Genomic DNA, 110571 nt, shown 5'->3' on the forward strand with positions numbered 1-110571 from the left:
TGGCCGCGTTCGGCGCGCTGGTGCTGGACCGGGACGCCCGGCGGCGGCGCTGGGCCCGGGCGCTGGACGCCGGGCTCGACCCGTCGGCGCCGGGCCGGGCCGGCCGGCCGCCGTCGACCTGGCGGGACTGGCCGTGGTGGCGACTGGCCGCCGGGGTGCTGCTCGGCTGCGCCTGCGCGGTGAAGTGGAGCGGTCTCTACTTCGTGCCGGCCTTCGCGCTGCTGGTGATCCTCTGGGAGGTCGGCGTCCGCCGGTCGGCCGGCGTACGCCACCCGTGGCGGGACGCCCTGCTCGACGAGCTGCCCTGGCTGCTGCTGGCCGGGGTGCTGATGGTCGGCACCTACCTGGCCACCTGGTCGGGCTGGCTGTTCACCGACGACGGCTACTACCGCCTGGCCAGCCGCTACCCGAACACCCCGGGACTGAGCGACGCCCCGGTCATCGGGCGGCTGATCAACCTGTGGGAGTACCACAAGGCCGCGTACGGCTTCCACACCCAGCTCGACGATCCGCACAAGTACCAGTCCTGGCCGTGGCAGTGGCTGCTGCTCGGCCGGCCGGTCGCCTTCTACTGGGCCGGTGACGGCAACTGCGGCGCGCCGCAGTGCGCCTCCGAGGTCCTGCTGCTGGGCACCCCGCTGCTCTGGTGGTCGTTCCTGCCCGCGCTGGCGGCGACGGCCTGGCTCGGGTTGGCCCGGCGGGACTGGCGGGCCGGGGCGATCCTGCTCACCGTGGCCGCCGGCATGCTGCCCTGGTTCTGGTTCGCCCTCGACAACCGGACGATGTTCTCGTTCTACCTCGCACCGGCGGTGCCGTTCCTCGTGCTGGCCGTGGTCTACGTGCTCGGCGCGATCATCTCGCCCGCGCCGGCCACCGGCACGGCCCTGGCACCGCCACCGACCGAGCAGGACTTCTCCGACCGCCGCCTGGTGGGCGGGATCATCGCGGGCGCGTACGTGCTGCTGGTGGCCCTCTGCTTCGGCTACTTCTACCCGATCTTCGTGGGCCGGCTGATGACCTACGCGGACTGGTCCGCGCGGATGTGGCTGGACGGTCGCTGGATCTGAGTCCCGGCCGGGGCACAAAAAGCGCGCCCCGATCGCCTGCCACGGGGGAAGCGGGCGATTGGGGCGCGCAAGAAGAGCTTAACCACACTCGTTCACTCGCACAACGGGTCGCCCCTGGTCGGATTTCCAACCACTGCGTGACCAGAGAAATGGTTTACATCGGGCAGTTAACGGTGAGTAACACTGCCGAAACATTATGAATTCATCACCGCCAAGCGGGCCCTGATGTGATCAGGACGACGGTACCCCGATGATCTTCCAAAGTGGATCTCACTACACTTCGCCCGATGATCAACAAGAGACGCTCGACAGCCGTCCTTCTCGGACTGCTGGCGACGACCGCGCTGATCGGTCCGACCCCCGCCAGGGCCGACGACGACACCGCCGAACCCCCCGCCGAGCCGCCCAAGGTCGAACTCGTGCTCGACGTGAGCGGCTCGATGCGGGCCCGCGACATCGACGGGCGCAGCCGGATATCCGTCGCACAGCAGGCGTTCAACGAGGTCGTGGACGCGCTGCCGGACGAGACCCAGCTCGGCATCCGGGTGCTCGGGGCCACCTACCGGGGCAAGGACAAGAAGCAGGGCTGCCTGGACACCCAGCAGATCGTGCCGGTCGGCCAGGTGGACCGCACGCAGGCCAAGGCGGCCGTCGCCACGCTCCGGCCGACCGGCTTCACCCCGGTCGGGCTGGCGCTGCGCTCGGCGGCCCAGGACCTCGGCACCGGCAGCACCGCCCGCCGGATCGTGCTGATCACCGACGGCGAGGACACCTGCGCCCCACCCGACCCCTGCGAGGTGGCCCGGGAACTGGCCGCACAGGGCACCAAGCTGGTCGTCGACACCCTCGGCCTCGCCCCCGACGAGAAGGTCCGCCGGCAGCTGCTCTGCATCGCCGGCGCGACCGGCGGCACGTACACGGCGGCGCAGAGCGCCGACGAACTGACCGGCCGGATCAAGCAGCTGGTCGACCGGGCGCGGGACACCTACACCGCCACCCCGACCGTGGTCGTCGGCGCGGCCGGGTGCGGCAACGGGCCGCTGCTCGGGCCCGGCGTCTACACCGACCGCGAGGCGTTCTCCGAGCACCGCTGGTACCGGGTGCCGGTGCGGCCCGGCCAGGAGCTGCGCGCCTCGATCAGCGTCGCGCTGGACCGGCCGGTCAACCCGGACTACGGCGTGCTGCTGCGGGCCACCGCAGCGGACGGGCGGGAACTGGTCCGCGGCGTCGACGCCGGCAGCGGGCGTACCGACGTGATCTCCGCCGGCCTGCGCTGGTCGGCGGCCGAGGAGGACACCCCCGACCCGGCGCCGAGTGGGACGGCGGCGACGCGGACGGTGTGCCTGGTGGTCAGCAACTCCCTCGCACCCCGGCCCGGCACCGAGGCCACCCTGGGCATGCCGCTGGAGCTGACCGTTGACGTGGTCGCCGCGTCCCCCGCCCCGGGCGGGCCGGACCTCGGCCGTGGCTGGGCCCTGCTGCTCCTGCTCACCCTGGCCGGGCTGGTCACCGGGCTGGTCGCCGGGCTGCTCACCCGCTGGTGGGTGGCCACCTGGAGGGAGAACTGAGGATGCGTACGCTGATCCGCGCCACGGCGGCGCTGGCCGCCGTCGGGCTGACCCTCGCCCCCGGGGCCGCCTCGGCCGCCCCGACCCCCTCCCCGGGCGCGGCCACGGTCACCAAGGCCGGCACCTCGTTTCTGACCGCCACCGCCATCACCGCCGGCCAGCCGGTCCGGGTGGGCGCCTCGACCGGCGACCACCTCTACTGGTCGTTCCCGGCCGAGGCCGGACAGACCCACGAGATCACCGCCACGGTCACCTTCCCGAAGGGCCGCACCGGCGCGTCCACCTGGACCGTCGACGTCTTCGACGGGCTGCGCCGCCGGCAGGCGTGCACCGCCGGGGCGCAGACCCCCACCGCCGACGCGTCGGCGACCAGCGTCACCCTCGGCTGCACCCTGCGCCGGGTCCGGCCATGGGCCGAGCCGTGGTCGGGTGACCCGCTGCCGGGCACCTACTACGTCCGGCTGTCGGTGGTCGACCTGCCCGAGCCCGACCTGGGCCTGCCGATCGACGTGGACCTGCTGGTCGGTGCGGACGGCGAAGGCGGCGCGTCGGGCGACGACGGGAAGCTGGCGGCACCCCTGGCGCCGAACACCCGGGCCGGGACGGTGCTCACCGCCGAGCCGACCCCGGAGGCGATCGAGGAGAAGAGCGGCAGCCTCACCGCCTGGCTGCCCGAGCCCGGCTCGCGGTGGATCTGGACCACGGTCGGCGGCGTGCTCGCCGCCGTGGCGGGCGTGGTCGGCTTCGCGCTCACCCGGCGGCCCCGCCGCCCCTGAGCCTCCGGTGGCCGCCGCGAACCCGAGCGCGGCGGCCACCGGCGGCGACGGTCAGGAGGTACGCGGGCTGCGCGGCACCCAGCCGATGAACCGGTCCTGGAGGGACGCCGTCGGAGCGGTGCGCAGGTCGTGCGCGGCGGCGGCGAGGCAGGAGCCGAGGTAGACGCTCAACGCGGCTCGATCGGCCCGGTACTCGCTCAACAGCCGGCTGCGCTTCGTCGCGCAGGGCCACTCGTCGCCGCACGAGCCGCAGGTCCAGTCGGGCGGCACCGGCGCGTGCTCCTCCGGTCCGGATCCCGATGCCGTCGCACCAGGCGTCATCGGCCGTTCCTCTCGTCAGTGGGCTTCTCGCGTGTGGACGGTCTGCTCCCCGCAATGCCCAACAGCGTCCCGACACGCTCCGCCGTTACATCGTTCCGGTACGTTCACCGTCCATAGCCGCCAGCAACCCCACCGAGCTACGGCGACGCGCGGACCGCCGTTCTGGGACGCGGGTGAGGTCCGCGCCGTGGCGTTGCCGGAGGTTTGTACCGTCGATCCGACCGAAAATCTCCGATGGTGCCAAGGAGCACGGTGAGCCACCCTCAGCCTCCGTTCGGACCGCAGGATCCGAACCAGCAGCCCCCGGAAGCGCCCACCCAGGCGTTCCCCACCGCGCCGATGCCGCCAGTGCCGGCCAACCCGTACGCGCCGCAGCCGCCCACCTCGGGGGCCCCGTACCCGCCGCAGCCGCCCACTTCGGGGGCGCCGTACCCGCCGCAGCCGCCCACCTCCGGAGCGCAGTACCCACCGCCGGCCGCGCCGGGCGGGGCGTACCCGCCGCCGCCGGCCCCCGGGATGCCGTACCCGCCGGCCACCGGCCCGTACCCGCCCGCGCCGGGCCAGCCGTTCGGCGTGCCGTCGGCGAAGAAGTCCAACAAGGGCCTCTGGATCGGCCTCGGCATCGGGGCGGTGGTCCTGCTGCTGCTCTGCTGCGGTGGCGGCATCTTCGCCATCTACAGCGGAGCGAAGAAGACGCAGGACGCGATCGAGAGCCTGCCCACCCCGGCGATCACCAGCGGCCCGTTCGACGACACCCCGGCTCCCGTCGAATCCCAGTCGACGCCGGACGCCGGCGAGACCGACGGCGAGACCTTCAACATGAAGCCGGGCGACACGTTGATCATCAACGACGACGGCACCACCGAGATCACGCTCAGCAACTTCCGCAGCAGGAAAGACTCCTGCGACCAGTTCATGCCCGGGCCGAAGAAGGGCATGTTCCTGATCGCCGACGTGACCGCCGAGGTCACCAAGGGCACCGGCACGGTCAACCCGTTCTACTTCCGCTGGAAGGGCGCGGACGGCAGCGAGGAGAGCGGCATCTCCGGCGCCTTCTCCGGCTGCGGCAAGCTGCTCAACGCGGGCAACGACCTGCCGGCCGGCACCAAGCGCACCGGGCAACTCGTCCTCGACGTGAAGGACAAGAACGGCGTGGTGGAGTACCAGCACAACTTCCGGCCCGCCGGTTCCTGGAAGCCCTGACCCGCGACGCCTGCGACGGGGGTCGGTCCGACCCGGGACCGGCCCCCGTTGGCGTTCGTCGATCGTCACGACCGCTGCGCGGTGGTGGCCGGCGAGGACATCCGAACCCGTGCTGCCGACAGCGGCAAGCCAGCGCGATGTCGGTGCTCACGCCGGCACCAACTGGTCCACGTACCGGAGGGCGTGCGCGGTGGCCGCCGGCGTGGCGGGCAGCAGCGGCGGGCGGACCGCCGGCGTCGGGATACGGCCCCGGGCGTGCAGGACCGCCTTGATCACCGCCGGGTTGGGCTCGGCGAAGAGGGCGCGGCAGAGGGTGGCGAGCCGGTGGCCGAGCGGCCGGGCCCGCGCGACGTCCCCGGCCCGCCAGGCCGCGACCAGCGCGGCGTAGTCGGCCGCGGCGACGTGCGCCGAGGCCAGGATGCCGCCGTGTCCACCGAGGGCGAGCAGGGGCGAGACGTACGCGTCGTCGCCGCAGAGCACGGCGAACCCCTCGGGTACGTCGGCCAGGAAGGCGACGGTGTCCGCGTCGATCCCGCCGACCGCGTGCTTGATCCCGACCAGCCCGGGCAGCCCGGCCAGCCGGCGCAACGCCCCGGCGGAAAGCTCCTGCCCGGTCCGGTACGGCACGTGGTAGGCGACCAGCGGCACCGGGGACGCCTCGGCCAGCCGGGCGAAGTGCGCCAGCACTGCCTCCTCGCCGGGCCGCAAGAACGGCGGCACCAGGCAGAGCGCCGCGGTGACGTCGCTTCCCAGCGCCCGCAGCGCGTCGTCGGTGTGCGCGCCGACCAGGAGTCCGGCGCGGCGGTCCCGGCACGCCTCGGCGATCAGCTCGACCACTGTGCGGCGTTCGGCGTCGGCGAGCGCGTGCGGCTCGGCGGTGGTGCCGAGGGCGACCAGGCCGGCGGCCCCGGCGTCGAGCACCTCGTGGGCGAGGGCCGCGAGGGCGTCGCGGGCGACGGCGCCCCGCTCGTCGAAGGGCGTGATCAGCGGTACGTACAACCCGGTCAGCGTCATGCCTCCAGGCTGGCCCCGCAGACCGTGAAGAACCAGTTCCGATTGCTGACGGAAAACGTAAGCTCTGCTTCATGCTCGACGTTCGCCGCCTGCGCCTGCTGCGGGACCTGGCCCGGCTCGGCACCATCGCCGCCGTCGCCGAGGCGCACACCTACACGGCGTCTGCCGTCTCCCAGCAGCTCGCCGCCCTGCAACGGGAGGCCGGCGTCGCGCTCCTCGAACGGGCCGGCCGCCGGGTCACCCTCACCCCCACCGGTGAGGCGCTGGTCCGGCACACCGAGGTCGTGCTCGCCGCGCTGGAGGCGGCCGACGCCACGCTGGCCGCCGCCCGGGGCGGGCTCTCCGGCACGGTACGCATCGGCGCGTATCCGAGTGCCGTCCGCACCCTGCTGCCGCCGGCCCTGGTGGCGCTGGCCCGCGACCATCCCGCCCTCGACCTGATGGTCACCGAACTGGATCCGGTCGGGGTGCCCGACGCGCTGCGCGACCGCCGCCTGGACGTGGCCCTCGCGCACGACTACGACATCGTGCCGACCGCCCCCGATCCCGCGCTCGACTCGACCCCACTGCTGGAGGAGATGGTCTTCCTCGCCGTGCCGTCCACAGCGGCGGCGGAGAACCTGGCGGGCGTGCGGGACGCCGATTGGATCCTCGGCAGCCCCGGCACCCTCTGCCACACGGTGGCGCTGCACGCCTGCCAGCTCGCCGGCTTCCCGCCAGCCGTCCGGCACCACGCCGACGACTTCACCGCCATGCTCGCCCTGGTCGCCGCCGGTCAGGGGGTCGCCCTGGTCCCGGAACTCGCGGTCGGCCAACTACCGGAAGGGGTCCGTCTCGTCCCGCTCGACCTGCGGCGGCGTACCCGGATCGCCTACCGGAAGGGGGCGGGTGACCACCCGGCGGTGGCGGCCTGCGTCGCGGCGCTGCGAGCCGCGACGCAGGCCGGCTGACCGCGGGGTGCGTCAGGGTCGGCGGCGGGCGCGGAGAACGGCGTCCTGGAGGGTGATTTCGTGGCCGTCGTGGCCGACCACCGGTCGGGACCTGACCTCGGCGACGAGCACGTCCCACCGGTCGGGGTCGAGGCTGGCCGCGACCTCCTCGGGAGTGACGTGCGACCCCGGGGCGTGCGGCGACGATTCGGTCGGGGCGTGGCCGACGACGAGCAGCGTGCCGCCCGGGGCGACCGCCGCCGCCAGCCGGCGGAACAGCACGTCGCGCGGGCCCGCCGGATGCACGTAGTTCGCACAGACCAGGTCGAAGTGCTGCTCGGCGGGGGTCCAGGTGGTCAGGTCGGCCTGCACCCAATCGATCCGGCCGGTGCGGTCCTGCTCCCGTGCGCGCTGGAGCGCGGTGGCCGCGATGTCCACCGCCGTGACCCGCCAGCCGCGCGACGCGAGCCAGCGGGCCGCGGCACCCTCGCCGCAGCCCGCGTCCAGCGCCGTGCCGGGCGGCAGATCCCCGACCTCCGCCGTCAACTGCGGGTTGGGCCCGTGGCCGTGCCCAGCTGAGTGCCGGTACCGCTCTTCCCAGTACGCCTCGTCGAACACCATGCCCTCCTTGCGACTCACAGCCCGTGGCGACGGTCGCCCGCCACCAGTTCACCCACCCGCGCCTCCGACCCGGCCGAGAACGGTGCCCGGTGGGCGGCCACCGCCAGTCGGGTCTCCTCGGCCACCAGGTCACCGTTGATCTGTGCCCCAGCCATGGCACCCGCCGCCGCGGCGGCACCGACCTGGGCGGCCGGGTCGGTGACGTTGCCCGCCACCCACACTCCGGGCACCTCGGTACGACCGACCGCGTCGGCCGGGACGTGCTCACCCATCCCCGACGGGTGTTCCGCGGTACGCAGTCCGAGCGCGGCCAGGAAGCCGGCGCGCGCCACCATCCGCGATGCGACCGCCAGTGCCTCGCGGCGGACCAGCGTGCCGTCGGCCAGGCGTACCCCGGCGAGGCGGTCCGCGACGACCTCCAGCGAGGCGACCTCGCCGCGCACCACGCGGATGCCGCGCGCGGCGAGCTGCTCCGCCTGCTCCTCGCTCGGCGGCATGGTGTGGGCGAAGTAGGTGACGTCGTCGCTCAGCTGGCGGAACAGCAGCGCCTGGTGCACCGACATCGGACCGCTGGCCAGCACCCCGATGGCCTGGTCGCGGATCTCCCATCCGTGGCAGTACGGGCAGTGCACCACGTCCCGCCCCCACCGGTCGCGCAGGCCCGGCACGTCCGGCAGCTCGTCGACCAGCCCGCTGGTCACCAGCACCCGGCGGGCCCGCGCCGCCCGGCCGTCGGCCAGCGTCACCACGAACCCTTCGCCGTCCCGGGTCACCGCGTCGACCTCGCCGGACACCGCCTGGCCGCCGTAGCCGCGGACCTCCGCCCGACCGCGCTCCAGCAGCTCGGCCGGCGGCATCCCCTCCCGGGCCAGCAGCCCGTGGACCCCGTCGGCCGGCGCGTTGCGCGGGGCGCCCGAGTCGATCACCACCACCGACCGGCGGGCCCGGGCCAGCATCAGCGCCCCGTTCAGGCCGGCGGCGCCGCCGCCGACCACCACCACGTCGTACCCGTCTCTGAGCTGCTCGGTCACCATGACCACCTCCCGCGGCAACGATGCGACCGGTAGGCCGAAACTGGCAAACCTTGTTGCCGAAGTGGCAAACTGGCGGCATGGACGACGACCTGGACCAGGCCCTCGACGCGGTCGGCCCCCGGCTGCGCGCGCTGCGCCAACAGCGCGAGACCACCCTGGCCGAACTGTCGGCGGCGACCGGCATCTCGGTGAGCACCCTGTCCCGGCTGGAGTCCGGCGCCCGCCGGCCCACCCTCGAACTGCTGCTCCCCCTGGCCAAGGCCCACGGCGTCACCCTGGATGAACTCGTCGACGCCCCGCCCACCGGCGACCCGCGGATCCACCTGCGGCCGATCACCCGGCACGGGATGACCCTGCTGCCGCTGACCCGCCGCGCCGGGGGCATCCAGGCGTACAAGTTCGTCATCCAGGCCAGCGACCGGCCCGCCGAGCCCGACCCGCAGACCCACGAGGGGTACGAGTGGGTCTACGTGCTCAACGGTCGGCTGCGGCTCGTCCTCGGCGACCACGATCTGGTGCTCTCCCCCGGCGAGGCCGCCGAGTTCGACACCCGGGTGCCGCACTGGTTCGGCTCGGCCGACACCGAACCGGTCGAGTTCCTCAGCCTGTTCGGCCGGCAGGGCGAACGCGCCCACCTCCGCGCCCGCCCCAAGCGCCAGTGAGTGGCTCAGATCTCCGCCCGCAGTATGGGGGTCGCCGCGGGTGGGAGGAAGAGCTGTCCGTACCAGGCGCCGCGGACCGTGCGCGAGGCGACCGTCGCCCAGGCGACGACCAGCAGCCCGTACAGCAGCACGGCGAGGGTGGTCAGCATGGCCGAGCCGGTCCGGGCGGCCAGGCCGGTGACGCCGGTGACCAGGGTGCCGACCGGGAAGGTGAAACTCCACCAGGTGAGCGAGAACGGCAGCCCGGCGCGCGCGGTGCGGACGGTGATCGCGGCCGCCAGGGCCAGCCAGAGCAGCGCGAAACCCATCGCCGGTACGCCGTAGAGCACGGCGAGCATCTGCGCGCCGGCCGCGTACGGGTCGGGCAGCACCCCGTCGGCGGCCCGGCCGAGCAGGTGCGCGGCGGTGATCGACTGGCCGAGCGGCCCCAGCACGATCCACAGCGTGGGCACCATCCGCGCGGCGCCGACCCGGTGGTGGACGAGCCGGGACCAGAGCTGCGGAAGGATGACGACGGTGGCGACCAGGCTGATGCCGAACATCGCGTAGCAGGCGATGACCATGTCGAGCCGGGCCTGGCCGGCCGGCAGGTGCGGCACGAGCAGCGCCCCGTTGGCGGCCGAGACCATCGGCGGCACCACCGGCATCAGCCAGCCGCCGAACGCGGCGTCCGGCCCGACCCGGTGCCGGGTGATCATCACGTACGGGATCGCCACCGCGGTCAGCAGGCCCAGCCCGGTCCCGGCGCTCCACAGGACGAGGTCGACCGTGACGGCAGCGGGTTCGCCGATCAACGCACCGCCCAGCAGCAGCGCACCGCCGCCGACGGTCATCAGCGCCATCGGCGGCGCGCCCCAGAACTGCGCCATGACCGGGTCGGCGGCGTGCCCGAACGCGGCGTCCCGATGCCGGCGCAGATGCAGCGCCCACCCGGCGACGAGCGCCAGCAACAGCAGCGCCGCCGTGATCCAGACGACCGTCGCGGCGAACCGTAGGCCCGGCAGGTGCACCGGCAGACCGGCGGCGGCGGTGGCCACGATGCCGGTGCCCATCACCGAGGCGAACCAGTTCGGCCCGAGGTACGCGAACACGTCGCGCGGATGCGCCAGCGCGGACAGCGGCGCAGGCCGTACGTCGGTCTCCGAGCGGCGAAGAAGGGTGTTCATGGGGTCAACTGTCGAGCCGCCCGGACCGGCCCGGTAGACGCCGATTCCCTACCCAGCCATAACCTTCCCTTATGCCTCTGCCGCCGCAGGTGACCGACCTGACCAGCTTCGACCTGCTGCTGTCCGTCGCCCGGCTCGGCAGTATCGGACAGGCCGCGGCGGAACACCGCATCTCCCAACCGGCGGCCAGCGCCCGGCTCCGTCAGCTGGAACGCCGGCTCGGCCTCACCCTGCTGCAGCGCACCCCCCGCGGCTCCGTCCTCACCCCGACCGGAGCGCTGATCGCCGACTGGGCCCGTGCCGTGGTCGATGCCGCCGATTCCCTCGCCGCCGCCGTCCAAGCCCTGCGCATCTCGCACGAGAGCCGGCTGACGATCGTCGCCAGCCAGACCCTCGCCGAGTACCTGCTGCCGGCCTGGCTGGTGGCGCTGCGCGCCCGGCACCCGGACCTCACCGTCACCCTTCAGGCCGCCAACTCCGCGGACGTGGCCGCCCGGCTCCTCGCCGACCGGGCCGACCTGGGCTTCGTGGAAGGCCCCGACCTGCCGCCCGGCCTGGACGCGGACACCGTCGCCGCGGACCGGCTCACCGTCGTCGTCACCCCCACCCACCCGTGGGCCCGCCGCCGACGCGGCATCACTCCGGCCGAGCTCGCCGCCACGCCGCTGGTGTCCCGGGAGGCCGGCTCCGGCACCCGCCGCGCACTGGAGAGCGCCCTGCGTCAGCAGGACATCGCGGCGCTCGCCGCCCCGCTGCTCGAACTCTCCTCGACCACGGCCATCAAGCACGCCGTCGCGGCGGGTAGTGGCCCCGCCGTGCTGAGTTCGCTGGCGGTCAGCACCGAACTCGCGGCCGGCACGCTGACCGCCGTACCCGTCAGCGGTCTCCCCCTGCACCGGCAGCTCCGCGCGGTGTGGCTGGCCGGCCGGCGGCTCACCGGCCCCGCCCGCGACCTGCACGCGATCGCCCGGCGACCTCGATAGTCGGCCCGAGACGCGGACGGGGTTTTCACCCATGCGTGGCGGGGACCCGGGAGAGGAGAGGCGGACAGCGCGTCGGTCCGCCGCACCGACAGGGAGGCGACATGAGCTTCACCGAACGGGCGAAGGACAAGGTCGAGGAGCTGGCGGGGCCGGCCCGGGCGCGGGTGGGCGATATGCCCCAGGACGACCGGTCCGAGGCGGAGCAGGTGATGCGGCGGGACGAGTCGCGAGGCCAGCACCCGGGCGACCACGTCCAGGAGGACGCGCGGGACGCGAGCGACACCTTCACGAACTGACGGGTCCCGCGCGGGCTGGAGGATCCGATGACCGTAGAGCACGATCGCTGCGGTCCAGCGGTGGCCGACAGGTGCCATGAGGGCTCCTGGTGTCACCGTCAATCCGGGCGAGCGGCGGTCGGCTGCGTCGGCCAGAAGGGCCACTCCTCGAACGACCGGCAACGGCCGTCCTCGGCGAATCGCATGATCCACAGGTCGCGGTACTCCTGGTCGACGGGGTCGCCGTACCGAACCTCCAGGCGCGCCACCGCGGTGTCGCCCTCGATCGCGACGATCTCCCTGGTCATCTGGAACACCTCGTCGGGGCCTTCGCGCTCGGTTTCCCACATCGCGGCGATGGCCGGCAGGCCGATGAGCGGTGTCCGGTAGGGCCCCTGCCGATAGCTCGCGTCCGGGGTGAAGATCGTGGCTAGCCCCTCCGTCTTCGGCGTCCGCCACGCCTTCTCGTACGCCGCGAGCCAGGCGTCCACCTGCTTCCTGTTCACAGGTATCCAGCCTGCCATCTGACCGGGTGCCAAACACGGCAGTCGGTGAGCGCCGGTTGCGGCAGGTCACGGGTGGGTCGACGCCGGGCGTGGGCCGCGATAGGACAGGGTGGCGCTGTAGACCACGTTGGTGGTGGTGCTGCCGAACGCGGCGAGTTCGTTGACGACCTGTTCGAGGTGCGCCATCGACGTCGCGGCAACCTTCAGCACGTAACAGTCGTCGCCGGTGGTACGCAGGCACTCCAGGATCTCCGACCGTTGCTCCAGCAACCGGCGCAGGGGTTCGTGCTGGCTGCCGGGATACTTCAGCCGGACCACCGCGAGTACGGCGAAGCCCGCCTTGGGCAGGTCGACCTCGGCGCGATAGCCGGTGATCACTCCGGTCGCCTCCAGCCGTCTCACCCGTTCGCTGGTGGCCGATGCGCTCAGCTTGACCCGGCGGCTGAGTTCGGTGATCGGCAGGCGGCCGTCGCCCTGCAACTCGATCAGGATGGACCAATCGACAGCGTCAAGATTCTCGGCCATCGGGCCAATTTACCGACGGATCCACGGCAAACGCCAGCAAAGGCCGGGAACACGTTGTTCACAAGCCAGATCCGGGCTGGCTAGCCTCGGAACCGTGCAGATTGGCGTGAACGTACCGAACTTCGCCCCGGGCACCGACCCCGACCTGCTGCGGCGGTGGGCACAGACGGTCGAGGGCCTCGGCTTCGACCTGCTGATGGTCTCCGATCACATCGCGGTGACCCCGGACGTGGCCGAGCAGTATCCGGCGCCGTTCTACGAGCCGTTCACCACGCTGTCCTGGCTGGCCGGGACGACCCGCCGGGTCCAGTTGGGCACCACGGTGCTCGTCGTCCCGTACCGGCATCCGCTGCTCACCGCCCGGATGGCGGCGAACCTCAACCGGCTCAGCGGCGGCCGGCTCGTCCTCGGTGTCGGCGTCGGCTGGGCCCGCCAGGAGTTCGAGGCGCTCGGCGTGCCGTTCGGGCAGCGCGGCGCGCTGACCGACGAGTACCTGCGCGTCATGTGCGACGCCTGGCGGAACACCGACGACTACGAAACGGGTGCGATCCCGATCTGGGTGGGCGGCAACAGCGACGCCGGCATGCGGCGCGCCGTACGGCTCGGTCACGCCTGGCACCCGCTGCGATTCACGCCCGGATGGCTGGCCGAGGCGGCCGGGCGGCTGAAGGCCACCGCCGACGAACTGGGCCGCCCGGTGCCCGCGTTGACGCCGCGCATCGCACTCCGAGAGACCCGTGAACCGGTCACCGACCCGGACCGGCTCGCCGGTGTCGGCACCATCGACCAGATCATCAGCGACATCGACCAGATCCGTCTGCTCGGTGCGGAGACGGTGCTGCTCGACCCGTTCAACGGCGACCTGACCGAGATCCGCCAGCCCGAACGCGCCTGGCGGACACTGGCGGCCGTGGCCGCGTACCACAACTCCCAGGAGGATCGATGACCCCCGACGACGAGAAGTTTCTCCGCCGTGCCGTAGAAATCGCCGGCCAGGCCGGGGCGTCCGGCGAACGGCCGTTCGGCTCGTTGCTGGTCGGCGCGGACGGCACCGTCCTGATCGAGGACCACAACACGGTGGTCTCCGACTCGGACATCACCGCCCACCCGGAACTGAAGTTGGCCCGTTGGGCCGCCCGGGAGCTCGCCCCCGACGTGGCGGCCGGCACCACCATGTTCACCAGTTGCCAGCCCTGCCCGATGTGTGCGACCGCGATCGACCGGTCTGGCCTCGGCCGGGTGGTGTACGCCCTGTCGGCCGAACAGTTCGAGGAGGTCAAGCCGGCCACCCCGCCGCTGCCGACGGTGCGGTACGAAGGTCCGGCGCTGTTCGACGAGGCGCGTCGGCCGATCGACAACTACTACTAGTCAACGGAGCGTCGAGCAGGTTGCCGCTGACCAGGCCGGCGGCATCGGAGGCCAGACAGGCGATTGCCCGGTCACCTCGGTCGGGTGGGCCGGTCATGACGTCGTCGACGGCTCGGTGCGGATGACGGCCTGGTCGCCGTGTGGTCCGAACAGGTGGAGGATCTCGACGGCGTTCGTGTCGGCAGGGCCGAACCAGTGCCGTTCGCTGGTGTCGAACTCGGCCACCTCTCCGGGGCGGAGTGTGAAGTCGCGTTCGCCGATGATGAGGCGGAGTGTGCCGGCGATGACGTAGAGCCATTCGTAGCCGGTGTGGGTGACGAGCTTCGGCTGTCGGGGCGCGAGGACCTGCTTGAAGACCTGGACCCGGCCCGGGTACTGGGTCAGGGGCACCACGACGCTGCCGCGGTGTCGCCGGTGGGGCTTCAGGTGGACCCGCGGGTCGCCGGTGGCCGGCGCGGCCACCAGTTGGTCCAGCGCGACACGGTGGGCGCGGGCGAGCGGGATCAGCAGCTCGAGGGTGGGGCGCCGTTTTCCTGACTCGAGGCGGGACAGCGTGCTCAGCGAGATCCGGGTGTCCGCCGCGAGCATCTCAAGCGTGAGCCCGCGGTCGCGGCGCAAGGCACGCAACCGGGGCCCGATGCCGTCGAGGATCTCCGCGAGCTCAGCTTCCATGCTCGCCATTTTTGCAGTTTCCGCAAACTTGCTGGGCCAGGCGGCGACAAGATCCGAGCATGGCTCGGCAGAAACGTTCGGAGGACCTGGAGATAAGCCCGTGGCCACGACATCCCTGGCTGTTCAACCCACGTTGAGTGCGCGCCGACGGTGGGCAGTGCTGGCGATCTGCGCGCTGAGCATGTTCCTGGTCGGGCTGGACACCACGATCGTCAACGTGGGCCTGCCCGCCATCGGGCGCGGGCTGGGCGTGGGCACCCGCAGCCTGGAATGGGTCGTGGACGCCTATACCGTGGTCCTGGCCAGTCTGCTCATCTCCTCGGGTGCGCTGGCGGATCGCTTCGGACGGCGTCGTGTGTTCCGGTGCGGGCTGGTCGTGTTCGGTGCCGCGTCCCTGGCGTGTGCGCTGGCCCCGTCGCTCGGCGTGCTCGTCGCGGCCCGGGCCGTTCAAGGAATTGGGGCCTCGATGCTCAGCCCCGTCGCTCTGGCGATCGTGGTGAACGCGATGCCCGATCCGCGGGAGCGGGCGCAGGCGATCGGGATCTGGGGTTCGGTCTTCGGGCTCAGCATGGCTGCCGGACCAGTCACCGGCGGCGCACTCATCGCGGCGCTCGGCTGGAGGTCGGTGTTCTGGATCAACGCCCCGGTCATCGTCGCCGCGCTGATCATGAGCGCGGTGTTCGTGCCGGAGTCCCGCGCGCCACGGGCTCGACGGCTCGACCCGCCCGGCCAGATTCTCCTCACCATCGTCGTGTGCGTCTCGGTCGGTGTCCTCATCGAAGGCCCGCACATCGGCTGGGCATCGCCCCTCGCCTGGGCCGGATACCTGATCGCTGCCGCAGCCGCCGTGGGTTTCACCGCGATCGAACGGCGCAGCCACGAACCCTTGATGGACCTCGCGCTGTTCCGGCGGCCGGCCTTCACCACCGCGGTCCTCGCCGCAGTGGCCCTGTTCGCCGCGTTGAGCCTCGGCCTGCTGCTCAACACCCTGTATCTGCAGCGCACTCACGGATGGGCCCCGCTCACGGCGGGGATCGCGACCCTGCCGATGGCGCTCGGGGCGACGGTATGCGCACCGCTGTCGGGCAACCTGGTAGGTCGCTTCGGGGCTCGACGACCGCTCCTGCTTGCGGGCGCGTTCATCACGGCCGGTGGTCTCAGCCTGGTTGGCCTGCGTCCCGACACGAGCACACGGCATCTCCTGCTGGCCTACCTGCTCATCGGTATCGGATTCGGCTTCGCCAATGCCCCGATCACCAACACCGCGGTGAGCGGCCTGCCGCAGGCCCGTGCCGGTGTCGCCGGAGCGATCACCTCCACCGCACGCCAGGTCGGATCTGCCATTGGCATCGCCCTCGCCGGTGGCCTCGTCGCCGGCGTCGGCCCAGCGGGCCTGGCCCACGCATCCCGTCCCGGGTGGCTCCTGGTCGCGGCGTGCGGCCTGTTCCTCTTGGTCGTCGCGCGAGCCGCCCGTCCGTCAGCTCCCACCGGTAAGCCGGCATGACCCACCCCCAACCGCCGGCGAACTGGCGCTGCGTGGCGTCACCGAGCACGCCGCGGCGGTGCGGCCTGGTCGGGCCGCACCGCCTGGTGTGTGCCGGGGCGGCCTTTGAGCTGGGGTGGAGCTGAGGGGATTTGAACCCCTGACCCCTCGATGCGAACTGGCTGCATCGCGGTCTGGTCGGGCCGCTAGGCAGCGCCGAAGGCGGCCGCTAACTCACTCGGCAGCTACTTCTCCGGGGTGCCCGGACCAACCTCGCCACGCTTCAGGTGCTCGGCGTTGCGGTCGGCTTCGCTGTGTGCGTGCGTAGCCCCGGTGCCCGGGTCGGGGGTTCGGCGTCCCTCGGCGTCCTGATACACCTGGCCGCTCTCGAGCGCCTGCTCCTCCTGCCGCCGGCTCTCGGGTGTCGTCACGACCACCCATTTACCCTGCAAGTGCACCAGCAAACGCCCGCAAGCGGGCGGTGTGGCTACCAGCAAGGCCGCGAGTAACCGCGCAACGCTATCCGCAGACCAGCCCGACCACCTCGACAGTTAGCACCGCGAAGCCCGAAAGCACCCGCCTCAGGTGACGGGGGCCGGGGGTTCCGGAGGGCGACCCGCCGCCCGCCGCGCGTCGGCCAGTGCGATGAACAGCAGAACGAGTGTCGCCGCGCCCGCCGCCGCCAGGGGCGGCACGAACAACAGGGGCACGGCGAGCAGTGCCAGCACCGTGACGCCGATGATGCGAGGCGCCGAGACGCGGCCGAAGACGGCCCACTCCAGCCGGGCCCGGCCCACGACGTAGAGCGCGGGGCCCCCGAGGATCACGGCGAGCCAGGCCGGGTGGGCGTCGCGGTTCGGATGCCTCTGGACGAGTTCGTACCCGATCGCGGTGGCGACGATGCCGAAGATCATGGTCAGGTGAGCGAAGGCGACGTGCCGGCCGAAGCTCGCCCGGTCCTTCGACGCCGTCACCGCGTCGGGGAGGATCTGGCCGGCCCGGAAGAAGTAGATCCGCCACAGCAGCACGGTGGTGAGGAACGCCAGGACCAGGCCGACAGTCCGGTACGGGCTGGGGCTCGACGACCCCCTGGTGTAGGAGACGCCGATGGTCAGGACGCCCTCGCCGAGGGCGATGATCAGAAACTGCTTGTAACGGTCGGCGAGGTGGTGACCGCCCACCGACCAAGCGGCGGCGCGTCCGCGGCCCAGGCCCGGCACCGGCCAACCCAGGCGCGCGGACCCGAGGTCGATCGCAATCGCCAGCGACCACAGCAGGACTCGCCCTCCGGGTTGGGCCAAGGCTCCGACCAGCCACGGTACGGCGCCCACGCAGAACCAGATGCACGCGCGCGCGTAGAGGCGCTGGAGCGCGTGGCCCCGCAACAGCAGGCCGAACAGAAGGGTCCGGCCGACCTGCAGGGCCACGTACGCGAGGGCGAAGGTCAGGCCGCGCCCGCTGAACGCGTACGGCACCGCGGTGCCCATCATGAGCAGCCCGAAGGCACTGGCGAGCACTGCGAGCTGAACGCCGAGTCGCATCGGCTCGAAACGGGCTGTGACGTACGAGGTGATCGTCCAGACCCACGTCAAGGGGAGGAACAACAGCAGCGTCTCACCCATCGTCAACCAGCGCCCCGGGAGGCTCATGCTCGACAGTCCCGGTACCGCCTCCGCCGCCAAGCGGGTCAGGGCGAACACCATGACCAGATCGAAGAACAGCTCGACGAAGGTCGCCGGCGGCCCGCTCTCCCGACCGGGCCGCAGGCCGACGGCCGAGCCGACGCCTCGCCCGGCACGTCCCATACTGCTTGATCCAACGCCGATCCCGCCCGCCGCGACGTGAGATGCGCCAAAGCGGTCACTGGCCTGATCTGCGGCGAGCTGCTCGGCAGGCTGGATCCTGCGGCTGCTACTTCCCAGCGCGGCGGGCGAACGAGAAGATGCAACGTGCGGAAAAACTGGCAGACCATCGTGGGTGCGCTGTCGGGTGTTACTGGAGTGGCGATCTGGGCGCTGGCCACGGCGATCTATCAGCCACTCATGCAGCCCGATGGCTTCTGGACCGACAGCAGCACCGGGCAGGCGTTTCCGGAGGTAGGCAGTAACAACACCTACTGGCCTCGTGACATCCGCCAGTTGGCGATCTTGCTGGCTTTCGGCGGAGTGATCCTGATCTGCCGCGCGAACGTTCGCGGCATCGTCGCCGGCGCGATCGCGATGATCGGCTGGCTCGGCGTGGACATATGGCTGGACCGGATAGACGTGGCCGGCGGCTCCACCGCAACCTGGCTCGCAGTCGCCGGTATCGCCGTGTTCTCGACAACCGCTGTCGTCGCTGCCCGGGTTTCGGCGGGTCAAGGCGGACCTCCTCTCGCCCGGCATCTGTCCGCTGCCGTCACCGCGGTACTCGCGACTGCCACGATGGTGGTCACGACCCCCTGGGACGAGCCGGTCACGAACCCGGACCAGATCCAGGTCGAAAACGGCCTCTCGATGCTCAAAGCAGGATTGGTAGCGATGTTCATCGCTACCGCGATCGGGCTCGTCGCGGTTCAGCTCACCGCTGTCCGCACCCGGCGGGTGGCCACCTTCGTTGTGGTGGCCGCGCTGGCCGCCTGGCTCGCCACCGCCAGCCACGGACCGCTTCTGCCGGTCGGCCTGATCGGCATGCCTGTCGCCGTAACCATCGCCGTGGCCGCAGCCCGGGAGGTTCCCCTGATCCGGCTGCTCCCCATCGCGATCGCCTGCTGTGTGGCTCTACTTCCGGCAATGATCATTCTCTACATCGCAGGATCGGCGCTCGGCAGCGCGATGACCTCCCTGGCCGACAATCCACCGATCAACGCCGCCGACACCGATCTCTCGATAGCCTTCACCGGCCTGGTCCTCGGGCTGCTACTGGCATCGATCAGCTACGTGATGACCCTGCCCGCACCCAAGCCCGACAGCCCGAGCCGCGATTCCGGCCCGGTGGTGAACCAGGCTTGAAATGGCACTGGCTGCAGCCACCCGCCTCACCGCTCGCGGACCTGATCGGGACCATGAGGGCCAGGAATTCACTGCTCGCCGCGATCTGCGGCGGCCCGGCACTGCTCGGCGCCGCAGGCGTACTCGACGACGTCCGGTGCACCGCTTCGCTGACCCCCGAAGACGACGCCTATGCCGGGATCGCCGGGCGCGGTACGCACCTCGCCCAACCGCTGGTGGTCGACCGCGACATCATCACCGCCACCGGCTCCAACTACTTGGGGTTCGCCGAAGAGGTCCTACGACACCTGACGGCGCGCCGACAATCACGCCGCTGACGTACTTCCGCGACGTCTCCTTGGCATGACAGCTGCACCACGACGCGGGTAGTGGTCTCCCGTCGTCACTGCCTCGACGTTTCACATCCGCTTCGCCGTCGGCTGCGCCGGATCTGTGCCCGATGATCTTGTGGGGCCTAGCTGAACAAGAACACCAGCGAGCACGTTGCGGTCAGGCCGAACACCAGGCCGGTTAACGCGGCCACCGTACCGGCCGCGAACGCGGTCCCTAGCCGCTGTAGTCGATAGCGCAACAGGACTGTTCCGACGATGAGGCCGATGAGCATCGTCGGCACACCTACGGCACCGATCACGAACAGGGCCATAGCCCGATTGGAAGGACAGAAGGCGACGCAGCCTGTCGGGTGGTCGGTAGAACTTAACAGCAAAGCCACCCCGGCGATCGCGGCCAGTGCCGCCCACCAGGCAAACATGATGCGGAGGGCGGCACCGAGCCGGGCGGCGGGTCGAGGCTGCATGCAGTTAGCGTGCACTGTCGTCGGGTGGCATGTCACGTGCCGGCTACTCAACCCACCTGGGGCAACCACGAACCCGCGTTTGTAAGTTCTGGGCGCTTCGTCCAGCGGCGTCCGTCCGGGTCTGTGACCTCGGGCTACGATCCGTGCCCGGTCACGTCCGGCCGTCCTCATCTCGGGCGGTTGCTGTCGCCGTTGCTGTCGACAGCGGTTATGGGAAGGCGCGGCTCGCCCTTCGGATTTTAGAGTGGCGTCCATGGCGGGCCGGCGGGAACGCATACGCCGAGAGCTGGGTGGTTTCCTCAAGGAGTACGGCCGCAGCTCTCGATCTCGCAACGGGATGGATTCAGCGATGGGTTTCGATAATGCCAAGCGTGGCGGGGTCAGCTGGCGTTGCCGCCAACCGACCCCGCAGCTCAGTTGTCCGCACTTCCGAGCGGGGCGACCACGAGGGAGTTCTGCTCCGGCTTCTGCGGCTCCGCGCCGAGCTTCGACCAGGCGACGTAGTCACCCGCGGCGAGCGCCAGGCTGAGCCCGGGTGCCTCGCCGAGTCGCCATAGCCGATCGGTCTGTAGGTCTAGGGCGTACTGGCCGGCGTCGCCGCCGCCGTTGCCGTTACTCCAGCAGACGTACCGCGGTGACGAGTTCAGCATCATGGAACTGCCGTCGTCGCCGAGCGCGACCTGGATGGCCTGGCCCGCCGCCGGGTCCAGCACGTACAACGAGGCAGCCGGCTCCGGTGCCGGCGCCGGCGCCGACACGATCCACGAAACCCGACCGGGCTCTGCCGTCAGGGCGGTGACCTGCTGCTCCGGTACCAGCGGCCCGGAGGCAACCACGTCGTCCCGCCCGCCGCCCACCTTCCGGATCTCGTAGCGGTCGGCCGTGAAGCCGGGCGACACGTCCTCTGACCGCACGTAGTGAAGATCGGTGCCGGCCGCGGCGGGCAGCTTCGCCCGCTCGGCCACGACCTCGGGAGCCCGGCCCCCGGTCAGGGATCTGCCCATGATCTGCGCGCCGAACTCGCGCTGGCCGGTGGTGGGCACGGCGGTGGTCCAATAGACCCGGTCCGCGCCGACGGAGAGCATCGACATCCCGGGCGGGATCGGCATTCTCTTGCCCTTGGACACGGCGGCGGAGTCGCCGAGCAGCACCGTGCGGGCGGAGCGCCGGTCGAAGCCGTACACCCGCCAGTCCATCTGGTACATGTCGGTGCTGGTCGTCTCCATCCAGGCCACGGTCCGCTCGTCGGTGTCCGCGTAGCTGGCCTGGCGCGCTGCGCCGCGCGACGGCGCCGACAACTCCCGCACCCCGTCGCCGGTGTAGCGCCCCACTGGCCGCAGCGAGGCCGCACCTCGTCCGCGCCGAGGTCTCGGCCGGGTTCGATTGGCACCCGCCGCGGGCCCGCCAGTTGAGTCTACCGCCGCTGTGGTGGAGCCCGGGTCACGACATCCCGGCCGATCGGAGCGCGCGCCAGCGGCTGGTGGACACGCTGCGACGCTGCGCCGAGGCGACGGTGGGCCCGCATTGGGACAGGATCCGCGATCACCTGGCCCAGGAGGTCGCCCGTCGCAGCACGCAGCTGGCGACCAAGGGACTCGGCCCGGTCCTGGCCACGCTGCATCCAGGCCTTCGCTGGAACAGCCCGGCTTTGGAGGTGGACTGCGGTCACCCGGAGAAGGTCACCGACCTTCACCTGGCCGGTAGAGGGCTGGAGCTCGTACCGTCCGTGTTCTACCGCGAGACCACGCCGCCATACGTGAGCTCGGCCGACCCGGCGGCGGCGTTGGTGCTGTTCTACCCGGTGTCGATCGAGGCGCACCAGGCGATCCAGATCTTCCGATCGACGGACCCGGACGACCACGACTGGGCCCTGGCCGATCTCCTCGGTCGCAGCCGGTCCCTGGTGCTGCGCTGTCTGGCCGAGGGATGCAGCACCACCGAGCTCGCGAAGCGGACCGGACTCTCGCTGGCTGGCGCGAGTCAGCACGCGGCCGTGCTGCGTAACGCCAGGTTGGCGGTCACCAACCGAGAAGGCGGCGCTGTGCGGCACAGCCTGACCCCGTTGGGACACCGGCTCCTCGAACAGGCGTGACTCCCTTTCAGCCACCACTGAAAAGGGTTGTCGGCTCCGCCGCCGACGAGGACACTCGTCGATGTTGGCGCGGTTTTCCGTCGGTAAAGGAGCATGGTATGAGGCGTATCGCGGCACTGGTCGTGACCGTGATGGTCGCGCTGGGGATCGGCGTTCTGATCCAGCCGTCGTCGGCGCTGGCCTCGGTGAGCGGAGGCGGCTGCACCGCATCGGCAAATCGGGACGGCCCCTACAATTGGACGGCGTCGGCCTGCATCTCGTACAACACGCTCATGTACCGGGTCGAGTGGGATGGCTACATCGACCACCGCGGGACCAACTGCAGCGACCTGTACCTGAAGCTCTACCGCAACGGAAGCGAAATCTCCCTTTACCACGTCGGCTGCCCCTCGACCGGACACATTCCCCTGCAGTACTACTACACGAAGGTGACCGGCGACTACCAGTCGCGCCTGGAGATCAAATACGCTGGTATCCCTTCCACATACGTCTGGAAAAGCCCAACGTCCTATCTTCGATAGGGGGATGGCCCGCCTGGTTCGCGCGATGCCCCGGGCGGGCCGTGGTCGTACTGGAGCCCCCGGGCGGGATGGAACCAGCGACATCTCGCTTACAAGGCGAATTCGGCAAGAGTTGCATTGTCCGCCGGTGTCCTCCGGGTCCGGCTGCGAACCGACCCCCGTTCGCACTCGTCCAGCCCCGGCCGCCACCGTTGATGTCAACGACTGATGTCAGCGCTGATCCTGCAGTCTGCGGCGGCTGGCAGGATGGGGAGCCGGGCGGGGTGGTGGTCGGCGCCACCCACCGGCGCTCAGGAAGGGAGGCGAGGGCTGATGACGTCGTGGGAGTCGTTCACCCTTGCTGAACAGACCCTGCTGCGTTGCGCCATGTCGGACAGCTGGCTCGCGGCGACGGTGCAGGCCTACGGGGTGAATCTGAGGTGGGCGGGGGCCGTTGGGGCTCCTCCGCCGCGCAGCTATACCGAGCACGAGCAGCATGCACTGGTTCCGATGCTGGCCGCGGTGGCCACGGGTCTGGTCGACCGTGGCCTGCTGACCATCCGTGAGTCGGCCAACGCGGTTTCCTCCGACGCTGACACCACCCTGGACGGCAGCCGCCTGCGCGCGATCCTCACGACCGCGGACAACTGGGTCTGGTCACCGCGTCGCCCATCCGGCATCCGGCTGTCCGCCACTCGAACCGCGCATGAGCAGTGGTTCGACGACGCATACCCGACCCTCGACAGCAGCGGCCTCACCCAATGGGATGAGCTGGGCGTGGATCAGCGCAGGGTCCTGGTCTGCGCCGCTGAGGCCAGCGGGATGCTGACGGGACCGTTCGGCATTTTGGACGGCCCGCCGGCTGATCTGGACGCCGGACGGCGCCTGGACTGGATGGATCGGCAGACGGCCCCTCTGGCGCAGTTCGTCGACGACGGCTTGATCGAGGTTCGCCGCAACCTTGATCCAGCCGGCGACGAATTCACGGTCATCGCGGTGGACCGCCTGCGCGACACGCTAGCCGATCCCGCCCTCTGGTCCGATGACCTCGACTGGGGTGTCGGGGTGGGATGCGTGTTCACCTACGCCGGACTGGCGGTGTGGCGCGGCGCTTGGAGCAGCGCCTGGAACGCACGACTGACGTTCGAGTGACCTAGATGGGCACGGCTCGTGAGTATGCGGGCCGGCCAGAAAATCTGCTGACTCAGGCCGGGAAACCCCGGCGGAAGAGGCGCTCGGCGAGGACGAGAGGGGCCTGTGACCTGCGCCGGGGCACCTCTCCTAGAAGGACGACCCCCGTCGGGGGGAGCCTGGTCGTGCTTGTCAGCCACCGCCGACAGATGCCATCCCGTCCGCTCACGCAGGGCAGCTAGGCCATTCGTTCCGCCCGTTGTCGTCGCGCAGCGGACTGTTTGCTGACTCGCTGCTGACTCCGCCTGGTTGCTCGCGCCCGACATGCCGACTCGGTCCGCGATCGTCCGCTGATGCTCGCCGGCTTGGCTGCTCAGCGCGACACTGACCTCGCTAGCAGAGCTCGAACACCGCTACCACAGAGGCAAGCCATCCACAAGCTAGGTGCAGTAGATGGTGGACTGGACGGCGATTTGCAACCCTTCCTCTTAGCGCAATGAACGGCACCCATGGCCGGGGCGCCGCTCATACGATCGCGCACTTGTCGCTCGGCGTGACAAAGAGGAGGTCCATATGACCATTGCAAGGCAACGGGAGACCGGCCATCGGGTCAGAGATGATCGGGGCCGAGTGGCCCTGCGCTACATCCACGCACTACGAGGTCTGCTCCTCGCCCTTGCGGCCCTGGCTACGCCGGTTGTGCCCCTGCTGATCGTGCTACTTGAGAGACGCTGACCGAACCTCAGGGCCGCCATCCCGACACTTCTATGGAGGTCACCTCCGCCGGCCACCCCCGCTGATGCCGCTACCGAACGTCGTCGGATGACATCTGGTGTCGCCCTGCCGCTTCAAAGCACGTGACATCACGGCATTGCGTCGTTGCTTGCCGCCCCATGGTGGTCGTTTCGCTGCCTCTACGCTGTCTGCGAGGAGCAGACCACACGGGTACAGGTAGGGACAGAAACACTTATCCACAGCCCCACGTATCCACCGCCTCACTGGCCCATAGGCCAGTGAGCTGCAGAAACGCCTCCAACTATGACCGAGGCTCCCGGTTATCCACATACTGCGTCCGGACTTGTACGGTGACCTGCATTCCTTACCGGGCGGAAGCACGGCCGACTTCCGACATAAGCCAAGCTGGCACCAGGAGAGAAGGAGGTCTATGGCATCACGACGGAACCGGCGGAGCAGCGGCCGTGCTCTTCGACTCAGGAGAGGCTGGCTGGGAGAAGCAAGTACCTTGCTTACCGCGCTAGCAAGCGTCGTTGCCGCTGTCGCGGCGCTCGCGAACGCGTTGGCAAGTGATCGATGAGTTCACGCTGTGGATCCCGACACCAATGCACAGGCGCGAGAGTCAGGCGGAATCTGTGCATCGCGTCCGCAGACAGGGGTCCGGGAACGGCTGCACGCTCGGAGGTAAGTCCATGCCAGTGCGCCTCAGCGTGCTGCCGGCCGGCGTGGTTGCTCTGTCAGCATTGCTGTCGGCAGCAGTCCCCGGCAGCGCCCAGCCCGCCTGACCCCTCCCCCGTGAGTACGGAGGGTGGGTGCTCACTGTAAATCCGTCGCGAAAGCTACAGAGGTTCGAATCCTCTACCCGCCACCAAGTGCGAGAACGGCCCCTGACCAGCAGAAATGCGGTCGGGGGCCGATCTTGTCTAGTCCCGCTGAGTCCAGCCGTTACCCGCCATCGCTCACAGTCCGGGGGCGTATCCGGGGGGAGCATCGGACGCCCGGATCATCCGTCGGGAAATCGGACAACCGCCGGCGCCTGCTCAGACGCAACGCACCAGCCGGAAGCGCTGGGTCAGCACCAGCGTGTCGTCATCGACGGTGAAGCCGGGGTCGCCGAGCTCTGCGCGCACGTCCGCGCTGTGCCAGAACGTCTCGTGCCCCGCCCGCCACTGCGCCACCGACTCATCACCCTCGCCCTCGTCGAGGGCGTGTTGCAGGTCGACATCGGCCAGCCGGACTACCCGCACCTCGGTCAGCTCGATCACCGCGACCCGCCGGTCTTCAGAGTCCACCACCGCCGATCGTTGGCCGACCTCCGGCAGCGGCTCGTTCGCGCGCTCGTATCCGAGCACCAGGGCGGAAGTCGAGGTCTTCGCGCCGGACAGGATCGCCGCCACCAGCTTGTCCCGTAGCGGCCCGGGAAACGCGAACTCCGCCCGCGGAAGATCATCGAGGTCCATGCTAGGAAGGGTACGCGAGCGGTTAGCCGCGACTGACGTCTCGCTTACAAGGCGCTTTCGGCGAGAGTCGTAGCGTCCGCTGACGTCCACCGGGCCCGGCCCGGAGGCGACATCCGTCCGCGCTGGTCCGGCCTCGGCCGCCACCGTTGATGTCAAGGGGTGATGTCAAGTTGCCTCCGCGGTCGGCGCTCAGGCAAGCGAGGGCCGGTTCGTGCATTTCCGCTGGAAGTAAGAGCCCCAGCTCTCCGACCTCACATCTGACTCCCGACACAGCTTCTGGCCTGCTGAAACGCCTTCCGTCGACTTCCGGCGTCTTCCGCCGTTACTCGCGCTCAGTTGTGCCGGATTTGTGCCCGGCCCTGAACGTATGGATCGCTGGCAAGGCGGTCGCTAGCCTCTGCTGCGTGCAACAGCTGCGGGACCTTGCCATTCGACTGGCCATGGGAGAGTCCATCGGCGATGACCTGCCGATGGCGGCTGCTCATGCTCTCACCCGCGGCGTCGACTCTCCGACCTTGTGTGAGCTCGCTGGCCTGTCGAAGGGACAGCCGCGGGAAGCGATTGACCTGTTCCGGCAGGCGATGGCTGAGCTTGGCTGGCCGGTCCCGGACGAGAGCGTCGCACGGCTGCACCTGATGCGCAAGGCAGCGTCGGACATCCTTGCTGGACGGGGCGACCCTGAGGACCTGGCGCACGAGATCTATTGGCAGGCCTGCTATTCGGGACTGCCGGAGCTACGAGCGGTCGGCGATCGCTTCCTGGAGTTGTACGCCGGCTGCGACGCGATGTACGACCAGCCGGAGGGAGCGGTGGCGGCCATGAAGGCAGCGGCGCAGTCGTTCCTCCGCGACCACCCGGCCTAGCGGCCATCCGCTACCTCCATGCGCTCCAGACCGGTTTGGGCGGCCGAACGCGACTAATGAACTCCTCGTCCCGAACGCGGTGTCGAAGCATCGTCCGCTGCCATCAGCTGCCATCCCGTGCCGCTCGGCTCGGCTACCACCCCGCCTGTTGTCGCCACGTGTCGCCCGTATGCGGCCCGTTCGCTGCCTCCTTGCTGCCTCAGCCTCGGCCCGACAGCTCTCTCCCGGCACCGGCATCCTGGCCGCAATCACCAAGGAAGCTCCAGCTCGGGAACCGGTCTCGAGCTCAGGGCTTCTCCCCGCTTGTTCCCGCCCGCCGATAGCGGTGTGCCGGGCGGGTGGTTAGATAGGTAAGGCTCCCCTAACGCGGGGTAGGTATCGCAAAGGTTCAGGAGTGCGTTCCATGTCATCCAGCCAGATCGCCCTGCTGGGCGCGATCGCCGGGTTCACCATCTTCCTCGGCCTGCCGATCGGCCGGCTGCGCCAGCCGGCTCCCCGACTCAAGGCGGCCCTCAACGGCATCGCCATCGGCGTGCTCGTATTCCTCGCGTGGGACATCCTCACCCACGCATGGGAGCCCACCGACACGGCGCTGGCCGACCACAAGTGGGGCGCCGCGGCGACGGGCGGCATCGTGCTCGCGATTGGCCTGGCCGTGGGCATGGCCGGCCTCGTCTACTACGACAAGGCGATGGCCGCCCGTCGCACCCGCGCGCAGCAGGTGACCACGCCCGCTGCCGTACTGGTGGGCGCTCCCAGCACCGCTGCCGCGCCAGTCACAGAGCCGGCCGTCACCCCGGCACCCGGCCGCTCCGCCGCAGCCCACCTGGCGCTGATGATCGCCGTGGGCATCGGCCTGCATAACTTCGCCGAGGGCCTGGCGATCGGCAACTCCGCCGCCGGCGGCGAGCTGTCCCTTGCCGTCCTGCTGGTGATCGGCTTTGCCCTACACAACGCGACGGAGGGCTTCGGCATTGTCGCCCCGCTGGCCGGCGACCCGGAGCGCCCCTCGTGGGGACGCCTGGCCCTGCTCGGCCTCATCGGCGGTGGACCCACCTTCGTCGGCACACTGATCGGGCAGAGCGTCGTAAACGACACCCTCGCCATCGCCTTCCTCGGACTGGCGGCCGGCTCGGTGCTCTACGTCGTCATCGAGCTCCTCGCCGTCGCGCGCCGTACCGGGCTTAAGGAGCTCACCACCTGGTGCATCCTCGGCGGCCTCGCCCTCGGCTTCATCACCGACGGCATCCTCGTCGCCGCCGGCGCCTGACCTTCGAACCGGCCAGCCGGCAGGCACACCGCCCAGGCCATGTATCGTCCCGAACCTATGGATTGCCGGCGAGCGGTTGCTAACGGGCCGGTTCGCAGGTCGCGAGCCCCCGGCCGGTCGGTCAGGGGCTATGACGGTCCGGTGGGTTGCTGTACTTCCGTGCTGTACGGCGACCAGGTCGAGACGGAGCTTCGACCCCCGTCGGGGGGATGCGGTCCCAAGCTGCCACCGGCTGCCAACTGGTGCCGATCCGCGTTCACGAGCAGGTACCGAGCGTCGTCGGTTCATGTCCACGGTCAACCCGCACCGACTGCCGAGCGGCCTTCCTGCCGCTGATGCGCGCCCCATCCCGCCGGCTCTCGATCGCACCGGCCGCTATGCCGGTCCCCGAATCCGCTGATCGGCCCAGCACGGCCTTCCTGCCGTCCACGATGGCCAGGATTCGCTCCTCTCCACGGGTGGGGGCAGCCTGCGGCCACCGCCGGATGCCGATATCCCAGGCTCCCCACCCGTGCCGGCCACGATCACCGAATCCACGAGCGTGAAAGGACATGACACCCATCGGCGGGAAGTGGCACGACCACGATTCCGCCCTCCGGCGTCAGCCGCCCTCTTGGCGGTGCCAGGAGACACGACGAACACCACCAGCGGACATGCGTCCATGGCTGGTGGTGCTTCGTCTCCCGTCCCTGCCACCCCCTGATGAGGAGACAGCCGTGTCCACCCCGCTCACCCTGCACCGTCTACCGGGCCTGGCCGTCGGCCGTGACGCCCAAGCCCTGCACCGCGCCGCCTCTCCGGAGTTCTCCGGCTGGCTGGAGCACACCCGCCCCCCCGGCGGCTGCGCTCGCCCGATCCGCCTCACCGGCACCATCGCCGCCGTCGACCGGAACACCGGCCGCATCACCGGCCGGCTGCACACCGACGAGATGCCCGACCGCACGCTCTACAAGGCGTGCGGCAACCGCCGCGAATCGGTCTGCCCGGACTGCGCGTGGGTCTACCAGGGCGACGCCTACCAAGTCGTCTGTCGCGGTCTGACCGGCGGCAAGGGCATCCCCGCCTCGGTCGGCCGGCACCCGGTCGTCTTCGCCACCTTCACCGCGCCGTCCTTCGGCCCGGTTCACCACCGGCCCGTCGCCCGACACACCTGCCGCAGCCGGCAGCGCTGCGACTGCCGCCCCGCGCCCTGCCGCGCCCGCAGCAACGCCGGCACCTGCCCGCACGGGCAGCCCGCGGCGTGCTTCGCCCGACACGACGCCGACGACCCACGGCTTGGGCGGCCGTTGTGCCTGGACTGCTACGACCACGACCACCAAGTCGTGTGGAACTACTTCTCAGGGGAGTTGTGGCGGCGTACCAAGCAGGCCATCGAACGCCGCCTCGCCGCCCTCTGCCGCAAGCGCGGCATCCCCTTCATTCGGGTCGTCACCGCCTCGGGCAAGGTCCGCTGGGTGCCGCCCGTGCGGGTGTCGCACGGCAAGGTCGCCGAGATGCAGCGCCGGGCAGCGGTGCACTTCCACGTCCTGCTACGCCTCGACGGCGTCGACCCCGACGACCCGGACGCTCTCGTGCCGCCGCCGGCCGGCATCACCGTCGACGACCTGGAAGACGCGGTCCGCGTCGCCGCCTCCCGGATCACTGTCACAACACCCGCGCACCCCGACCGGCCGCAAGGTTGGCTGGTCGCCTGGGGTGAGCAGGTCGACGTCCGGCGCATCAACACCGCTGGCGGTGAGCTGACCGATGGCAAGGTGGCCGCCTACCTCGCCAAGTACGCCACCAAGGCGACGGAGGCCACCGGCCACTGCTCCACCCGGCTCACCCCGGCCACGATCGACGACTACGCCGACCCGGAAGGCGATCACCTCGCCCGCCTCATCGACGCCTGTTGGCATCTCGGCTGCCCCACCCACACCGACACTGCCAGCGGCGCCGCAACCGCCGACGCCCGTCAAGACAGCCTTGACACCAAATCCCGCCCCTACGCCGGGCTGCGCCGATGGGCACACATGCTCGGCTTCGGCGGCCACTTCCTCACCAAAGCCCGCCGCTACTCCGTCACCTTCCGCCTGCTCCGCGACACCCGCGCCACCTACCGACGCGAAGAGGACGACGAACCAACAGACACCCTCACGGTTGGCACCCTCACCTACGTCGGGTCCGGCTGGCTTTCCGAAGGCGACGCCCTGCTCGCCAACACCGCCGCAAGACAGCGGCGCGAGAGCAGACGCGTCGGCCGGGAAGAACTCGCCCACGAAGCCTGGCTCACCGGAGCCGCCGCGTGAACCACGACCTCCGCCCCCGCTGGTACTCGCCGGCAGAAGTCGCCGTGCTGCTTGGCTTCGGCATCTCCAAGGTCAAGATGAAGATCGCCACCGGCGAACTGCGCTCCATCAAGGACGGCAAGTACCGCCGCATCCTCCCCGAATGGGTCGACGACTACATCCGCGAACAGGTCGAACGCGAGGAGGCCGCCTGATGCCCGCACGCGCCCGAGCCAACGGCGAAGGCTCGATCTTCCCGTACCGCAACGGCTTCGCCGCCTACGTCTGGGTCACCAAGCCCGACGGCAAGCGCACCCGCAAGTACGTCTACGGACAGACCCGCGAAGCGGTCCACGACAAGTGGATCAGGCTGCACCAGCAGGCCAAGGCCGGTCCGGTCGTCACCCGCCTGCCCACTCTCGCCGGCTACCTCGACTCGTGGCTCCGTGACGTCGTTGAGCCGAACCTCGCCCCCGCAACGGTGGCCAACTACGACATGTTCGTCCGCCTCTACATTGCGCCGGAACTGGGATCCCGCCGACTCGACAAGCTGACGGTCCGGGACGTGCAGACCTGGCTCAACCAGCTCCGGTCCGTCTGCCAGTGCTGCCTACAGGGCAAGGACGCCGCCCGACCCGAGGGCAAGCGGAAATGCTGCGCCGCCGGCCGCTGCTGCCAACGAACCGTCTCCGAACGGACCGCCCGCGACGCCTGGACGACGCTCCGCGCCGCGTTGAACAACGCCGTCCGGGACGAACTGCTCACCCGCAACCCGGCGGCGTTGCTGCGGGTGGCCAAGCCCCGCCCGCGCACGGACAAGCCGTGGTCCGTCGACGAGGTCCGTCAGTTTCTGGAGTCGGCCCGCGCCGACGGCGACCCGCTCTACGCCGCATACGTGCTGATCCTCGTCCTCGGGCTGCGCCGGGGTGAGGTGCTGGGCCTGCGGTGGGAGGATGTCGACTTGGCCGCCAACGAGCTGTCGGTGGCTTACCAGCTCCAGCGCATCCGCCGGCAACTCCTGCACCGGGAGACCAAGACGGAGGCGTCGGACGCGACCCTGCCCCTGCCGGCCACCTGTGCCACGGCCCTGCTCTCCCGTCGGGAAGATCACAAGCGGCACCAGGAGCACGCCGGCCGGGCCTGGCAGGACAGCGGCTTGGTCTTCACCACCCGCCTCGGCACGCCGATCGAGCCGAGGAACTTCCACCGCGAGTTCAAGACCCGCTGCCGGAAGGCGGGCGTCCGGGAGATCTCCGTGCACACCACCCGGCGCACCTGCGCCACCCTGCTGGTGGCCCTCGACGTCCACCCCCGGATCATGATGCGGATCCTGCGGCACAGCCAGATCGCCGTAACCATCAACATCTACGCCCAGGTCGCCTCGGAAGCGACCGAGACAGCTCTCACCCGGCTCGGCGAGCAGTTCCTCTAGCCACAGCCAACCTCAACCATAGGCGTACTCGTCCACGTCAAGCGCTGCTCGCGTCAGCCGGAGAAACTCCAACACCCGGGCGTCGACGTGCCAGCCCAACAACTGGTGCTGACCGGCGAGCTTCTCCAGTCCTTCGACCGGGCCGGTCAGGTCTTCTTCCTCGCCGTCCGGATGCTCGAACACACGGACGACTTGCAGCACGCTCGCGCCCGGCTCTCCATCGACGTTGTCCAGTTCCACGGCCAGTTCCCCGATGCGTTCCGCATGGTCGAAGAGTCGATCCACGATCCGGTTGATCTGTTCCTCCACCGTCAACCCAGGCTTGCGACATGTGATCTTCCACCGGTGGCTGGCGGGCCTGGCAGGGCTGGCCAGACAGCTGCCACGAACGACAATCTCGTCTGGTTCGAGGCCGAGCCTCGCCGCTATCTCGGCGGCCGAAACCCACTTGGAGCTCGGCGCGAAATACACGTATTGGGAGACGATCACCGGCGGACCCTACCCAAGCAGGTGCCTCCGGTGCTGCCGGGTTCCTGCTGTACTTCGCTGCTGTACAAGATCGAAAAAGGCCGTCTCCCACCACGGGAAACGGCCTTTGACCTGGGGTGGAGCTGAGGGGATTTGAACCCCTGACCCCCTCGATGCGAACGAGGTGCGCTACCGGTCTGCGCCACAGCCCCTCCGCTGGCGTACCAGCGTCGGTCCCACCCGGCTTTCACCGGGCGGGCCGGCGACAAGGCTAACAGGTCACCGGCCCCCGGTGCGAATCGCCCCACCAGAGGAGGGGATCTTGGCGGGGAAAGGCCCCGAAGGGGCCGACACCTCCCACGAGAGCCGAGCTAGTCCCGGCCACCCTCGGGCACGTAGGTCAGGTTCAGCACGCCGCTCTTGAACGTCTCGCTGCTCACCAGGCGCAACGGGTAGGTCGGCGTCTCCTCGAACAGCCGCTGCCCGCGCCCCACGGCGATCGGGTGGACCAGCAGCCGCAGCTCGTCCAGCAGCCCGTTGGCCAGTAGCCAGCGGACCGTGGTGGCGCTGCCCGACATGGCGATCTCCCCGTCGGACTGCTCCTTGATCTCCCGCAGTCGGGCTGCGACCGACTCGCCGGAGAGCAGGGTCGAGTTCTGCCAGGTGGCCTCGGTGAGCGTGTTGGACAGGACGTACTTCGGCACCGAGTTGATGAAGGACGCGAAGTCGCCGTCCTCGCCCCCGGTCTGGTTCGGCCAGTACTCCGCCCACTCCTGGTACTGCCGGCGCCCCATCAGGAACGCCGTGGCCGCCTCCACCCCGCGGCCGACGGCGGCACCCATCTCGTCGTCGAAGTAGGGGAAGTGCCACTGGTCGGGCCGCTCCACGACGCTGTCCAGCGAGATGAAGAAGTTCGACACGATCTTGGCCATGATGAGCTCCCTGTGCGCCCGTCGCGGCCGGCCCTGCGCCGGCCTTCACCAACCCGTCGAACGGCACCCGCCGGATTCGACAACGCGCCCAAAAAATCTTGAGCGTCAGGCGCTGTGCGAGCCGCGGCCGGCCTCGTAGGCACGGCCGCGCAGGCCGCCGGCGCGGCGGTAGGAGACGGATCCGCCGCTCGCCGCCGGTGGCAGGTCGGCCGGGCGGTCCAGGCCCATCGCCGTACGCCGGACCGCCTCGCGCTGGGCGGCCAGGCGCCGCTGCGCTTCCCGGCGGGCGGCGGCGCGGCGGGCCTGCTCACGACGCACCTCGGCCTGGCGGGCGGCCAGCCAGGCCGCCTCCCGGGCCCCCGCGCGCCGCCGCCGGCGCTCGGCCAGGGCGCGCTGGCGCAGGTGTACGACGTACGCCATGAGCAGGGTGCCGGTGACTGAGACGCTGATCCAGAACCCGGGGCTGACCAGCACCACGCCGATCAGCTCGACGAAGTTGAGCAGCAGGAGCGCGGCGAGCACTCGGCGCCGGCGGTAGATGGCCGGGGTGTGTCGGCGCTTCGGTGGGTGCCGCCGGCGGGACTTGGCCGGGGCGGGCGGGACCGACCGGAGCCGGCCGGAGCGGCGCCGCGCCGGGGGTGCCGAGACCGGCGGAGCCAGACTCCCCGTGTCGGCATCTTCACTGAGGGTGATCACTAGCGCACGCGGCGGGTGCATCGGTCGCCGTCCGGGCACGGTGCGACGTCGACGGCGGCGCTGGAGCACCCGCGCCGTCGACTGCGCCCGCTCCGCCACCAGCCGCTCGGTGGCGTCGTACCGACGGACCAGCGCCGGCGCGAGGGCGAGCAGACCGGCGGCGGCGAGGACGGCGAGGAGCACCGAGGTCGGCACCCTCACCCCTCCCGTCACCGAATTCGGGGCGAGCGCCGCACGACCGCAACTTGTTCCGTCGTCCGTCGTTTACGGCGCAGATCGTGCGGGCCTCGCAGCGCTTGCCACAGCTTGCAGTTACTTGAGGTTACGGGCCGCCGACCGGGTTCCCCGGACGCCGCGCCGGGCGCGGCGGGTGGGACGGTTCACCCTCGACTGTCACGTACGCGGTGCCACCGCCGCAGCAGCCCGCCCTCGGCAACCACTTCCTCGCTGGTCATCGCGTATCCGATGTGGTCCCGCCAGGTGCCGTCGATGTGCATGTAGCGGACGTGGTACGCCTCCTCGCGGAAGCCCAGCTTCTCCACCACCCGGCGGGACGGGGTGTTCTCCGGCCGGATGTTCACCTCGATCCGGTGCAGCCCGCCGGGGCCGAAGCCGTGGTCCACGGCGAGGGCCACCGCGGTGGGGATCACCCCGCGGCCGGCCACTCTGGAGTCCACCCAGTAGCCGACGTACCCGGAGCAGAACGCCCGGCGGACGATGCTGCCGATGTTGAGGTGCCCGACCAGCCGTTCCTGCCCGTGTTCGCGCAGGCAGACGGCGAACGGCATGCCCTCGCCGGTACGCGCGGAGCGGCGCTGGTCGGCGTGGACGAAGCGGAACGCGGCCGGCGAGTTCAGTTCGTCCCAGCTCCCCGGTACCTGCGACTCCCACGGGGACAGCCAGGCCTGGTTGGCGCGCCGGATCTCCGACCAGGCCGCCGCGTCGGAGCGCCGGTACGGCCGCAGCACCACCGGACCGTCCACCAGCACCGCCGGCCAGCCCGGCGGCCGTCGGAACATCACCGGCGTCGGTCCAGCAGCAGGACGTCCACCGTGGAGCCCGCGGCGGCGGTGGTGACCCGCTCGCCGAGGACCAGCAGGCCGTTCGCCTCGGCCAGGCCGGAGAGGGTGAACGGCCCGCCGGCGAGCGGCTGGACGGTGTAACCGCCGCCGCGTCGCTCGGCCACGTGCGCCGGGCGGAACTCGCGCAGCCCCGCCGGAGACGAGACCGTCTCCAGCAGGTGCGCCCGCACGCTGGGCCGGAACACCGGCTCGGCGCCGGCCAGCAGCTGGATGGCCGGCCGGGCCAGCACCTCGAAGCCGATCAGCGCCGCGCCGGGCTCACCGGGAAGACACACCACCGGCACCTCCTCGGCGCCGACCGTACCGAATCCGAGGGCCGTTCCGGGATAGAGGGCCACCTCGGTGAAGGTCACCGGCCCGGCGCGGCCGCCCTCGCGCCGGGACAGGATCCGGCGGACCATGTCGCCGGGGCCGGTGCCGGTGCCGCCGGTGGTGATGATCAGGTCGGCCCGCAAGGTCTGGTCCTCCAGCAGGCCGCGCAGCGCCTCCGGGTCGTCGTCGCAGATCCCCACCCGGTACGCGAGCGCGCCCGCCTCGGCCGCGGCGGCGGTCAGCGCGTGCGAGTTGGTGTCCACCACCTGGCCGGGCTGGCTGCCCCGGCCGACGTCGACCAGCTCGTCGCCGGTGGCCACGATGACCACCCGCGGGCTGGGCCGGACCACCACGTGCCCGATGCCGGTGGCGGCGAAGACGGCGACCAGAGCCGGCGAGACGTACGTGCCGGCGCGGGCGAGCAGGGTGCCGGCGGGCAACTCCTCACCGGCACGGCGGACGCCGTACCCGCGCTTGGGGGCGCGAAAGATCTCCACCGCGGCCATGCCCTGGTCGGTCCACTCCACCGGGACGACCACGTCGGCGGCGATGGGCAGCGGCGCGCCGGCCGCCACCGAGAAGCAGGAGCCGGGGGTGAGCCGGACCGGCCGCCAGCTCGCCGCGCCCAGGTCGCCGACCACGTTCAGCCGGATGCTGCGGCCGCCGGGCATACCGGAGGGGGCCGGGACGTAGCCCGGCCCCCGACTCCCTCCGGAGATGTCCTCCCAGCGCGCTGCGTACCCGTCCACCGCCGCCTGGTCGAAGGCGGGGAACGAGTGCGGCGCGACCACGTCCTCGGCGAGAACGTTGCCGTACGCCTGGGTGAGGTCGAGGTCGAGCGGAGGCAGCGCGCGTAACCTGCGCAGCACGCTGCCCAGGTAGTCGGCGAGCGGCGTCAACTCGTTCGCGGCCGCCTCGGCGTCGGCCGTCGCGGTCATGTACTGGGACCGCCCGACGCGTCGGAGTTGACGAAGTCGGTGAGCCACTTGCGGAACTCGGCCCCGAGGTCGTCCCGCTCGACGGCGATCTGGACGACGGTCTGCAGGTAGCCGAGCGGCATGCCGGTGTCGTAGCGGGTGCCCCGGTAGACGATGGCGTGCACCGGCACCCCCTCGGTACGCAGCAGCTCCATCGCGTCGGTCAGCTGGATCTCCCCGCCGCTGCCCGGCTTCGTCCGCTTGATCGCGTCGAAGATCCGCCCGGGCAGCACGTACCGGCCCAGGACGGCCAGGTTGCTCGGCGCGTCCTCCGGCTTCGGCTTCTCCACCAGGCCGGCGACCTTGACGACCTCGGCGATGTCGTTGAACTCCGGCTCGGCCGGCTCGACCGACGCGATGCCGTACCGCGTGGTGTCGGCCGGGTCGACCTCGAAGAACGCCAGCACGACACCGCCGGTGCGGGCCTGGAGCTCCAGCATCGCCGGCAGCAGCGGCTCGGAGGGCTTGACGAACTCGTCACCGAGCAGCACCGCGAACGGCTGGTCGCCGACGTGGTGCTCGGCGTACCCGACGGCGTGGCCGAGGCCGAGCTGCTCGGGCTGCCGACAGGTGTAGATCTCGGCCAGCTCGCTGGGTCGGCGTACCGCCTCCAGCAGGTCCGGCTTCTTCTCCAGCCGGGCCTCCAGGTCGGGGCGGCGGTCGAAGTGGTCCACCATCGACGTCTTGCCGCGCCCGGTGATCAGCAGGACGTCGGTCATGCCGGCCTGGGTGGCCTCCTCGACGATGTACTGCAGCACCGGCCGGTCGACGACCGGCAGTAGCTCCTTGGGGACCGCCTTGGTGGCCGGCAGGAACCGGGTGGCCAGGCCGGCGGCCGGGATGACCGCCTTGACCGCGCGGGAGCGACCGGTCGCGGCGGTCGCTGAAGGGTTCGCTGAGTGCTCCGACATGTCGCGAGACTATCGGCCACGGCTCTGCCGCGGCGGGTGAGGACCGGAAGACGCGCCGCCTTGACCCGCTCCCGCGGTGTCCGGCGCGCCGGCCCGGGGCTGCCCGTCGGCCGGGCTGACCGCGGCGGCGACCACCGGGACCTCCTGGGCCGGTGTCGGGTCCGGCGGCTGGGCGATCCGGTAGCCGTCCCGGCCGGCGGCCTTGGCCGCGTAGAGGGCTTCGTCGGCGACGTCGAGCACCTGCTGGCCGGTGGCGGCGTGGTCGGGGTAGACCGCGATACCGATGGAAACCGTCACCGGCACCCGGACGGGCTCCCCGGCGTGCCCGTCCACCGGCACCGGGTGGTCCCGGACCACCGCGCCGAGCCGCTCGGCGACGATCGTCGCCCCCCGGGCGTCGGTCTCCGGCAGCAGCACCACGAACTCCTCACCGCCCTGCCGGAAGGCCAGGTCCACCTCGCGGATCTCGCCGCGTACCCGGCGGGCGAACTCGACCAGGACGGCGTCCCCGGCGGTGTGCCCCCAGGTGTCGTTGACGTCCTTGAACCGGTCCAGGTCGAGGGCGAGGACGCTGAGCATCCGGCCGAACCGGTTGGCCCGTTCCACCTCCCGCCGGATCGACTCGCGCAGGTAGCGGTAGTTCCACAGCCCGGTGAGCGGATCGGTCAGGGAGAGCCGCTGCGCCTCCTCGTGCACCCGGACGTTCTCCACCGCCACCGCCGCGTGCCCGGCGAACGTCCGAAGGGTGACCAGGTCGTCGTCGTCGAACTCGGCGGCGCCGACCCGGTCGTAGAGGGCCAGCACGCCGAGCGCACCGGAGCCGGCCGGGCTGGCGTCGCCGTCGGCCGGTGGGTGCCCGGGGCGGTCGGGGCCGCGCCCGGCCAGGTCCGCCGAGCCGGGCGCGGCGAACGGCACCGCGATGTACGTCTCGCAGATCGGCTCGGCGGCCGGGGCGGCGGTCGGCTCCCACCGGCCGCGCAGCGGCTCCCCGGTGGCGGCCACCGTGCCGATCACCCCGGCCCCGACCGGCACCCGCAGCGTCGCCGGGTCGGACCCGTCGTCGCCGGGCCGGCGTCCGTCCAGCCCTTCGACGCACCGGCCGACCAGCACGCCGTCGCCGTCGAGGAGCAACACCGCGCCGGCCCGGGCACCGGTCGCGGCGATCGCGCTGTGCAGGATCACCCGCAGGATGCGTTGCAGGTCGTGGGTGCTGGCCAGGGTGTCGCCGAGCACCGCCAGGTGCCCGCGCAGCTGGTCCCGGCTGCTGGTCAGGGCGGCCACGTAGCTGCCGGTCTCCCGGGTCATCCGGTTGAACGCGCCGGCCAGCCGGCCGATCTCGTCCCGGCTGCGGACCGGCACCCGGGCGGTCAGGTCGCCGTGCGCCACCTGGTCCACCGCGCCGGCCAGCTCCACCAGCGGGCGGGTGGTCACCCGGGCCAGCCGCCAGGCGGCCACCACGGCCAGCAGGGCGGCCACCACCACGGCGCCGACCAGGGCGGCGTAGAGGCCGGGCGGGAGCTCGCCGGGCACCGACAGGACCAGCGGCAGCGGCTGGCCGGGGGCGGGGCCGACCCGGCGCACGTACCGGCCGTCGGCGGTCTCGGCGACCTGGTCCCCGTCGAGGGCGCGGCCGGCGGCCAGCACCGCCTCGCGTACCCCTCGGGTCTCTGTGGTGTGGGTGACCCGGTCGGTGCCGGCGGTGGCGTCGAGGAGGGTCACCGCGACGCCGGTCACCGCGGCGAGCCGGGCGACGAAGGCCGGGTCGACAGGCTGCGCGGCGGCGACCGTGCCCAGGTCGGCGCCGGCGGCGTCGCGAAGGTGGACCCGGGCGGCGAGCGCGCGGACCGGGCCGCCGGCCGCCGGGGCGCCGGCGCAGTCCTGCCAGGGCGTGGCCGGGCCGCCGGGGGTCGCGTAGCTGGTCCGGCCGGCGGGGTCGGTGATCAGCACGGCGGCGGCCAGGTTGCGTCCGACCACCTGGTCGGCGGCGCGGGCCCGGGCGGCCGGGTCGGTGACCAGCGCGACCGCGTCGGCCGCCGCCCGGAGCTGCTGGCAGAGAGCATCCACGGAGGTACGCACCCCGGTGGCGGCCAGCCCCAGCCGTTCGGTGGAGCGGCCGCGGTCGAGCGCCGCCAAGGTGGAGCCGACGAAGAAGGCGCCGAGCAGGACGGGGCCGAGCACCACCGCGAGAAAGGCTGCCGTCAACCGCCCGCGTAGCGTCAAGCTTCCCCCCGGAAGTTCCGCGCCCCTTGTTGCGATGCTGACACAGAGCGACGGTGAGGCAAGCGTTGCGTCAGGAGTGTTGCGTGCCGGAATTTTCTGATGAAGCGCATGTCGCGCATGAGGCGAAGCGCGACATGCGCGTCGGGCTGCTCGCCCGCCGCCGGTCGCTCACCGCTCCGGCCCGGGCCGAGGCGGCGGCGCGCGTCCAGACCGAGCTGCTTTCCCTGGTTCGCCGGCTGAGCCCGGCCCGGATGACCGCGTACGTGCCGGTCGCGTCCGAGCCCGGCGGGAGCGACCTGCCGGCGGTGCTGCGGGCGGCGCTCCCGCCAGAGGCGGAGCTGCTGCTCCCGGTGCTCCGGGACGACCTGGACCTGGACTGGGCCGCCTTCACTGACGCCGCATCGCTGCGGGCGGCCGGGCGGGGCCTGCGGGAGCCCACGGGCGCCCTGTTGGGGCCGGCCGCGGTGGCCACCGCCGGGCTGGTGATCGTGCCGGCGCTGGCGGTGGACCGCCGGGGGCTCCGGCTGGGCCGGGGCGGTGGCTCGTACGACCGGGCGCTGGCCCGGGTGCCGGCGGCGACCCTGACCGTGGCGCTGTTGCACGACGGGGAGTTCGTCGACGCGGTACCCGGGGAGGAGCACGACCGGCCGGTCCGCGCCGTGCTCACCCCCGGCGGCGGGCTGATCGAGGTGCCGGGTGTGGGGCAGGGCTCTTCTGCTGGACGAACCCGGGTCCGATGACGCACCATTGGCACTCGGATGAGTCGAGTGCCAACAGGCCGTGCCAGATCCGGAGGAGAACGTGCCCACGTACCAGTACGCCTGCACCGCGTGCGGCCACCAGCTCGAGGCGGTGCAGTCCTTCTCTGACGAGCCGCTGACCGAGTGCCCGGCGTGTGAAGGGCGGCTGCGCAAGCTCTTCAACTCGGTGGGCATCGTGTTCAAGGGTTCCGGCTTCTACCGCACGGACTCCCGTTCGTCCGGTTCCGATACCGCCACCAGCAGCGCGGCGAAGCCGGCGAAGTCCGAGTCGTCGTCGAACGGCTCGTCGAGCTCGACGACCAACGGTTCGTCCGCCTCGACCTCGAGCGGCGGCTCGTCCACCAAGACCCCCGCGGCCAGCACCTCCTCCTGACCCGAGGGGGGCGCCAAGGTCCGCACACTTTCCCGGAAAGAGTGGCCATTCCCGCGTGGAAGGCCACTTTTTCCGTGAAAGAGGTCGCTTGTCCCGTGGAGTAGCGCGGGCGGACCTGAGGGTGGGGGTTTTCCACAGGTCGGTGGGTTATCCACAGGCTGTGGGTGGGGGGCCGTGTGGCCGCTCTGGGCGCTTCTAGCCTGCTGGCGTCGGACGGGGTGCCGGGTAGGCGGGAGGGGCGCGGGTGACGGGCGAGGAATCACTGCGGCCGGTGCACTGGCGGGGCCTGCCCCGGGGCGGCACCCTGCTCCGGGTGGCGCTGGTCGCGATGCTGCTCGGCCTGGCCGCCGCCGTCCTCACCACACCCGCCGGTTGTCCGCCGCCCGGGTCCGCACCGGCCGGCCCTTCTTCGCCGAGCGCCGGCTCGGGCGGGAGCCCGGCCCCGGACCCGGGGCGCTCCGGAGGCGCGCTGCCGCTGCCCAGCGGGTCGGTCGGCGTACCGGTCCGGCTGGCCGAGCCGGCCGCGCTCGCGGTGCTCCGCCCGGGCGCCCGGGTTGATCTCCTCGTCGTACCGGCTGGCGGGGCGGCGGGCGAGGCGAGTCTGCTCGCCCCACGGGCACTGGTGCTCGACGTGGTGGGGGCCGGGGCGGTCGACGGCTCCTCCGCCCTCTACCTGGCGCTCCGGCCCGACCAGGCGCAGCGCGCCGTCGGCGTACCGGAGGGCAGCCGCTTCGCCGTGGTGGTACGCGGCTGACCCCTCAGGGTCAGTCCTGTCCGGGCGGGTCAGTCCCAGTGCGGGGGACGCTCGGCCAGCAGCCAGTCGTCGTTGCCACCGGGCCGCTCGCCCCAGCCACGGTCGGTGTCGTCGCTGGTCTGCTCGGGCAGCACCATGAAGTCGTCGCTGAGGTCGACCACGCGGTCGTCGTCGCCACGCATGCCGGGATCGCTCACGATCGGCAAGGATACCGTCGGAACGGCGGCACCTCGACGATCCTGCGCGGCCATCCGGCTGGCACACTCGTCGCGTCCGGCGGGCCGACCGACCGAGGCGTTGGTAGCGTCGGACGGCGTGACGACGCCGAGCGGTGGCAGCCCCGAGGACGAGTTCTGGCGACGCCCGACACCGGACGAGACGGCCGGCCGGACCGCGGCCGAAGCATCCGGCACGGGCCGACCCGGCGATCCGGCCACCGGCCGGGCCGCGGACGCCACGAGTGCCGGGGGTGCGGAGCGGAGCGTCGGACGCAGCGCCGAGCCGGCCGACGGTCCCGGGACGGGCGCCGGTCAGCCGGCCAACCCGACCGCCGGTGATCCCGACAGCCCCTGGGCCCGCCCGTCCGAGAGCCCGGGCACCCCCGGAACGGACGGCGCCGACGCATCGGGGGCCGGCCCGGCCCCGACTTCAGACCCCTGGCCCGGCGTGGGCCAGCCGCACCAGCCATGGACGGGCCACGGCCAGCCGTGGCCCGCTGTGGCTCGGGCCGACAACCCGTGGGCGCGGCCCGGGCCGGGGGTCGACCCGGCCGGCGGCGGGCAGCCCGGGCCGGTCACCGGCGGCTGGCCGGCGAACGGCCAAGCGGCCGGCGGCTACGCCGGTCCACCGCCCACCACCCCGCCACCGCCCGGCTGGCGGCCGCCCCTGTACGTGCAGCCCGCACCGCCGAGGCGGCTGCCCGACCAGGACATGGCGGCCATGGACCGGGCGGAGCAGCAGGCGCAGCGGCTCACCTACGGCTTCGGCGCGGTCGCCGCGGTCGTGGTGGTGATCCTCACCTGCCTGCTCTGCTCACGGGTGATCTTCTGAGCCGGCGGGCGACTCAGACGATGTTGCTCCAGACCATCTGGGCGCCACTGTCGCCGGTCCGGTAGACGTAGACCAGGGCGAACACGGACAGCACGACCACGACGCCGGTCACCAGCCAGCTCAGCCAGGAGGGCAGCCGGGTCACCCGGGGGTTCTTGCTGGTCAGCGCCACCAGCAGCAGGGCCGCCACCGCGAGTGCCACGGTGAGCCACAGCAGCACGTCGCCGTAGTCGGAATGCTCCTTGATCTTCGCGAGGCCCTCGGCGGGATAGCCCCGGCCCCGCAGCACCTCCTGCAACGCCTTGCCCGACTGGGAGGCCACGTAGGCCACGACCGGGGTCACCACGGCGAGGACCAGCACCGCCCAGTCGAGGCGCCGCCGTGACACCGGCACCAGCCCGTAGACGGAGGCCAGCAGCGCCAGCAGCGGAACGAGCACCACAACGGCGTGGACGACCAGGACATGGACCGGCAGCCCGTTGATTTCCTTGAACACCGACACCTCCGGCAATGGATGCGGCTTCCGAAAGCAGTCAGCGTACGTCGATATGATCGACATTCGCGCCGACGACCGGTGACACGCACAACCCGTCCGTCCGGTTCAGTCCGCCGGGCCGGCTTGGTCTGTGGCCGCGGCCACCCGGCACCGGACTTCGCTTGTCGGTCGATGGGCCGCGTGCTGTCATTGCTGCATGTCCACTGGTGAGGAGCTGCTCCGGTCGAAGGGCCTGCGGGTCACCCGACCGCGCGTCGCCGTGCTGGACGTGCTCGCCGCCGGCGGCCACCTGGAGGTGGACGAGATCACCCGCCAGGTCCGGGAGCGGCTCGACTCGGTCTCCACCCAGGCCGTCTACGACGTGCTCGGCGCGCTGTCCCGGGCCGGGCTGTCCCGCCGCATCGAGCCGGCCGGCTCCCCCGCCCGCTACGAGGCCCGCGTCGGCGACAACCACCACCACGTGGTGTGTCGGGGCTGCGGCGAGATCGCCGACGTCGACTGCGCGACCGGCAGCGCCCCCTGCCTCGACCCGGACACCGCCCACGGGTTCGAGGTGGACGAGGCGGAGGTGACCTTCTGGGGCCTCTGCCCCACCTGCCAGACCCGCCGCTCCGCCGACGACTGACCCCGCACGGGCGGTCCGACGCGTGGCACCCTTGGGCGGTGGACTCCGATGACCTCGGCCTGTTCGGTCCCGGATCGGTCACGTGGAAGGTGCACCAGGAGCCGATCCTGATTGTCGCCGGCCTGCGCTCGCTCTACCTTCAGGCGCTGCACCCCAGGGCGATGGCCGGGGTCGCCCAGAACAGCAACTACCGCACCGACGCGTGGGGCCGGCTGATCCGCACCGCCACCTACGTGGCGACGACGGTCTACGGCACCACGGCCGAGGCGGAGACGGCCGGCCGCCGGCTGCGTACGCTGCACGCCCGGATGCGAGCCCGGGACCCGCTCACCGGCGAGGAGTTCCGGGTCGACGACCCCGAGCTGCTGCGCTGGGTGCACGTCGCCGAGATCGAGTCGTTCGTCAGCACCGCCCGGCGGGCCGGATTGTCCCTGACCGACACCGAGGTGGACGGCTACTACACCGAGCAGCGCCGGGCGGCGGCCCTGGTCGGGCTGGACCCGGCCGACGTGCCGGGCACCGCCGCCGAGGTGGCCGACTACTACCGGCAGATCCGGGGCGACCTGCGGATGACGAAGGAGGCGGCGGAGACCGCGCTGTTCCTGACCGCCCCGCCGATCCCGTGGAAGCTCAGCCTGCCGGTGAAGCTCGGCCTGCACCTGGGGCCGCCGCGCTGGGCGTACCTGGGCATCGCCGGCACCGCGCTGGGGCTGCTGCCGGCATGGGCCCGCCGGCTGTACGGCGGCCTCGGCCTGCCCACCACCGCGCTCTCGGCGGACCTGAGCGTCCGCGCGCTGCGCCTCGCCCTCGCCGCGCTGCCCCGGCGCTACCGGGAGGGCCCGTTGCAGCAGGCCGCGAAGGAACGCGCCGCCCGCCGCGCCGCCACCCGACCCGACCACCCGCAGCCGCGGGCCGGTCAGTCCTCGTCAGAGGCCGGGTCGGCGGGCCGCTCCACGGCCGCCCACGGGTCCTTGCCCGGGGTCTGTGCGCCGGCCGGGCAGGTCCGCCGGTAGTCGCACCAGCCGCAGCGCGGCCCGGGGGTGACCGGGAACGCCTCGTCGGGGTCGGTGCCGCCGGCGACCGCCCGCTCGGCGGCCATGATGTCCCGAGCGGTCTCCTCGGCCCGGCTGAGCTGCCGCTGCAGCGATTCCGGGCTGTGCTCGTGCGCCGCGACCGTGCCGGTCGGCAGGTGGTGCAGCTCGACCCGGCGGCAGGGCCGGCGGAACACCCGCTCGGCCGCGTACGCGTAGAGGGCCAGGGCCTGCGAGCCCCGGGCGTCGTCGGCGTCCAGGCCGGTGCGACCGGTCTTGTAGTCGACGATCGCCAGCTCGGGCCGCCCGTCCGGACCCGGGCGCGAGTCGATCCGGTCGGCGCGGCCGTTGAAGGCGAGCACCGCGGTCTTGACCGCGACCACCCGTTCCACCCCGACCGGTTCGTCGGCCGGGTCGAGCCCGGCGACGTATGACTCCAGCCAGGCCAGGGACCGGCGGAAAGCGTCCCGCTCCTGCTCGTCGTCGCGGTAGCCCTCGCGGACCCAGGTGCCCTTGAGCAGGGTGCCGAGCACCTCGGGGCGGCGGCGCTCCGGGGCGAGCGCATACCAGTTCTTCAGAGCGGTGTGGACGCTGGCGCCCAGCGAGTTGTGCGCCCACGGCGGCCCCTTGGGCGGCGCGGGCCGGTCCACGTATGAATAGCGGTAGCGCCGGGGGCAGTCCGCGTAAGCGCCGAGCTTGCTGGGGGTGCAGACGAAGAGCCGCTCCGGCATGCCCTCGAAGCCGAGCTGCTCGGCCTGCTCGGTGCGGGGCCGGGGCGGCCGGCCGCCGGTGGGTCGTCCGGTCGGGGAGGGTCGTCGCACGCCTGAGATCCTGCCACCTCGGTACGACAGCGCGCGCCCGGCGGGCGGCGGCGAAGCGACCGTCAGCGCATGGTGATGTACTGCGTCACGAACGCGGCCACCGCGTCGGCGATCAGCTGCACCGCGATCGCGGCCAGCAGCAGACCGGCGATCCGGGTCAGCACCTCGATACCGCCCGGCCGGAGGATCTTGACGATCCCGCCGGAGAAGCGCAGCACCACCCACACCGCGACCATCACCGCGACGATCGCGGCGGCGATGGCGAGGTAGTCGGTGAACGCGGCGGCCTGCTGCACGAAGAGCATGGTGGCGACGATGGCGCCCGGGCCGGCGAGCAGCGGGGTGCCCAGCGGCACCAGGGCGATGTTGGAGGTGGCCTGCTGGTTCGGGTCGTCGGACTTGCCGGTCAACAGTTCCAGGGCGACGAGGATCAGCAGCAGCCCTCCGGCGGCCTGCAACGCGGGCAGGTCGACGTGCAGGTACGCCAGGATGGTCTGGCCGGCCACGGCGAACACGACGATGACCCCGAGCGCCAGCGCGACGGCCTGCCAGGCGGCCCGGTTCCGGTCACGCGCCGGCAGCGGCCCGGTGAGCGCGAGGAAGATGGGCATCATGCCGGGCGGGTCGGTGATCACCAGCAGGGTCACGAAGACCTCGCCGAAGAGCTTCAGATCCACCCGGACACGGTAGCCGCGCCGCCCGAAGGCTTCATCCTGAAGCGACCGGGGTCACCCCGGTGGCGGCGGCGACGATCCGCTCGTACGCCTCGGGGTCGGTGGTGTGCGCACCGAGCTGGACGGTCTTGTGCGTCCCGTGGAAGTCCGACGAGCCGGTGACGAGCAGCTCCAGCTCGGCGGCGAGCCCGCGGACGTGGGCCCGCTCGACGGGGCTGTGGTCGTCGTGGTCGGCCTCCAGGCCGGCCAGCCCGGCCGCCGCCAGCTCCACGATCAGCTCGTCCGGCACGATCCGCCCGCGCCGGCTGGCCTTCGGATGGGCGAAGACCGGCACCCCGCCGGCCGCCCGCACCAGCGCCACCGCCCGGAACACGTCGATGTCCTCCTTGGGCAGCCGGTACCGCTCCCCCAGCCACTCCGGCCCGAACGCCTCGGTGGTGGTGGCCACCAGCCCGGCCCGGATCAGCGCCTGGGCGATGTGCGGCCGGCCCACCGTTCCGCCGGCCGCGCCGGTCAGGATCTCCGGCCAGCTCACCTCGACGCCGTCGGCCCGGAGCAGTTCGACGATCCGCTCGCCGCGTACCTCCCGGGCCAGCCGGACCCGGGCCAGCTCGGCGACCAGCTCCGGCTCCGTCGGGTCGAACAGGTACGCGAGCAGGTGCAGCGGGATCGCCGGCTCGACGCCGTACCAGCGGCAGGAGATCTCCGCGCCGCGGACCAGGGTGAGCCCGGGCGGCAGCGCGCGGACGGCGGCGTCCCAGCCGGCGGTGGTGTCGTGGTCGGTGATCGCCACGACGTCGAGACCGGCGTCGGCGGCGGCCCGGACCAGCGCGGCGGGGCTGAGCGTGCCGTCGCTGGCGGTGGAGTGGGCGTGCAGGTCGATCCGGGCGGGGGCGCTCACCCCGCCGACGCTACCGCCCGACCCCGGCCCCCGCTGACGCGCCAGGTCAGGGCCGGGTGTCGGCGACGACGACCGGGCGCTCGTCCGGTGTGACCCCGTTGACCGATGACGCGGTGGGTCGCTCACCGGCCACCACCCGGTCCGGGCGTATTCGGACCAGTCCGCCGGTGGCGTCGACGTGCATGGCCACGCCGGCGGCGGTCCACACGACGCCGTCGACCAGTGCCGGTCCGGCCGGGTGGGCCGACACGGTGGCCCCGAGCGTGCGCAGGTCGACCAGGAGGGCACCCTTCCGGGCCCCGTTGACCAGCAGCCAGCGCCGGTCCCGGGAGACCCCGCCGAGGCCGTCGATGGCCAGGTCCGGTCCGCAGCCGGTGCGGACCGGGGCGAGGTTGCGGGCCGGGTCGAGCAGCGCCAGGCAGGGCCGTCGGGGCGTACCGGCCGAGACCAGGCCGACCACGTGGCCGTCGGGGAGCGCGTCGTAGACGCTCAGCACATCACGAGCCACGCTGCCCGGTTGCCCACCGGCGGCCCGCCGCCAGACGGTGAAGCCGCCCGCGCCGGGCTGGCGGATCAGCACGGCGTCGCCGGCGAAGCCGACCGGCACGGCCCCCGCGGGCGCCGTGGTCTGGGTGGTCGCGATGAGCTGGCCGCCGACCAGGCCGGCGGCGAGCAGGTACGGGCCGTCGCGCCAGGCGACCTGCCGTCCGTCCAAGGCGACCGCGACCGCGTCCGCCCCGGCGAGCAGCACCTGCGGGGGGCTGCCGTTGGGCGGGAGCCACCAGAGGGTACGGCCCGCCGGGGTGGTCGCCGAGGTGATCAGCCAGCCCCCGTAGTCGGGGACCCGCTGCGCCCGCTCGACCGGGCCTACGTTGGTCAGCTCCCGCTGCTCGCCGCCGCTGGTCTCCAGCCGGGAACCGATGATCAGGTCCAGCTCGGCACGGACCGGACCCCTGGTCGGAGACGGGCTGGCGGCGGCGGTGGGCAGCGGCGAGGGCGTGAGTCCCCGCGGGTCGCCGAGCACCACGGTGGGTGTGCCCTGCTGGCCGGCCGGCCCGCCGAGCTGGGCCACGCCGGTGGTGACCAGCACGGTGGCCGCCCCGGCCAGGGCGAGGCCGGTCAGCGTGCGGCGGCGGCCGGTCCGCCGGGCCCGCCGGATGGCGACGGCGGCCGGGTCGGCGGCGAGCGGCCGCGGCGTGGCGACGCGACCCGCGAAGGTGTCACGCAGTACCCGCTTCAGCTCGTCCTCGGTCACGCCGAATGGACGCTCCGGACCGCCGGTCTGGTTGTCGCAGGGGTTCGGCGTACGGCTCATCGGGTCTCCACCGGCACGGCGCTGACGGGCCGGGCGGCCGGCGGGCGCGCGGCGGGCGGCGGTGCGGGCTGCGGCACAGGTCGCGGCGCCGCCGCGGTACGCGGTGCGGGCTGCGGCAGGGGTCGCGGCGCCGCCGGGGTACGCGGTGCGGGCCGGGCCGGCGCCGGCGTCTCCTGCGCGGCGGGCAGGCCGAGGGCGGTCTCGGAGCCCAGCCGGCGGCGCAGCGTGTTCAGCGCCCGGGAGGTCTGGCTCTTCACGGTGCCCGGGGAGATCTCCAGCAGGGCGGCGGTCTGCGCCTCGGACATGTCCTCGTAGAACCGGAGCACCAGCACGGACCGCTGCCGGGCCGGCAGCGCCTGGAGGTGTCGCCAGAGCAGATCCCGGTCGAGCTGCTGCTCGATCTCGTCGATGCCGGCCCGCTCGGGCAGCACGTCGGTCGGGCGCTCACCGTGCCACCGTCGGCGCCACCAGCTCGTCGAGGTGTTGACCAGGACCCGGCGGGCGTAGGGCTCGATCGCCTCGATCCCGCCGAGCCGCTTCCAGGCCAGGTACGTCTTGGTCAGCGCGGTCTGCAGCAGGTCCTCGGCGGTCGCCCAGTCCCCGGCCAGCAGGTACGCGGTGCGCAGCAGCGCACCGGAGCGGGCCGCGACAAACTCGCGGAACTCCTCCTCCAGCGGGTCCCTGCTCGCCACCGATCACCTCCGCACCCTGTCCTGCATGGCAGGCTCCCATGCCGGGGCGGGCCCGGTCGACGGCGAATGGTGCGCAATATATCCGATGTTCGGACGAAAAGTTTCACGCCCCGTCGTCGGCCTTGGCCTCGTCCTGCTCCTTACCGATCCGCGCCTCGACCGCCTGCGGCTCGTACATCTCTTCCACGACACGCAGGTAGAGCTCGTTCGGGTTGGGCAGACTCTTGATCTCGCGGAGCGCCTGCTCCTGGCCGGCGGACTCCAGCACGAAGGTGCCGTAGTTGAGTGCCCGGCCGGTCGGCGTCTGCTCGTACTTCATGTCGGTGACCCGGACCAGCGGCATCATGGCGACCCGGCGGGTGATGACGCCGTCCACCACCATCACCCGCTTGTTGGTGAGGATGAAGCGGTTGTACCACCATTCGGCGATCTGCCAGGCAACCCAGCCGATGACCAGGAACCAGAGGAGCACGGCGACGGTGGTCAGCGCGCCGGTCTGGCGCCCGGCGAGGAAGCCGGAGAGGTAGCCGAGGACGAAGGTCGCCAGGATGCCGATGACCAGCGGTTTGGCGATGTAGATCCAGTGCCGTTTCCACTCGCCCCGGAACCGTTCGGTGGGAAACAGGTAGCGCGCGGCCAGCGGGCTCGGCTCGTCCTCCAAGGGCAGGACCCGACGCGGAGCCATGCCGGAGGCGTCGGCGCGCAGCCCGGCCAGCTCGTCCTCGGAGATCTGGGGCGGCTGGTAGCCGCCCTCCGGGTCGCGGATCCAGGCCCGACCGGAGCGGCCCTCGCCGGCGTAGCCCGGCCCGTCACCGAAGGAGGCGCCCTCCGAAAGGGAGGGACCGTCGCCGTAGCCGGCGCCGGCGGCGAAGCCGGGACCGTCGTCAGGGTCGATGCGGGGGATCGGCTCGGTGTCGCGCTCCCGGCGCTCCCGGTCCGGGTCGTCCGGGTCGAAGGGTGGTCCGGAGGGGCTTCCCATCGGCGGCTAGGCGACCAGGCTCGTGAAGAAGTCGCCGAAGCCCTGAGCGATGTCCATGATGCCGCCGCCGAGCGACTTGGCGACGTCGGCGGCGGAGTTGGGCCGGTAGGCGATGAAGAAGATCAAGAATGCGACCAGGGCCCAGGTGAGGACCTTCTTGACCATGGTGGGCCATCCTCTCGCGCGGCGCCGGGTCCAATTCCCCCAGTGGTACCCAGAGTATCAGTAGGGTGTCGTACAGTGAATATCTGCGCATGTTCTCCAACCCGCCGGTGCCGGCCGGTCAGGCCCGCCCGTGCAGGTACGGAGACGGTGCGCCGTACACGAGCTCGGGCGGTGTCCACTCGGTGAGGTCGTGCAGCACGACTTCTTCCGCGAGGAGGTGACCCGCGCTCGCCGGCCAGGCTATCGCATGGAGCCACATTCCCCGAGCCTCGCCGGCGTACGCGCTTCGATCTGTCGGCGAATTCACGAGCCACAGTGGAGTCGGGTGACCGCCCACCCTGATCTTGGCGTGCGGCACGCGTTCGGGGTGACCAGGACCGGGGTCGGTCAGCGCCTCCTCGACCTGGGGCCCCGGGTCCGGACCGGGCAGGGCGGCGAAGCGCGAGCCCAGCCCGACGCCCGGCTCCTCGGCGACGAAGAGGAGGTCGGCCGGCCCACCGTCGAGGGGGGCCGGACCGGCGCAGGCGATCGCGGTCGCGCGGATCCCGCCCCGATCGTCGCCCGCCCAGGCCACCCCGGTCAGGGTCCACCCGGTGGGCAGCGGCCACGGGCACCAGAGCGGTACGCCGGGCCGCCCGGACGGGTCGGCGTCGGCCGCCACCCGCTCCACCACACTCGCCATGATCTCGGCGTTGATGTGCTCGGGCACGTGCAGCGGCGGCACCGGGCCGCAGCGCAGGCACCGGAACTCACCGTGCATCAGGTCCGGCTCGCGGACCCCGCCCGCGCACCTCGGACAACTCACCGCCACACTCACGTCCCCACGGTCACCCCGTACCGCCGGGGCGTCAAGCGGAGCGGCCGGATCCCGCCCGGTTCAGTCCGGCGGCGGCCCGGCGTACGCCCGGATCCAGGCGTGCATGGCGATCCCGCTGGCCACCCCGGCGTTGATCGACCGGGTGGAGCCGTACTGGGCGATCGAGAAGAGCTCGTCGCAGGCGGCCCGGGCGGCGTCGGAGAGGCCGGGGCCCTCCTGACCGAAGAGGAGCACGCAGCGGCGGGGCAGGGTGCTGGTCTCCAGCGGCTTCGAGCCCGGCAGGTTGTCGATGCCGACCACCGGCAGCCGCCGCTCCGCCGTCCAGGCGACGAACTCCTCGATCGTCGGGTGGTGCCGGACGTGCTGGTACCGGTCGGTGACCATGGCGCCGCGCCGGTTCCACCGCCGCCGCCCGACGATGTGCACCTCGGCGGCGAGGAAGGCGTTGGCGTTGCGGACCACCGTGCCGATGTTGAAGTCGTGCTGCCAGTTCTCGATGGCCACGTGGAACTCGTGCCGGCGCCGGTCCAGGTCGGCCACCACGGCCTCGCGCCGCCAGTAGCGGTAGCGGTCCACCACGTTGCGCCGGTCGCCCTCGGCGAGCAGCTCCGGGTCGAACCGTGGGTCGTCCGGCGGGTCGCCGGGCCAGGGCCCCACACCCACGTCGAGCTGGTCGTCGGTCACGGTTTCCAGAGGGTACGGCCCACCGCCGTCGCCGGCCACCGGCACCCCGGTCAGCGCAGCTCCAGCGCGCCGCCGACCCGGTCGAGGAAGCGCCGGTCGGCGGGGCTCGGCCCGCCGTCCCCGGTCCGGCAGACCCGGACCGCGACGGACTCCACCCACTGCCGGTACGCCGCCGAGTCGGCCGGGTCGGCACGGCGCCGGAGCACGCGTACCGCCGACCGGCAGGCGGCGAGCAGGTCGACCAGGTCGGTGAGGAGTTCGTCCCCACCGGCGGCGCCGTCGTGCCGGGCGTAGATCGCGGCGACCACGGCCCGGACGAGGTCACTGTCGAAACCCCGGCCGGCCGCCACGGCGTCCAAGCCGGCGAGGCCGGCACCGACGCCGCGCGGCGAGCGTCCCGGGGCGGGCGAGGCGGCGGCGACGAGGACCCGACCCGGCAGGTCGGTCAGCAGGTCCCACTCGGCCGCGGAGTAGCCGGCGGTGGTCAGCGGGGCGCGACGTCCGGTAGAGGGCGGCTCTCCGGCGACGGAGTAGCTCATGGGCACCTCCGGCGTCAGCATATGCCCCGGAAGCGCAAAAGAGCCCCTTCCCCGCGGGAACGCCGGGGAAGGGGCTCTTCGTGATGGGTCGGGGGTCAGCGCGGCTCGGGGAAGCTCGGCCGCTCCGGGTCGACGCCCTCGGGCACGGCGGCGGCCGCGTACTCCTTCTTGGGGACCATCACCTTGCGGCGGAAGACGCAGACCAGGGTCCCGTCCTGGTTGTAGCCCCGGGTCTCCACCGCGACGACGCCGCGGTCCGGCTTCGAGGAGGACTCCCGCTTGTCCAGCACTGTCGTCTCGCCGTAGATGGTGTCCCCGTGGAAGGTCGGGGCGACGTGCCGCAGGGACTCGATCTCCAGGTTGGCGATCGCCTTGCCGCTGACGTCCGGCACCGACATGCCGAGGAGCAGCGAGTAGATGTAGTTGCCGACCACCACGTTGCGCTTGAACTGGGTCGCCGACTCGGCGTAGTGGGCGTCCATGTGCAGCGGGTGGTGGTTCATGGTGAGCAGGCAGAAGAGGTGGTCGTCGTACTCGGTCACCGTCTTGCCCGGCCAGTGCCGGTAGACCGCGCCGACCTCGAACTCCTCGTAGTAGCGGCCGAACTGCATCCTTGTCCCCTTCGACGGGCGGCGATGGAGTTCGGCACAGCATGCCTTACCGCTTGTTAAGGCGACGGCAGGGGCGCTGGCGGTGAGGAAAAGTCACAGCGGCTCACCCGGGGGGAGACGCAATGAGCGGCGGGGCCCTCCCCGGCACCCGCCGCCCACGCTCTGATGTCCAAGATTCTGCCGTACATCGGTACTGGGACGACAGAGACCGACGTCACATTTATCTTTTCGTAACAATACATTGAGTGACTGGCGACCACGCCGGAGGCGATCTCCGCGACCCGGATAGCCGCTTGTCAAGTGTCAAGTTACCGATACGTAGCGAACACTCAGGGCGATCTCTTTGGAAGCGCTCCCATTACCTGCTGTCACGCAAGTGCGACGTGTATGCGCGATCGGCACGAGGAGGCAGGAACTTCGCTCGACGCGCCCCCAGCCTGACCGGAACGCCGCGCAGCGTTTCGTCGCGTACCTCACGGGAATTCCGGGGCATCCACCCTGGTTCCAGTTGACGTAGGCAATCCGCGCTGATCGGAGAGAGTGCAATGGCAACGGTTGAGCTGACCACGGCCAACTTCGACGAGGTGACCGAACAGGACGGCATCGTCCTCCTCGACTTCTGGGCCGACTGGTGCGGTCCGTGCAAGCGGTTCGCCCCGGTCTATGAGCGCTCGTCGGAGAAGCACCCGGACATCGTCTTCGGCAAGGTCGACACGGAGGCGCAGCAGGAGCTGGCCGTCAAGTTCAACATCAGCTCCATCCCGACCATCATGGCGGTCAAGGACGGCGTGGTCGTGTTCGCCCAGCCGGGCGCCCTGCCGGAGTCCGCGCTGGAGAACCTGATCGAGCAGGTCGAGAAGCTCGACATGGACGACGTTCGCAAGCAGATGGCCGAGCAGGGTCACAAGCACTGAGCAGGCTCGAGTCCGGCGACGGCCGGGTCCCCGTGTCGGGGACCCGGCCGTCGCCGTCTCCGGGCCGCCAACCCGCCTGACCAGCGAAACGGCCAGCGAGTAATGGACGACGGACGGACACCCCCGGTGGCCCCGATCCCGTATGGTCCACAGCCGATGGAGACCTTGACCACCCGCGGCCGCGCGGTCCGGCTGGGCGCCACCGCGCTCGGGTTGGCGCTGCTCCTCGCCGGCACCGTCCGGGGCACCGACGACGACTTCCCGTTCGGCCCGTTCCGGATGTACTCCACCTCCGACCCGCCGAACGCGCCCGCGCCGGACACCCGCGTCGAGGGCGTCGACCGCACCGGCGCGGTGGTCGCGCTGGGCCAGGATGCCACCGGCATTCGCCGCGCCGAGATCGAGGGCCAGCAGGACCGGTACGCCGCCGACCCCAGCCTGCTGCGCCGGGTCGCCGACGCATACGCCGAGCGCCACCCCGCCGCTCCCGCGCTGGTCGAGGTCCGCATCGTGATCCGCTGGCACGACATCCAGGGCGGCCGCCCGACCGGCCGCTGGACCGACCGCACCGCCGTACGCTGGCAGGCCACCCCGTGACCGGCTGGCTGACCGAGGCGGTCCCGCGCGGGCGGGTGGCCGCCTTCCGCACCCTCGTCTACCTCTTCGTCGCCACCGACCTGGTGATCTTCACCCCCTGGGTGCGTACCCGGGTCGACGTGCCCGGCGACCTCTACCAACCGCTGCTGATCGGCCGGCTGCTGCCGCTGCCCACCCCCACGCCGGCCCTGGTCGGCGTCATCTTCTGGGTGCTGCTGGCGCTCTCGCTACTGGCGGCGACCGGGCGGGCGCCCCGACTGCTCGGCTGGACGGTCTTCGCCCTCTACTTCGAGTGGATGATCGTCGCGATGAGCTACGGCAAGGTCGACCACGACCGGTTCGGGCTCCTCGTCGCGCTCGCCGCCCTGCCCACCGCCGGGCGGGCCCGGCACGGTGACCCGACCCGTACCGAGGCCGGTGGCTGGGCGCTGCGGGTCACCCAGATCGCGGTGATCTGCACGTACTTCCTGGCGGCCTGGGCCAAGTTGCGCTTCGGCGGCCTCGACTGGGCGACCGGGTCGGTGCTGGCCCGCGCGATCATCCGGCGCGGCACCGACCTGGCCGACCTGATCGCCCAGGTGCCGCACCTGCTGATCGTCGCCCAGTTCGGCCTCCTCGCCTTCGAGCTGCTCAGCCCACTGGTCTTCGTGCTGCCCGAGCGGTGGCGGCTGGCCGCGGTGGGGTTCTTCTACTCCTTCCATCTGGTCACCATCGCGACGATCACCATCTCGTTCGCGCCGCACCTGGTGGCGATGACCAGCTTCCTGCCGCTGGAGCGGGTCCGCCCGATCAGCCTGCTCCGCCGTCGGCGGTCACCGGCCACCCTCGGCCAGCTCGGCGAGCATCCCCTCGCAGCTACGAACGACGACCTGAGCGCCGCGCCGCTGGCCCAGTCGTAGCAGCGGGTCCTCCGCGCGGTTCCGCCAACGCCACTGCGCCTCGGCGGCGACGTCCCACAGCTGCTGCACGGTCGCGCCGTGCTCGACGCCGAGCCGGGCCGCCAGCCCGATCCCATCGCCACCGACCAGCCGCTGCGCCTCGGCAGCCAGCTCGGCGTCGAACCCGAGCCGGCTGGTTCGCAGCGCGGCCAGCAGGCGCAGCTCGCGGAACTCGTGCGCCCCGACGAGGATCTGCTCGACCCGGCCGAGCAGCTCGTCGGCGCCCCTACCGGGCTCGGCACGTGCCAGCGCCTCCACGGCGGCCAGCGCCGACCGCGCCTTGAGCGTGTCCCGCCGGTCGACGAGGAAGCGCGCCATCGACTCGCGCAGCTCCGTCAGGCCGCTGCGCCGGATCAGCTCGGCGGAGAGCTTGGCCCGACTGTCGCAGCCGGTACGGATCAGCGTGGTCGCCAGCCGGAGCCCGACGAGCCCGAGCCGGTCCAGCAGCGCGGCGCGTACCCCGGCGTCCAGCCGCAGCGGCAGGTCGCCGCGGACGAAGCGGTCGGCGGAGAGCAGATGCGGCTCCAACTCCGGACGGGGCACCCGGGCCAGCACTGCGAGCGCGGCGAAGTCCGATTCGCTGAGGATCCGACCGGCCAGGCCGAGCAGGCCGCTGCACGGGACGACGTGCACGCAGAGCGCGTCCACCCGGGGATCGCGGTGCTGGCGCCGGGCGAGCCGGCGGGCGGTGAGCAGTCCGTCGATCCGCCCGCCGCCGGTCTCGTCCACCCGGGACAGCACCATGATGACGTTCACCGCGGCGGACTGCCCGACCGCGCTCTCCCGGGTGCCGGCCAGCACCCGCAGATCGCCGCCCCGGCCGTCCCGGGTCAGGTACAACACCGCGTCCGCGTCCCGCAGCACCCGATCCATCACCGGCGCCCGGCCCTGCTCGTCGAGGCTGGTGGCCGGCGTGTCGATCAGGGTCGCCTGGCGCAGCGTCCGGGTCGGCCACTGCACCACGATGTCCCGCAGCTCGCCCGCCCGCCAGCCGACGAGGTCCACCCGCATCCCGGTCGCCGACTTGGCAATCGCCAGCTCCTGTGGCGGGTGGCCGGTCGAGTAGGCGGTGGCGCTCGGCTGCGCCGCGTCCTCGTACCAGGTGAAGACGGCGCTGCCGTCCACCCCGTCGACCGGCGCGACCTCCTCACCCATGATCGCGTTCAGCAGGGTCGACTTGCCGGACCGCCACGGGCCGGCGATCGCGATCCGCAGCGGTTGCTCCAGCCTGGCCAACTGATGCCGCAGCTGGTCGGTCGCCCGCGGGCTGTCCCGGTAGAGCTGGAGGGCGTGGTGCAGCAGCCCCCACACGGCCTCGTCCAGCCCCAGTCCGACGGTCATGCCCGGGGCCCCAGGGACGCCGGGGCGGACCGGGCGCCGGTCAGCTGCTGAGCCTGCTCGAAGAGCGTGGCCAGCCGGGCCATCCTCAGCCCGATCTCGCGCTGCCGCTGGTCACGGACGGCCGCATCGGTGTCGGCGGCCTGCTTGGCGCTGCGGAACGACTGGATGATGGCCTCCTGCAGTTCCTCGGTCAGCGCGGTGAAATGGTCCCGGAGCATCCGCTGCACCTGCCGCGCGGCGTCCCGGCGGTCCTTGGTGATCCGGACGAAGAAGTCGTCGACATGCCGCTGGACCGCCGTCTTGACCACCGACTGGCGGCGGCGGAGCAGCTGCTTGCTCTCGTCGCGAATGCTCTTGCCGCCGAGCAGGGCGCCGACGCCGACCGAGAGTGGGTTGATCATCGGCAGGCCGGCCAGCGTCGTCGCCAGACCGATCATCAGCATGCCGCCGTACGAGCCGCGCATGCCGGTGATCACTTTCTGGGTCGGCGTGAACCGGTCGATGTTCGGCCGTTCGATGTCCGGGAGCCGGTCGCCGAGGTCCGCCGGCGTCGTCACCGACCAGGGCGGCAGTATTTCGGCGCCGTATCGGGCGAAGGTGCCGGCCACCCGGCGGGCGGCCCAGTCGCAGCGCTGGACCAGCCACTCGTGGTTCGCCTCCGCCGCCTCCACCAGGCTGTGCTCCAGCCACTCCTGGAAGGCGTCCCAGGTGACCAACGGATCAGCCTCGTCGAACGCGTCGTCCACCGTGCGCAGGATCTGCCGGGTCCGGTCGCGCAGGTCGTACTCGATGTCGGCGAGCAGGTCGGCCATCTCGTCGGCGAGCGTGTTCTGCCACCGCGTGGAGCAGCGGCGCAGCTCGTCGACCTCACGCTGAGCCGCGTGCAACCGGGCGATCGGTCCGGACTGCTCCTCGGCCTCCTGACTCACCATCTCGGCGCGCAGCGGCGCGGCAAGCTGTTCCACCACGGTCCTGGTGATCACCCCGACGGCGGCCCGGGCCAACCGGTCGGACTTGTCGGCGAGGTCCCGCTGCAACCGGCCGATCAGCGCAGGGAAGCCGGACTCGGCGTTGAGTTCCCGGTCGTCGCCGGCGGCCGCGCGCAGCCGCAGGGCCGCCGAGACCGGAATCACCGGCGCCGGTACGCCGGCCTCGGCGAGGTGCCGCCGGTTGCGCTCGGCGACCGCACGCCAGTCCGGTACGAGATCCGTCTTGGTCTGCACCACCACCACGTTCGGGTGCGACCGGGCGACGTGCAGCAGCATGGTCAGCTCGCCGGCCGACAGCTCCCGGGTGGAGTCGGAGACCAGCAGCACGGTGTCCGCCCAGGCCGGCGCGGCGGCCGGCCCGGCAGCGCCGAGCGCGGCGACCTCGTCGGCGCCCGGGGTGTCCACCAGCGCCAGCCCGGCGCCGAGCAGCGCCCGGGGTAGTCCGATCTCGACGTAGGCCGGCCCGCCGCCGGGCCGGCGGCCGAGCTTGCCGGCAACCCCCGCGGCGACTTGGTCCAGTGGTACCGGGATCCGCTCGGCGGTGGCCGGGACCGCGGTGCCGGCGGGCCGGCCGGGGGCCGTCGGTGGCGCCTGCACCACGGTGGCCGTCGGGACCTCCGCGTGCTGCACCACGGTCGGGAGCACGGTGGTCCGGTCGTCGCCGACCGGGCAGGCCGGCGCGTTGATGATGGCGTTGACGAGCTGGCTCTTGCCCTGGTGCGACTCACCGATGACCAGGACGCGCAGCTTGGGGTCCAGCAGCTGGACCCGCTTCTGCCGCACCGCCTGAAGCAGGTCTCCTCGCCCGTGTGCGCTGCACGTACGAGCGATCTCGTCGAGCACGTCCAGCCAGATCGCCGTGATCACCGCACCAAGTGTGCGGATTTCGGCTCAATTATCAAGAGGGCCCGAAGCCGAAGCGCGAGCGGGCGACCGGTTCGCCGGCCGCCCACTCCCACTGAGCCCTGCGTCAGAACAGGCCACCCAGCAGACCGCCGTCGGACGAGGTGTGCACGTCGGTGTGGACGGTGGTGTCGCTGTGGGCCCCGGAGTCGCCCGTCAGCCCACCGGTGAGGCCGCCGACCGTGCCGGTCACGCCGCTGACCGTGCCGGTGACGCCGGACACGGTGCCGTCCACGTGCTGCGTGACGCCGTCCACCGTGGCCGGCACGTGCACCGGCGGGACCACGCCGGCGCCGCCGCCCAGGCCGAGCCCGCCCAGGGTGTGGTCGACGCCGAGCGAACCGACGACCCCGTTGACCTGGGCCTGCGTGCCGGAAAGGACGCCCAGGTCACCGCCGAGCACGTCACCGTGGAGCACACCGGCGTCGGTGGTGCCGAGCGGGTTGGCGACCGTGCCGGCGACGTCCCCGACGGCCGGGTCGGCCGCACCGTCCACCGCGCCCACCACGTCCGAGTCAAGGGTGTACGCCACGTCGTGCACCCCGGTCAGGTCGGTGGCGAGGCCGCCCGGCCCGACGCCCAGGCCGATCCCCGGCAGCACGGCCGCCCCGGCATATCCGCCGGCCGGATCGATCGCGATGGCACCCAGCGCGCCGGCCGTGGCGTCCACACCACTGTGGGAGCTGTTGACGCTGATCTGCTGCGGCACGGCCTGGAGCTGGCCGACCACGTCGGTGGCGTCGCTCGCGAGCGGGTCGAGCCCGAGCTGCCCGGCCACCGGAGCCACCGATGCGAGGCCCGCCCCGGGGGCATAGTCGACCACCAGCGGCACCACGTCCTGCACGTCGGCGGCGGTGACGTCGGTGAGCCCCGCGGCCTGCAGCGCACCCTCCGGGTCGAGGTCGAAGGCCGACCGCGCGTCCGGGTCGGTGAGCAGGTTGAGCACAAAGTCGTGCAGGGTCTGTTGCGAATCCACGCTCTGGTGCGAATTAACGTGCGCGGTCTGCTGCGAATCCATGGGGCGTTCTCCTCGAACGTACGTCAGCGACGGTCGTGCGTCGGCAGTGACGCTAGGGCCGGGGTTTGTGGTCGTCATCGGGGCGCGTCCCGCAACCGGCTGCGCCTGATTAGGGTCATCGCCCCCTCGCGCGTTAGGGGGATAGGGGGAAGCGGGACGGTCAGAGTTAGGGGGCGAAAGCGGTAGCGATCTCTGGTACGAACGTAGGAGCCCACGGGGTTCGCCGAGGGTCAGTCGCCACGGTGCCGACACCGTCGCCAGCGCCATTCGCGGTGGAGGAAGAAACGAATGCCGTACGTCCTGGGGATGGACATCGGAAGCACCAGCACGGCCGCCGCCGTGGCCCGGTGGCGGGGCGAGACCTGGGCCCGCCCCGAGGTGGTGGCGCTGGACGTCAGGTCGCACGTCGTACCGTCGGTGCTGCACCTGTCGCCGGACGGGTCGCTCACGGTGGGCGAGCCCGCCAGCGACGACCCCGGCCGCACCACCCGGGACTTCGTCCGCCGGGTCGGCGACGACGTGCCCCTGCTGCTCGGCGGTGAGCCCTGCGAGCCGCAGACGCTGGTAGCGGAACTGGCGATATGGGTGGTGGAACGGGTCTCGGCCCGGGAGGGCGAGTTCGCCGAAGCCGTTGTGCTCAGCCACCCCGCCGGGTGGGGCCCGCACCGGCGTGAACTGCTGCACCGGGCGCTGCGGGACCTCGGGCTGCGCAACCTGACGCTGCTCCCTCGCCCGATCACGGTCGCCGAGAGCCACGCGGCCCGGGGATTCCCGGGCACCACCGCCGCTGTCTACGCCCTGGGCGGCAACACCTTCGAGGCGGCCCTGGTCCGCCGCAACCCGCGTGGCACGTACGAGACGTTCGGCCTGGCGCAGGGCCTGGACGCCGTCGGCGGCAGCGACTTCGACGAGTCGCTCGCGGAGCACGTCCGTACCGTGCTCGGCCGGGAGTTCGCCGGCGCCGCAAGGCGAGCGGGGTACCCGCCGCTGCGCGGACTGCTGCCGGCGTGCGACCGGGCCAAGCGCGAACTCACCGTCGCCACGGAGACCGACGTCATGCTGACGCTGCCGACGGGACCGGTCCGGGTGCCGGTGACCCGGGCCCAGTTCGAGGACATGATCCGGCCGGCGGTCCGGTCGACCGTCGACCTGCTGGTGCGCACCGTACAGTCGGCCGGCCTGACCCCGACGCAGCTCGACGGCATCCTCCTCGCCGGCGGCTCGGCCCGGATCCCGCTGGTCACCGACCTGCTCGCCGCCGCTCTTCCCGTCCCCGTGGAGGTGGAGCCGGATCCCCAGTCGACCGCCGCCGCCGGGGCGGCGCTCGCCGCCGGTCAGGTGGTGTCACCGCACCCCCGCCGGCCGGCCGCGGTGGCCACGTCCATACCGGCCAGTGAGGCCGGGGCTGCGGTTCCGGCGTGGCCGCACGCCGCGCCCGAGCACGCCGTCCACGGCGAGCCACCACCCCGTCCCCCGGTCCGGATCACCCCGCTGAACCTGCCGAAGGCGTCCCGCTTGGCGTTGGCCCGGGGACGGGGACGCGAAGGATGACCGCCATGATCATGAGTAGCGTTGTCGACGACGCCCGGCCCGTGCTGGGCCAGGGGCCGACCGCCCTGCTCGGGGCGGTGGCGGCAGACCCCGGGACTCCCCTCGCCGTCGGCGTGACGGGTCCCGGCGGCCACGGAAAGACGGCGCTGCTCACGGAGCTGGCACGCGCCTACCGGCGAGGTGGGGCCACCGTGCTGGAGGGCGTGCCGCTCCCGACCGGCGAGGTCGACGCCGAGGCGGTGCTGCTGGTCGACGATGCCCACCTGCTCGATGACGCGCGGCTCGAGACGTTGCGCCGGCTGGTGGTCGCCCGCCGACACCGGCTGCTGCTCGGCTACCGCCCGTGGCCCCGGTCGGCGGCACTGGCCGAGCTGGCCGACGCGCTGAGGCGGGACGGGCAGCAGGTCGTGCTCACTCCGTTCACTGCGGAGCAGACCGCCGCCTACCTCGCCACCGTGCCCGAGCTGGGCCGGCGCAGCGACCTGGTCGCCTTCGTGCACGGGCAGACCGGTGGCGTCCCCCGGGACGTCGAGCGGCTGATCCGTGGGCTGCGCGGGCAGGAGAACCTGGCCGGCGTCCCGACCGAGCCGCCCCGGCCGGCCGTCCTCCAGTTCGGGCCGGACCTGGAGGAGCTGGTGCCTGATGTCCGGCGGCTGCTGCTGGCCGTCGCGGCGGGCGTGCCGCTGCCGGTGGACCTGCTCGGCCCGCTGCTCGACCGGGTGCCCGAGGTGGTGAACGAGCTGGTCACCGCCACCCGGGCGGCGGGCCTGCTGGGTACCGACGGCCGGCTCGCGCCGATCGTGCGGCAGGCGGTCATCGCACTCAGCCCGATCACCGAACGCGCCGCGATCTGGCGCCGGCTCGGCGAATTGCAGCTCGGCCGGGGCGCGCCGGTGCTCCCGTTGGTCCACTCGTTACGTACGGACGGCGCGCTCGGCGACTGCCCGGCCCCGGCGCTGACGGCCGCGGCCGAGGAGGCGCTGGCCGCGGACCCCGTGCTCGCGGCCGAACTCTTCGCCGCGGCCGCAGCGGCGGGCCGGCCGGCCGGCGCCCGCCAGGCGGTCGCCGCGGCGCTCGCCGGCGACCTGGACGCCGCCCTCCGGTTGGCGGACCGGCTGCTCGCGACGGCCGCTCCAGCCGACCGGCGAGAGGCGGCGACGGTGGCCGCGACGGCGCTGGTGCACCGCGGTCAGGTCGGCCGCAGCCTCGAGCTGTACCGGTGGTCGGGCAGCGCCTCGGCCAAGGCGTTCGCGGCCGTCGGAGCGCTCGCCGTCGGGCGCCCGACCGCGGACGCGGACAGGCCCGGTGACGACCCGGACGGCGGTCCCCCAACCCTGCACTCCAGCGCCGCCCGGCTGATGGCCGAGGGGGTACGGGAGAGCGTCACCGGCCCGCCGACCACCGCGCTGTCCACGCTGGTGCAGGCGGCGGCGCTACTGGAACCGGACGGTCGGGCGGTGCTGCTGCCGGACAGCCCAGCCGCGCTCGCCGCGTTGACGGCGATCCACTGTGCCGAGTTGGACATCGCCGAGGGGGTGCTGGATCGGGCGGTGACGACCGGCATCGGCGGCCCGCTGTTGGCTCGCCGCCACCGGCTGTTGCAGGCCTGGATCCTGATGATCCGGGGGCACCCGGTCGCCGCGGCCGAGCGGCTGGCCACGGTGGCCGCCGAGCGACCGCTGGAGTCGCGCGACCTGCTCCTGGCCAGTGCGCTCCGGCTGGGCATCGCCCGGCGCAACAGCGACCTCGGGGCGCTGCAACGCGGCTGGGTGCCCGCGCTGGAGGCGGTGGTCCGGCACCCCGTCGACCTGTTCACGCTGCTGCCGCTGGGCGAGCTGGCTGTCGCCGGCGCCCGGCTGGGCGAGCTGGCCCGGCTGGAGCCGTACCTGCGGGAGGCCCGGCTGCTGCTGGACCGGCTCGGCGATCCGGCGCTGTGGAGCGCGCCGCTGCACTGGGCCGGCCTGCACGCCGCGATCCTGACCGAGGAACCGACGGTCGCCGACGAGCATGTTGCCGCGCTGCTCGCCGCGGCCGACCACAGCCGGTACGCCGCAGTGGTCTCCGCGGCCGCCGCGACCTGGGTCGAGGTGCTACGCGGCGTGGTCGACCCGGCCCGGGTGGAGGCCGCCGCCCGCGGGCTGCACGACGCCGGGTTGTGCTGGGACGCCGCTCGCCTCGCCGGACAGGCCGCGATCCGCACCTCGGACCGGCGGGCGATGACCACCCTGCTGGAGTGCGCCCGGGTGCTCCAGGGCCGGCCGGCCGCCCTCCGGGACGCGCAGCCGCCCGCGGCAGGCGACGGCGGTCCACAGGTCGCCGTCACCGTCACCGCACCGAACCCGCTCAGCGAGCGCGAGCACGAGGTGGCCGAGCTGGTGCTGGCCGGACTGACCTACCGGGAGATCGGCGACCGGCTCTTCATCTCGGCGAAGACCGTGGAGCACCATGTGGCACGGATGCGGTCCCGGCTGAACTGCGCCAGCCGGGCGGAACTGCTGGCGCTGCTGCGCACCGTCGTCGCGGACCGGTCGAGCGCCCCGGGCCGGCAGCCGTGGCCGGAACGGACCGCACGGTGAGCCGGCGGCGAGGTCAGCGCCGGCCCGCGGACGGCACGGCGCAGGCCGCGGTGCCGCCGGGCAACCGGTGGCGGTTGCGGGCCACCCAGCGGTACACCGGCCAGGCGGCGACCCGCGCCGGCGGGAACCGCAGGCCGGCGCCGGCGATCCGCCACAGCGGGCCGCTGTCGCCGAGCAGCCGGGCGATCGCGTCCGGTCCGGCGGCGCGTACGCCGTCCGCGCCGACCCACTGGACCGCCTCCTCGCACTCCGCGGCGGTCAGCCCGAGCGCGTCGAGGTCGGCGAACTGCCAGGGCAGCACCCGGGCCCGGGTCGGGATCCGACGCTCGATGAACTCGGCGCAGCGGGTGCAGAACGCACAGTCGCCGTCGTAGACGAAGGTCGACGTCTCCATGCCCCCATCCTGCACCCCGGCCGGCCCACTGCGGTGGCCGGTGTCCGGCGCGTCACTTGCACTTCGTTCGTACGTGTGTTCGAATGAGGGCCATGCGCTGGGACAACCTCTCCGCTCCCCCGGACGAGGGGACTCCCGACGGGGGAGCGCCAGCGACTCCACCCCTGCCGCTGGCGCTCCCCGGCGCGATCGCCCGCACCTTCGACACCCCCGGCTTCGCCGGCATGACCTTCTACGAGGTGCGCGCCAAGTCGATCATCAATCGGGTGCCCGGCCAGTCCCGCGTCCCGTTCGAGTGGACCATCAACCCGTACCGGGGCTGCAGCCATGCGTGTGTGTACTGCGTGTCCGGTGACACCCCGATTCTCATGGCGGACGGGCGCACGAGGCCGATCAGCGAGCTGGAACGCGGTGACCGGATCTACGGCACCGAACGGCAGGGTGCCTACCGGCGATACGTGGTGACCACGGTCCTCGACAAGTGGTCGACGGTGAAGCGGGCGTACCGGGTCACCCTGGCGGACGGCACCACGTTGGTCGCCAGCGGCGACCACCGCTTCCTCACCGAACGCGGCTGGAAGTACGTGGCCGGGGCGATGGGCGGTGCCGGGAAGCGGCCATACCTGACCATCAACAACCGCCTGATCGGGACCGGCCAGTTCGCGACCGCACCGAAGGACTCCGCCGACTACCGGCGTGGCTACCTCTGCGGCATGGTCCGCGGCGACGCGCACCTCGGGACGTACACCTACCCGCACGGCACCGTGCACCGGTTCCGGCTGGCCCTGGCCGACGAGGAGGCGCTGGACCGTACGGAGCGGTTCCTCGGCGACGCTGGGATCGAGACGCGGCGGTTCTCGTTCGCCCCGGTGACCGCCACCCGACGGACGATCACCGCCATCCGCACCTCCCGGCAGCGCGACGTCGAGGCAATCGCGGAGCTGGTCCGCTGGCCGGACGCGCCGACGGACGACTGGCGGCGGGGCTTCCTCGCCGGCATCTTCGACGCCGAGGGCAGTTGCAGCCGGGGCGTGTTCCGGGTCAGCAACCGCGACGACGACATCCTCGAACGGACCATCGACGCCCTGCACCGCTTCGGCTTCCGCTGGGTCCTCGAGGATTCCGGCCGCCCCAACCGGTTACGGCAGATCCGGCTGATCGGCGGCCTCCCCGCCCGCCTGCGCTTCCTCCACCTGACCGACCCGGCCATCACCCGCAAGCGGTCCATCGAGGGCGCGGCACTGAAGTGCCGGGCGGCGCTGCGGGTGGTCAGCATCGAGGAGCTGGGTCTCGAGCTGCCGCTCTGGGACATCACCACCGGCACCGGCGACTTCATCGCCAACGGCGTGGTCAGCCACAACTGCTTCGCCCGCAACACCCATACCTACCTCGACCTGGATGCCGGGGCGGACTTCGACCGGAAGGTCATCGTCAAGGTCAACGCGGGTGAGCTGGTCCGCCGGGAGTTGGCCGCCCCGCGCTGGCGCGGCGCGCACATCGCGATGGGCACCAACGTCGACTGCTACCAGCGGGCCGAGGGGCGCTACCAGCTCATGCCACAGATCATCGAGGCGCTGCGGGACTTCGCGAACCCGTTCTCGATCCTGACCAAGGGCACGCTGCTCCTGCGCGACCTGCCGCTGCTGCGCCAGACCGCCGAGGTGACCCGGGTCGGGCTGTCGTACTCCGTGGGCTTCGTCGACGAGGCGCTGTGGCGCGCGGTCGAGCCGGGCACCCCCAGCCCGCGCCGCCGGCTGGACGCGGTACGCCAGCTCACCGACGCCGGATTCCAGGTCGGGGTGCTGATGGCGCCGATCCTGCCCGGGCTCAGCGACGACGACGAGTCGATCGACGCCACCGTGGCCGCGATCGCCGCGTCGGGGGCCACCAGCGTCACCCCGCTGCCGCTGCACCTGCGCCCCGGGGCCCGCGAGTGGTATGCGCACTGGCTGGCCCGAGAGTTCCCGCACCTGGTCCCCCGCTACCGGCAGCTCTACCGGTCCGGCGCGTATGCACCGCAGGCCTACCAGCGGGAACTGACCGCGCGGGTGCGGATGGCGGCCCGCCGGCACGGGCTGCACCGGGGCGACGCCGGCGACAACCGTCGGCTGCCCGTCCCGCCGCCCCCGACGCCGGCCGCCGAACAGCTCTCCCTTTTGTAGCGCCGACCGCCTACGATCCGCACGTGCTGGAGATCATCGAGACGGCGCGGCGCCGCCAGCGGATCACCGTCCTCGTCGGCCTGGTGGTGGGCCTCTGCGGGGGGCTGCTGTCGCTCTGGGCCGAGTCCGTCCACGGGGCCGTCGGGTTGCTGACCCTGCTCCCGCCCGTCGCCTTCCTCGGCTTGTCGATCCGGGAGCTGGCGCGCCGGCCCGGCACGGCGGAGTTGCAGGTCGACGAGAGCGCCCGGGCCGTCTTCTCGCCGCCGCATCCCACGCTCTCCTACCTGCCGATCCTCTGCGGGTGGTTCGCCTTCATCGGCGTCAACAGCGCGAGCCGGGCGGGCGACGACCCGCTGCGCTGGCTGCTGATCCCGGTGTTCGCGGTGGTCTGCGTCGCGCTCGCGGCCGTGTACTGGCGGCGGGTGCCGTTCGTCACGCTGACCGCCGAGGGGGTTTCCTCCGGCGCGCCGAACCCAGTCGCGGTCGTCCCGTGGGCGGCGCTCGGCGCCGGGGCTCCGGTCGGGCCAGGGGCGGCGGGTCGCTACCTGCGGCTGCCCGTCGCCCACCCGGAGTTGATCCGCCGCACCGGCTGGGGGTCGCGACGCGGCGCCTTCGTGCCGGTCCGCGAGTTGGCGGTGTCCCCGGGATTCCTGTCCGCCGCGATCCAGTACTACGTCGCCCATCCCGAGCACCGCCCGGTGATCGGCACCGCGGCGGAACACGCCAGACTCCGGCACGCCCTCACTGGCGCACCACTGACCGGCCAGGTCTGACCGGCGACGGCACTCGCCGGGTCGCCCGCCGCCGTCGGGGCTAGGCTCCAGAAATGCGCTCAGCCCAGCAGATCCTCGCCGACTCCGCCGTGATCGCCGTCGTGGGCGCATCCCGCGACCCGGGCAAGGCCGCACACCGGGTGCCGCTGGAGATGCAGCGCCACGGCTGGCGGATCATCCCGGTCAACCCGACGGTGGACGAACTCTTCGGCGAGAAGGCGTACCCGTCGCTGGCCGACATCCCGCACCCGGTCGACCTGGTCGACGTGTTCCGCCCGGCCCGGGACGCCGTCGACGTGGTCCGGCAGGCGGTGGAGGTTGGCGCGCCGGCCGTGTGGTTGCAGCTCGGGATCGTCTCCGCGGAGGCCCGGCGGATCGCCGAGGAGGCGCGGATCGACTACGTCGAGGACCGCTGCCTGATCATCGAGCGGGCGGCCGGCGGCCTGACCCGCCGCGGCTGACTCCGCTCAGGGCCGGACCACCACGACCCGCTGGCCGTACGGGTCGGTCGCCGCCACCCGGCCGTCGGCAGCGACCGCCATCAGCCAGCGCTCGCGCGCCGGCCGGTCGCTCCACACGGTCTGGACCGGGGGCACCTGGACGAGCGGAATCCGCTCCGGCTCCTGGCAGGGACGGTCGGCGCAGACCCGCAGTGTGGCGCGGCCGGGCCAGGCGCCGGAACCCACCCGGAGGTAGAGGCCGTCCGGGTAGCCAGGCTCGACCGCCATGTCATAGACGCCGCCCTGAGCCCGGTGCACGGTGGCCAGCGGCTGGCTGTCGTCGCAGCCGTGACCGGTCCGGCAGTCGAGGACGTCGCCGAGGTCCAGCAGGGCGAGGTCGTCGGGCGTCGGCATGCCGGAGTGGCGTGGGCCGTCGAGCGCCGCCACCTCGGTCCGCGCGCAGTCGGGGGTGACACACCAGGCGACGGAGACCGCGCCGGTGGACGGGGAGCGGAAGGCGACGACCGGCCGGCCGTTCCCGTCGACCCGGACCACCAGTCTGGTGGGCCGGGAGCCGTCTCGGTCTCCGAGCGCCCCGTCCACCAGGCCGAGGCTGGCGACCGTCGGGTTCATGCAGAAGACGTCCGCACAGTGGATGAGCTTCAGCTCGGCCTGGCGGGCGTCGTCGCGGGCCACGCCGGCGGGCCGGACCTCCGTGGCGCTGGCGAGCAGGATCTCCCCGGCCGGGGAGAGGGTGATCGCCGCCGCTTGGGATCCACGCAGCACCCTCAACCCGCCCTCGCCCCCCGGCAGATCCGCTGGGCGTCGCACTGCTCCAACTCGTGCTGGCCGAGGGCGTAGACAGAGCCGTCCGCTCCGAAGGCCGCTCCGCCGTACGGCTCGTACATAGTCACGGACAGATCGGTGCGGCGACGGTTCCGGCACTGGTCGTCGAGGCAGTCGTCGAACCAGCTCTGCCCGACGAGGATCGGACCACGTTCCGTCGGCCAGCCCACCGCGATCATCCGGTGCGGCAGGTCGGACGTGTGGACGGTGACCTCGGGCAGTCGTTCCGCAGCGAGGACGCCACCGACCAGCCCAGCGGGCAGCAGGACGGCGGCGAGCCCCAGCGGCACGGTGAGTCGGCCGAGCCGCTGGGTGCGCCGACCGGACGCCGGCGCGCGCGCCTCGGGACCGGGGGCCGGCAGCAGCGTCGGCCTGGACATGTTGCGGTGGGCGACGAGGAGGGCGGACGCCTGGAGTGCAACGACGGCGACGAGGGTCGCGTCCCGCAGCAGCCAGGCCAGGACGCCCTGGACGTGACCGGTCACGTGCTCCTCCGGGCGCGCGAAGGCCCAACCGTAGAGCAGGGCCGGTGCCGCGACACCGAGCAGGAGGAAGACGGCGAAGCCCACCGCCTGGCCGCGTACGCCCGCGAAGGCCGTCCGGAACGCCTCCCTGCCGCGCCGCTCGTCCAGAACCGCGATCGGCAGCACCAACGCGAAGCGGACCAGGAACGCGGCGACCGGCAGGGCGAGCAGCACGGCCACCACCCAGACCGACTCGCCGGCCGCGGGCAGCACCAGCCCTAGCACGAGGAACGCGACGAGCACCGTCCCCGCACCGGCGAGCAGTGCGGCGCAGACCGTGGGGAGCGCCCGGAGCGCGCGGCGCACCGGGCGGTCGCGTTGAGCCATGGCGGACACCGCGGCGGTCACCGCCCAGGCCCAGACGACCGGCTCGACGAGGGCGCCGACCACGCCGACCGGCGGGACGAGCATCCCGTTGACCACCCGCGCCGGGTCGACGCCGGGCAGCGGAAGCAGCCCGCCGAGCACCTGGAGCAGCGACCACGGTACGAGGACCAGGACGAGCGTCGTGAGCGCGGCGCGGCGGGGTGGGGTCGGCACAGGGCGTACGGTACGGCCCGGACACCAGCCTCCGCTGTCCCGGCAGCTGGCCCGGCTGGCGGGGGCGGCGGATCGCCGAGGAGGCGGGAATCGAAGACCTGGCCCAGGTCGCCTGCGTGGCACTCAGCCGACGGTCTCCGCCGGCCCGAAAACCAGGTCCAGCTGGGCGTCGAGGGCCGCCAGAGCGGTCGCCGCCGGGTAGTGCCCGCCGAGCAGGTAGATCCCGAGCCCCTCCAGGACGGCCAGCAGGCCCACCGCGGCACGGTCCGGGTCCACCCGCCGGTCGGCGCCCTCGGCGCGGCGGATCTGCCCGGCGATGAAGGCCAGCAGGCCGGCGGTCTCCTGGTGCAGCGCCACGGCGACGCTCGGTCGGACAGCGGTGTAGGCCAGGAAGGCCAGGGCCACCCGGCCGTCGGCCCGACGCGCATCGTCGAGCGGCAGCAACTCGACCAGCATGGTCCGCAGGAGCGCACGCGGGTCGGGGTTGTCGCCGAGCGCCGCGACCGCCCGGGTCACCCGGGCCTCGTTGTGCTCGCGGACCACCGACAGGGCGAACGTCATCATCTCGTCCTTGGTGCGGAAGTAGTGCTGCACCATCCCGGCGGAGACGCCGGCCTCGGCCGCCACGTGGCGCAGGCTGACCGCCTCCAGCCCGTGTTCGGCCGCCACCCGCATCAGCGCGTCAGCGATCAGCGTGCGGCGCTCCCGGTGATCGACCCGCTTCGGCATGGCCCCATGCTTTCACAATACGACTGCATTGACACCTCCATCGGCCACCGGATACGTTGCAACTGCATTGGAAAGACTGAAGGGCAGGGTGACCGTGGGGAAGCGGAGTGGTCCCGGTGTGCGCACGTTGCTGCGTCGCGTAGTGGCGTACGAGATCGGCATGTGGCTGAGTCTCGGCCGCTGGCTGCTGCGCCGGCCGCCGGCGCTGGAGCCCGGGGCGGTGGCGTTCAGCTACGTCGGCGTGGTGAAGCCGATCCTGATCGCCTTCATCGTCCTGTCGGCCGTCGAGATCCCGATCTTCGACCTGATCCTCCGGCACACCCTGCCGTGGCCGACCGTGCGGCACACCGCGCTGGCGCTGGGCATCTGGGGTCTGCTCTGGATGATCGGCCTCTTCGCCGCCCTGCGGATCCACCCGCACGTCGCCGACGCCGAGGGCCTGCGCATCCGCAACGGCTTCTCGGTGGACTTCCTGGTGCCGTGGGCGGCCGTCGCCCGGGTCGGCGCCCGCTACCGCTCGTTGCCCGCCAGCCGGGCCGTGCAGATCGAGCCGGAGGAGGCGCGGGTGATTTTGAACATCGTCACCGGCAAGCAGACCAGCGTCGACGTCGTCCTGCGCGAGCCGCTCGACGTTCGCCTGCCCAGGGGATCGAGCGGGCCGGTGCACGAGATCCGCCTCTACGCCGACGACCCTGCGGCGCTCGTGGCGCTGACTCGCCAGCATCTGGCGGTCCGGCTCCCCGGCCCGGACGCCTGATCGCGAGCCGCACCCGGGCGGCGGGACCGCACGGACCGGGTCAGGGCCGGACCGTGACCACCTGGTCCGGCCACAGCCGGGCCACCACCACCCGGCCGTCCGGGCCGGCCGCGAGGAGGAAAGCGTCCCCCGGGTACGGCACCGAAACCCCGCTGGCCCACGGCTCCGCCGCCGTCAACTGAATCTCGCGGGGAGCCGAGCAGCGGAAGTCCGCGCAGGCCCAGAGCACGGCACGCCGGGGCCCGGACACCTGACTCCCCACCTGCAGCCGGGCACCGGGCTGGCCGGGCGTGACCGCCACCGCGTAGCTGCCCCCGCCGGGGCGGTCGGCGGTGACGCTGACCGCGCTGGTGCACCGCTCGCAGGGATGAACCAGTCGATCGAAATGGAGGGCGGCCAGTTCCTCCTCGCTCGGAGTCGCCGGCTCTCCCTCATGGCCGAAGCTCGCGCCGGTGCAGGCCGGCGAATCGCAGCGGGCGATCCACACCCTCGAACCGCCTTCGGGGCGGTACGCCACGACCGGCCGACCGGTCCCGTCCACGCCCACCGCCAGCTCACGGAAGTACTCAGCGGAACGGCGAGCGAACTGCCCCTGCACCACGCCGAGCCGGGTGACGATCGGATCCGCGCACTGGAGGTCACGACAGCGGACCAGCCGCAGTTCGCTGTCCTCCTGCCGCAGCGTGCTCTGCCGTTCCTCGGCACCGGACCGGGGCACGGCGAGGGCGATGAGGATCTGGCCGTCGGGGGCCAGGGTGATCGCGCCCTTCGGCGGCTGTGGGAATGCGTCGAGCGGATTGGGGGCCCGCCGGCAGACGCGCTGCGGGTCGCAGTACGCCAGCCGGTCGGTGGTCAGCAGGTAGACGGAGCCGTCCGCCGCGACCGCCGCTTGTTCCGCTCCGGCGAACGCCGGCAGCGCTGTCCGCCGCGTCGTACGGCACTGGTCGTCGAGGCAATCCTCCACGGCATCCTGGGTGACCATGACGGGATGGCGCCCGGCCGGCCAGGCCAGCGCGACCAGCCAGCCGTCCGACCGGGGTTGGACGGAGACCTCGGGGAGCCGTCCCACCGCCACCAGGCCGCCGGCGACCAGGGTGGGCAGCAGCACCGCCAGCGGCGCGAGCGCCCGGGCCGCCCGGCACCACCCGGGCTCGGCAGGACGCGTGATCGGATGGGCCACCGCCAGCCGGGGCTGCGGAAGGTTGCGGTACACCGCGACGAAGGTCGCCGCCTGAAGGACGGCCAGCAGCACCTGGAGCACGTCCCGACCCAGCCAGAACGCCAGACCCGGCAGCCGTCCCGCGACCAGCGCCTCACCCTGGGCCACCGCCCAGGCGGTGAGCAGCGCCGGGGCGAGCACGCCGACCAGCAGCAGGATCGCGACGCGTACCAGATGCCGGCCGACGCCGGAGAACGCCACCCGACGGGCCGCCGTCCACGGCAGGTCCTCGAAGACGGCCAGGGGCAGCACGAGGGCCAACCGGACCAGGACCAGGACGACCGGCACGGCGAGCAGGATGCCGACGACCCAGACCACCTCGACGCTCGCCGGCAGCACTCGCCCGAGCAGGATGAGGGCGGCGAGCACCGCGGCGACACCGGTGGCGAGCGCCGCACCGACGGTGGGGAGCACGCACAGGGCCCGCCGCACCGGACGGTCGGCGCCGGCCAGGGCGGCCACCCCGGCGGTTACCGCCCAGGTCCACGCGACGGCGACGACCACGACTTCCAGCCAGCCGGGGGGCGACAGGACGAGCACTCCGTTGATCACTCTCGGCGCGTCGGCGTCGGGGATCGGGAGCAACCGCCACAGGGTCTGGAGCAGCGCCAACGGCACGAGCACCAGCAGGATCGGCGGCAGCGGGGAGCGGCGGGGCGGGGTCGGCACGGCCGTACGGTACGGGCCGGTCGCCCGCACCGCTGTCCCGCCCAGCCGGCCGGTCACCGGCGCACCGTCAGAGCTTGTACTCCTTGAGGAGGCCCCGGGAGATGATCGTCTTCTGGATCTCCGAGGTGCCCTCGCCGATGAGCAGGAAGGGGGCCTCCCGCATCAGCCGCTCGATCTCGTACTCCTTGGAGTAGCCGTAGCCGCCGTGGATGCGGAACGCCTCCTGGACCACCTCGGCGCAGTACTCGGAGGCGAGCAGCTTGGCCATGCCGGCCTCGACGTCGTTGCGCTGGCCGGCGTCCTTGAGCCGGGCGGCGTTGACCATGAGGGCGTGCGCCGCCTCGATCTTCGTACCCATCTCGGCGAGCTTGAAGGCGACGGCCTGGTGCTTGGCCAGCGGCTGACCGAAGGTACGGCGCTGCTGGGCGTACGCGACGGCCAGCTCGAACGCGCGGATGGAGATGCCGCAGGCGCGGGCGGCCACGTTGACCCGGCCGACCTCGATGCCGTCCATCATCTGGTAGAAGCCGCGGCCGACCTTCTCCTCGCCGCCGAGCACGGCGGAGGCGGGCACGGTGACGCCGTCGAGCACCATCTCGGTGGTCTCGACGCCCTTGTAGCCCATCTTGTCGATCTTGCCGGGGATGGTCAGGCCGGGCGCGGTCTCGCCGAAGCCGGGCTCCTTCTCCAGCAGGAACGTGCTCATGTTGCCGTAGACGGAGTCGGCGCCGGTGTCGGTCTTGACCAGGGTGGCCACCACCGAGGAGTACGCCCCGTTGGTCAGCCACATCTTCTGTCCGTTGAGGACGTAGTTGCCGCCGTCGCGGACCGCCCTGGACTTGATTGCTGAGACGTCGGAGCCGCACTCCGGCTCGGACATGGAGAAGGCACCGCGCACCTCGCCGGTGGCCATCCGGGGCAGCAGCCGGGCCTTCTGGTCGGCCGAGCCGTGCTGCGAGATCAGGTACGCCACGATGAAGTGGGTGTTGACGATGCCGGAGATCGACATCCAACCCCGGGACAGCTCCTCCACCACCAGGGCGTAGGTCAGCAGGGACTCGCCGAGGCCGCCGTGCTCCTCGGCGATGGTGAGGCCGAACAGGCCCATCTCGCGCATCCCGTCGAGGATGTCGGTGGGGTACTCGTCGGCGTGCTCCAGCCGCTGGGCGTGCGGAATGATCTCCTTGTCGGCGAACTCCCGGACGGTTTCCAGGATCGACCGCTGCACGTCGGTCAGGCCGGGCGTCTGGGCGAGTCGGGCCATGTCAGCCTCCGGGGGATCGGCGCATTACTCGTGGGTAACTGAACGCTCGGTCAGTATCGGTCCCGCGACCGGCGGAGCCAAGGTGACCAGTCCACACAACCGCTGTGAAAAGGTTCACCGCTGCGAGTAGCGTCCGCAAGAGAGAGGGCCGTTGACCTGCGACCGAAGGGGCGAACGGGCGTGAGCCAACCACCCGGGGAGCCGGACCAGCCGCCGTCGCCGTACGAGCCGCCGGGCTACGGCCAGCCGTATGGAGAGCCGTACGGCCAGACGCAGCAGCCGCGCTGGGGGCAGCAGCCCCCGGGAGGCGCCCAGCCGCCGTACGCTCCGCAGCCCCCGTACGGCCAGTACGGGCCGCCGGGCGAGGGACCGCGCGGCGGGCCGAACGTGCTCGCCATCCTGTCGCTGGTCTTCGCCTTCGTCTTCGCCCCCGCCGGCATCGTCCTCGGCCACCTGGCGAAACGGCAGATCAAGCAGACCGGCGAGCAGGGCGACCAGCTCGCCACCTGGGGACTGATCCTCAGCTACATCTTCACCGTGCTCGGGCTGATCGCCTGCTGCGGCTGGATCGCCCTGGCCTGGTGGGCCAACTCCGACAACGGCGGCTACGGCTGACCGTCACCGGAACTCGGCCTCCCGGACGCTGTTGCCGCCGTCGACCACCAGCATCTGCCCGGTGATGTACGAGGCAGCCGGCGAGCAGAGGAAGGCGATCGCGGCGGCCACCTCGTCCGGCGTGCCGGGACGGCCGACCGGGGTGCCCAGCCCCTGCTTGATCTCGGCGGCCGTCGACGCCGCGGTGTAGATGGTGCCGGGCGCGACCGCGTTCACCGTCACGCCGTCGGCGATCATCTCCATCGCCAGCGCCCGGGTCAGCCCGACCACACCCGCCTTCGCCGCCGCGTACGCCGCCTCGGTGGGCAGCGCGTTGACCGGGCCGGCGGTGGCGGCCAGGTTGACGATGCGGCCCCAGCCCCGCTCGGCCATCCCGCCGATGAAGGCGCGGCTGCACAGGAACGCCGTGGTGAGGTTGCGGTCGATCTCCCCGCGCCACTCGTCGTAGCTGAGCTGGGCCACCGGCCGCAGTACCTCCGGGCTGGCCCGGCTGGCCAGGCCCGCGTTGTTGACCAGCACCTCGACGTCACCGAGCTGCTCGGCCACCGCGTCGGCGAGGGCGCCCACCTCGGCCTCGTCGGTGAGGTCGGCGACGAAGCCGGTCACCCCCAGCTCGGTGGCGCGCTCGTGGATCCGTCGGGTGGTGGAGACGATCGCCACCCGGGCGCCCAGGTCGGCCAGGCGGCGTGCCGTCGCGTACCCGATGCCGTCCGGGCTGCCGGCGCCGGTGACCAGGGCGACCCGGCCGTCCAGCCGCATGGTGACCGGCTCGGCCAGCGGCGCCGGCTGGTCCTGGTCGGCGGACCCGGCCGGGAAGCCGCCCCGGCTGCGCCGCACCAGCCCCGGGCGGCTCACGTCCCGTCGCGACCGACCGCCGCGTGCGTCAAGTGCCATGCCGCGATCCTGCCCGCTGTGGACGTTCCGGGCAACGCGGCACCCGGAAAGCGGGTCCTCGGTGTTGCCGGTCGCTGGCTACCCTGACGGCAGCCGAGGAGCAACGGAGATGACCTGATGAGCTATCCCCCACCGGCCGGTGGTTGGCACGACCCGTCCGGGCCCGGGCCGCAGTCCGGTCCGCCAGCCGACCCGACCCTGCCGATGAGCGGCAACCCGATCCCGACCCAGCCCACCCCCGCGGACCCGTACGCGCCCGCCGGCCCGTACGCCGCGCCGGGCTACCCGCCGGCGGGCTACCCACCGCCGCCGGCCGACCCGTACGCCGCAGCCGGCTATCCGCCGCCGGCCGACCCGTACGCCGCGGCCGGCTATCCGCCGCCGGCCTACCCGGCGTACGGCCCCCCACCCAGGAAGACCAACGGCCTGGCCATCGCGGCGCTCGCGCTGTCGCTGATCGGCATCACCTCCTGCATCACCGCCCCGATCGGTGCGATCCTCGGGCACGTCGCCCTCAAGCAGATCCGGGAGCAGGGCGAGCAGGGCGAGGGCATGGCGAAGGCCGGCATCATCATCGGCTGGATCCTCACCGCCCTGATGGTGGTGGGCATCGCGGTGATCGTCATCGCCGCCATCGCCGACAGCAGCAGCAGCAGCTACTGACGCGGATGGGCCGCCCCGCACGACCGGGACGGCCCGTCACGCTCACCGGGTGGGGTTCACTCCGTGGGCGGGGTGAAGGACGAGGTACGGCTCATCCCGGCCGCCCGGCCCTTCGCCGAGATCACCAGCGCCATCTTGCGGGACGCCTCGTCGATCATCTCGTCGCCGAGCATCACCGCGCCGAGCTTCCCGCCCGCCTCCGACGTGTACCAGTCGTACGCGTCGAGGATCAGCTCGGCGTGGTCGTAGTCGGCCTGGGCCGGCGAGTAGACCTCGTTGGCCGCGTCGAGCTGGCCGGGGTGCAGCACCCACTTGCCGTCGAAGCCGAGCGCCGCCGAGCGCTTGGCCACCTCGCGGAACGCGTCCACGTCGCGGATCTGCAGGAACGGGCCGTCGATGGCCTGCTTGTCGTGCATCCGGGCGGCCATCAGGATGCGCATCAGGATGTAGTGGTAGGGGTCGCCCGGGTAGTCCGGGATCAGCGCGCCGACCACCAGCGACTTCATGTTGATCGAGGCCATGAAGTCGGCCGGGCCGAAGATGATCGTCTCGACCCGCGGCGAGGCGGCCGCGATCGCGTCGACGTTGACCAGGCCGGCCGCGTTCTCGATCTGCGCCTCGACGCCGATCCGGCCGACCTCCAGGCCGAGGGTCTTCTCGATCTGGGTCAGCGTCAGATCCAGCCACTGCACCTGGGCGGCGTTCTGCACCTTCGGCAGCATGATGCAGTCCAGGTTGGCGCCCGCGCCCTCGACGACCTCGATCACGTCCCGGTACGTCCACGGCGTGGTCAGGTCGTTCACCCGGACCACCCGGGTCTTGCCCGCCCAGTCGCCCTCGTTCAGCGCGGCGACGATGTTCTTGCGGGCGTCCGGCTTGGCCAGCGGGGCGACCGCGTCCTCCAGGTCGAGGAAGACCTGGTCGGCGGGGAGCCCCTGGGCCTTGCCGAGCATCTTGACGCTGGAGCCGGGTACCGCGAGGCAGGACCGGCGGGGGCGACCGACTGCGGCCATGGATGCGCTCCTTCCAGCGTCCGGCGGGCATGCCGACGCCACCAGAAATGAAGAAACCGAGAACTTAACGATCCCAAAGGCCGTTGTGACGTCACGGTAACCTCGTCCCGTGACCGGGGTGAATGGACCTGTGGAAGATCTCACTGAGCGTCGGATCGTGGTGGTGACCGGGGCCAGCTCGGGCATCGGGTTGGCCGCCGCGGTCGACCTGGCGCGCCGTGGCGACCAGGTGGTCCTGGTCGGGCGGGACCCGGCCCGACTCCAGTCCGCCGGGGACCGGGTGCGCGAGGCCAGCGGCGAACGTCCGGAGCTGTTCCGGGCCGACTTCGCCGTGCTCGACGACGTGCGCCGGCTCGCCGAGAAGCTGCGCGCGGCGTACGACCGGATCGACGTGCTGGCCAACAACGCCGGCGCGATCGTGCTCCAGCCGGCCATCACGGTCGACGGCTTCGAGCTGAGCATGCAGGCCAACCATCTCGCCCCGTTCCTGCTGAGCAACCTGCTGCGGGACCGGATCGGCCGGATGGTGGTGACCGGCTCCGACGCCCACCGCAGCGGCGTACTCGACCCGGACGACCTGAACTCCTCGCTGCGCCACTACCGGTCGTTCCGCGCGTACGGCACCAGCAAGCAGGCGAACATCCTCTTCACCGCCGAGGCGGCCCGGCGCTGGCCCGACATGCCGGCGTACTCGTTCCACCCCGGCGTGGTGCGCACCCGGTTCGGCAACGAGAGCCGGCTGGTCGCCCTCGGCATGCGACTGCTGCCGTTCCGCAGCCCGGAGAAGGGTGCGGAGACGCTGGTCTGGCTGGCCCACCAGGATCCGTCCCGGCTGGTCACCGGCGGCTACTACGCCGACCTGCGGCCCCACCGGCCCCGGCCCAAGGCGAGCGATCCGGCGCTGGCCGCCCGGCTGTGGACGACGAGTGCGCGGGCCGTCGGCGTCGACGCCTGAAGCGTTTTCGGGTGTCGGCGCGGTCCGGTCCACTGCGATACTCCGCCGCATGACCGAGCACGAGGGAGCGAGCCTGCACGTCCGCGGCGCGGACGCGGAACTGTCGGCCTGGCTGGAACGGGAGTTGACCGGGTTCAACAACGCCGCCACCGGCGCCGACGACGAGGCCGACCTGTCGGTGCGGGTGGTCGACCCCGACGGTGGGCTGCTCGCCGGGCTGACCGGCTGGACCTGGGGCGGCCGGGCCGGGATCAACATGGTGTGGGTCCGGGACGACCAGCGGCGCGCCGGCTGGGGCGGGCGGATGCTGCGGGCCGTCGAGGAGGAGGCCCGCCGGCGGGGCTGCACCGAGATCTCCGTGGCGTCGTTCTCGTTCCAGGCCCCGGACTTCTACCGCCGGCACGGCTACTCCGACACCGGGATCCGGGACGGCATCCCGGGCGGCCACGTCGATCACCAGTTCTGGAAGCCTCTGGTCGAAGACCCGGCCGGGGTGCTCCGGGTGGTCGCGCTGGTCGACCTGAGCGCCGACGCCGAGGCCGAGGCCGGCCGACGGTACGAGGACGCGGTGCTCGCCCTGCTCGGGCGGCACGGCGGGCGGCTGGAGCGGCGGCTGCGGACCGGGGACGGGCAGACCGAGGTGCACGTGATCCGGTTCGCCTCGCGGGCCGACTACGACGGGTTCCTGGTCGATCCCGAGCGCGTCGCGCTCCGCGCCGGGCTGGGAAACGCCGCGCCCACCACCCGGGTCCTCGAGGTTCGGGACGTCTGAGGGTCACTCCGAGACGTGCACCGGGACGCTGGTGACCACCACCCCCGGCAGGGCCCGCAGGGCGGCCCGGAGCCGTTGCTCGGCCCGGGTGTGCAGCAGCCGGTGCCGGCGGTGGCGCAGCACCACCTCCGGCACGATCACGGTCAGCGTCAGGTCCGGTCGGCTGGCGTGCAGCGCGTCCAGGTAGTGGGCCAGCGGTCCGATCACCGACCGGTACGGCGAGACGATGGTCTCCAGCCGCAGGCGGTCGCCCCAGGCCTGCCACTGCTCCCGGAACCGGTCCGCCTCGGCCTCCTCGGGGGCGATGTGCACGGCCAGCGTCGGCTGGCCCAGCGACGCCGCGTACGCCATGGCGCGCAGCGACGCCCGGTTCAGCCGGGCCACCGGCACGATCACCAGGTGGCGTACCTCCTGGGGCAGTTCCTCGCCCTCGGCGGATCCCCCCGGTCCGCGCGGCACGCCAACCGGCGCGGGCGCGGGGGGCGGCGCGGGCCCGGCGGACGGCGGTGGGTGCAGCGCCAGGGCGCGCTGCAGCGCGGCGTAGTGGTGGTGGATCCGGCGGGCGATCAGCACCAGCGCGGGCACCGCGATCACCACCACCCAGGCCCCCTCGGCGAACTTGCCGACCGCGGCGGTCAGCAGCACCAGCCCCGACAGCGTGGCACCGACCGCGTTGAGCGCCAGCCGGTGTCGCCAGCCCCGGTCCCGGTGGCGACGCCAGTGCACCACCATGCCGGCCTGCGACAGCGTGAAGGCGAGGAACACGCCGACGGCGTAGAGCGGGATCAGCGACTCGGTGTGTCCGCCGAACGCGACGAAGATGAGCGCCGCGGTGACGGCCAACGCGACCAGGCCGTTGTTGAACGACAGCCGGTCCCCGAGGTGCAGGAAGCGGCGGGGTGCGTGGCCGTTGCGGGCCATGAAGAAGAGCAGCCGGGGAAAGTCGTTGAAGGCGGTGTTCGCCGCCAGCAACAGGATCAGCGCGGTGGCGGCCTGGAGTAACGCGTACCAGGGCCCGGTGGGGAAGGTGAGCCGGCCGAGCTGGGACAGGATGGTCTGGTCCGATCGGGGCACCAGGCCGTTCAGGTGGATCAGGCCGATCAGCCCGGCGAAGAGCAGCACCAGCATGCCGACCATCCAGCCGAGCGTCGTGCGGGCGTTGCGCCACTCCCTGGGCCGGAACGCCGGAATGGCGTTCGACACCGCCTCGATGCCCGTCATCGACACCGCGCCGGAGGAGAACGCCCGCAGCACCAGCAGCAGGCCCAGCCCCTCGGCCGTCGGCACGGGCGGCGGTGGCACCGGCGCGAAGCCCCGGCCCGCAGCCCGCGCGTAGCCGACCACCAGCAGGGCCAGGACCGCGGCCACGAAGGCGTACGTGGGCAGCACGAAGATGTTGCCGGCGGTTCGCACCCCGCGCAGGTTGCCGGCGAGCAGCACGGCGATCACCAGCACCCCGAGCGGCACGGTCAGCGGCGTGAGCCCGGGCAGCGCCGAGGTGACCGCGTGCACGCCGGCCGCGATCGACACCGACACGGTGAGCACGTAGTCGAGCATCAGCCCGGCCGCCGCGGTGAGTCCCGCCGTCGTACCGAGGTTGTCACCGGCCACGATGTACGACCCGGCGCCGTGCGGGTAGGCGGGAATGGTCTGCCGGTACGACAGCCCCACCGCGATCATCAGCACCACGAGCAGGGCGGCCAGCGGCAGGGAGAGCCCGAGCGCGCTGCTGCCGGACAGCACCAGCACGGCCAGCATCGCCTCCGGCCCGTACGCCACCGAGCTGAGCAGGTCGGAGGAGAGGATCGGCAGGGCGACCAGCTTCCGCATCCGCTCGTAGAGCACGGCGGAACTGGACAGCGGCGGCCCGAACAGCGTCCGACGCAGCCGGGTGAGCGCCCGCCCGGTCCGGGAGCCGGGCTCGTGGGCCGGCGCGGTGGCGCACAGCTCGCCCGGTTCCTCCACGGTGAACAGGTCGATCGGGGTCAGCCGCCCGAACCGGCTCGGCGCCGGGCCGGGCCGGTTGCGGCCCAGGGTCGGGTCGAGGGGCAGCTCGTCCGCCCCTCGGGGCGTGCGCCAGCGCTCCCCGATCCGGCCCAGCACCGCCCGCTCCTCGGGACCGAGCGGCGGGAACTCGGCCGAGGGCGTGACCAGCGTGCCCCGATCGGGCTCGCCGTCGCCCCGCCGCTCCGCTTGCGCCCCCACCCTCCGCACTTTCACGGATGGCAGCGGCTCGGGAGGCGGAATCGCCACACTCTCCGGAAAAGTGTGGCCACCACGCGCCGCGGTGGCCGGCGTCAGTCGGCGAGCGGGGCGGCGTCGGCGGGCAGCGGGACCGGCTCGGTACGGCGGCCGGCGCGGGCTCCGCCGAGGATGACGACGGCGACGCCGGCCAGCAGCAGGGCCAGCCCGGGCAGGGCGAGCGGGCGGGGCAGCTGGCCGAGCCAGACCCAGGCGATCAGCGCCGCGCCGGGCGCCTCCAGCAGGATCAGCACGCTGACCGTGGTGGCCGAGACCCGGTGCAGGGCGTAGTTGAACATCGAGTGGCCGAGCAGTTGGGCGCCGGCGACCAGGCCGAGGATGGCCAGCCAGGTGGTCGGGGCATACCCGTGCAGGCGTACCCCGCCGATCAGGCAGACCACCAGCAGGATCACCGCGCAGACGCCGTAGCAGATGGTGGTGTAGGTGGTGGTGCTGATGGTGGCCCGGGCGCGCTCACCGAAGGCGGTGTAGATCGCGGCGAACATGCCACCGGCGACGGCGAGCAGGTCACCGGCGAAGGCTCGGCCGGAGACGGTGAAGTCGGCGCCGGTCGCCAGCGCCGCGCCGAACACGGCGACCGCGATGCCGGCCCAGACCGCCACCGGCAGCCGCCGGCCCTGCCAGCGGGCGATCAACCCCTGCCACACCGGCTGGGTGGCGCCCAGCGCGGTGGCCGCGGCGACCGAGGTGAGCTGCGCGCTCGGCATCCAGGTGGCGAAGTGCGCGGCCAGGGCCACCCCGGACAGTACGCAGTACAGTCCCTCCCGCCGGCCGGCCCCGACGGTCAGCGCGCGGAACTCGTCCCGCCGCCGGGCCAGCGAGAACGGGCCGAGCACGGCTACCGAGAGCACGTTGCGCCAGAAGGCGATGGCGAGCGCGGGCGCGGCGGCGAACGCGACCAGCGGGGCGGACGAGGAGACGGCGGAGACGGCCAGCACGAGCGCGCCGGCGGTCAGCGCGTCGAGCGGCGGGCGGTGCGGAGCGGACGACACGGAGAGCAATCCTCACACGAACAGTGGACACCACGGACGGTCAGCGTTCCGTTACGATCATGCACGTCCCGGCGATCCCTCCCCTCGACGTCCGGAGGCGCTCCCCCATGCCGAGGTACCAGGCCGTGCTGTTCGACTTCTTCGGCACGCTGACCCGCTGCGTCCAGCGCGGCTCGACGCACCAGGCCACCGCCGAGCTGCTCGGCTGCCCGGCCGACACCCTGTTCGAGGTGCTCGACCGCACGTACTACCAGCGTGCCAGCGGGCGACTCGGCAACGCCGAGGCGACCCTGCGCTGGGTCTGCGACCAGGTCGGCGTGCACCCCACCGACGCGGCGGTACGCGCCGCCGTCGCCTCCCGCCTCCGGGCCGTACGCGCCGACACCCGGCTGCGGGACGAGGCCGTGCCGGTGCTGGCCGCGCTGCGCCAGCGGGGCGTACGCACCGGGCTGATCAGCGACTGCACCCACGAGCTGCCGGCGTTCCTGCTCCGGCTCCCGGTCGCCCCGCTGCTCGACGTACGCGTCTTCTCGGTGCAGGTGGGCTGCTGCAAGCCGGATCCGGCGCTCTACCTGGCCGCGTGTCGCCGGCTCGGCCTCGCCCCGGCCGACTGCCTCTACGTCGGCGACGGCGGCAGCCAGGAGCTGACCGGCGCGGAACGGGCCGGCATGACGGCGGTCCGGCTCGCCGCGCCGGACCTGGTCGACCACCTGGTCTTCAATGCGGACCGGTCCTGGGACGGCCCGTTGCTGACCTCGCTGGCCGAGGTGCTCGACCTGCTCGACCCGGTCGCCGCACCCGCCGCGGCCGCCTGAGGTGCAAGGAAGGGCCCCTCCTCAACGCCTCTGGTGCGGCACGACGGCGGCCCGCTCAACGGCGCCGGACCTTGTGCAGCCGGAACGGCTTGCGGGTGGCCCGGACCACCGGGGCCTCGCGGGGAGGTTCGGCCAACGAGTCGGCCGGCAGGTCGGCGCCGGCGACCGGCGTGCCCGCCAGGGTCAGGCGGTTGAGCGCGCAGCCCCGCTCGGCCCAGCGAGCCACCAGGTCGGCGGTGGGGCCGGAGGCGTTGAGCCGCTTGGCGGCGACCAGCGGCGCGGCGGCGTCCCATTCCTCGGTGCCCGGCCGGAGCCGGGTCACCCGGGCCGGCCAGCTCACGATCCGGCCGCCGTGGTCGCCGCGCAGGATCACCTCCGCCGCGTCCGCGTCGGCCAAGCCGGGCGCGGACTGCTCGCCGGGGCCGGCGACCACCAGGAGCGCGCCCTCCAGCGGCAGGCACCACAGCGCGTACGCCGGCCCACCGGCCACGGTCACCCATGCGACCGCCGCCTTCTTGACCGCCTCGTCCACCAGGGGTGCGGTGACCCGCTCGTCCACCTCGTCGCTCACTCCGGCATCCTCCCGCATCCCGGCCGTCCGGACCGTCAACAGGGCCCCTGCGCTACCGCAGGCGTCAAGAAGGGGCCCTTCCTTGCCCGTCAGCCCACGAAGGGTGGGACGGCGATCTCGCCGCGGGCCACCGGCACCACCTGGCCGCTGACCGTCGCGCCCAGGGCCACGCCGGCGGCAGCGGTCACCGTGCAGGCCAGCGCGGAGGGACGGTTGATCTCGACGCCCTGGCGGACCGCGTACCCGGAGCTGCCCTCGCCCGGCAGCAGCCCGCTGGCGACCAGCCAGACCCCCAGGCCGAGGGCGGCCGAGCCGGTGGCCGGGTCCTCCGGTACGCCGAGCCCGGGCACGAAGACCCGGGCGTGCGCAGTTTGCGTGGCCGCGTCCCAGGAGAAGACGCTCACATGCTCCACGCCGTACCGCTCCGCCGCCGCCGCGTTCATCCGGGCGCGGGCCACCGCGTCTGGGTGAACCGGAAGGTAGGGGAACTCCAGTCCGCAGCCGGCCACCCGGGGTGCCGGACCGGCGTGGTCGGCGGCGGTGAGGCCGACCATCTCCAGCAGCGGCTCCGGGTCCAGCTCGGGACCGAGGGTGGGGGTGCCGCCGGTGAGGGTCGCGCCGGTGGCGGTCACCTCGATCGGCAGCACCCCGGCGCCGCACTCCTGGGTGACCCGGCCCGCCTCGAACAGCCCGCGGCGGCTGGCGGTCACCGCGGCGCCCACGCTGGGGTGCCCGGCGAACGGCAGCTCGTCGGCCGGGGTGAAGATCCGCGCCCGGTACGTCGCGCCGACCCGGGTCGGCGGCAGCACGAACACCGTCTCCGACAGGTTGAACTCCAACGCGAGCGCCTGCATCTGCTCGGTGGCCAGCCCTTCCGCGCCGAACACCACGGCCAGCGGGTTGCCGGCGAAGGGGCGATCGGTGAAGACGTCCACGATCTCGTAGGCCAAGGTCGACATGTTGATAAACACTAGGCCCTTAGGCTGGTGCCCGTGAGCACGCCGAACCGGGTCTACATCGCTCGACTCGCCGGAGTCGCCGTCTTCGACCCGAACGGTGACCAGGTGGGTCGGGTCCGTGACGCGGTCGCCCGGATGCGGCCGACCCAGCGCCCGCCTGAGGTGGTGGGCCTGGTCGCGGAGATGCCGATGCGCCGGCGCATCTTCCTGTCCATCAACCGGATCACCTCCATCGACCCGGACGCGGTCGTGCTCGGCAGCGGCACCCTCAACCTGCGCCGGTTCGAGAAGCGCCCGAACGAGCTGCTGGTGCTCCAGGAGTTGCTGGACCGGCGGGTCCAGCTGGACACCGGGCAGGCCGGCTCGGTGGTCGACGTGGCGATGGAGTGCAGCCGCGGCGGCGAGTGGTCGCTGACCCGGGTCGCCGTCCGCGAGCAGACCAGCCGCCTCACCCGCCGCGGCCACCTGCACCAGGTCGACTGGGACCGGGTACGCGGCCTCGGCAGCTTCGGCGACGCCCGGGGCACGGCGAACCTGCTCGCGGTGCTGGAGGACATGCGCCCCGCCGACCTGGCCAACGCGTTGCAGGATCTGCCGGACGCCCGGCGCAACGAGGTGGCGGCGGCGCTGGACGACGAGCGCCTCGCCGACGTGCTCAGCGAACTGCCCGAGCACGACCAGGTGGAGATCCTGGCCGCGCTGGACCGGGAACGCGCCGCCGACGTGCTGGAGGAGATGGACCCGGACGACGCGGCCGACCTGCTCAACGAGCTGCCCCCGCCGGAGCAGGACGTGCTGCTCGACCTGATGGAGCCGGACGAGGCCAACCCGGTACGCCAGTTGCTCCGCTACGCCTCCGGCACCGCCGGCAGCGTGATGACGTCGGAGCCGGTGATCCTGCCGCCGGACGCCACGGTGGCCGAGGCGCTGGCCCGGATCCGGGAGCCGCAGCTGTCCCCGGCGGTGGCCGCGCAGGTCTTCGTGGCCCGCGCCCCGCTGACCACGCCGACCGGGCGCTACCTGGGCATGGTCCACTTCCAGCGGCTGCTCCGCGAGCCCCCGGCCGACCTACTCGGCGGGGTGGTGGTCAACGACATCGACCCGCTCCGGCCGACCACCCCGCTGCCCGAGATCACCCGCCGGATGGCCACCTACGACCTGGTCGCCATGCCGGTGGTGGATCGGAACAACCGGCTGGTCGGCGCGGTCACCGTGGACGACGTGCTGGACCACTCGCTGCCACGCGACTGGCGGGAGCGGGACGCAGTGCCGACCGCGTCCGCCGCTGCCGAGGAGCCCCTGGAGCGCACCGATGGTTGATCAGCGACGAAGCGAACGGCTCGACCAGCCGCGCGCGCCGCGGGGCCTCCGCCTCCCGCGGATCGACCAGGAGACCTTCGGCCGGGTGGCTGAGGGGATCGCCCGGGGCATGGGTACGGCGAATTTCCTCGTCTACATGACCCTGGTCCTCACGGCCTGGTTCCTGTGGAACACGCTCGCCCCGGCGAGCCTGCGGTTCGACCCCTACACCTTCACGTTCCTGACCCTGGTGCTCTCGCTCCAGGCGTCGTACGCGGCCCCGCTGATCCTGCTCGCGCAGAACCGGCAGGCCGACCGGGACCGGATCGCGCTGGAGGAGGACCGGCGGCGGGCCACCATGCAGAAGGCCGACACCGAGTACCTGGCCCGGGAGATCGCCGCGCTGCGCATCGCGATGGGCGAGGTGGCCACCCGGGACTTCCTCCGCTCGGAGCTGGCCCGGCTGGCCGAGGAGATGGACGAGGCGGCGGAGCGCCGGCGGAAACTGGAGCGCCGACAGCAGGAGCGGGAGGCCCGGCGGCAGGCCGGCGGCGAGCCGCTCGACGAGCCTCGCGACGAGCTGGACGGCGACTACGCCCGCGACGGCCACTTCGAGGGCTGAACCGGTCGCGGAAATTATTGAACGCCGCGCGCCTCAAGGGGCCAGGCGAGCGGCGTTCGCCTCGATCGTCCCACTTCGCGGCATCACCCGTCCACCCCGGTCGGCGCCATCGATTCGCTCACACCGCCCCCCGCCAGCGGCGGTCGCCGATGACCATCGACGTAGCATTGCGGGCATGTCAGCACCCGTCAGCACCGTCTCCGACGCGATCCAGGCCGCGCTGGCCACCGTCAACGATCCGGAGATCCGCCGGCCGATCACCGAGCTCGGCATGGTCCGTTCCGCCGAGGTCGGCGACGACGGCGTCGTCCGCGTCGAGCTGCTGCTCACCGTGGCCGGCTGCCCGCTGAAGGACAAGCTGCGTACCGACATCACCGCCGCCGTCGGCGCGGTGCCCGGGGTGACCGGCGTCGAGATCGAGTTCGGCGTGATGAGCCCCGAGCAGCGCCAGGAGCTGCAGGCCAAGCTGCGCGGCGGCGGCGCCAGCGCCGAGCCGGTCATCCCGTTCGCCCAGCCCGGCTCCCGCACCCGGGTGTACGCGGTGGCCAGCGGCAAGGGCGGCGTCGGCAAGTCCAGCGTCACGGTCAACCTGGCCGCCGCGCTGGCCGCCCGTGGCCTCTCGGTCGGTGTGGTGGACGCGGACATCTACGGCCACTCGGTGCCCCGGATGCTCGGCGCCGACGGCGCCCCGACCCGGGTCGAGGACATGATCATGCCGCCGCAGTCGCACGGCGTGAAGGTCATCTCGATCGGCATGTTCACCCCGGGCAACGCGGCCGTCGTCTGGCGCGGCCCGATGCTGCACCGGGCGCTGCAGCAGTTCCTCGCCGACGTCTACTGGGGTGACCTGGACGTCCTCCTGCTCGACCTGCCCCCGGGCACCGGCGACATCGCCATCTCGGTGGCCCAGCTGCTGCCGAACTCGGAGATCCTGGTCGTCACCACCCCGCAGACCGCCGCCGCCGAGGTGGCCGAGCGGGCCGGCGCGATCGCCCTGCAGACCCACCAGCGGGTGGTCGGCGTCATCGAGAACATGTCCTGGCTGGAGCTGCCGGACGGCTCCCGGATGGAGGTCTTCGGCGCCGGCGGCGGCGAGGCGGTCGCCGAGTCGCTGAGCCGGACCATCGGCGCGCAGGTGCCGGTCCTGGGGCAGATCCCGATGGACACCCGGGTGCGCGAGGGCGGCGATGCTGGCACCCCGATCGTGCTGGCCCAGCCGGACGCTCCGGCCGCGAAGGCGCTGATCCAGGTCGCTGACCGGCTCGCCGTGCGCCGCGAGTCCCTGCTCGGCAAGCCGCTGGGTCTCAAGCCCGCCGGCCGCTGACCCCAACGCTCCCCCGCCCGACCCTCCCCGGCCCTGCCGAGGAGGGTCGGTTTCGTTTACCGCGCCGGGGGTGGGGTCAGGTGGCGTCGTCGTAGCTGGGGCGGGGTGCCGGGGCGGGGGTGCCGCCGGTGGCGGTGGCCGGGCGGGTGCCGTTGGTCCGCAGGTCGGCCGCCTTGGCGACGTCCTTCAGGTCGTCGTGCACGCCGCTGACGTCCGCGCGCAGGTTGTCGTACATGCCCTGCAGCGGCTTCCGGAGGGCCTGCTCGTCCTCCTCGCTGAGCAGGTGCTTCCGGATGAACGCCTTCGGGTGCAGGTCCTCCAGCTGGATGTCGGTGCCCAACTCGCGGCTCAGGTCGCCGGTCGCGTTCCGGGCCATGCTGCGCAGGTTGCGGACCATCCGCAGGCCGTCGTTGATCACTGCGGGCAGTCGGTCACCGAAGATCAACAGCGCCAGGAGCAGCAGGGCACCGATCTCCCACCAGTTCAGGTTCTCGAACACTCCGGCCTCCTCGTCGCCTCACGGCAAGACTACGCACGTCGCGGGGCCGTCCGGGAGAGGGTGACCGCTGCTCACTTCGCGTCTGCGGCGAGCGTCACCGAGGCGCTCTGCTTGGCCGACCCCCGCCGGTACTCGACGGTCACCACCGCGCCGGGGGCGTACTTGCGGACCAGGGCGACCAGATCGGTGGGTTCGGTCATCGGATGCCCGTCCAGCCGCAGCACCACGTCGCCGGCCTTGAGCCCGGCCGCGGCCGCCGGGCCGGCGGGCTCCACCACGTTGAGGCGTACGCCGGTGCCGGCCGCCGCCCCGGTGCCGCCCACCTGGGCACCGATCACCGTACGCCGGGCCCTGCCGGTGCCGATGATGTCCTCGGTGACCCGCTTCGCCTGGTTGATCGGGATGGCGAAGGCGAGACCGATGTTGCCGGCCTCCTGCCCGTCGGCGACCAGCGACTTGATCGTCGAGTTGACCCCGACCACCCGGCCGGCGGCGTCGACCAGCGGGCCGCCGGAGTTGCCGTGGTTGACCGCCGCGTCGGTCTGGATCGCGGCGTAGTAGCGCGTCGGGCCGCCCGGCTCGCCGGCCTGCATGGTCCGGTCCAGCGCGCTCACGATGCCGGCGGTGACCGTGTTGGTCAGGGAGAGCGGCGAGCCGATGGCGAGCACCGGGTCGCCGACGGCGAGCGCGTCGGAGTCGTCGAACTCCACCGGCTTCAACCCGGTACGCGCCACCTTGATCACCGCGATGTCCGACTCCGGGTCCTGCCCCACCACGGTGCCCGGCGCCGTGCTGCCGTCGTTGAACATCACCGTGGCCTTGCCGGGGCCGCCGGCGACCACGTGGTCATTGGTGATGATGTGCCCGTCGGCGCTGACCACGAAGCCCGAGCCCTCGCTGGTGCCGCCGAGGCTGTACACCCGGATGGTCACTACGCTGGGCAGCACCTTCCCGGCGACGCCGGCCAGCGACTCGGGTTTGCGCTGGGCGAGCGCCGGGGCCTGGGCTGACTGCGGGCCCAGGGTGGGTACGCCGCCTCCGCCGCGCAGCAGGGCGTACGTCAGGGCGCTGCCGAGCGACCCGGCGAGCAGGGCCGTGATCAGCGAGATCAGCACCACCTGCCGGAATCTCGGCCGGCGGGGCGCGTCCGGGTCGGCGACCGGCTCGGGTTCGCTCGCGGCGCCGGCCGGGGCGGACGCGGGGACCACGACCGCGGCCGGAGAGTACGGATCGCGCCACGGATCGGCCAGCGCGTCGGACCACCAGGGCGAGGTGCCGTCCCCGGCGCCGTGCGACGGGCTGCCGGGCGCCGGCCGTCCCGCCGGTGCCGGTGTCCCGCCGGGCCGGCGCCAGTCCCAGCCGTCGGTCACGTCGGTGCCTCCCAGTCCGTCCCGCGTGTCCCGCGCCGGGGCCGGCGGAGCCGGCCGGCCGTGGCACACGGGACACGTCCAGGATTGCACGGATGCCTGGAACGGGTCAGGGGTTGCCCGTCGTGATCGTCTCCAGGAGGCCACCGGCGGCTGCGCGCGTCGGGGCACGCCTCTAGGCTCATACCGCCAACCGACCCCTCGCACCACTCCCCCCGCCCGGAGGTGTCCCATCGCCACGGTCGCCAGTTCCGGCAACTCGACGGCCCAGGCGCTCCAGTTCGCCGAGTCGTACGTCACCGAGGACCTCGTGCTGCGGACGGCCCGAAGTCTCGCCTTGGAGGTGGGCGTGGACGCGGTCACCCCGGGGGCCGGGGCCGCCCTGCGCCTGCTCGCTGCCGCCGGCAACGCCCGGGCGGTGGTGGAGATCGGCACCGGCACCGGGGTCAGCGGCGTGTGGCTGCTGCGCGGGATGCGCCCGGACGGAGTGCTCACCACCATCGACGTGGAGGTGGAGCACCAGCGGATCGCCCGGCGGATCTTCCTGGAGGCGGGCTTCCCGGCGGGGCGTACCCGGATCATCACCGGCCGGGCCCTCGACGTGCTGCCGCGGCTCGCGGACGGCGCCTACGACCTGGTCTTCGTCGACGCCGAGACGGCCGGCTTCACCGCCTGCGTGGACGCCGCGCTGCGGCTGCTACGACCGGGCGGGGTGCTCGCGCTCAACGGCGCCCTCGCCGGCGGCCGGATCGGCGACCCGGCCGCCCGCGACGTGGAAACGGTCACCGTCCGGGAGACGATCAAGGCGATCCGGGAGTCGGAGCACTGGATCCCCGCGCTGCTGCCGGTCGGGCACGGCCTGCTCGCCGCCGTGAAGGGCTGACCCCGGCGCCGCGTCCGGCGGGCGCGGTCCGCGTCGTCAGCCCAGCGTCGCCAGCCAGCGCAGCAGCCCGCGTACGCCCCAGCCGGTGGCGCCCTTGGTCAGCTCGGCGTGCTCGTCCTCGGACCAGGAGGGGGCGGACATGTCGACGTGCACCCAGCGGTCCCGCAGGTCGCCGGTGAACTCGCGGAGGAACAGCGCGGCCACCACCGAGCCGGCACCCCGGGCCGGGGAGCTGTGCAGGTCGGCGATCTCGCTGCCCAGGTACTCCAGGTAGTCGGCGGCCAGCGGCATCCGCCAGGCCCGCTCGCCGGCCGCCTCGATCGCGGCCAGCAGGTCGGCCGCGAGCTCGTCGTTCTCGCTGTAGAGCGCGCCGTGCCGCTTGCCGAGCGCCACCGCGTTCGCGCCGGTCAGGGTGGCCAGGTCGACCAGCAGGTCCGGCTTGAGCTCCTGCACCGCGTACGCCATGGCATCGGCGAGCACCAGCCGGCCCTCGGCGTCGGAGTTGGTGGTCTCGCTGGTCAGGCCGCCGTAGTGGCGGACGATGTCGCCGGGGCGGAAGGCCGAGCCGCTGACCATGTTCTCGGCGAGCGGCGCGAGCGTGGTGATCCGGACCGGCAGCCGCATTGCGGCGGCGCCCAGGGTCGCGGCGACCACGGCGGCCGCCCCGGCCATGTCCTTGCGCATCAGCTTCATCGCCGGCACCGGCTTGATGGAGATGCCGCCGGTGTCGAAGGTGATGCCCTTGCCGACCAGCACCACGTGGGTACGCGCGTCCGCCGGCCGCCAGTCCAGCTCGACGAGGCGGGGACCGCTGGCCGACCCACCGCCGACGGCGAGGATGCCGCCGAAGCCCTCGGTCGCCAGCTCCTCGGGTTCGCGTACCCGCAGGTGCAGGTCGGGGTGGTCGGCCGCCGCGGCCGCGACCTGCGTGGCGAACCACTGCGGGTTCTTCGTCGAGGAGGGGGTGTTGGTGAGGTCGCGGGCCAGCCGGGTCATCTCGGCGGTGGTCCGCGCCGCCACCAGGATCGGGGTGAGGGCGTCCGGGTCGCTCACCACGACGTCCACCTCGGCCAGCGCGGGCGCCCCGCCGGCCCCGGTCATCCGGAACCGGTACGACCCGAGCAGCAGCCCCTCGACCAGGCCGCGCAGCGCCGCCGCGGCGTCGGCCGGGAGCGCCACCGTGATGTGCGTCTCATCCTTGCCGGCCCGGGCCAGCGCCGCACCCGCGGTGCGCCAGTCCTGCTCGTCGCCGGCGCCAACGCCGAGCAGCACCAGCCGGGACGGCGTGCCACCGGGCCGCAGGTGCTCCCGGACCTCTCCTGCGGCGCCGGTCAGCCGGGCGACGGGGAGCAGCGCGGTCGCCTCGGACCGGACGTCGTCGGCGGGTGGCGAGGCGGTCGGGACCAGCGCGGCCGACGGGTCCGGCCCTTCGGGACGAACGGGCAGGACGAGGGTGGCGGGCCGCTCGGGCCCGGTCACCAGACGGATGGCCAGCACGCTGGACCGCACCTCCGAGAATTATTCATAAAGCTGGGCAATTCGCCGGCGTCGAGCCGATAAAGTCCCTGAGCCACCGACGGAGCCGGTGGCTCAGGGACAGACGAACCGTACGCACGACCTGCGCCGCGCGGACCGCTCCTCGATCAGCCGGCGGCCGCCTTCAGCGCGTCACCCAGCGCGGTGGCCTCGTCGGGAGTCATCTCGACGACGAGCCGGCCACCACCCTCCAGCGGGACCCGCATGACGATGCCCCGGCCCTCCTTGGTGACCTCCAGCGGACCGTCGCCCGTCCGCGGCTTCATCGCCGCCATGTTGTCTCCCCTCAGACCTACACCAGGGTCGGTGGGTTGCCCCACAGCCACTTCGCCATGACCCCCCGCAACCGCCGCGGGGGCCTCCACCGATGATTTTCCCTGATGAACACCGCCGGACCCAAACCGGAGCAGCATTGATGTAACAGCATCTAGCTTATCTTGGGTAGGCCTGTCACAATGTGCGGTCATGCAGGCACGGTCGGCACTCTTCGACCTGTACGGCGACCACCTCCGCGCCAGGGGTGGGCGCGCACCGGTCGCCGCCCTGGTCAAGCTGTTGGCGCCGCTCGGGATCGCCCCTCCGGCGGTACGCACCGCGGTCTCCCGAATGGTCCGCCAGGGCTGGCTCGAACCCCTCCGGCTGGTCTCCGGGCCGGGCTATTCGATCACACCGAAGGCGGCCCGACGACTCGACGAGGCGGCCACCCGGATCTACCGCACCGGCCGGCACAGCTGGGACGGGCGGTTCGATCTGCTGGTGCTGGAGGCCCTGGCCGCCCGCCGGGACCGGCAGCGGCTCGCCGCCAACCTGACCTTCCTCGGCTACGGCACCCTCGACGACTGCACCTGGGTGGCCACCCGGCCGGGTGAGGACGTCGACGTCCTGCTCGCCGAGGCAGGCGTGCGTTACGAGCGGTTCACCGCCGCCCACGCCGCCGGCACCCCCGGCGCGATGGGCGTGGTCCGCCGCGCCTGGGACCTGGCCGAGATCGGCCGGGCGTACGAGCGGTTCGTCGCCGAGCAGAAGCCGCTCCTCTCCGGCGTCACCGTACGCAGCAGCGACGAGGACGCGTACGCGGCCCGGTTCCGGCTCGTGCACGCGTGGCGTACCTTCCTCTTCCGGGACCCACAGCTGCCCCCGGGGCTGCTCCCCGAGCGCTGGCCGGGCACCAGCGCGGCCAGTTTCTTCGACCGGCACGCGGCCCGGCTCCGGCCGGCCGCCGACCGGTACGTCGAGCAGTGCCTCGACGCCAGCAACCGCCTCGCCCGACAGAAGGGTCGTTAGAAACGTGACCGAGCCGCTGCTCGTCGACCGCACCGACGCCATCGTCACCCTGACGCTGAACCGCCCGACGGCGATGAACTCGCTCGACGTGGCGCTCAAGGAGGCGCTCCGGGACACCCTCGCCGAGCTGGAGGCCGACCGCTCCTGCCGGGCGGTGGTGCTGGCCGGCGCGGGCGGCTCGTTCAGCGCCGGGCAGGACCTGCGGGAGCACGTGCAGACCCTCGAGTCCGCCGACGCCGACCCGCTCGCGACCGTGCGGGCCCACTACAACCCGATCGCCGCCCGGCTGGCCAACCTGCCCAAGCCGGTGGTCGCCGCGGTCCGCGGCATGGCCGCCGGGGCGGGCGCCTCGCTGGCGTTCCTCGCCGACTTCCGGATCGGCGGGCCGAAGACCCGGTTCCTGATGGCCTTCGCCGGGGTCGGGCTCGCCGCCGACACCGGCGCCTCCTGGACGCTGCCCCGGCTGGTCGGCCACGCCAAGGCCGTCGAGCTGCTGATGCTCGCCGAGCCGGTGGGCGCCGAGGAGGCCTGCCGGCTGGGCCTGCTCACCAAGCTGGTGGAGGACGACGAGCAGGTGCTGCCCACCGCGCAGGAGCTGGCCGCCCGGCTCGCCGCCGGCCCGACCGTCGCGTACGGGGCGATCAAGCGGCAGCTCTCCATCGCCGACGCCGGCACCCTGGCCGACGCCCTGGCCGCCGAGGCCCAGGCCCAGTCGATCTGCGGCGCCACCGCCGACCACAAGGCCGCCACCATGGCCTTCGTCAACAAGCAGAGGCCCACCTTCGAAGGCCACTGACCCTCCGCCGCCACCCTCGCCGAGATCCGGGAACAGCGCGCTCAGCGGGCGACGTAGCCGCCGTCGACGGGGATGGTGTGGCCGGTGATCCAGGCGGCGTCGTCGGAGGCGAGGAAGGCCACCACCCCGGCGACGTCGTCGGGAGTGGGGATGCCGGGCTTCGGGTTGAACGACTCCATCTGCCGGCGCATCTGCCCCGGGTCCGGCGCGCTGTCGATGAAGTGCTCCACCAGCGGGGTCATCACCACGGTCGGGGCGACCGCGTTGACCCGGATGCCGCGCGCCGCGTACTCGATCGCCGCCGAGCGGGTCAGGCCGACGATGCCGGCCTTGGTGAAGGTGTACGGGGAGATGTTCTCCTGGGCGGCCAGCGCGGTGGTCGACGAGGTGTTGACGATCGAGCCTCCGCCCCCGCGCAGCAACGCCTGGATGCCGAAGCGGAGGACGAAGAAGACGCCGTCGCCGTTGACCCGCCGGACCTTCTCCCAGTTCTCCACGTCCATCTCGTGCAGCGGCTGCTGCTTGCCGTCGATCCCGGCGTTGTTGAAGATCACGTCGATGCGGTCGTACCGCTGCACGGCGTCGGCGAAGGCCTGCTCGACCGAGGCGGCCTCGCCGGTGTCCACGGTCACCGGGTGACCGTCGGGCAGGCTGGCGGCCACCCGCTCGGCGCCCTCGGCGTCGATGTCGGCGACCACCACCCTGGCGCCCTCGGCCGCGAACCGCCGGGCCGCCGCCGCACCGAGCCCGCACGCCCCACCGGTGATGAACGCGACCTTGTCCTGAAACCGCATCCGACCCCCTCGCGGGCCGGCCGACACCGGCCCTCCCCGGCACGGTAACCGGGGCCGCGTGGGTCAGTCGTCCTCTTCCGGATCCTGGTTGGCCTCCGCGCCGAGCACGAACGCCTGCATGGCCAGCTCGTTCCCGGCGGGCGAGACGAAGGCGGGCAGCTCGCGCGGGCCCAGCTCCTGCACGTACGACCAGAAGAGCCGGACCGCCTCGGCCGGTGCGGACGCCTCGATCGGCAGGTCGAGGCTGACCAGCCAGGAACGGCGCGCCGGCGGCGGGCCGATCCGGTCGGCCAGCTCCCGCCAGACGGCCAGGTCGAGACCGGTCACCGGCCCGGTCAGGGCCAGCCCGTCGACCGGGACCGGCTCGTCGAGCACCCGCCGGGTGTACGTCACCACGAGCGCCCCCGGACCCGCCTCGGACTGCGGGTCGTCCGGGTCCTCCCGGGTCTCGGCGGTGGCGAGGGCGACCCGACCGAGGGCCACCAGCCGGAGCGGCTCGTCGACCAGCACCGCGACCGGGTCACCGGGCCGGGGTCGGGCCGCACCGTCCAGCCCGGTCAGCTCCAGCGTGTCGTGGTGCACCAGCCGCTCGGCCTCGTACCGCTCGGCGGGCAGCAGCACCGCCCAGCCGCCGGAGGCGGTCCCGCTCGTACGCAGCTCGGTGTCGGTCATGCCGCAATCCCATCACGCCGGACCAGGGGCGGTCCCGGGACGTCCGCCGGCCGCCGCCCGCGTCACGCCCCGCCCGGGGCCCGGGTCACGTGGCAGCCGGCGAGGTGGTCGTCCACCATGCCGGTGGCCTGCATCAACGCGTACGCCGTGGTCGGGCCGACGAAGCGGAAACCGCGCTTCTTGAGGGCCTTGGCCAGCGCGGTGGACTCCGGGGTGAGCGCCGGCACCTCCGCGAACGACCGGGGCCGGGCCGGCCGGGGCGACGGCGCGTACGACCAGAGCAGCGCGGAGAGGCCGTCGGGCAGCTCCAGGGCGGCCCGGGCGTTGGCGATCGCCGCCTCGACCTTGGCCCGGTTCCGGACGATCCCGGCGTCGGCCAGCAGCCGGGCGATGTCGGCCTCGCCGTAGCCGGCGACCTTCTCGATCCGGAACTCGTCGAAGGCCAGCCGGAACGTGGGCCGCTTGCGCAGGATGGTCAGCCAGGACAGCCCGGACTGGAACGCCTCCAGGGTCAGCCGCTCGTAGAGCGCGTCATCGCCGCGCAGCGGCCGGCCCCACTCCTCGTCGTGGTAGACGGCGTAGTCCGGGGTGCTCGCCCCCCAGGCGCAGCGGGCCAGCCCGTCGGCGCCGGTCACCAGGTCAGTCACGCGGTACACGGTAGGCCAGCCCACCGACAACGGACGGTGCCGGTCAGGGCAGCCGGCCCTGCTCCACCAGCCGGGCGAACTTCTTCAGCGCCTGGGTCAGGCTGAACTTCGAGCCGGGCCAGAGCACCGGCCAGGCCACCCGGCCGGCCGTCCCGCCGGGCAGGTGGAACCACTCGTGCCAGACGACCTGGGTCCGGTCCCGGTCCAGCGGGGTGCAGCGCAGCACGCCGGGGCCGCGCAGGAGCTTGCCGCAGTGCACCACCCCGACCTCGTACGGCGCGTCCACCCGGACCACCCGCATCTCGTCCCGCAGCGCGGCCGGGCCGAGCGCGGTGACCGCCTCGACCAGGCTCCCCTCGCCGCCGTCGCCCTGGACCACCCGGACGGTGGTCAGCGGGATCCAGTCGGACTGCCGCTCCCAGGCGGTCAGCGCCGCGAAGACCCGCTCGGCCGCAGCGTTGACGATCACCGCCGCGGTGACCTCGCCGGCGCCGGGCTGAGCCGCCTCGGCGAGCTCGTCCGCCCCCTCCGGCCCGGTCACGCGGACTCCGACCGGACCACCCGGCCGCCTTCCCGGTCGCCGTCGGACGCCGGGGTGGCCTCGTCGGTGGTGTCGCCAGCCGGGGCGGTGGAGGTCGGGCCGGCCGGCGGCCGGTGGGTGACGTCGCTCGCCGGCTGGTCGACGGGCCGCGCGACCGGGGCGACCGGGGCGCCCGGCGTCCGGGCCTCGGTGGTCGGCAGCTTAGCCACGTCCTCGACGGCCGCGGCGGCCGGCGCCTCCGCCACCCCGGCCTCGGGCATGGGCGCGCCGGCCGGTGTCCCATCGGTCGAGCTGTCGCCGGTCGGGGCGCTCGGCTCCGTGGTGGTGCCGGCGGCCGGAGCGGTCCCGGCGGCCTCCTCCCGGGCGCGGCGCAGCGCGTCGGCCTCCTCGGTACGGCCCTCGCGAAGCGCGGCGACCTCGGCCTCGAACACCCCGATCAGCTCCGACTTGTAGCCGATGTCGTACGCGGCCCGGCGCATCGCCTGGTCGACCTGGTCCATCCGGTAGCCCCGCAGCGCGGTGTCGAAGCGCACCTCGGCGACGTCCGACTCGTGCAGCGGGCGACTGCCCGGCAGGGGCACGGCCCGCCCGTCCGGCTCGGTCGGCGCCAGGCCCGGATCACGCCCGGAGACCAGCACCGTCACCCCGAACACCACCGCCGCCACGGTCAGCGCGACGACCAAGAGGAGCAGAACCTGACCCATGGGGAGATCGTGGCATGCGGGACGGCGCGGGGCGAGTCCTCCACCCGCTCCGGCCCTGATTCGAACCCGGGCGTACCGCCCGGGCCGGCTGCGGCGGGACCGGATAGCGTCGGAGGCGGACGACCGGAGATCAGGAGGTGGGCATGGCCGGGGCGCTGCGGCTCGGTGGGCGGACCTTCTCCTCCGGTGAGCTGGTGGTGATGGCGATCGTCAACCGCACGCCGGACTCGTTCTTCGACCGGGGTGCCACCTTCGCACAGGACAGCGCGCTGCGCGCGGTGGAGCGGGCGGTGGCCGAGGGCGCGGAGATCATCGACATCGGCGGGGTGAAGGCCGGGCCGGGCGACGAGGTCGACGTGGCCGAGGAGATCGGCCGGACGGTGGACACCATCGCCGCGGTCCGGGCCGCCTTCCCGGACGTGGTCATCTCGATCGACACCTGGCGGGCCGAGGTGGCGGTGGAGGCGGTGGCGGCCGGGGCCGACCTGCTCAACGACACCTGGTCGGGGGCGGACCCGGCGCTGGCCCGGGTCGCCGCGGAGACCGGCGCCGGACTGGTCTGCTCGCACGCCGGCGGGCTCCCCCCGCGTACCCGGCCGCACCGGGCCGCGTTCGACGACGTGGTGGCCGACGTGGTCGCGACGGTGACCGGGCTCGCCGAACGCGCGGTCGCCCTCGGCGTACGCCCGGACGGGATCCTGATCGACCCGGCGCACGACTTCGGCAAGAACACCCGCCACTCCCTGGAGATCACCCGGCGGCTGGGCGAACTCACCGACACCGGGTGGCCGCTGCTGGTGGCCCTGTCGAACAAGGACTTCATCGGCGAGACGCTGGACCTGCCGGTGCCGGACCGGTTGGAGGGCACGCTGGCCGCCACCGCCGTGTCGGCCTGGCTGGGCGCCCGGGTCTTCCGCGCTCACCAGGTACGCGAGACCCGCCGGGTGCTCGACATGGTCGCCTCGATCAGGGGCGACCGGCCGCCGACGCTGACCCGCCGCGGCCTGGCCTGAGCCTACGACAACTCCAGCGCGGCGCGTCTGACGCCGCGCAGCGCCCTGGAGCCGTCGTCAGGTCCAGCGGAGGATGTTCTTGCGCCAGGCGTAGAGGATGCCGAGCGCCACCACGGCGACGAAGACCGCCATCTCCACCACGGTGGTCACGCCGAACCCGGGCCGGTCGAAGACCAGCGCCCAGGGAAAGAGGAAGACCGCCTCGACCGCGAAGAGCACGTACAGGTACGCGTAGACGTAGTACCTGATCTGCATCTGCGCCCAGTCACCACCGACCGGGTCTAGCCCGCACTCATAGCTGGCCCGCTTGCCCCAGGGGTCCGCCGGACGGCCAGGACGTAACACCCGATTGGCCGAGAACGCCGTCACGAAGAAGAGGACGGCGGCCAGCAGCAGGAGACCGAGCGTGGCGTACGAGCCGAGGTAACCGGTCACGGTCGGCAGCCTACCGGTCCGGCCAGCCGGATGAGCGCGCCGACGCTCGACCCGGCGGGCGCCCCTGCCCCAGGCAGAGATCCGCCGGACGTCCCCGGCGCGCGGTGATCTGAATTACGGGTCGCGGTACTAAACACGGCAAAGCCGGGCATACAGCGGCCCGATCAGGTCCCATACGCCGGACCTCCACCAAGGTTGCCCTAACGGCTCGACGTAGGCTCTGACGTGAGAAAAGGAGCCGGCCGGGCCAGGGACGGACGGCCGGCGACAACAGCGCGTCAAGGAGGGCACGTGGCCGGGCGAAGCGAGGTGCGGGCGTGACCAAGCAGATCCGTCAGCTGGACCGGGTGGTCATCCGGTTCGCCGGTGACTCCGGCGACGGCATGCAGCTCACCGGTGACCGGTTCACGTCGGAGACGGCCCAGTTGGGTAACGACATCTCCACGTTGCCGAACTTTCCGGCGGAGATCCGCGCCCCTGCCGGGACGTTGCCGGGTGTGTCGAGTTTCCAGGTGCATTTCGCCGACTACGACATCCTGACCCCCGGTGACGCGCCGAACGTGCTGGTGGCGATGAACCCGGCGGCGCTCAAGGCGAACCTGGCGGACCTGCCGCGCGGGGCGGACATCATCGTCAACACCGACGAGTTCAGCAAGCGCAACCTGGCCAAGGTGGGCTACACGACCAGCCCGCTGGAGGACGGCTCGCTCGACGGGTACGTGGTGCACCCGGCCGCGCTCACCTCGATGACGATCGGCGCGCTGGCCGCGCTTGACGTGTCCAAGAAGGACGCCGAGCGGGCCAAGAACATGTTCGCGCTGGGCCTGCTGTCGTGGATGTACTCCCGTCCGTACGAGTCGACGCTGCGGTTCCTGGAGCGCAAGTTCGCCGCCCGTCCCGAGCTGGTGGCGGCGAACGTGGCCGCGTTCCGGGCCGGTTGGAACTTCGGCGAGACCACCGAGGACTTCTCCGTTCGGTACGAGGTCAAGCCGGCCAAGATGGTGCCGGGCACCTACCGGAACATCACCGGCAACGCGGCGCTGTCCCTGGGCCTGGTGGCCGCCGGTGTGCGGTCCGGGCTGCCGGTGTTCCTCGGGGCCTACCCGATCACCCCGGCGTCGGACATCCTGCACGAGCTGTCCAAGCACAAGCGGTTCGGCGTGGTGACGATGCAGGCCGAGGACGAGATCGCCGCGGTCGGTGCCGCCTTGGGCGCGTCGTACGGCGGTTCGCTCGGCGTCACCACCACCAGCGGCCCCGGCGTGGCGCTCAAGAGCGAGACGATCTCCCTGGCCGTGGCGCTGGAACTGCCTTTGGTCATCATCGACGTGCAGCGCGCCGGGCCGTCCACCGGCATGCCGACCAAGACCGAACAGGCCGACCTCAACATGGCCCTGTACGGCCGGCACGGCGAGGCCCCGGTCGCGGTGATCGCGCCGAAGTCGCCGGCGGACTGCTTCCACGCGGCCCTGGAGGCGGCGCGGCTCGCGCTGACCTACCGCACCCCGGTGATCCTGCTCTCCGACAACTACGTGGCCAACGGCTCCGAGCCGTGGCTGCTGCCGGACGTGGCGAGCCTGCCCGACCTGCGGGTCGAGTTCGCCACCGCCCCCAACGGTGAGGACGGCACCACCTTCCTGCCGTACCTGCGGGATCCGGAGACGCTGGCCCGGCCGTGGGCCGTCCCGGGCACGCCGGGCCTGGAGCACCGGATCGGGGGCCTGGAGAAGGCCGACAAGACCGGTGACATCTCGTACGACCCGGCGAACCACGACTTCATGGTGCGTACCCGGGCTGCCCGGATCGAGACCATTCCGGTGCCGGACGTCGAGGTGGAGGACCCCGACGGCGACGCCCGCGTCCTCGTGCTCGGCTGGGGGTCGACCTACGGGCCGATCGGCGCGGCTTGCCGGGGCCTGCGCCAGCGCGGACTCTCCATCGCCCAGGCGCACCTGCGCCACCTGGCCCCGATGCCGGCCAACCTCGGTGAAGTCGTCCGAGGCTACGACAAGGTCGTGATCCCGGAGATGAACCTCGGCCAGCTCGCCCACGTGATCCGGGCGAAGTACCTGGTCGACGCGATCGGCTACAACCAGGTCCGCGGCCTGCCGTTCACCGCCGCCGAGCTGGAGACGATGCTGGAAGAGGTCTGCAAGAATGTCTGAGCCCGTCGCCCTCAAGCTCACCGCCAAGGACTTCAAGTCCGACCAGGAGGTGCGCTGGTGCCCCGGTTGCGGCGACTACGCCATCCTCGCCGCCGTCCAGGGCTTCATGCCGGAGCTGAACATCCCCCGGGAGAACATCGTGTTCATCTCCGGGATCGGCTGCTCGTCGCGGTTCCCGTACTACATGAACACCTACGGGATGCACTCCATCCACGGCCGTGCCCCGGCGATCGCCACCGGCCTGTCGGTGACCCGCCCGGACCTGTCCGTCTGGGTGGTCACCGGTGACGGCGACGCGCTGTCGATCGGCGGGAACCACCTGATCCACGCGCTGCGCCGCAACGTCAACCTCAAGATCCTGCTGTTCAACAACCGCATCTACGGGCTGACCAAGGGGCAGTACTCGCCGACGTCGGAGATCGGGAAGATCACCAAGTCGACCCCGGTCGGCTCGGCGGACGCGCCGTTCAACCCGCTGTCCCTGGCGCTCGGCGCGGAGGCCACCTTCGTGGCCCGGACCATCGACTCCGACCGCAAGCACCTCCAGTCCGTGCTCCGCGCCGCCGCGCAGCACGAGGGGTCGGCGTTCGTGGAGATCTACCAGAACTGCAACATCTTCAACGACGGCGCGTTCGACCAGCTCAAGGAGCCGGCCACCCGCGACGACTACCTGATCCGCCTGGAGCACGGGCAGCCGATCACCTTCGGCAAGGACGGGCAGTTCTGCGTCGTCCACCCCCCGGGCGGCTTCGGCCTGGAGGTCCGCGACACGGCGGCCACCCCGGCCGAGGAGATCGTGGTGCACGACGCCACGGTCACCGACCCCGCGTACGCCTTCGCGCTGTCTCGACTCCCCGGGCTGGACCTGCGCAACACCCCGATCGGGGTGTTCCGCTCGGTGACCCGCTCGTCGTACGACAGGGTGGTGCAGGAGCAGGTCGCCACGGCGACGGCCCCGGTCGAGGAGTCCGCGGAGCAGCAGCTCGCCGGCCTGCTCGCCAGCGGCGACACCTGGACGATCCTCTGACTCACCGCCACGTCGGCACATCAATCGGAAAGGGTGGTCACTCCGCGGGGAGTGACCACCCTTTCCGCTCTGCGCAGCGCTGATCAGACCGCCGCGGACGCCGGCACCCAGAGCTGGTCGATCTCCCGCTCGGCCGTGGCGAGGCTCGCCTCGTGCAGGGGGATCAGCTCGGACATGGCCGGGTTCATCGGGGCGAGGGTGAGCTCGGCGGCGATGAAGCGCGGCTCGAGCCCGGTCATGGAGAGGCCGTGCGGGAGCCACGGCTCGGCGTGGTCCCAGCCCTCGCGCGGCGTGCCGGCGCCGTAGCCCCCGCCCCGGCTGGCCAGCACGATGAATTCCCGCCCGCCCAGCAGGCCGGCACCGGTGCTCGGGTCGTACGCGATGCCCGGCGCGATGAGGTGGTCGACCCAGGCCTTCACGCTGCTGGGCGCCCCGTAGTTGTAGAGCGGAAGCCCGAGCAGGACGGTGTCGGCGCGCTTCACCTCGTCGACCAATTGCTCGGTGAGCGCCCACGAGGCGCGCTGCTCCGGGGTGTGCTGCTCGGCCGGCACCATCCGCGCCAGGCCACCGGCCTCGTCCAGGTGCGGCAGCGGCTCCCGGCCGAGGTCCCGGTAGGTCACCGTGCCGCCGGGGTGGGCGGTCCGCCAGGCAGCGGCGGCGCGGGCGGTGAGCCGCCGGCTTACCGAGTGCTCTCCCCGGATGCTCGAGTCGATGTACAACAAGTGTGGCATTTGGCTAACCCTCCACAGATCGTTTGTGTAGCGCCAACCATTTATAGCAGGCGGATGTTCCGCGGCGTCGGTAAACTGGGTCACATGCCTGCCCTGCCGCTGGATCAGTCGGAGCGCCGCAGTGGGGCGCTGCTCGACTACCTGGCCCGGCGGATGCGGCTGCGATCGGAATCGGTGCTGGCGCCACTGGGTCTGCGCCCCCGGCACCTCGTCGCGCTCACCGTGTTGCGGAACGCGGACGGCATCAGCCAGCAGGGCCTCGCCAGCAACCTGCAGATCGACAGCACGAACGTGGTCGGGCTGCTCAACGAGCTGGAGGCGGCCGGGCTGGTCGAGCGGCGCCGGTCAGCCGAGGACCGGCGCCGGCACGTGGTGAGCCTCACCGAGAGCGGCGCGAAACGCCTCAACGAGGCCGAATGCGCCCTGGCCGCCGTCGAGAACGAGGTGCTCGGCGCACTGGACGCCGACCAGCGCGAGACGCTGTACGAACTGCTCCGTCAAGCGACCGGCGGAACGGCGGCGAACTGCGCGGCGGCGCCGGACGAGGACAGCGAGAAGCGCTGCTGACGGCGCTGCCGGGCGGCCCGCGCCGACGACCGGCGGCGGAGGTCAGACCGTCTGCACCGACTGCGGGCGGTCGTCGCGGACGTACACCAGCATGTCGCCGGTCTCGATCACCGCGGCCGCCCGGTCGGTCAGCGTGACCACCTTGCCCCGCCGGACCAGCGCGATGACCAGCGACTCCAGCTCGCGGGGCGACTTGCCCACCTCGCTGCGCTCGGCGGAACGCATCGCCAGCGCCATGCCCTGCCCCGGGGTGAGCAGGTCCTCCACCACGTCGATCAGCGGCGGGGCGGAGGTGGAGAGGCCGAGCAGCCGGCCGGCGGTTGCCGAGGAGACGATCACGTGGTGCGCCCCGCTCTGCTTGAGCAGCGGCGCGTTCTCCGCCTCGCGCACGGCCGCGATGATCCGGACCTGACCGGCGGTGAGCTGCCGGACGGTCAGCGCCACCAGTACCGAGGCGTCGTCGCTGTCGGTCGCGATGATCACTGCCTTGGCGGTCCGGACGTGCGCCTCCTCCAGCACCGACGAGCGCGTCGCCGAGCCCTCGATCCCGACCAGCCCCGCCGAGGCGGCCTGCCGCAGCGCGGCGCCGCTCCGCTCCACCACCACGATCCGGGACTTGTCCATGCCGTTCTCCAGCAGCGCGGAGACGGCGCTACGGCCCTTGGTGCCGTAGCCGCAGATGATGACGTGGTCCTTCACGGTCCTCCTCCACCGCGACAGGCGACGGCCGGTCCGGTACTGCTCGGTCAGGACTTCCAGGGTGGTGCCGACCAGGATGATCAGGAAGAGCACCCGGGCGGGGGTGACGAACAGGACGTTGACCAGGCGTGCCGAGGGGGCGGCCGGGGTGATGTCGCCGTAGCCGGTGGTGGAGAGCGAGACCACCGCGTAGTAGAAGCAGTCGAGCAGGGTGAGCCCGTCCTCGTTGACGTCGCGGTAACCGTCGCGGTCGATCCAGACCACGGTCACCACGGCGAGCACCAGGGCCAGGGCGGCGAGCAGGCGCAGGCTCAGCGCGCTCAGCGGCCCCCGCCGTTGCGCGGGAAAATGGATCACCGTCGGTCCTGTTCCGCCGCCGTCGCCTGCACGTCCACAAGATAGCGGGTACGCCGCCTGCCGGCCTCCCGGGTGGGGCCGGTACCCATCGCCGGCACGGGGCATGATGGGAACGTCCGGGGACGACGACCGCGAGGAGGCCCGCATGTCGCTGCTGCGACGGGTGATCGGCGGGGTGCTGCGCCGGGTACGGCTGCGGCAGGGCCGCACGCTGCGGGAGGTCGCCCAGGCGGCCGGGGTCTCGCTGCCCTACCTCTCCGAGGTGGAACGCGGCCGCAAGGAGGCCTCCTCCGAGGTGCTGGCGGCGATCTGCCGGGCCCTCGGCCTCCACCTCTCCGACCTGCTGGAAGAGGCTCGTGACGAGCTGCGCCGGGTCGAGCGGCGGACGCCGGTGACCGCCGGGTCGGGCCTGGTCCGGCTGGAGCGGGTGCCCGTCCACCGGAACGACGGCGTACGCCTCCAGGTCGGGCCGCGCCGCGGCCGGCCGCTGCCGCACGCGGTGGGCCGGCCGGCCGGCCCGGGCTCGCGCCTGGGCACGCCGCTGCTCGGCACCCGGGGCGGGCTCCGGACGGACCTCGGGCTGCCGGTGGGCGGCTCCGCCGGCACCGGCGCGGGGTACGCCACGCCCACGATGCTCGGCACCGGCACCCGGGTCTGGCTGTTCCCCGCCCCGCCGCCCGCCCGCCGCCGCCCGCGTACCGCCCGGGCGGTGACCCGGCGGCGGACCGCCCACGTCTGACATCCGTCGATCGGCGTGATCGATCTCCCCGCGCCGGTGTCCCGGCAGCTACGGTGTGTGCCATGACCGGCGTAACGCCCCTCGTCGACGCCCTGATCGGGCTGGGTCTCACCCAGTACGCGGCGCGCGCCTACCTCGCCCTGGTGACGCGCGACCGGTACACCGCAGCCGAACTCGCCCGCGCCTCCGGCGTCCCCCGGCAGCGCATCTACGACGTGCTCAACTCGCTGAGCGAGCGGGGACTGGTCCGGGTCCGCCCCGGCCCGGTGGTGCGCTACGCGGCCGTCGACCCGGAGGCCGCGGTCAACCGGATGATGGCGGTCCACCGCAGCGCGTACGAGCGACGCGAGCAGACCGGCGCCGAGCTGGTCGACCAGCTCGCTCCCCTGTGGACGCGCGGGCGGGCCGAGGACGATCCGCTCGACTACGTCGAGGTCATCCGCGACCGGGAGCTGCTCGCCGAGCGCTTCGCCGAACTCCAGTCCAGTGCCCGGCATCAGCTGCTCACCCTCGCCAAGCTGCCCTACCTGGTGGTGGAGAACCCGGCCGGCCTGGAGACCGCGCGCCGGCTGTCCCGCGCCGGCGGCGATGTCCGCTGCGTCTACGAGCACGCCATGCTGGACAACCACGACATGGTCGACGACGTGCGGGGTTTCCTCGACGCGGGCGAACGGGCCCGGTTGGTCGCCGAGGTGCCGATGCGGCTCTGCATCGCGGATGGCGCCCGGGTCCTCATGTCGATGCGGGACCCACGGGCGGACGACGCGTCGAGCACCTCCCTGCTGATCGAGCACCCGGCGCTCGCCCAGCTGCTCATCCAGGCGTACGAGACGATCTGGGCGGGCGGCGAGGACTTCGCGGCCGCGGTGGCCCGGGCCGGCGTGCCGACCGGTTGAGCCGGCACGGTTCTGCCCACGGCGGATCTGCCGCCGGCAGAATCCCTGGGCTCCCGACCACCGCCCGCCGGAGGCTGGAGACCGCCGGTTCCCGGGCGGTCCGTCGCCCGCCGGCGGCACGGAGGGTGGTCAGGTCATGGGGTACGGCATCTGGATGCTGGACGAGGGGCAGCCGTCCCTCGGCGACCGGGTCTTCGAGCGGCTGCTCAAGGAGCGCATCATCTTCCTCGGCAACGAGGTCACCGACGCCTCGGCCAACCAGATCTGCGCGCAGATCCTGCTGCTGGCCGCCGAGGACCCGGAGCGGGACATCTTCCTCTGCATCAACTCGCCAGGCGGCTCGGTCAGCGCCGGGATGGCCGTCTACGACACCATGCGGTACGTCAAGAACGACGTCGCGACCCTGGCCCTGGGGCTGGCCGGTTCGATGGGACAGTTCCTGCTCTGCGCGGGCACAGCCGGGAAGCGTTTCGCACTGCCGCATTCGCGGATCATGATGCACCAGCCGTCGGGCGGGATGGGCGGCACGGCCGCCGACATCACCATCCAGGCGGAGAACATGCTGCACGTGAAGCGGACCATGCAGGACCTGATCGCCCGGCACAGCGGGCGCACGCTGGAGGAGATCCAGCGCGACTGGGACCGGGACCGCTGGTTCACCGCCGAGCAGGCCCGCGAGTACGGCCTGATCGACCAGGTGGTCACCCGCGCGGAGCAGCTTCCCGGCTGAGGGCGGACGACCCGACCCGGCCGGCCGCTGGTCACGCGGGCCGGCCGGGTCCTGATCGGAGGGTCAGGGGTAGCTGACCACCGGGCTGGTGCCGTACGAGCCAACGACCGGAGCGCCGGCCTCGTTGACGGTGCGTTCGATACCGCCGCTACCGTCGAGGAAGACGGTGACCGCGTCGTGGAACCGCACGCCGGCCCGGCGCGGCGCCTCGATGGCCCGGTCGCAACGGATGTCCACGCCCTGGTTGAAGTACGAGTAGACGCCCAGCCCCCACGCCTCGTGCTCCCGCACGTGGTCGGCGACCTTGTACGACGCCCAGCCGTTGCCGGTCGGGCTGCGCCAGGCCGCCTGGCTCGGCGGGTCGTAGGGCAGCTCGCTCTGGTAGAAGACGGTCCGGCCGCGCTCGCCGTTCCAGACCGTCTGCCAGCGCTGGTAGTGCTCGACGAAGAGTCCGTAGGCGGTCACGTCGTCGCCGTTGACCACCACGCCGGTGTCGGCGGTGTTGACGGTCCAGCCTATGGTGCCCGGCTTGCCGTGGTCGCCGCGCCAGGCCCAGATGTTGTCGATCAGGGTGTGCCGACTGTTCACCACCAGGCTGGTGACCGCCTTGCCGGCGTACGGGCCGCCGATGCGGAAGAAGACGTCCTGGAGCGAGATCGGGTTGGTGGCGTGCGACCGGTGGCTGTTGCGCTTGCCGACCTCGACCAGCAGCTCCGACTCGACCGGCCCGGCGTCGACCAGCACCCCGGCGATGCGTACGCCGTCGACGTCCTCGATCCGCAGGGCCGCGTCACCGGTGGTCGGGGCGAGGCTGGGCATGCCGAGGCCGAGCACGACGGTGTCCGGGTGCTTGACCCGCAGCGCCCGGTCCAGGTGGTAGACGCCCGGGGTGAGCAGCAGGTGCCGCCCCTGGGAGAGTTCCTGGTTGAGCCGCTTGGCGGAGTCGGTCGGCTTGGCGATGAAGAAGTCGCCCAGCGGCAGCGAGGGCACCGTCCCGGCCCCGGCGCCCCAGGTGGTGCCGGCGGTGTGGCGTCGCAGCGCGGGCACGGCCACCCGCCAGCCACCCGCGGCGTCCACGAAGAGGTACGGCTTCTCCCGGGTCACCGGGCTGGTCGGCAGGGTGGTGTAGGGCGGGTTCGGGAAACCCTGCGCGGGCGCGCCGACCACCCCGGAGAAGACCTGGTTCCAGACCCCGTTGGTCCAGTCGCCGCCGAGTTCGCTGTCCCGGGTCAGCCACTGCTGCTGCGACCCGTTGATGGTGATGCCGTCCACCTTGGAGTCGGCGATGTAGCCGCCGCTGGAGTAGCCGCCGTTGCCCGGCTCCAGCCAGAGGATGCCCTTGACGTGCACCCGGCGCATCGGGGACGCCTGGGAGACCGCCCACTGGTTCGACCAGTCGGTCGGAGCGACGGCGAGGTTCTCCACCGAGCGCCAGAAGTTGGTCAGTGCGGAGATCCCGGCGGGCGAGTTCGGGTCGGGCTGGCCGATCACGCGCACCGCGCCGTGGATCTCCACGTCGTCGGGATGGGCGCCGAGGCCGGCGACGGTGGTGTAGTAGCCGAGCCGCGCGTTCACCTCGTACCGGCCGGGCTTGAAGAGCACGGCGTACCGGTCGGTGCCCATCTCGTTGTGTTCCTGGCCGGCGAAGATCCGGTCCAGGGTGGACTGGATCTCCGGGGTCGAGGTGGCCGGGTCGTACACGAAGACACTCGGGCCGAAGTCGGGCTCGGCGGCGGTGTCGTCGCCGGCCGGGGACGCGGCGGCGGCCGGCAGTGCCGGGAGGCCGAGGGCGGTGAGCGACGCCGCGGAGGCGGCGGTGAGGGTGAGGAAGCGGCGGCGGGAGGGGTCGAGTGGTCTCATCTGCCTGCCTGTTCGACGGTGGGGTACGGATCGACCAGGGAGGCGGGAGAGCGCTCTCCTGGCCAACGTCCTGTTCCTACCCCATCGACGTCGATCGCGCCAGACCGCGCGCCATCAGCTGGCGTCGTAGCGGGCGCGGGCGACCTCCACCTCGGTGAGGTGGGTGGTGGCCCACGCTTCCAGGCCGGCGACCAGGTCGAGCAGGCTGCGGCCGAGCTCGGTGAGCGCGTAGTCCACCCGGGGCGGCACGCTCGGGTGCACGGTGCGCGTGACGATGCCGTCCCGCTCCAGGCCGCGCAGGGTCTGGGTGAGCATCTTCTGGCTGATCCCGTCGACCCGCTCGGCCAGTTCGCCGTAGCGCCTGTCCCGGTCGGCGAGGGTGAGCACGATCAGCACGCTCCAGCGGTCGCCGATCCGGTCCAGGACCTTCCGGCTGCCGCAGTTCCGGTTGAACGGGTCCGCCTGCACGTCTTCACTCTCTTTCAGTGCGTATCGAACTTTAAGGTGCCTACTCTCCAACGGGAAGTAGTGCACAGTTGTTCCCGTTGCCGTGGGAAGACAGTTCGTGTCGCAACCACAGGGAGTATTGATGTCCATCGTCGTCACCGGCGCCACCGGCCCGCTCGGCCGCCTGATCATCGAGTCGCTGCTCAACCGGGGCGTATCGGCCGACCAGATCGTGGCGGTCGGTCGCAACATCGACCGGCTCGCCGAACTCGCCGGGCGCGGAGTGGTCACCCAGCGGGCCGACTACGACGACCCCGAGGCGCTCCAGGCGGCCTTCGCGGGCGCCGACAAGCTGATGTTCGTCTCCGGCAGCGAGGTCGGCAAGCGCGTGGTGCAGCACGGCAACGTGGTCACCGCCGCCAAGGAGGCCGGCGTCGGGCTGATCGTCTACACCAGCATCGCGAACGCGGACAGCTCCAGCCTGGCGCTCGCCGCCGAGCACAAGGCGACCGAGCAGCTGATCCGCGACGCCGGCCTGCCGCACGTGTTCCTGCGCAACAGCTGGTACCTGGAGAACTACACCGCCCAGCTGCCCACGTACCGGGAGCACGGGGTGGCGGGCGCGGCGGGTGACGGGCGGGTCAGCGCCGCCACCCGCGCGGACTACGCCGAGGCCGCGGCCGCGGTGCTCACCGCCGAGGGCCAGGCCGGCACGGTGTACGAGCTGGGCGGCGCGCCGTTCACCCTGACCGAACTGGCCGCCGAGATCTCCCGGCAGACCGGCACCGAGGTCTCCTACGTCGACCTGCCGGTCGACAAGTACACCGAACTGCTGGTCGCGGCCGGCCTTCCCGAGGGCTACGCGGCCGTGCTCGCCGACGGCGACCGTGGCCTCGCCCAGGGCGAGCTGGAGGTCGGCGACGACCTGGCCAAGCTGCTCGGCCGCACGCCGACCACGCTCGCCGAGGCGATCCGCGCGGCGCTCTGACGCCTTCGTCGCCGCCCCGGCCGGGCCGGGGCGGCGACGGACCGGCTCAGGCGGGCTCGGCGCGCAGCTGCACCAGCTCGTCGACCAGGGTCTCCACGTATTCGGCCGTGTCCTCCCAGCAGGTGACGGCCATGCAGCGGATGCCCATCGCCTTGACCGGGTAGTCGTTGCCGCCAGCGTCGAGCCGGTCGCCGACGAAGAGCACGTTGTCGATCTTCAGGTCCAGGCACTCCAGCAGCTTGCGCATGCCGTACGCCTTGTCCACGCCCTTGCGGGTGACGTCGATCGAGGTCGAGCCGCCGCCGCGGACCTCCAGGTCGGGCAGCTTCTCGGCGACCGCGTCCCGGAGCCGCTTCTTCTTGCTGCCGTCCGGGTCCCAGCCGTACTTCTCGGCCGGCGGGGCGGACTGGCCCAGCGCGGAGAAGGTGATCTGGCTGCCCCGGTCCTCGACGATGTCGCCCCAGGTCTTCGACTCCCAGAGACCCAGCGCCTTGGCCGACTCGGTGAGCGCCTCGATCACGCGCGCCTTGTCCGCCTCGCTCAGGTCCTCGGCGTACACCAGCCGCCAGTCGCCGTCGTGCCAGCGGTAGTAGCGGGTGCCGCAGGTCGGCATCAGGTGCAGCCGGGCGCGCTGCTCCTCGGTCAGGTCCAGGTGGGCCAGCACCTGCGCCTCGAACTGCTCGAAGCGGCCACCGGAGA

General features: G+C 72.6%; 118 protein-coding genes and 1 tRNA gene (2 of these 119 running past the window's edge). 55 read left to right on the forward strand and 64 right to left on the reverse strand.

Going from position 1 to position 110571, the window contains the following annotated elements; all coding sequences use genetic code 11:
- The 3 genes from ACFYOS_RS04115 to ACFYOS_RS04125 all read left to right on the forward strand — a co-directional run.
- Positions 1 to 1067 carry the 3' portion of a dolichyl-phosphate-mannose--protein mannosyltransferase gene (locus ACFYOS_RS04115; RefSeq protein WP_387135902.1) on the forward strand. 649 nt of this gene lie to the left of the window's left edge, so 1067 of the gene's 1716 nt are visible here — the last part of the coding sequence; the start codon falls outside the window, past its left edge; it ends in the stop codon at positions 1065 to 1067.
- Positions 1068 to 1354: 287 nt separating this feature from the next.
- Positions 1355 to 2635, forward strand: coding sequence for a VWA domain-containing protein (locus ACFYOS_RS04120; RefSeq protein ID WP_387135904.1), 1281 nt, complete (start codon positions 1355 to 1357; stop codon positions 2633 to 2635).
- A gap of 2 nt (positions 2636 to 2637) precedes the next feature.
- Positions 2638 to 3411 (forward strand): peptidase, encoded by a 774-nt coding sequence (locus ACFYOS_RS04125; protein WP_387135906.1) that lies wholly within the window; start codon positions 2638 to 2640, stop codon positions 3409 to 3411.
- A gap of 51 nt (positions 3412 to 3462) precedes the next feature.
- Here the strand turns inward: ACFYOS_RS04125 and ACFYOS_RS04130 are convergent, their stop codons facing one another.
- Positions 3463 to 3732, reverse strand: a complete 270-nt coding sequence (locus tag ACFYOS_RS04130; RefSeq protein ID WP_387135908.1) for a hypothetical protein — start codon at positions 3730 to 3732, stop codon at positions 3463 to 3465.
- Between the two features lie 252 nt (positions 3733 to 3984).
- On the opposite strand from ACFYOS_RS04130, the gene ACFYOS_RS04135 reads away from it, so the two are divergent.
- Positions 3985 to 4935 carry a hypothetical protein gene (locus tag ACFYOS_RS04135; RefSeq protein WP_387135910.1) on the forward strand — a complete coding sequence of 317 codons (951 nt, stop codon included), beginning with the start codon at positions 3985 to 3987 and terminating at the stop codon, positions 4933 to 4935.
- Between the two features lie 147 nt (positions 4936 to 5082).
- Here the strand turns inward: ACFYOS_RS04135 and ACFYOS_RS04140 are convergent, their stop codons facing one another.
- Entirely contained in the window at positions 5083 to 5949 is an 867-nt protein-coding gene (locus ACFYOS_RS04140) for a dihydrodipicolinate synthase family protein (protein ID WP_387135912.1), read from the reverse strand.
- 71 nt (positions 5950 to 6020) lie between these two features.
- Between ACFYOS_RS04140 and ACFYOS_RS04145 the strand changes: the two genes are divergently transcribed.
- On the forward strand, positions 6021 to 6899 hold the full coding sequence (locus ACFYOS_RS04145; RefSeq protein WP_387135914.1) for a LysR family transcriptional regulator: 879 nt from the start codon (positions 6021 to 6023) through the stop codon (positions 6897 to 6899).
- A 12-nt stretch (positions 6900 to 6911) separates the two neighbouring features.
- On the opposite strand, the gene ACFYOS_RS04150 is transcribed toward ACFYOS_RS04145, so the two are convergent.
- Together ACFYOS_RS04150 and ACFYOS_RS04155 are read right to left on the reverse strand one after the other, a co-directional pair.
- Positions 6912 to 7517 (reverse strand): class I SAM-dependent methyltransferase, encoded by a 606-nt coding sequence (locus tag ACFYOS_RS04150; protein ID WP_387135916.1) that lies wholly within the window; start codon positions 7515 to 7517, stop codon positions 6912 to 6914.
- A complete protein-coding gene (locus ACFYOS_RS04155) occupies positions 7514 to 8530 on the reverse strand; it encodes an NAD(P)/FAD-dependent oxidoreductase (RefSeq protein ID WP_387135918.1) in 1017 nt (338 codons plus the stop codon). Before ACFYOS_RS04155 ends, ACFYOS_RS04150 begins: the two co-directional genes overlap by 4 nt.
- A gap of 80 nt (positions 8531 to 8610) precedes the next feature.
- On the opposite strand from ACFYOS_RS04155, the gene ACFYOS_RS04160 reads away from it, so the two are divergent.
- Entirely contained in the window at positions 8611 to 9195 is a 585-nt protein-coding gene (locus ACFYOS_RS04160; RefSeq protein ID WP_387135920.1) for a helix-turn-helix domain-containing protein, read from the forward strand.
- 5 nt (positions 9196 to 9200) lie between these two features.
- Here ACFYOS_RS04160 and ACFYOS_RS04165 read toward each other — a convergent pair whose 3' ends face one another.
- On the reverse strand, positions 9201 to 10361 hold the full coding sequence (locus tag ACFYOS_RS04165) for a TDT family transporter (protein WP_387135922.1): 1161 nt from the start codon (positions 10359 to 10361) through the stop codon (positions 9201 to 9203).
- 71 nt (positions 10362 to 10432) lie between these two features.
- Here ACFYOS_RS04165 and ACFYOS_RS04170 point away from each other — a divergent pair, with 71 nt between their 5' ends.
- Both ACFYOS_RS04170 and ACFYOS_RS04175 read left to right on the forward strand, forming a co-directional pair.
- Positions 10433 to 11344, forward strand: a complete 912-nt coding sequence (locus ACFYOS_RS04170; protein ID WP_387135924.1) for a LysR family transcriptional regulator — start codon at positions 10433 to 10435, stop codon at positions 11342 to 11344.
- A 101-nt stretch (positions 11345 to 11445) separates the two neighbouring features.
- Positions 11446 to 11640, forward strand: coding sequence for a general stress protein CsbD (locus ACFYOS_RS04175; RefSeq protein WP_387135926.1), 195 nt, complete (start codon positions 11446 to 11448; stop codon positions 11638 to 11640).
- Positions 11641 to 11738: 98 nt separating this feature from the next.
- On the opposite strand, the gene ACFYOS_RS04180 is transcribed toward ACFYOS_RS04175, so the two are convergent.
- Positions 11739 to 12125 (reverse strand): YybH family protein, encoded by a 387-nt coding sequence (locus ACFYOS_RS04180; protein ID WP_387135928.1) that lies wholly within the window; start codon positions 12123 to 12125, stop codon positions 11739 to 11741.
- Between the two features lie 66 nt (positions 12126 to 12191).
- The gene (locus ACFYOS_RS04185) at positions 12192 to 12650 is read right to left on the reverse strand and encodes an Lrp/AsnC family transcriptional regulator (RefSeq protein ID WP_387135930.1); all 459 of its coding nucleotides are present in this window, start codon (positions 12648 to 12650) and stop codon (positions 12192 to 12194) included.
- A gap of 94 nt (positions 12651 to 12744) precedes the next feature.
- On the opposite strand from ACFYOS_RS04185, the gene ACFYOS_RS04190 reads away from it, so the two are divergent.
- Both ACFYOS_RS04190 and ACFYOS_RS04195 read left to right on the forward strand, forming a co-directional pair.
- Complete coding sequence (locus ACFYOS_RS04190; protein WP_387135932.1) at positions 12745 to 13596, forward strand: TIGR03619 family F420-dependent LLM class oxidoreductase; 852 nt, start codon at positions 12745 to 12747, stop codon at positions 13594 to 13596.
- Positions 13593 to 14018, forward strand: coding sequence for a nucleoside deaminase (locus tag ACFYOS_RS04195; RefSeq protein ID WP_387135934.1), 426 nt, complete (start codon positions 13593 to 13595; stop codon positions 14016 to 14018). The genes ACFYOS_RS04190 and ACFYOS_RS04195 overlap by 4 nt, the downstream gene beginning before the upstream one ends.
- 93 nt (positions 14019 to 14111) lie before the next feature.
- Here ACFYOS_RS04195 and ACFYOS_RS04200 read toward each other — a convergent pair whose 3' ends face one another.
- Positions 14112 to 14690, reverse strand: coding sequence for a helix-turn-helix domain-containing protein (locus tag ACFYOS_RS04200; RefSeq protein WP_387135936.1), 579 nt, complete (start codon positions 14688 to 14690; stop codon positions 14112 to 14114).
- Between the two features lie 157 nt (positions 14691 to 14847).
- On the opposite strand from ACFYOS_RS04200, the gene ACFYOS_RS04205 reads away from it, so the two are divergent.
- Positions 14848 to 16194 (forward strand): MFS transporter, encoded by a 1347-nt coding sequence (locus ACFYOS_RS04205; protein ID WP_387135938.1) that lies wholly within the window; start codon positions 14848 to 14850, stop codon positions 16192 to 16194.
- 224 nt (positions 16195 to 16418) lie between these two features.
- Here ACFYOS_RS04205 and ACFYOS_RS04210 read toward each other — a convergent pair whose 3' ends face one another.
- Together ACFYOS_RS04210 and ACFYOS_RS04215 are read right to left on the reverse strand one after the other, a co-directional pair.
- The gene (locus ACFYOS_RS04210; protein WP_387135940.1) at positions 16419 to 16604 is read right to left on the reverse strand and encodes a ribonuclease; all 186 of its coding nucleotides are present in this window, start codon (positions 16602 to 16604) and stop codon (positions 16419 to 16421) included.
- Positions 16605 to 16754: 150 nt separating this feature from the next.
- Positions 16755 to 17978 (reverse strand): low temperature requirement protein A, encoded by a 1224-nt coding sequence (locus ACFYOS_RS04215; RefSeq protein WP_387135941.1) that lies wholly within the window; start codon positions 17976 to 17978, stop codon positions 16755 to 16757.
- A 144-nt stretch (positions 17979 to 18122) separates the two neighbouring features.
- On the opposite strand from ACFYOS_RS04215, the gene ACFYOS_RS04220 reads away from it, so the two are divergent.
- Both ACFYOS_RS04220 and ACFYOS_RS04225 read left to right on the forward strand, forming a co-directional pair.
- On the forward strand, positions 18123 to 19163 hold the full coding sequence (locus tag ACFYOS_RS04220; RefSeq protein WP_387135942.1) for a hypothetical protein: 1041 nt from the start codon (positions 18123 to 18125) through the stop codon (positions 19161 to 19163).
- Positions 19160 to 19480, forward strand: a complete 321-nt coding sequence (locus ACFYOS_RS04225) for a DJ-1/PfpI family protein (RefSeq protein WP_387135943.1) — start codon at positions 19160 to 19162, stop codon at positions 19478 to 19480. Before ACFYOS_RS04220 ends, ACFYOS_RS04225 begins: the two co-directional genes overlap by 4 nt.
- Before the next feature lie 137 nt (positions 19481 to 19617).
- On the opposite strand, the gene ACFYOS_RS04230 is transcribed toward ACFYOS_RS04225, so the two are convergent.
- Complete coding sequence (locus ACFYOS_RS04230) at positions 19618 to 19959, reverse strand: hypothetical protein (RefSeq protein ID WP_387135944.1); 342 nt, start codon at positions 19957 to 19959, stop codon at positions 19618 to 19620.
- Positions 19960 to 20372: 413 nt separating this feature from the next.
- On the reverse strand, positions 20373 to 21290 hold the full coding sequence (locus tag ACFYOS_RS04235) for a hypothetical protein (protein WP_387135945.1): 918 nt from the start codon (positions 21288 to 21290) through the stop codon (positions 20373 to 20375).
- Positions 21291 to 21367: 77 nt separating this feature from the next.
- On the opposite strand from ACFYOS_RS04235, the gene ACFYOS_RS04240 reads away from it, so the two are divergent.
- The 3 genes from ACFYOS_RS04240 (at position 21368) to ACFYOS_RS04250 (ending at position 23703) form a co-directional block, all read left to right on the forward strand.
- A complete protein-coding gene (locus tag ACFYOS_RS04240) occupies positions 21368 to 22051 on the forward strand; it encodes a DUF5937 family protein (protein ID WP_387135946.1) in 684 nt (227 codons plus the stop codon).
- Between the two features lie 98 nt (positions 22052 to 22149).
- A complete protein-coding gene (locus ACFYOS_RS04245) occupies positions 22150 to 22572 on the forward strand; it encodes a hypothetical protein (protein WP_387135947.1) in 423 nt (140 codons plus the stop codon).
- 312 nt (positions 22573 to 22884) lie between these two features.
- A complete protein-coding gene (locus tag ACFYOS_RS04250; RefSeq protein ID WP_387135948.1) occupies positions 22885 to 23703 on the forward strand; it encodes a hypothetical protein in 819 nt (272 codons plus the stop codon).
- Between the two features lie 1754 nt (positions 23704 to 25457).
- On the opposite strand, the gene ACFYOS_RS04255 is transcribed toward ACFYOS_RS04250, so the two are convergent.
- Positions 25458 to 25877, reverse strand: coding sequence for an ASCH domain-containing protein (locus tag ACFYOS_RS04255; RefSeq protein ID WP_387135949.1), 420 nt, complete (start codon positions 25875 to 25877; stop codon positions 25458 to 25460).
- A gap of 404 nt (positions 25878 to 26281) precedes the next feature.
- On the opposite strand from ACFYOS_RS04255, the gene ACFYOS_RS04260 reads away from it, so the two are divergent.
- The 5 genes from ACFYOS_RS04260 (at position 26282) to ACFYOS_RS04280 (ending at position 31709) form a co-directional block, all read left to right on the forward strand.
- Positions 26282 to 26740 (forward strand): hypothetical protein, encoded by a 459-nt coding sequence (locus tag ACFYOS_RS04260; RefSeq protein ID WP_387135950.1) that lies wholly within the window; start codon positions 26282 to 26284, stop codon positions 26738 to 26740.
- A 403-nt stretch (positions 26741 to 27143) separates the two neighbouring features.
- Positions 27144 to 28010: a ZIP family metal transporter gene (locus ACFYOS_RS04265; protein ID WP_387135951.1), complete on the forward strand. Its 867-nt coding sequence runs from the start codon at positions 27144 to 27146 to the stop codon at positions 28008 to 28010.
- A gap of 716 nt (positions 28011 to 28726) precedes the next feature.
- Complete coding sequence (locus ACFYOS_RS04270) at positions 28727 to 30298, forward strand: replication initiator (protein WP_387135952.1); 1572 nt, start codon at positions 28727 to 28729, stop codon at positions 30296 to 30298.
- Positions 30295 to 30492 (forward strand): excisionase family DNA-binding protein, encoded by a 198-nt coding sequence (locus tag ACFYOS_RS04275; RefSeq protein WP_387135953.1) that lies wholly within the window; start codon positions 30295 to 30297, stop codon positions 30490 to 30492. The genes ACFYOS_RS04270 and ACFYOS_RS04275 overlap by 4 nt, the downstream gene beginning before the upstream one ends.
- Positions 30492 to 31709, forward strand: a complete 1218-nt coding sequence (locus ACFYOS_RS04280; protein WP_387135954.1) for a tyrosine-type recombinase/integrase — start codon at positions 30492 to 30494, stop codon at positions 31707 to 31709. The genes ACFYOS_RS04275 and ACFYOS_RS04280 overlap by 1 nt, the downstream gene beginning before the upstream one ends.
- 12 nt (positions 31710 to 31721) lie before the next feature.
- Here the strand turns inward: ACFYOS_RS04280 and ACFYOS_RS04285 are convergent, their stop codons facing one another.
- The 8 genes from ACFYOS_RS04285 to ACFYOS_RS04320 all read right to left on the reverse strand — a co-directional run bounded on the left by ACFYOS_RS04285 (position 31722) and on the right by ACFYOS_RS04320 (position 39307).
- A complete protein-coding gene (locus tag ACFYOS_RS04285) occupies positions 31722 to 32198 on the reverse strand; it encodes a DUF4279 domain-containing protein (RefSeq protein ID WP_387135955.1) in 477 nt (158 codons plus the stop codon).
- A 117-nt stretch (positions 32199 to 32315) separates the two neighbouring features.
- Positions 32316 to 32389, reverse strand: a tRNA-Ala gene (locus tag ACFYOS_RS04290).
- Positions 32390 to 32548: 159 nt separating this feature from the next.
- Positions 32549 to 33109: a dihydrofolate reductase family protein gene (locus ACFYOS_RS04295; RefSeq protein ID WP_387135956.1), complete on the reverse strand. Its 561-nt coding sequence runs from the start codon at positions 33107 to 33109 to the stop codon at positions 32549 to 32551.
- Positions 33110 to 33214: 105 nt separating this feature from the next.
- Positions 33215 to 34006 (reverse strand): hypothetical protein, encoded by a 792-nt coding sequence (locus ACFYOS_RS04300; protein WP_387135957.1) that lies wholly within the window; start codon positions 34004 to 34006, stop codon positions 33215 to 33217.
- 179 nt (positions 34007 to 34185) lie between these two features.
- Positions 34186 to 34824 (reverse strand): GNAT family N-acetyltransferase, encoded by a 639-nt coding sequence (locus tag ACFYOS_RS04305; protein ID WP_387136053.1) that lies wholly within the window; start codon positions 34822 to 34824, stop codon positions 34186 to 34188.
- Entirely contained in the window at positions 34824 to 36137 is a 1314-nt protein-coding gene (gene glp / locus ACFYOS_RS04310) for a gephyrin-like molybdotransferase Glp (RefSeq protein ID WP_387135958.1), read from the reverse strand. Before glp ends, ACFYOS_RS04305 begins: the two co-directional genes overlap by 1 nt.
- The gene (locus ACFYOS_RS04315) at positions 36134 to 37087 is read right to left on the reverse strand and encodes a UTP--glucose-1-phosphate uridylyltransferase (RefSeq protein ID WP_387135959.1); all 954 of its coding nucleotides are present in this window, start codon (positions 37085 to 37087) and stop codon (positions 36134 to 36136) included. The genes glp and ACFYOS_RS04315 overlap by 4 nt, the downstream gene beginning before the upstream one ends.
- A gap of 9 nt (positions 37088 to 37096) precedes the next feature.
- On the reverse strand, positions 37097 to 39307 hold the full coding sequence (locus tag ACFYOS_RS04320; protein WP_387135960.1) for a diguanylate cyclase: 2211 nt from the start codon (positions 39305 to 39307) through the stop codon (positions 37097 to 37099).
- An 83-nt stretch (positions 39308 to 39390) separates the two neighbouring features.
- Between ACFYOS_RS04320 and ACFYOS_RS04325 the strand changes: the two genes are divergently transcribed.
- The 3 genes from ACFYOS_RS04325 to ACFYOS_RS04335 all read left to right on the forward strand — a co-directional run bounded on the left by ACFYOS_RS04325 (position 39391) and on the right by ACFYOS_RS04335 (position 41195).
- Positions 39391 to 40047, forward strand: a complete 657-nt coding sequence (locus tag ACFYOS_RS04325; protein ID WP_387135961.1) for a 5-formyltetrahydrofolate cyclo-ligase — start codon at positions 39391 to 39393, stop codon at positions 40045 to 40047.
- Between the two features lie 61 nt (positions 40048 to 40108).
- Positions 40109 to 40441: an FmdB family zinc ribbon protein gene (locus ACFYOS_RS04330; RefSeq protein WP_387135962.1), complete on the forward strand. Its 333-nt coding sequence runs from the start codon at positions 40109 to 40111 to the stop codon at positions 40439 to 40441.
- A 244-nt stretch (positions 40442 to 40685) separates the two neighbouring features.
- Positions 40686 to 41195 (forward strand): flagellar biosynthesis protein FlgA, encoded by a 510-nt coding sequence (locus tag ACFYOS_RS04335; RefSeq protein ID WP_387135963.1) that lies wholly within the window; start codon positions 40686 to 40688, stop codon positions 41193 to 41195.
- Between the two features lie 29 nt (positions 41196 to 41224).
- On the opposite strand, the gene ACFYOS_RS04340 is transcribed toward ACFYOS_RS04335, so the two are convergent.
- The gene (locus tag ACFYOS_RS04340; protein WP_387136058.1) at positions 41225 to 41392 is read right to left on the reverse strand and encodes a hypothetical protein; all 168 of its coding nucleotides are present in this window, start codon (positions 41390 to 41392) and stop codon (positions 41225 to 41227) included.
- 118 nt (positions 41393 to 41510) lie between these two features.
- On the opposite strand from ACFYOS_RS04340, the gene ACFYOS_RS04345 reads away from it, so the two are divergent.
- Positions 41511 to 42245 (forward strand): hypothetical protein, encoded by a 735-nt coding sequence (locus ACFYOS_RS04345; RefSeq protein ID WP_387135964.1) that lies wholly within the window; start codon positions 41511 to 41513, stop codon positions 42243 to 42245.
- Positions 42246 to 42258: 13 nt separating this feature from the next.
- Here ACFYOS_RS04345 and ACFYOS_RS04350 read toward each other — a convergent pair whose 3' ends face one another.
- A complete protein-coding gene (locus ACFYOS_RS04350; protein ID WP_387135965.1) occupies positions 42259 to 42741 on the reverse strand; it encodes a DUF2231 domain-containing protein in 483 nt (160 codons plus the stop codon).
- A 196-nt stretch (positions 42742 to 42937) separates the two neighbouring features.
- On the opposite strand from ACFYOS_RS04350, the gene ACFYOS_RS04355 reads away from it, so the two are divergent.
- Positions 42938 to 43366, forward strand: a complete 429-nt coding sequence (locus tag ACFYOS_RS04355; RefSeq protein WP_387135966.1) for a Fur family transcriptional regulator — start codon at positions 42938 to 42940, stop codon at positions 43364 to 43366.
- Positions 43367 to 43404: 38 nt separating this feature from the next.
- A complete protein-coding gene (locus ACFYOS_RS04360) occupies positions 43405 to 44379 on the forward strand; it encodes an oxygenase MpaB family protein (protein ID WP_387135967.1) in 975 nt (324 codons plus the stop codon).
- Here ACFYOS_RS04360 and ACFYOS_RS04365 read toward each other — a convergent pair.
- From ACFYOS_RS04365 to ACFYOS_RS04415, 11 genes are all read right to left on the reverse strand, one after another.
- On the reverse strand, positions 44283 to 45128 hold the full coding sequence (locus ACFYOS_RS04365; protein WP_387136054.1) for a RecB family exonuclease: 846 nt from the start codon (positions 45126 to 45128) through the stop codon (positions 44283 to 44285). The genes ACFYOS_RS04360 and ACFYOS_RS04365 overlap by 97 nt on opposite strands.
- Before the next feature lie 152 nt (positions 45129 to 45280).
- The gene (locus ACFYOS_RS04370) at positions 45281 to 45895 is read right to left on the reverse strand and encodes a MarC family protein (RefSeq protein WP_387135968.1); all 615 of its coding nucleotides are present in this window, start codon (positions 45893 to 45895) and stop codon (positions 45281 to 45283) included.
- Between the two features lie 31 nt (positions 45896 to 45926).
- The gene (locus tag ACFYOS_RS04375; RefSeq protein ID WP_387135969.1) at positions 45927 to 46793 is read right to left on the reverse strand and encodes a PHP domain-containing protein; all 867 of its coding nucleotides are present in this window, start codon (positions 46791 to 46793) and stop codon (positions 45927 to 45929) included.
- A gap of 46 nt (positions 46794 to 46839) precedes the next feature.
- Complete coding sequence (locus ACFYOS_RS04380) at positions 46840 to 48108, reverse strand: hypothetical protein (protein WP_387135970.1); 1269 nt, start codon at positions 48106 to 48108, stop codon at positions 46840 to 46842.
- Entirely contained in the window at positions 48105 to 48800 is a 696-nt protein-coding gene (locus ACFYOS_RS04385; RefSeq protein WP_387135971.1) for a SigE family RNA polymerase sigma factor, read from the reverse strand. The genes ACFYOS_RS04380 and ACFYOS_RS04385 overlap by 4 nt, the downstream gene beginning before the upstream one ends.
- A 103-nt stretch (positions 48801 to 48903) precedes the next feature.
- Positions 48904 to 49779, reverse strand: coding sequence for a PH domain-containing protein (locus tag ACFYOS_RS04390; protein ID WP_387135972.1), 876 nt, complete (start codon positions 49777 to 49779; stop codon positions 48904 to 48906).
- 6 nt (positions 49780 to 49785) lie between these two features.
- Positions 49786 to 49944 (reverse strand): hypothetical protein, encoded by a 159-nt coding sequence (locus tag ACFYOS_RS04395; RefSeq protein ID WP_200215318.1) that lies wholly within the window; start codon positions 49942 to 49944, stop codon positions 49786 to 49788.
- 118 nt (positions 49945 to 50062) lie between these two features.
- Positions 50063 to 50761 (reverse strand): DUF6758 family protein, encoded by a 699-nt coding sequence (locus ACFYOS_RS04400; protein WP_387135973.1) that lies wholly within the window; start codon positions 50759 to 50761, stop codon positions 50063 to 50065.
- 60 nt (positions 50762 to 50821) lie between these two features.
- The gene (locus tag ACFYOS_RS04405; RefSeq protein ID WP_387135974.1) at positions 50822 to 51445 is read right to left on the reverse strand and encodes a TrmH family RNA methyltransferase; all 624 of its coding nucleotides are present in this window, start codon (positions 51443 to 51445) and stop codon (positions 50822 to 50824) included.
- Between the two features lie 50 nt (positions 51446 to 51495).
- Positions 51496 to 51984 carry a hypothetical protein gene (locus ACFYOS_RS04410; protein ID WP_387135975.1) on the reverse strand — a complete coding sequence of 163 codons (489 nt, stop codon included), beginning with the start codon at positions 51982 to 51984 and terminating at the stop codon, positions 51496 to 51498.
- Between the two features lie 95 nt (positions 51985 to 52079).
- Complete coding sequence (locus ACFYOS_RS04415; protein WP_091338011.1) at positions 52080 to 52595, reverse strand: MaoC family dehydratase; 516 nt, start codon at positions 52593 to 52595, stop codon at positions 52080 to 52082.
- Between the two features lie 545 nt (positions 52596 to 53140).
- Between ACFYOS_RS04415 and trxA the strand changes: the two genes are divergently transcribed.
- The 3 genes from trxA to ACFYOS_RS04430 all read left to right on the forward strand — a co-directional run bounded on the left by trxA (position 53141) and on the right by ACFYOS_RS04430 (position 55005).
- Positions 53141 to 53509 (forward strand): thioredoxin, encoded by a 369-nt coding sequence (gene trxA / locus ACFYOS_RS04420; protein ID WP_387135976.1) that lies wholly within the window; start codon positions 53141 to 53143, stop codon positions 53507 to 53509.
- A 156-nt stretch (positions 53510 to 53665) separates the two neighbouring features.
- The gene (locus ACFYOS_RS04425) at positions 53666 to 54106 is read left to right on the forward strand and encodes a hypothetical protein (protein WP_387135977.1); all 441 of its coding nucleotides are present in this window, start codon (positions 53666 to 53668) and stop codon (positions 54104 to 54106) included.
- A complete protein-coding gene (locus ACFYOS_RS04430; protein ID WP_387135978.1) occupies positions 54103 to 55005 on the forward strand; it encodes an MFS transporter permease in 903 nt (300 codons plus the stop codon). Before ACFYOS_RS04425 ends, ACFYOS_RS04430 begins: the two co-directional genes overlap by 4 nt.
- Here ACFYOS_RS04430 and ACFYOS_RS04435 read toward each other — a convergent pair.
- The 3 genes from ACFYOS_RS04435 to ACFYOS_RS04445 form a co-directional block, all read right to left on the reverse strand.
- Positions 54919 to 56385, reverse strand: coding sequence for a dynamin family protein (locus ACFYOS_RS04435; RefSeq protein ID WP_387135979.1), 1467 nt, complete (start codon positions 56383 to 56385; stop codon positions 54919 to 54921). The genes ACFYOS_RS04430 and ACFYOS_RS04435 overlap by 87 nt on opposite strands.
- On the reverse strand, positions 56382 to 58241 hold the full coding sequence (locus ACFYOS_RS04440) for a dynamin family protein (protein WP_387135980.1): 1860 nt from the start codon (positions 58239 to 58241) through the stop codon (positions 56382 to 56384). Before ACFYOS_RS04440 ends, ACFYOS_RS04435 begins: the two co-directional genes overlap by 4 nt.
- A 103-nt stretch (positions 58242 to 58344) precedes the next feature.
- The gene (locus ACFYOS_RS04445) at positions 58345 to 59295 is read right to left on the reverse strand and encodes an IniB N-terminal domain-containing protein (RefSeq protein ID WP_387135981.1); all 951 of its coding nucleotides are present in this window, start codon (positions 59293 to 59295) and stop codon (positions 58345 to 58347) included.
- 288 nt (positions 59296 to 59583) lie between these two features.
- On the opposite strand from ACFYOS_RS04445, the gene ACFYOS_RS04450 reads away from it, so the two are divergent.
- Both ACFYOS_RS04450 and ACFYOS_RS04455 read left to right on the forward strand, forming a co-directional pair.
- Positions 59584 to 60846 carry an Hsp70 family protein gene (locus ACFYOS_RS04450; RefSeq protein WP_387135982.1) on the forward strand — a complete coding sequence of 421 codons (1263 nt, stop codon included), beginning with the start codon at positions 59584 to 59586 and terminating at the stop codon, positions 60844 to 60846.
- Positions 60847 to 60851: 5 nt separating this feature from the next.
- Positions 60852 to 63422 (forward strand): LuxR C-terminal-related transcriptional regulator, encoded by a 2571-nt coding sequence (locus ACFYOS_RS04455; protein ID WP_387135983.1) that lies wholly within the window; start codon positions 60852 to 60854, stop codon positions 63420 to 63422.
- A gap of 13 nt (positions 63423 to 63435) precedes the next feature.
- Here ACFYOS_RS04455 and ACFYOS_RS04460 read toward each other — a convergent pair whose 3' ends face one another.
- Entirely contained in the window at positions 63436 to 63816 is a 381-nt protein-coding gene (locus ACFYOS_RS04460; protein WP_387135984.1) for a thiol-disulfide oxidoreductase DCC family protein, read from the reverse strand.
- Positions 63817 to 63908: 92 nt separating this feature from the next.
- On the opposite strand from ACFYOS_RS04460, the gene ACFYOS_RS04465 reads away from it, so the two are divergent.
- From ACFYOS_RS04465 to ACFYOS_RS04475, 3 genes are read left to right on the forward strand one after another with little or no spacing between them, the layout of a single operon-like run.
- The gene (locus ACFYOS_RS04465) at positions 63909 to 65978 is read left to right on the forward strand and encodes an intein-containing Rv2578c family radical SAM protein (RefSeq protein ID WP_387135985.1); all 2070 of its coding nucleotides are present in this window, start codon (positions 63909 to 63911) and stop codon (positions 65976 to 65978) included.
- A gap of 23 nt (positions 65979 to 66001) precedes the next feature.
- A complete protein-coding gene (locus ACFYOS_RS04470) occupies positions 66002 to 66751 on the forward strand; it encodes a hypothetical protein (protein WP_387135986.1) in 750 nt (249 codons plus the stop codon).
- Positions 66752 to 66804: 53 nt separating this feature from the next.
- A complete protein-coding gene (locus ACFYOS_RS04475) occupies positions 66805 to 67212 on the forward strand; it encodes a CoA-binding protein (RefSeq protein ID WP_387135987.1) in 408 nt (135 codons plus the stop codon).
- Positions 67213 to 67218: 6 nt separating this feature from the next.
- Here ACFYOS_RS04475 and ACFYOS_RS04480 read toward each other — a convergent pair whose 3' ends face one another.
- From ACFYOS_RS04480 to ACFYOS_RS04490, 3 genes are all read right to left on the reverse strand, one after another.
- Complete coding sequence (locus ACFYOS_RS04480) at positions 67219 to 67977, reverse strand: hypothetical protein (RefSeq protein WP_387135988.1); 759 nt, start codon at positions 67975 to 67977, stop codon at positions 67219 to 67221.
- Positions 67978 to 67979: 2 nt separating this feature from the next.
- Positions 67980 to 69101: a hypothetical protein gene (locus tag ACFYOS_RS04485; RefSeq protein WP_387135989.1), complete on the reverse strand. Its 1122-nt coding sequence runs from the start codon at positions 69099 to 69101 to the stop codon at positions 67980 to 67982.
- A 123-nt stretch (positions 69102 to 69224) separates the two neighbouring features.
- Entirely contained in the window at positions 69225 to 69830 is a 606-nt protein-coding gene (locus ACFYOS_RS04490) for a TetR/AcrR family transcriptional regulator (RefSeq protein ID WP_387135990.1), read from the reverse strand.
- Between the two features lie 127 nt (positions 69831 to 69957).
- On the opposite strand from ACFYOS_RS04490, the gene ACFYOS_RS04495 reads away from it, so the two are divergent.
- Positions 69958 to 70587 (forward strand): hypothetical protein, encoded by a 630-nt coding sequence (locus ACFYOS_RS04495; protein ID WP_387135991.1) that lies wholly within the window; start codon positions 69958 to 69960, stop codon positions 70585 to 70587.
- A 40-nt stretch (positions 70588 to 70627) separates the two neighbouring features.
- Here ACFYOS_RS04495 and ACFYOS_RS04500 read toward each other — a convergent pair whose 3' ends face one another.
- Together ACFYOS_RS04500 and ACFYOS_RS04505 are read right to left on the reverse strand one after the other, a co-directional pair.
- The gene (locus tag ACFYOS_RS04500; RefSeq protein ID WP_387135992.1) at positions 70628 to 72475 is read right to left on the reverse strand and encodes a hypothetical protein; all 1848 of its coding nucleotides are present in this window, start codon (positions 72473 to 72475) and stop codon (positions 70628 to 70630) included.
- A gap of 67 nt (positions 72476 to 72542) precedes the next feature.
- Positions 72543 to 73739: an acyl-CoA dehydrogenase family protein gene (locus ACFYOS_RS04505; protein ID WP_387135993.1), complete on the reverse strand. Its 1197-nt coding sequence runs from the start codon at positions 73737 to 73739 to the stop codon at positions 72543 to 72545.
- 180 nt (positions 73740 to 73919) lie between these two features.
- Between ACFYOS_RS04505 and ACFYOS_RS04510 the strand changes: the two genes are divergently transcribed.
- Positions 73920 to 74354 (forward strand): DUF4190 domain-containing protein, encoded by a 435-nt coding sequence (locus ACFYOS_RS04510; protein ID WP_387135994.1) that lies wholly within the window; start codon positions 73920 to 73922, stop codon positions 74352 to 74354.
- 3 nt (positions 74355 to 74357) lie between these two features.
- Here ACFYOS_RS04510 and ACFYOS_RS04515 read toward each other — a convergent pair whose 3' ends face one another.
- Positions 74358 to 75248: an SDR family NAD(P)-dependent oxidoreductase gene (locus tag ACFYOS_RS04515; RefSeq protein WP_387135995.1), complete on the reverse strand. Its 891-nt coding sequence runs from the start codon at positions 75246 to 75248 to the stop codon at positions 74358 to 74360.
- Positions 75249 to 75365: 117 nt separating this feature from the next.
- Here ACFYOS_RS04515 and ACFYOS_RS04520 point away from each other — a divergent pair, with 117 nt between their 5' ends.
- Complete coding sequence (locus ACFYOS_RS04520) at positions 75366 to 75911, forward strand: DUF4190 domain-containing protein (protein WP_387135996.1); 546 nt, start codon at positions 75366 to 75368, stop codon at positions 75909 to 75911.
- 56 nt (positions 75912 to 75967) lie between these two features.
- On the opposite strand, the gene ACFYOS_RS04525 is transcribed toward ACFYOS_RS04520, so the two are convergent.
- Entirely contained in the window at positions 75968 to 76924 is a 957-nt protein-coding gene (locus ACFYOS_RS04525) for an HpcH/HpaI aldolase/citrate lyase family protein (protein ID WP_387135997.1), read from the reverse strand.
- 130 nt (positions 76925 to 77054) lie between these two features.
- On the opposite strand from ACFYOS_RS04525, the gene ACFYOS_RS04530 reads away from it, so the two are divergent.
- Positions 77055 to 77879 (forward strand): SDR family NAD(P)-dependent oxidoreductase, encoded by an 825-nt coding sequence (locus ACFYOS_RS04530; RefSeq protein ID WP_387135998.1) that lies wholly within the window; start codon positions 77055 to 77057, stop codon positions 77877 to 77879.
- A gap of 49 nt (positions 77880 to 77928) precedes the next feature.
- Positions 77929 to 78651 carry a GNAT family N-acetyltransferase gene (locus ACFYOS_RS04535; protein WP_387135999.1) on the forward strand — a complete coding sequence of 241 codons (723 nt, stop codon included), beginning with the start codon at positions 77929 to 77931 and terminating at the stop codon, positions 78649 to 78651.
- A gap of 3 nt (positions 78652 to 78654) precedes the next feature.
- Here the strand turns inward: ACFYOS_RS04535 and ACFYOS_RS04540 are convergent, their stop codons facing one another.
- Together ACFYOS_RS04540 and ACFYOS_RS04545 are read right to left on the reverse strand one after the other, a co-directional pair.
- Positions 78655 to 80856: an APC family permease gene (locus ACFYOS_RS04540; RefSeq protein WP_387136000.1), complete on the reverse strand. Its 2202-nt coding sequence runs from the start codon at positions 80854 to 80856 to the stop codon at positions 78655 to 78657.
- A gap of 92 nt (positions 80857 to 80948) precedes the next feature.
- Positions 80949 to 81905: a DMT family transporter gene (locus ACFYOS_RS04545; protein WP_387136001.1), complete on the reverse strand. Its 957-nt coding sequence runs from the start codon at positions 81903 to 81905 to the stop codon at positions 80949 to 80951.
- A gap of 107 nt (positions 81906 to 82012) precedes the next feature.
- Here ACFYOS_RS04545 and ACFYOS_RS04550 point away from each other — a divergent pair, with 107 nt between their 5' ends.
- Positions 82013 to 82720: an HAD family hydrolase gene (locus tag ACFYOS_RS04550; RefSeq protein ID WP_387136002.1), complete on the forward strand. Its 708-nt coding sequence runs from the start codon at positions 82013 to 82015 to the stop codon at positions 82718 to 82720.
- Positions 82721 to 82775: 55 nt separating this feature from the next.
- On the opposite strand, the gene ACFYOS_RS04555 is transcribed toward ACFYOS_RS04550, so the two are convergent.
- Positions 82776 to 83309 (reverse strand): hypothetical protein, encoded by a 534-nt coding sequence (locus tag ACFYOS_RS04555; protein WP_387136055.1) that lies wholly within the window; start codon positions 83307 to 83309, stop codon positions 82776 to 82778.
- Between the two features lie 71 nt (positions 83310 to 83380).
- Positions 83381 to 84250 (reverse strand): PhzF family phenazine biosynthesis protein, encoded by an 870-nt coding sequence (locus ACFYOS_RS04560; RefSeq protein WP_387136003.1) that lies wholly within the window; start codon positions 84248 to 84250, stop codon positions 83381 to 83383.
- Between the two features lie 33 nt (positions 84251 to 84283).
- Here ACFYOS_RS04560 and ACFYOS_RS04565 point away from each other — a divergent pair, with 33 nt between their 5' ends.
- The 3 genes from ACFYOS_RS04565 to ACFYOS_RS04575 all read left to right on the forward strand — a co-directional run bounded on the left by ACFYOS_RS04565 (position 84284) and on the right by ACFYOS_RS04575 (position 87495).
- Positions 84284 to 85570, forward strand: a complete 1287-nt coding sequence (locus ACFYOS_RS04565; RefSeq protein ID WP_387136004.1) for a magnesium transporter MgtE N-terminal domain-containing protein — start codon at positions 84284 to 84286, stop codon at positions 85568 to 85570.
- Positions 85563 to 86171 (forward strand): DUF1003 domain-containing protein, encoded by a 609-nt coding sequence (locus tag ACFYOS_RS04570; protein WP_387136005.1) that lies wholly within the window; start codon positions 85563 to 85565, stop codon positions 86169 to 86171. Before ACFYOS_RS04565 ends, ACFYOS_RS04570 begins: the two co-directional genes overlap by 8 nt.
- Positions 86172 to 86346: 175 nt before the next feature.
- Positions 86347 to 87495, forward strand: a complete 1149-nt coding sequence (locus tag ACFYOS_RS04575; RefSeq protein ID WP_387136006.1) for an Mrp/NBP35 family ATP-binding protein — start codon at positions 86347 to 86349, stop codon at positions 87493 to 87495.
- Positions 87496 to 87571: 76 nt separating this feature from the next.
- Here ACFYOS_RS04575 and ACFYOS_RS04580 read toward each other — a convergent pair whose 3' ends face one another.
- Together ACFYOS_RS04580 and ACFYOS_RS04585 are read right to left on the reverse strand one after the other, a co-directional pair.
- Complete coding sequence (locus ACFYOS_RS04580; protein WP_387136007.1) at positions 87572 to 87994, reverse strand: preprotein translocase subunit TatB; 423 nt, start codon at positions 87992 to 87994, stop codon at positions 87572 to 87574.
- A 71-nt stretch (positions 87995 to 88065) separates the two neighbouring features.
- A complete protein-coding gene (locus ACFYOS_RS04585; RefSeq protein WP_387136056.1) occupies positions 88066 to 89379 on the reverse strand; it encodes a trypsin-like peptidase domain-containing protein in 1314 nt (437 codons plus the stop codon).
- Between the two features lie 214 nt (positions 89380 to 89593).
- Between ACFYOS_RS04585 and ACFYOS_RS04590 the strand changes: the two genes are divergently transcribed.
- Complete coding sequence (locus ACFYOS_RS04590) at positions 89594 to 90244, forward strand: O-methyltransferase (protein WP_387136057.1); 651 nt, start codon at positions 89594 to 89596, stop codon at positions 90242 to 90244.
- 36 nt (positions 90245 to 90280) lie between these two features.
- Here ACFYOS_RS04590 and ACFYOS_RS04595 read toward each other — a convergent pair whose 3' ends face one another.
- Both ACFYOS_RS04595 and ACFYOS_RS04600 read right to left on the reverse strand, forming a co-directional pair.
- Positions 90281 to 91741 (reverse strand): leucyl aminopeptidase family protein, encoded by a 1461-nt coding sequence (locus ACFYOS_RS04595; RefSeq protein ID WP_387136008.1) that lies wholly within the window; start codon positions 91739 to 91741, stop codon positions 90281 to 90283.
- 146 nt (positions 91742 to 91887) lie between these two features.
- The gene (locus ACFYOS_RS04600; RefSeq protein WP_013283866.1) at positions 91888 to 92055 is read right to left on the reverse strand and encodes a DUF3117 domain-containing protein; all 168 of its coding nucleotides are present in this window, start codon (positions 92053 to 92055) and stop codon (positions 91888 to 91890) included.
- A gap of 190 nt (positions 92056 to 92245) precedes the next feature.
- Here ACFYOS_RS04600 and ACFYOS_RS04605 point away from each other — a divergent pair, with 190 nt between their 5' ends.
- Together ACFYOS_RS04605 and ACFYOS_RS04610 are read left to right on the forward strand one after the other, a co-directional pair.
- Positions 92246 to 93064 (forward strand): PaaX family transcriptional regulator C-terminal domain-containing protein, encoded by an 819-nt coding sequence (locus ACFYOS_RS04605; RefSeq protein ID WP_387136009.1) that lies wholly within the window; start codon positions 92246 to 92248, stop codon positions 93062 to 93064.
- A gap of 4 nt (positions 93065 to 93068) precedes the next feature.
- On the forward strand, positions 93069 to 93860 hold the full coding sequence (locus tag ACFYOS_RS04610; protein ID WP_387136010.1) for an enoyl-CoA hydratase/isomerase family protein: 792 nt from the start codon (positions 93069 to 93071) through the stop codon (positions 93858 to 93860).
- 41 nt (positions 93861 to 93901) lie between these two features.
- Here ACFYOS_RS04610 and ACFYOS_RS04615 read toward each other — a convergent pair whose 3' ends face one another.
- The 5 genes from ACFYOS_RS04615 to ACFYOS_RS04635 all read right to left on the reverse strand — a co-directional run bounded on the left by ACFYOS_RS04615 (position 93902) and on the right by ACFYOS_RS04635 (position 97218).
- Positions 93902 to 94654 (reverse strand): SDR family NAD(P)-dependent oxidoreductase, encoded by a 753-nt coding sequence (locus tag ACFYOS_RS04615; RefSeq protein ID WP_387136011.1) that lies wholly within the window; start codon positions 94652 to 94654, stop codon positions 93902 to 93904.
- 63 nt (positions 94655 to 94717) lie between these two features.
- Positions 94718 to 95326: a hypothetical protein gene (locus ACFYOS_RS04620; protein WP_387136012.1), complete on the reverse strand. Its 609-nt coding sequence runs from the start codon at positions 95324 to 95326 to the stop codon at positions 94718 to 94720.
- Positions 95327 to 95388: 62 nt separating this feature from the next.
- Positions 95389 to 95973: a DNA-3-methyladenine glycosylase I gene (locus ACFYOS_RS04625; protein ID WP_387136013.1), complete on the reverse strand. Its 585-nt coding sequence runs from the start codon at positions 95971 to 95973 to the stop codon at positions 95389 to 95391.
- 43 nt (positions 95974 to 96016) lie between these two features.
- Positions 96017 to 96514 (reverse strand): SRPBCC family protein, encoded by a 498-nt coding sequence (locus ACFYOS_RS04630; protein WP_387136014.1) that lies wholly within the window; start codon positions 96512 to 96514, stop codon positions 96017 to 96019.
- The gene (locus tag ACFYOS_RS04635; protein WP_387136015.1) at positions 96511 to 97218 is read right to left on the reverse strand and encodes a DivIVA domain-containing protein; all 708 of its coding nucleotides are present in this window, start codon (positions 97216 to 97218) and stop codon (positions 96511 to 96513) included. Before ACFYOS_RS04635 ends, ACFYOS_RS04630 begins: the two co-directional genes overlap by 4 nt.
- Before the next feature lie 143 nt (positions 97219 to 97361).
- Here ACFYOS_RS04635 and folP point away from each other — a divergent pair, with 143 nt between their 5' ends.
- A complete protein-coding gene (gene folP / locus ACFYOS_RS04640; protein ID WP_387136016.1) occupies positions 97362 to 98231 on the forward strand; it encodes a dihydropteroate synthase in 870 nt (289 codons plus the stop codon).
- Between the two features lie 57 nt (positions 98232 to 98288).
- On the opposite strand, the gene ndhC is transcribed toward folP, so the two are convergent.
- Positions 98289 to 98666 carry an NADH-quinone oxidoreductase subunit A gene (ndhC, locus tag ACFYOS_RS04645; RefSeq protein WP_387136017.1) on the reverse strand — a complete coding sequence of 126 codons (378 nt, stop codon included), beginning with the start codon at positions 98664 to 98666 and terminating at the stop codon, positions 98289 to 98291.
- A gap of 317 nt (positions 98667 to 98983) precedes the next feature.
- Here ndhC and ACFYOS_RS04650 point away from each other — a divergent pair, with 317 nt between their 5' ends.
- Both ACFYOS_RS04650 and ACFYOS_RS04655 read left to right on the forward strand, forming a co-directional pair.
- The gene (locus ACFYOS_RS04650; RefSeq protein WP_387136018.1) at positions 98984 to 100831 is read left to right on the forward strand and encodes a 2-oxoacid:acceptor oxidoreductase subunit alpha; all 1848 of its coding nucleotides are present in this window, start codon (positions 98984 to 98986) and stop codon (positions 100829 to 100831) included.
- Entirely contained in the window at positions 100824 to 101858 is a 1035-nt protein-coding gene (locus ACFYOS_RS04655) for a 2-oxoacid:ferredoxin oxidoreductase subunit beta (RefSeq protein WP_387136019.1), read from the forward strand. Before ACFYOS_RS04650 ends, ACFYOS_RS04655 begins: the two co-directional genes overlap by 8 nt.
- An 83-nt stretch (positions 101859 to 101941) precedes the next feature.
- Here the strand turns inward: ACFYOS_RS04655 and ACFYOS_RS04660 are convergent, their stop codons facing one another.
- Entirely contained in the window at positions 101942 to 102589 is a 648-nt protein-coding gene (locus ACFYOS_RS04660) for an FMN-dependent NADH-azoreductase (protein WP_387136020.1), read from the reverse strand.
- Positions 102590 to 102673: 84 nt separating this feature from the next.
- Between ACFYOS_RS04660 and ACFYOS_RS04665 the strand changes: the two genes are divergently transcribed.
- Positions 102674 to 103156, forward strand: a complete 483-nt coding sequence (locus ACFYOS_RS04665; RefSeq protein WP_387136021.1) for a MarR family winged helix-turn-helix transcriptional regulator — start codon at positions 102674 to 102676, stop codon at positions 103154 to 103156.
- A 42-nt stretch (positions 103157 to 103198) separates the two neighbouring features.
- On the opposite strand, the gene ACFYOS_RS04670 is transcribed toward ACFYOS_RS04665, so the two are convergent.
- Positions 103199 to 104212: a potassium channel family protein gene (locus ACFYOS_RS04670; protein WP_387136022.1), complete on the reverse strand. Its 1014-nt coding sequence runs from the start codon at positions 104210 to 104212 to the stop codon at positions 103199 to 103201.
- A gap of 145 nt (positions 104213 to 104357) precedes the next feature.
- Between ACFYOS_RS04670 and ACFYOS_RS04675 the strand changes: the two genes are divergently transcribed.
- From ACFYOS_RS04675 to ACFYOS_RS04685, 3 genes are all read left to right on the forward strand, one after another.
- A complete protein-coding gene (locus tag ACFYOS_RS04675; protein ID WP_387136023.1) occupies positions 104358 to 104951 on the forward strand; it encodes a helix-turn-helix domain-containing protein in 594 nt (197 codons plus the stop codon).
- A gap of 62 nt (positions 104952 to 105013) precedes the next feature.
- Positions 105014 to 105847, forward strand: a complete 834-nt coding sequence (locus tag ACFYOS_RS04680; RefSeq protein WP_387136024.1) for a TrmB family transcriptional regulator — start codon at positions 105014 to 105016, stop codon at positions 105845 to 105847.
- A 136-nt stretch (positions 105848 to 105983) separates the two neighbouring features.
- Positions 105984 to 106577, forward strand: coding sequence for an ATP-dependent Clp protease proteolytic subunit (locus ACFYOS_RS04685; RefSeq protein WP_387136025.1), 594 nt, complete (start codon positions 105984 to 105986; stop codon positions 106575 to 106577).
- Between the two features lie 63 nt (positions 106578 to 106640).
- Here ACFYOS_RS04685 and ACFYOS_RS04690 read toward each other — a convergent pair whose 3' ends face one another.
- Together ACFYOS_RS04690 and ACFYOS_RS04695 are read right to left on the reverse strand one after the other, a co-directional pair.
- Positions 106641 to 108437, reverse strand: coding sequence for an adenylyl cyclase (locus ACFYOS_RS04690; protein WP_387136026.1), 1797 nt, complete (start codon positions 108435 to 108437; stop codon positions 106641 to 106643).
- A 114-nt stretch (positions 108438 to 108551) separates the two neighbouring features.
- Entirely contained in the window at positions 108552 to 108905 is a 354-nt protein-coding gene (locus ACFYOS_RS04695; RefSeq protein WP_387136027.1) for a winged helix-turn-helix transcriptional regulator, read from the reverse strand.
- 121 nt (positions 108906 to 109026) lie between these two features.
- Between ACFYOS_RS04695 and ACFYOS_RS04700 the strand changes: the two genes are divergently transcribed.
- On the forward strand, positions 109027 to 109872 hold the full coding sequence (locus ACFYOS_RS04700) for an SDR family oxidoreductase (RefSeq protein WP_387136028.1): 846 nt from the start codon (positions 109027 to 109029) through the stop codon (positions 109870 to 109872).
- A 46-nt stretch (positions 109873 to 109918) separates the two neighbouring features.
- Here the strand turns inward: ACFYOS_RS04700 and ACFYOS_RS04705 are convergent, their stop codons facing one another.
- Positions 109919 to 110571: the 3' portion of an HAD-IIB family hydrolase gene (locus ACFYOS_RS04705; RefSeq protein WP_387136029.1), read on the reverse strand. Its footprint extends 124 nt past the window's final position; 653 of the gene's 777 nt are visible here — the last part of the coding sequence; its start codon lies off the right edge, out of view; the stop codon is at positions 109919 to 109921.

The sequence above is a fragment of the Micromonospora sp. NPDC005806 genome, assembly GCF_042871425.1.
Lineage (GTDB): Bacteria > Actinomycetota > Actinomycetes > Mycobacteriales > Micromonosporaceae > Micromonospora.

Bases quoted from the DNA above. Each gene is read 5' to 3' on its own strand.
- ACFYOS_RS04120 (WP_387135904.1), top strand. From the start codon at position 1,355: ATGATCAACAAGAGACGCTCGACAGCCGTCCTTCTCGGACTGCTGGCG.
- ACFYOS_RS04125 (WP_387135906.1), top strand. From the start codon at position 2,638: ATGCGTACGCTGATCCGCGCCACGGCGGCGCTGGCCGCCGTCGGGCTG.
- ACFYOS_RS04130 (WP_387135908.1), bottom strand. From the start codon at position 3,732: ATGACGCCTGGTGCGACGGCATCGGGATCCGGACCGGAGGAGCACGCG.
- ACFYOS_RS04140 (WP_387135912.1), bottom strand. From the start codon at position 5,949: ATGACGCTGACCGGGTTGTACGTACCGCTGATCACGCCCTTCGACGAG.
- ACFYOS_RS04145 (WP_387135914.1), top strand. From the start codon at position 6,021: ATGCTCGACGTTCGCCGCCTGCGCCTGCTGCGGGACCTGGCCCGGCTC.
- ACFYOS_RS04160 (WP_387135920.1), top strand. From the start codon at position 8,611: ATGGACGACGACCTGGACCAGGCCCTCGACGCGGTCGGCCCCCGGCTG.
- ACFYOS_RS04165 (WP_387135922.1), bottom strand. From the start codon at position 10,361: ATGAACACCCTTCTTCGCCGCTCGGAGACCGACGTACGGCCTGCGCCG.
- ACFYOS_RS04170 (WP_387135924.1), top strand. From the start codon at position 10,433: ATGCCTCTGCCGCCGCAGGTGACCGACCTGACCAGCTTCGACCTGCTG.
- ACFYOS_RS04175 (WP_387135926.1), top strand. From the start codon at position 11,446: ATGAGCTTCACCGAACGGGCGAAGGACAAGGTCGAGGAGCTGGCGGGG.
- ACFYOS_RS04185 (WP_387135930.1), bottom strand. From the start codon at position 12,650: ATGGCCGAGAATCTTGACGCTGTCGATTGGTCCATCCTGATCGAGTTG.
- ACFYOS_RS04195 (WP_387135934.1), top strand. From the start codon at position 13,593: ATGACCCCCGACGACGAGAAGTTTCTCCGCCGTGCCGTAGAAATCGCC.
- ACFYOS_RS04200 (WP_387135936.1), bottom strand. From the start codon at position 14,690: ATGGAAGCTGAGCTCGCGGAGATCCTCGACGGCATCGGGCCCCGGTTG.
- ACFYOS_RS04215 (WP_387135941.1), bottom strand. From the start codon at position 17,978: ATGGGACGTGCCGGGCGAGGCGTCGGCTCGGCCGTCGGCCTGCGGCCC.
- ACFYOS_RS04230 (WP_387135944.1), bottom strand. From the start codon at position 19,959: ATGCAGCCTCGACCCGCCGCCCGGCTCGGTGCCGCCCTCCGCATCATG.
- ACFYOS_RS04245 (WP_387135947.1), top strand. From the start codon at position 22,150: ATGAGGCGTATCGCGGCACTGGTCGTGACCGTGATGGTCGCGCTGGGG.
- ACFYOS_RS04250 (WP_387135948.1), top strand. From the start codon at position 22,885: ATGACGTCGTGGGAGTCGTTCACCCTTGCTGAACAGACCCTGCTGCGT.
- ACFYOS_RS04255 (WP_387135949.1), bottom strand. From the start codon at position 25,877: ATGGACCTCGATGATCTTCCGCGGGCGGAGTTCGCGTTTCCCGGGCCG.
- ACFYOS_RS04265 (WP_387135951.1), top strand. From the start codon at position 27,144: ATGTCATCCAGCCAGATCGCCCTGCTGGGCGCGATCGCCGGGTTCACC.
- ACFYOS_RS04280 (WP_387135954.1), top strand. From the start codon at position 30,492: ATGCCCGCACGCGCCCGAGCCAACGGCGAAGGCTCGATCTTCCCGTAC.
- ACFYOS_RS04295 (WP_387135956.1), bottom strand. From the start codon at position 33,109: ATGGCCAAGATCGTGTCGAACTTCTTCATCTCGCTGGACAGCGTCGTG.
- ACFYOS_RS04305 (WP_387136053.1), bottom strand. From the start codon at position 34,824: ATGTTCCGACGGCCGCCGGGCTGGCCGGCGGTGCTGGTGGACGGTCCG.
- glp (WP_387135958.1), bottom strand. From the start codon at position 36,137: ATGACCGCGACGGCCGACGCCGAGGCGGCCGCGAACGAGTTGACGCCG.
- ACFYOS_RS04315 (WP_387135959.1), bottom strand. From the start codon at position 37,087: ATGTCGGAGCACTCAGCGAACCCTTCAGCGACCGCCGCGACCGGTCGC.
- ACFYOS_RS04355 (WP_387135966.1), top strand. From the start codon at position 42,938: ATGTCCACTGGTGAGGAGCTGCTCCGGTCGAAGGGCCTGCGGGTCACC.
- ACFYOS_RS04365 (WP_387136054.1), bottom strand. From the start codon at position 45,128: ATGCCGGAGCGGCTCTTCGTCTGCACCCCCAGCAAGCTCGGCGCTTAC.
- ACFYOS_RS04380 (WP_387135970.1), bottom strand. From the start codon at position 48,108: ATGAGCCGTACGCCGAACCCCTGCGACAACCAGACCGGCGGTCCGGAG.
- ACFYOS_RS04390 (WP_387135972.1), bottom strand. From the start codon at position 49,779: ATGGGAAGCCCCTCCGGACCACCCTTCGACCCGGACGACCCGGACCGG.
- ACFYOS_RS04395 (WP_200215318.1), bottom strand. From the start codon at position 49,944: ATGGTCAAGAAGGTCCTCACCTGGGCCCTGGTCGCATTCTTGATCTTC.
- ACFYOS_RS04410 (WP_387135975.1), bottom strand. From the start codon at position 51,984: ATGAGCTACTCCGTCGCCGGAGAGCCGCCCTCTACCGGACGTCGCGCC.
- ACFYOS_RS04415 (WP_091338011.1), bottom strand. From the start codon at position 52,595: ATGCAGTTCGGCCGCTACTACGAGGAGTTCGAGGTCGGCGCGGTCTAC.
- trxA (WP_387135976.1), top strand. From the start codon at position 53,141: ATGGCAACGGTTGAGCTGACCACGGCCAACTTCGACGAGGTGACCGAA.
- ACFYOS_RS04425 (WP_387135977.1), top strand. From the start codon at position 53,666: ATGGAGACCTTGACCACCCGCGGCCGCGCGGTCCGGCTGGGCGCCACC.
- ACFYOS_RS04435 (WP_387135979.1), bottom strand. From the start codon at position 56,385: ATGACCGTCGGACTGGGGCTGGACGAGGCCGTGTGGGGGCTGCTGCAC.
- ACFYOS_RS04445 (WP_387135981.1), bottom strand. From the start codon at position 59,295: ATGGATTCGCAGCAGACCGCGCACGTTAATTCGCACCAGAGCGTGGAT.
- ACFYOS_RS04450 (WP_387135982.1), top strand. From the start codon at position 59,584: ATGCCGTACGTCCTGGGGATGGACATCGGAAGCACCAGCACGGCCGCC.
- ACFYOS_RS04455 (WP_387135983.1), top strand. From the start codon at position 60,852: ATGATCATGAGTAGCGTTGTCGACGACGCCCGGCCCGTGCTGGGCCAG.
- ACFYOS_RS04460 (WP_387135984.1), bottom strand. From the start codon at position 63,816: ATGGAGACGTCGACCTTCGTCTACGACGGCGACTGTGCGTTCTGCACC.
- ACFYOS_RS04465 (WP_387135985.1), top strand. From the start codon at position 63,909: ATGCGCTGGGACAACCTCTCCGCTCCCCCGGACGAGGGGACTCCCGAC.
- ACFYOS_RS04475 (WP_387135987.1), top strand. From the start codon at position 66,805: ATGCGCTCAGCCCAGCAGATCCTCGCCGACTCCGCCGTGATCGCCGTC.
- ACFYOS_RS04490 (WP_387135990.1), bottom strand. From the start codon at position 69,830: ATGCCGAAGCGGGTCGATCACCGGGAGCGCCGCACGCTGATCGCTGAC.
- ACFYOS_RS04505 (WP_387135993.1), bottom strand. From the start codon at position 73,739: ATGGCCCGACTCGCCCAGACGCCCGGCCTGACCGACGTGCAGCGGTCG.
- ACFYOS_RS04515 (WP_387135995.1), bottom strand. From the start codon at position 75,248: ATGGCACTTGACGCACGCGGCGGTCGGTCGCGACGGGACGTGAGCCGC.
- ACFYOS_RS04520 (WP_387135996.1), top strand. From the start codon at position 75,366: ATGAGCTATCCCCCACCGGCCGGTGGTTGGCACGACCCGTCCGGGCCC.
- ACFYOS_RS04525 (WP_387135997.1), bottom strand. From the start codon at position 76,924: ATGGCCGCAGTCGGTCGCCCCCGCCGGTCCTGCCTCGCGGTACCCGGC.
- ACFYOS_RS04535 (WP_387135999.1), top strand. From the start codon at position 77,929: ATGACCGAGCACGAGGGAGCGAGCCTGCACGTCCGCGGCGCGGACGCG.
- ACFYOS_RS04550 (WP_387136002.1), top strand. From the start codon at position 82,013: ATGCCGAGGTACCAGGCCGTGCTGTTCGACTTCTTCGGCACGCTGACC.
- ACFYOS_RS04555 (WP_387136055.1), bottom strand. From the start codon at position 83,309: ATGCGGGAGGATGCCGGAGTGAGCGACGAGGTGGACGAGCGGGTCACC.
- ACFYOS_RS04560 (WP_387136003.1), bottom strand. From the start codon at position 84,250: ATGTCGACCTTGGCCTACGAGATCGTGGACGTCTTCACCGATCGCCCC.
- ACFYOS_RS04570 (WP_387136005.1), top strand. From the start codon at position 85,563: ATGGTTGATCAGCGACGAAGCGAACGGCTCGACCAGCCGCGCGCGCCG.
- ACFYOS_RS04575 (WP_387136006.1), top strand. From the start codon at position 86,347: ATGTCAGCACCCGTCAGCACCGTCTCCGACGCGATCCAGGCCGCGCTG.
- ACFYOS_RS04600 (WP_013283866.1), bottom strand. From the start codon at position 92,055: ATGGCGGCGATGAAGCCGCGGACGGGCGACGGTCCGCTGGAGGTCACC.
- ACFYOS_RS04605 (WP_387136009.1), top strand. From the start codon at position 92,246: ATGCAGGCACGGTCGGCACTCTTCGACCTGTACGGCGACCACCTCCGC.
- ACFYOS_RS04615 (WP_387136011.1), bottom strand. From the start codon at position 94,654: ATGCGGTTTCAGGACAAGGTCGCGTTCATCACCGGTGGGGCGTGCGGG.
- ACFYOS_RS04620 (WP_387136012.1), bottom strand. From the start codon at position 95,326: ATGACCGACACCGAGCTGCGTACGAGCGGGACCGCCTCCGGCGGCTGG.
- ACFYOS_RS04635 (WP_387136015.1), bottom strand. From the start codon at position 97,218: ATGGGTCAGGTTCTGCTCCTCTTGGTCGTCGCGCTGACCGTGGCGGCG.
- folP (WP_387136016.1), top strand. From the start codon at position 97,362: ATGGCCGGGGCGCTGCGGCTCGGTGGGCGGACCTTCTCCTCCGGTGAG.
- ACFYOS_RS04655 (WP_387136019.1), top strand. From the start codon at position 100,824: ATGTCTGAGCCCGTCGCCCTCAAGCTCACCGCCAAGGACTTCAAGTCC.
- ACFYOS_RS04660 (WP_387136020.1), bottom strand. From the start codon at position 102,589: ATGCCACACTTGTTGTACATCGACTCGAGCATCCGGGGAGAGCACTCG.
- ACFYOS_RS04665 (WP_387136021.1), top strand. From the start codon at position 102,674: ATGCCTGCCCTGCCGCTGGATCAGTCGGAGCGCCGCAGTGGGGCGCTG.
- ACFYOS_RS04675 (WP_387136023.1), top strand. From the start codon at position 104,358: ATGTCGCTGCTGCGACGGGTGATCGGCGGGGTGCTGCGCCGGGTACGG.
- ACFYOS_RS04680 (WP_387136024.1), top strand. From the start codon at position 105,014: ATGACCGGCGTAACGCCCCTCGTCGACGCCCTGATCGGGCTGGGTCTC.
- ACFYOS_RS04685 (WP_387136025.1), top strand. From the start codon at position 105,984: ATGGGGTACGGCATCTGGATGCTGGACGAGGGGCAGCCGTCCCTCGGC.
- ACFYOS_RS04690 (WP_387136026.1), bottom strand. From the start codon at position 108,437: ATGAGACCACTCGACCCCTCCCGCCGCCGCTTCCTCACCCTCACCGCC.
- ACFYOS_RS04700 (WP_387136028.1), top strand. From the start codon at position 109,027: ATGTCCATCGTCGTCACCGGCGCCACCGGCCCGCTCGGCCGCCTGATC.